This is a genomic window from Pseudomonas sp. 5P_3.1_Bac2 (assembly GCF_025465995.1).
Lineage (GTDB): Bacteria > Pseudomonadota > Gammaproteobacteria > Pseudomonadales > Pseudomonadaceae > Aquipseudomonas.
The window spans coordinates 282,725-363,960 of sequence record NZ_JANLNY010000022.1 but is presented as its reverse complement, the minus strand read 5'-3'; the positions used below and the strand labels follow the sequence as shown (position 1 = coordinate 363,960).

Below are 81,236 nucleotides of genomic sequence, written 5' to 3'. Positions count from 1 at the left end.
TTATCGGTAAATCTTCAAGTCTGAGGGCGCGGTGGCGATGGTGGCCAAGGCCGCTGCGCGGCCGTTGACCGCCCTACGTTGTGCAGGATGGCTGCCGTGGTGCAAGCGCCTGTGCGGCGATTGCACCTTACGACTGTGCCAGAGCGTAGGGTGGATGGCGCTTTATCCATCCACCGGGTGCCCAGCCATGGGGATATCGGTAAATCTTCAAGTCTGAAGGCGCGGTGGCGATGGTGGCCAAGGCCGCTGCGCGGCCGTTGACCGCCCTACGTTGTGCACCATGGCGAGTCGTAGAGCGTAGGGTGGGTTAGCCGCGTAGCGGTGTAACCCACCTTGTCTCGCGTCTGCCTTAGAGGGACTTCTCGAAGACTTGCGAGTTACGCTGGAAGTTGTACAGCGAGGCGCGGGCGGCGGGCAGGCGTTCGACGCTGCTCGGCTCGAAACCGCGCTCACGGAACCAGTGGGCGGTACGGGTGGTGAGGACGAACAGGGTTTTCAGGCCCATGGCCCGCGCTCGTGTTTCGATGCGCTCCAGCAATTGATCACCGCGACCACCATGGCGATACGCCGGGTTCACCGCCAGGCACGCCAGCTCGCCGCTGTTGGAGTCGGCAATCGGGTACAGCGCGGCGCAGGCGATGATCAGCCCTTCACGCTCGACTATGGTGAATTGCGTCACCTCGCGCTCCAGCACTTCCCGCGAGCGCCGGACCAAGATGCCCTGGTCTTCCAACGGGGTGATCAGCTCCATCAGGCCGCCGACATCTTCGATGCTGGCCTCGCGCACCGATTCAAACTGCTCCTGTGCCACCAAGGTGCCGTTGCCGGTGCGCGTGAACAGCTCGCTGAGCAGCGCCCCATCTTCGCTGTAGCTGACGATATGGCTGCGCCGCACGCCGCCTTTGCAGGCTTCGGCAGCAGCATCGAGCAGCTCGGCTTGATAGCTGTTGCCCAAGCGTTGCAAGTGCGCCGGCACTTGCTGTGGGCGCAGTTCACGGACCAGATTGCCCGTGGCATCCAGCAGCCCGCACTCAGCGCCAAACAGCAACAGTTTGTCGGCATCCAGATCAATCGCGGCGCGGGTGGCGACGTCTTCGCAGGCGAGGTTGAAGATTTCGCCAGTGGGCGAATAACCAATGGGCGAGAGCAGCACGATGCTGCGCTCATCCAATTGCCGATTGATGCCCTTGCGGTCGATCCGCCGCACCTCGCCGGTGTGGTGATAGTCGACGCCATCGACCACGCCAATCGGCCGTGCGGTGACGAAGTTGCCGCTGGTGATGCGCAGCCGCGCGCCTTGCATCGGCGAGCGCGCCATGTCCATCGACAGCCGTGCTTCGATGGCGATACGCAACTGGCCGACGGCATCGATCACGCAATCCAGAGTGGGCGTGTCGGTGATGCGCAGGTTGCGGTGATAGCGCGGGGTCAGGCCGTTTTGAGCCAGGCGTGCTTCGATTTGCGGGCGCGAGCCGTGGACCAGCACCAGGCGCACGCCAAGGCTGTGCAACAGGACTAAGTCGTGGACGATATTGCCAAAGTTCGGGTGGGCTACGCCTTCACCGGGCAGCATCACCACAAAGGTGCAGTCGCGGTGGGCGTTGATGTAGGGCGAGGCGTGGCGAAGCCAGTTTACGTGGTCGTGCATTGCAGATAAGCCTGTGTCAAAGATGGAACGCATGGGGTCAGGCGCGCAGGCGCCCAGTTGCAGCCGAGAGCAGCGGATGGATCATCGTCGCAGTTGGGGCAGCTTCACGCGTTCGTTCCTCCAGGTCAGGTGGCTTAAATGGGTTACAGGCAATAATGCTCGATCAATTGTTGCAGCAGACGCACGCTGGGCTGCAAACGTGACATATCCAGGTACTCGCCGGGTTGGTGGGCGCAATCAATATCGCCAGGGCCGAGGACCAAGGTTTCGCAGCCAAGCTGCTGAAGATAAGGCGCTTCGGTGCCAAAAGCCACTGCTGTAGCGCTGTGTCCGGTCAGACGTTCGGCCAGGCGCACCAGCTCGGCATCGGCGGCTTCGGCGAACGGCGGCACGCTGGGGAACAGCGGGGCAAAGTCGATCTTGACCTGATGTTGCTCGGCCAAGGGTTGCAGCTTCTGGCGGATCGCCGCGCGCAGTTGCTCCGGTTGCATGCCCGGCAGCGGGCGCAGATCAAACTCCAGCGAACACTGGCCGCAGATCCGGTTGGGGTTGTCGCCGCCGTGGATGCAGCCGAAGTTCAGCGTCGGCTGCGGCACGCTGAACTGCGGGTTGTTAAATTCACGTTGCCATTGGCTGCGCAGGCCGCGCAGCTCCAGCATCACATCTTGCATGGCTTCCAGCGCGCTGTGACCCAGGCTGGGGTCCGAGGAGTGACCGCTTTGGCCGAGGATGTCGATGCGCTCCATCATCACGCCCTTGTGCAGGCGGATCGGCTTAAGCCCGGTCGGTTCGCCAATCACCGCTGCGCGGCCCAAGGGCCGGCCGGCTTCGGCCAGGGCACGGGCGCCGGACATGGAGCTTTCTTCATCGCAGGTGGCGAGGATGATCAGGGGCTGCTTAAACGGCTGCTCAAGCAAGGGCTTGACCGCCTCGATGGCGAGGGCGAAAAAGCCCTTCATATCGCATACGCCCAAGCCCAGCCAACGGCCGTCGACTTCAGTGAGCTGCAGTGGATCGGTCTGCCACAGCGCGGCATCAAAGGGCACCGTGTCGCTGTGCCCGGCCAGCACTAAGCCACCGGGGCCGCTGCCATAGGTGGCGAGCAGGTTGAATTTGCCGGGGGTGACTTCCTGGGTTTCGCAGCGAAAGCCCAGGTCGCCTAACCAACTGCTCAGCAGCTCGATGACGCCGCGGTTGGACTGATCCCAACTCGCTTGGGTGCAGCTCACCGATGGGCTGGCGATCAGCGCAGCGAACTGCTCTTTGAGTGAGGGTAACGGCATGGGCGATTCTCCGCGGGCGAGGGCCCATCATAGAGCCATCGCGCCGGCGGAGGGAACCGCTGAGCAGACTGGCGGTTTAGGTGAACAGCGCGCGCAGAATCACAAAGAAGATCATCGACAGCAGCGCGCCGACGGGCAGGGTGACCACCCACGACATAAAAATCTTGCCGATCACGCTCAGGTTCAAGGCGCCAATACCTCGGGCTAAACCCACGCCCAAGATGGCGCCGACCAAGGTGTGGGTGGTGGATACCGGCAGGCCCAGGCCCGAGGCGCTGACCACCGTGGTGGCGGCCGCCAGCTCGGCAGCAAAGCCGCGGCTAGGGGTCAGCTCGGTAATTTGTTTGCCGATGGTGGCGATCACTTTATAGCCATAGGTGGCCAGGCCAACCACGATACCCAAGGCGCCGAGCATCAATACCCAGCCAGGCAATGCCGCTTGCGTAGCCACGACCATATCGCCACCGGCTTCGATCACCTCAACAATCGCGGCCAAAGGACCCACGGCGTTGGCCACGTCGTTGGAGCCGTGGGCGAAGGCCATGGAGCAGGCGGTGAAGATCATCAGGATGGCGAAGACTTTTTCCACGCTGGAAAAATGAAAGTCTTTGTCGGCTTCAGCATCGACATGCACCCGCTGCAGCAGGACGATGCCCAAGACCATCACCGCCGCGCCAATCCCCAACGCGAGCAAGAAGCCCTGGAAGTCCGTGAGGTACAAACCGACATGCTTCAGGCCCTTGGTCAGGGTCATCAGCGAGATCATAAAACCGGTCAAGAACATATACAGCGGCACATAGCGCTTGGCGTTTTGAAACGGCTGCTCGCTGTGGAAAATCAGCTTCTGCACGCTGCTAAACAGCAAGAAGGAAATCACCCCGGCCATCACCGGGGTCACCACCCAGCTGGCGACGATGGGGCCGACGCCGGACCAGTGCACCGCGTCCACAGAAATACCCACGGCGGCAAAGCCAATCACCGCGCCCACGATGGTGTGGGTGGTGGAGACCGGCCAGCCGCGCATGGAGGCGATCAGCAACCAACTGCCCGCGGCCAGCAGAGCGGAGAGCATGCCCAGCACCATCAAATCGGGGCTGATCATCTCGGCATCGACGATGCCGCTTTTGATGGTTTCGGTGACCTCGCCGCCGGCCAAGTAGGCGCCGCAAAATTCAAAAACCATGGCGATCACAATCGCCTGTTTGATGGTCAGGGCTTTGGAGCCCACCGAGGTGCCCATGGCGTTGGCCACATCATTGGCGCCAACCCCCCAGGCCATGAAAAAACCAAAGGCACAGGCAAGCAGCAGCAATACGTAGCCGTAGTCCGCAATAAAAGACATAAGAATTATCCGTAGAGTCCAGAAGGGCTGCTGGCGCCTAGCGCGCCAACAGTTGTTCCAGGCGGTTACCGACGCGCTCTGCGCGGTCAGCGACGTCACCGATCCATTCGATGATTTTGTAGAGGAACATCACATCAACAGCGGGCAGGTCCTTTTCCAGCTTAAACAGCGTACGCCGTACTTCGATTTGCATCTGGTCGGTGTCGCGTTCGATTTGCTCAAGCTCCATGACCATGGCCTCGACCAACGTCGCCTCGCGGCCGCCGAAGCCGCTGACCAGCAGCTCATCGAGTTCATGCATGGCCTTGAGCGCTTGGGCGCTGGCATCCACGCTGCGTTGCACAAAGGCCCGCATCTGCGGTTGCAAGTCGTGGGGGATGACCATTTGCCGGCCAAGCATCAGCCCGGCGATGTCCTTGGCGCGGTTGGCGACTTTGTCCTGTACACTCAGCAGCTCAAGTAAATCCGAGCGCGGCACGGGCAGGAAGAGGCTCTTGGGTAGGTTGATACGCACGCTTTTCTTAAGCTTGTCGGCCTCGTATTCCAGGCCCGCCATGTGCTGTTGAATCTGCTCCACTTGGCTCCAGTCTTGCTCCATCACAGCGGCAAAAAACGGCACTAAATTCGCCGCACATTCATGGGCTTTAGCGAAGTGCTGTTGCATGGGGCCGATGGGCGAACGGCCGAACAGGCTGGCAAACGGATTAACTGGCATAGGGCGACCCCAAGCGTTAAGAATTTTTAGTATACGGGGCCGTCCAACGACGAGCCAGCGCACCACTAAGCTGTCACCATTTCATCATAGGCGTTGAACCCCACCACCATGAACAAAGAAACCGAAATCAAGCTGCGCGTCAGCCGTGAAACCCTGACTGCTCTGCGTGATCATCCGCTGCTGAAAAAGCGCAACAAAAGCGGTTGGGAACAGCGCCCACTGTTCAATCAGTATTTCGATACGCCCGCGCGGGATTTAGCCCACGCCAAGGTCGCCTTGCGTCTGCGTCGCGATGCCGAGCAGGTGATCCAAACCCTTAAGAGCCGTGGCCAAAGCGTCGCCGGTTTATCCGAGCGCAACGAATGGGATTGGTACCTGAGCAAGGCCAAGCTCGACCTGAAAAAACTCGACGACAGTTGCTGGCCGCAGGCTTTGGCTGAGCTGGATAAAAAGCAGCTGATGGCCATTTTCAGCACCGACTTCGTTCGCGAAAAAGCTGAAATCGCCTGGGGGCGTGGCAAGGCCAAAGTGGTCATCGAAGCGGCGCTGGACCTGGGCAAAGTCATCGCTGGCGAAGGTGAAGAAGAGATCTGCGAACTGGAGCTGGAGCTGCGCCAAGGCGAGCCGGATGCGCTGCTCGAATTGGCCGCTGAACTGGCCGCGGAACTGCCGCTGATGCCCTGTGATATCAGCAAGGCCGAGCGCGGTTACCGCCTGTTTGATGCGAGCAGTTACAGCCTGCATTTGCCGCAGCCTGAGCTGACTGGCGAGACGCCGTTAGATGATGCCGTGGCCGCCTTGGCTTGGTATCTCTTGGGGAGCAGTCAGCGCCTGGCCGAGCAGTATCGCTTCAATGGTCACTGGCGTTTGCTGGTGGAGTGGACTGAGAGTTTGGCCGCGCTGCGCGCCCTGCTCAGCAGCTTGGGGCAAGCCGCGCCTCGGGCTAGCAGTCATGAGCTGCGCCAATGGCTGGATGCGCTGCTGAACGAATGGCGGCCACGGACCCTGGCCGGCCAGCACGATGAGCACGCGCGTAAACAAGCGCCAGAGCAGTTTGCCACTGAGCTGGAGGGCACCCGTTGGGGGCTGTTCTCGCTGCAGGCCTCGCGTTGGTTGCTTAACCGCAGCTGGACCGTAGCGCGCAACAATCGCGGCAATCGCCAAGGCGCTGCGGCATTGGCGAACTGGCTGACCACGCTGCTGGGTGAAGAAGGCGCGGCGCTGCAACCGCGTCGTTATCAGCAGCAGCCGGAAGACTTAGCCGAGCAGTTGCCGCGCATCGAGCGCCTGCTGGTGTGGCTGCAACTGGCCCGTGGCGTGCTCGATGTGAGCGAGATTGATCGCCTCTACGGCGAGCTGAGCAAGCTGGCCGAATTGGCCCAAGCGCCGATTAGCGATGAAGCTTTGGAGCAGCGCATGCACCAGTTGCAGGTGCTGAGTTCGCTCAAAGCCTGGCGCCAGTTGGTTAAGTAATGAGGCTAGCTGGCGGCCTTGGCCGCCAGCCACGGCTTAAGTTTTAGCTGGCGTCGCGAAAGCTGGTCCAGACACTTTCACGCGTCGCCCGTTGTTTTTCCGGCAGTGCTTCCACTGGATGCAAGCGGCGCTTGATGGTGCGATCCGGATACAGCAGCGGCTGGTTGCGCAGGTTCTCATCGAGGAACTGCTTGGCGTCCGCGTTACCGCTCGGATACAGGGTGTAGTTAGTGGTCAGCGCCGCGACTTCGGGTTGCATCACATAGTTGATGAACTGATAAGCCAGGTCGGGACGCGTGGCGCTGCTGGGAATCACCAGGCTGTCGATAAACACCACCGAGCCTTCTTCCGGCACGCTGAACTCCACCGGCTGTCCGGCATTGGCGGCGGCCAGTGCATCACCGACCCAGGCCATGGCGACACACAGCTTGCCTTGGTTGAGGTCGTCGATATAGCGCTCGCTGTCCACGTAGCGCAGGTTCGGGCGCAAGCCTTGGAGCAATTGAGCGCTGCGCTTGATGCGGTTGGACGCGCTGCGGGCGAGGTTATAGCCCTGATAGTTGAGCAGGATGCTCAGCGTCTCATCCGGTGCATCCAGCACGCTGATGCCGCAGCTGGCCAAGCGCGAGCTTTGCTCGCGATCAAATAACAAGCTCCAGCTATTGGGGAGCGGGCCGCCAAACGCGGCTTCGGCTTGTGGTTTGTTGATGGCCAGCCCGACGGCGCCCCACAGATAAGGCAGGGCATGTTGGTTGCCCGGATCAAGGGCGATCAAGGTGCTCAGCAATTGCCGGTCGAGGTGGCTGCGGTTAGGCAGTTTGTTGAAATCCAGGGTCTGCAATTGACCTTTGCCAATCATCTGCGGCAGTGAGTTGTGCTGCGCCACGGTGACATCAATGGCATCGCCACGGGACAGTGCTGCCTCGAGTTCTTCCGAGGTGCTAAAGGTCTGGTAGTCAATGCGAATGCCGGTCTTGGCGGTGAAGTCGGTCAGTACCTGGGGGTTGATGTAGTCATTCCAGTTGTACACCCGGATGACTTCTTCGGCGCTGCTGAGCAGCGGTGCTAGGGCAAGCAAAAGTGGGCAAAGCTGACGCAGCATTGGGATCTCCCTAGTCATGCATTAAGCAAGTACAGGGCTCGAGTTTAGCTGTGGCAGATTTGCGATTCAGTGACCTGTAGCAGGTCGCGACAATATTATTTTTATTGATAAAACAACGCCGGCGAATGCGCCGGCGTTGTTGGGTCGATCAGACCGTATGCAGGTACCAGTTGTACTCGAGGTCGGAGATGGAGTTCTCGAACTCGGCCAACTCGCTTTCCTTACAGGCGACAAAAATGTCGATGTATTTAGGGTCGATATAGCGCGCGAGGATTTCGCTGTCGTCCAACTCACGCAGGGCATCGCGCAGGTTGTTCGGCAGGCTCTGCTCGTTTTGCTCGTAGGAGTTACCTTCCACCGGTGCGCTTGGCTCGATCTTGTTGGTCAGGCCATGGTGCACGCCGGCCAGTACCGCCGACATCAGCAGGTAAGGGTTGGCGTCAGCGCCGGCGACACGGTGCTCGATGCGCACGGCATCGGCGGTGTCGTTGGGTACGCGCAGGGCCACGGTGCGGTTATCGATGCCCCAGCACGGCGAGTTCGGCACGTAGAACTGAGCGCCGAAACGGCGGTAGGAGTTAACGTTCGGGCAGAGGAACGCCATCGACGCGGGCATGGTTTCGAGGATGCCACCAATGGCATGACGCAGGGCATCGTTTTGCTCTGGATCATCGCTGGCGAAGATGTTGTTGCCTTGCTTGTCGAGGATCGAGATATGCACGTGCAAGCCGTTACCCGCTTGGTTGGGGTAAGGCTTGGCCATGAAGGTGGTGTCCATTTCATGGTCGTAGGCGATGTTCTTGATCAGGCGCTTGAGCAGCAGGGCGTGGTCGCAGGCTTTGATCGGGTCCGCGACGTGGTGCAGGTTGACTTCAAACTGCGCCGGGGCACTTTCTTTAACGATCGCATCGGCGGGGATGCCTTGCTCTTTGGCGCCTTCAAGAATGTCTTGCAGGCATTCAGCGTATTCGTCGAGATCGTCGATCAGGTAGACCTGGGTCGACTGTGGGCGTTTACCCGACAGCGGCGACAGTGGCGGCTGCGGACGGCCGTTCACGTTAGCCTGGTCGATCAGGTAGAACTCGATTTCAAACGCCGCGCAAATGGTAAGGCCCAGTTCGTCGAACTTCGTCACCACCTGCCGCAATACTTCCCGAGGGTCGGCGAAGAACGGCTCGCCTTCCATTTCGTGCATGGTCATCAGCAGTTGCGCAGTTGGACGCTTCTGCCAAGGCTCATTGCTCAGCGTGTTGGGGATGGGAAAGCAGACCCGGTCCGCGTCGCCGATATCCAGGCCCAGACCGGTGCTTTCCACCGTGGAACCGTTGATATCCAGAGCAAACAGAGAAGCCGGGAGATTAATGCCGCGCTCATACACCTTATGCAGGCTTGCGCGTTCGATACGCTTGCCGCGCACCACACCATTCATATCTGCGATCAGAAGGTCGACGAACAGGACCTCAGGATGTTTCTTAAGGAACGCGTTCGCTTCGTTAAGCTGAACGGCACGCGGGGGTACCGACATGATGCAACACCTTTTTTGTTAAAAATTTCAATCATGCAATTGCACAACGTCGAGTCAATCGTAAACGCTAATAGCTGTCAAGGCAGCCTTTTTACGCTGCAACTTGGTGCGTCGTGGCCACTTTTAGGGCGTTACGGGCTGTGCCGACTCGGTCGCAGGCCGTGTCTGGCGCAGTGCTCAGTGAGCTGTGTTCAATTTTTTACATGGCTATTGTGAAATAAAATGAACGCGGCTAAGCTCGGGTCAAACCCATAACAGCAATAATACGGGTGTCTCATGTCGCGTCAGCCGATTATCGGCGTTAGTGCCTGCACCAAATTGTTGGGGCACAACATCTACCACACTGCCGGCGATAAATACCTTCAGGCCGTGGTTCAGGTGGCCGAAGCCATGCCACTGATCATTCCGGCATTGGGTACGCAAGTAGACCAGGCATTTTTACTCGAGCAGTTCGACGGTTTGCTGTTTACCGGCTCACCTTCCAATGTCGAACCCCATCATTACGCTGGCCCCGCCAGTGAACCGGGTACACCGCACGACCCGGCCCGCGATAGCACCACCTTATCCCTGATCAAAGCCGCCGTAGCGCAAGGCATTCCGGTGCTCGGCATTTGCCGTGGCTTTCAGGAAATGAATGTGGCCTTTGGTGGCACTCTACACCAGAAGGTACATGAGGTTGCAGGCTATATGGATCACCGCGAGCCGGAAGGGCTGCCGGCTGAGGCACAATACGGCCTGCGCCATGCCCTGCATATTCAGCCTGGTGGCGTCTTGGCTGGATTGGGTCTGGCGGCGCAAATTCAGATAAATTCCATTCATGGCCAGGGCGTAGAACGTCTGGCGCCCGGCCTTCGTGTAGAAGCGTTGGCGCCTGACGGGTTGATCGAGGCTTTCTCCGTCGATGGCGCGAAAAGCTTTGCTTTAGGGGTGCAATGGCACCCGGAATGGCAGGTACGATCTAACCCGAATTATCTCGCCATCTTTCAGGCCTTTGGTGAGGCTTGCAGGAAGAGGGCGGGGCAACGCTGAGTCAACTATATAGAAGCTGGCTCTCACCAACCCTGAGGTCTCTATGAGTACCAAATTAGACCAGCTTTCGAGCTGGCTGAAAGAACGCAAAATCACCGAAGTTGAGTGCTTGATCAGCGATCTTACCGGCATTGCCCGCGGCAAGATTTCGCCGACCAATAAATTCCTAGATGAAAAAGGCATGCGTCTGCCAGAGAGTGTGTTGCTGCAGACGGTGACCGGCGATTACGTCGAAGACGAAACCTATTACGAACTGCTCGACGAAGCCGACATCGACATGTTCTGCCGTCCTGACGAGAACGCCGTATTCCTCGTGCCGTGGGCCATTGAGCCGACCGCCATGGTGATCCACGACACTTTCGACAAGCAGGGCCGGCCGATTGAGCTGTCGCCGCGCAATATTCTGAAAAACATCCTCAAGCTGTATGCCGATAAAGGTTGGAAGCCCATCGTCGCCCCGGAGATGGAGTTCTACCTGACCAAGCGCAACAGTGACCCGGACTTCCCGTTGGTAGCGCCAGTGGGCCGCTCCGGTCGCCCAGAAACCGGGCGCCAGTCGTTCTCCATCGACGCCGCCAACGAATTCGATCCGCTGTTCGAAGACATGTACGACTGGTGCGAGCTGCAGGGGCTGGATCTGGACACGCTGATCCACGAAGAAGGCCCGGCGCAGATGGAAATCAACTTCCGTCACGGCGACGCCTTACACTTGGCGGACCAAATCCTGGTGTTCAAGCGCACCATGCGCGAAGCCGCGCTCAAGCATGATGTGGCCGCCACCTTTATGGCTAAGCCGATCACCGACCAGCCGGGCAGCGCCATGCACATTCACCAAAGCGTGGTGGATATCAATACCGGCAAAAACCTGTTCTCCAACCCCGATGGCACCATGAGTGAGCTGTTTATGCAGCACATCGGCGGCTTGCAGAAATACATCCCTGAGTTGTTGCCGCTGTTCGCGCCCAACGTCAACTCGTTCCGCCGTTTCCTTCCGGACACCTCGGCGCCAGTCAACGTCGAGTGGGGCGAAGAGAACCGCACCGTGGGCCTGCGCGTACCGGAAGCCACTCCGCAAAACCGCCGCGTGGAAAACCGCCTGGCCGGCGCCGATGCCAACCCCTACCTGGTGCTGGCTGCCAGCTTGCTGTGCGGCTACATGGGCATGGTCGGCGACGTTAAACCGAGCGCGCCAGTTAAAGGCCGTGGTTACGAGCGGCGCAATCTGCGTCTGCCGGTGACTATCGAAAGCGCTTTGGAGCGTATGGAAGCCTGTAAGGATGCCGAGAAGTATCTGGGCGAGAAATTTATCCGTGGCTATGTCGCGGTAAAACGTGCCGAGCACGAGAACTACAACCGCGTCATCAGCTCGTGGGAACGTGAGTTCCTGCTGCTATCGGTCTAGTCATCGGGGCACTGGCGCTGCCTCCCGCGGCGTCAGTGCGGCCCCGCACTCCATGGGCGGCTGCGGCCGACCTGCAAACAAGGTGTCGTAATGAGCAGTCAAGTGAGTAATCCGAAAACCCGCGAATGGCAGGCAATGAGCCGTGAGCATCATCTTGCGCCGTTCAGTGATTTCAAACAGTTAGCCGAAGCAGGTCCGCGCATCATCACCAAGGCGCAGGGGGTTTACCTCTGGGACAGCGAAGGCCAACAGATCCTTGATGCCATGGCTGGGCTGTGGTGTGTCGCGATTGGCTACGGTCGTAAAGAGTTGGCCGATGCAGCGGCCAAGCAGATGCAAGAGCTGCCGTACTACAACATGTTCTTCCAGACCGCCACGCCACCAGCGCTGGAGCTGGCTAAAGAAATCGCCAAGCTGACCCCCCCGGGCCTTAACCATGTGTTCTTCACCGGCTCGGGCTCGGAAGGCAATGACACCATGCTGCGAATGGTGCGCCATTATTGGGCAGTCAAAGGGCAGCCGCAGAAAAAGGTCATCATCAGCCGCATCAACGGTTACCACGGCTCCACCGTGGCCGGCGCGAGCTTGGGCGGCATGACCTATATGCACGAGCAAGGCGATCTGCCGATCCCCGGTATCGTCCACATCCCGCAGCCTTATTGGTTCGCAGAAGGGGGCGACATGAGCCCCGACGAGTTCGGCATCTGGGCTGCGGATCAGCTGGAAAAGAAAATTCTTGAGGTGGGTGAAGAAAATGTCGCCGCCTTTATCGCCGAGCCGATTCAAGGCGCTGGCGGCGTGATTATTCCGCCGGACAGCTACTGGCCGCGCATCCGTGAAATCCTTGCCAAGTACGACATCCTGTTTATCGCCGATGAAGTGATCTGTGGCTTTGGCCGCACCGGCGAGTGGTTTGGCAGCGATTATTTCGGCAACACCCCGCACATGATGACCATCGCCAAGGGCCTGACCTCCGGCTACATCCCCATGGGCGGCCTGGTGGTGCGTGAAGATATCGTCGAGGTGCTCAACCAAGGGGGCGACTTTAACCATGGTTTCACCTATTCAGGTCATCCGGTGGCAGCCGCAGTGGCTCTGGCCAACCTGAAAATTTTACAAGATGAGAAAATTGCTGAACGAGTTAAGCTGGAAACGGCACCTTACTTGCAGAAGCGATTGCGTGAGCTGGCGGATCATCCGCTAGTGGGTGAAGTGCGTGGGGTGGGAATGTTGGGTGCCATTGAGTTGGTACAGGACAAGGCCAGCCGTAAACGCTACCCCAGCGAGCGGGGCGTGGGCATGATCTGCCGCGGCCATTGCTTCAATAATGGGCTGATTATGCGGGCTGTCGGCGACACCATGATTATTTCGCCGCCGCTGGTGATCAGCCATGCAGAAATTGATGAGTTAGTCGCAAAAGCTCGTAAGTGTCTCGACCTCACTGCAAAAGAGGTGCTTGGATAAGGGGTTAAGTCTTAACTTTCATGCAGTTATGCCTGAAAGTTGGCATCTAGGCTGATACCTTGCCAGACTGGGCCGCGCGCGTGTTAAGCCTCACCAGAAGGTGCTGCATTTCACCGCGCATCCTTCTGGGTCTTACTACAACAACAGGAGCTGTACGCATGAGTAAATTCGGCAAAACCCTTCTCGCGTTGTCCCTCCTTGGGGCGGTGGCGAGTGCCGCACAGGCGGACGATAAAGTCCTGCACGTCTACAACTGGTCTGACTACATCGCCGAAGACACTCTGGAAAACTTCCAGAAAGAAACCGGCATCAAAGTCGTCTATGACGTCTTTGACAGCAACGAAACCCTGGAAGCCAAATTGTTGGCAGGCAGTTCGGGTTACGACATCGTCGTACCTTCCAACCCATTCCTGGCGAAGCAGATCAAAGCCGGCGTGTTCCAGAAACTCGATCGCAGCAAGCTGCCGAACTGGGGCAACCTCGACAAGAACCTGCTCACCGCCCTGAGCCCAAGCGACCCAGGCAACCTGTACTCGGTACCGTACCTGTGGGGCACCATCGGTCTGGGCTACAACGTCGACAAAGTTAAAGCTGCGTTGGGCGACGTGCCGGTTAATAGCTGGGACATCGTGTTCAACCCGGACAACATCGCCAAGCTCAAAGATTGCGGTGTGACCTTCCTCGACTCGCCGACTGAAATCCTGCCGGCCGCGTTGAACTACCTGGGCTTCAAACCGACCAGCACTAACCCAGCTGAGCTGAAGAAAGCGGAAGAACTGTTCCTGAAGATTCGTCCGTCGATCTCTTACTTCCACAGTTCCAAGTACATCAGCGACCTGGCCAACGGCAACATCTGTTTGGCCGTGGGTTACTCGGGCGACCTGTACCAGTCCAAGTCCCGTGCTGAAGAAGCCAAGAACGGCGTGAAAATCTCCTACAGCATCCCGAAAGAAGGTGCTGGCAGCTTCTTCGACATGATGGCCATCCCAGCTGATGCGAAGAACGTCGAAGCCGCTCACGTCTTCCTCAACTATCTGATGAAGCCGGAAGTGATCGCCAACATCAGTAACTACACCCAGTTCCCAAGCGCCAACTCGGTGGCAACGCCGTTGGTGGATGAGGCTCTGCGCAACGATCCAGGTGTATACCCGGATGAAGCTACTCTGGCCAAGATCTACACCTTCCCGGATCTACCGGCTAACGCGCAACGCGCCATGACCCGTAGCTGGACCAAGATTAAGTCTGGCCGTTAATGCTCTAGTGCAACCACGGTGCGGCAGGTTTACCTGCCGCATTTAAAGAATAAAAAAGGATAGCTCTATGCGTCGTATCCCTATTCTGGCGAGTCTTTTGGCCGCCGCTATCGCAACCAGTACTGCACAAGCCGACGAACCTGTCGTAAAGGTCTACAACTGGTCTGACTATATCGGTGAAACCACCCTCGTTGATTTCCAAAAGGCCTCGGGTATCAAGGTCCAATACGACGTTTTTGATTCCAACGAAACCCTCGAAGGCAAGTTGCTGGCCGGCCGTTCCGGCTACGACGTAGTGGTTCCTTCTAACCATTTCCTCGGCAAGCAGATCAAAGCGGGGGCATTTCAGAAGCTCGACCGCAGCCAGCTGCCGAACTGGAAAAACCTCGATCCGCTGCTGCTCAAACAACTCGAGAGCAACGATCCTGGCAACCAATATTCAGTGCCTTATCTGTGGGGCACCAACGGCATTGGCTACAACGTAGCCAAGGTTAAAGAAGTGCTTGGTGTCGATGAGATCGACTCCTGGGCCACTGTGCTTGAGCCAGAAAACATGAAGAAACTGGCTGCTTGTGGCGTCAGCTTCCTCGACTCCTCGGATGAAATGATTCCGGTCGCGCTCAACTATATGGGCCTCGATCCAAACAGCCAGAACCCGCAAGACTACGCCAAGGCGGAAGCCAAACTGCTCGCCGTACGGCCTTACATCACCTATTTCCATAGCTCGAAATACATCGGTGATCTGGCCAACGGCAACATCTGTGTGGCCGTAGGTTTCTCTGGCGACGTTATGCAGGCAGCTGACCGTGCCGAAGAGGCCGGCAAGGGCGTCGAAATCGCCTACAGCATTCCTAAAGAGGGTGCGAACCTGTGGTTTGACATGCTGGCGATCCCGGCAGACGCCGGTAACGTCAAGCAAGCCCATAGTTTTATTAACTATCTGCTGGACCCTGCGGTCATCGCCAAAGTCAGTGACTATGTGGGTTACGCCAACCCCAATCCCAGCGCTGATGCTTTGATGGATCAAGAAATTCGTAAGGATGCGTCGGTTTATCCACCGCAAGAAGTGCTGGATAAGTTGTACGTGTCTTCGGAGCTGTCGCCCAAGGTATTGCGACTGATGACTCGTAGCTGGACCAAGGTTAAGTCCGGTCAATAATTGCAAAGCGCTCGGCCACCAGGGCTGAGCACTCTAGTTATGGAGTTTTGGTAATGGCAGTTGCTTCCAGTGCCTACAAAAAAGTGCTTGAGGGTGATCAGAAGCCGAAAGAGGTTTTGGTCAAGATTGAGCGTGTCACCAAGAAGTTTGATGAAACCGTCGCGGTTGAAGACGTTTCGCTGACTATCAATAAGGGCGAAATCTTCGCCCTGCTCGGTGGCTCAGGCTCCGGTAAATCGACCCTGCTGCGGATGCTGGCAGGCTTCGAGCGGCCGACTGACGGGCGCATCTTCCTCGATGGTCAGGACATCACCGACATGCCGCCTTATGAGCGGCCGATCAACATGATGTTCCAGTCCTATGCGTTGTTCCCGCACATGAGCGTGGCGGACAACATCGCCTTCGGCCTCAAGCAGGACAAAATGCCCAAGGCCGAGATCGAGGCCCGGGTTGAGGAAATGCTCAAGCTGGTGCACATGAGCCAGTACGCCAAGCGCAAACCCCATCAACTGTCTGGCGGCCAGCGTCAGCGTGTGGCTCTGGCCCGCTCCCTGGCTAAGCGGCCGAAGCTGCTGCTGCTGGATGAGCCGATGGGCGCACTGGATAAAAAACTGCGTTCGCAAATGCAGCTTGAACTGGTTGAAATCATCGAGCGGGTCGGCGTGACCTGCGTGATGGTGACCCACGACCAGGAAGAGGCCATGACCATGGCCCAACGCATCGCCATCATGCACCTGGGCTGCATTGAACAGATCGGCAGCCCTGTCGACGTATACGAGACCCCGACCAGCCGCCTGGTCTGTGAATTCATCGGCAACGTCAACCTCTTCGACGGCCAAGTGGTGGAAGACGCTGAAGGCCATGCGCTGATCGCTTGCCCGGATCTGGAGCGCAACATCTACGTCGGCCACGGCGTGACCACCTCGGTGCAAGACAAGAGCATCACCTACGCCCTGCGTCCGGAAAAACTGCTGGTCACCACCGAGCAGCCGGCCTGCGAGTACAACTGGTCGCGCGGCATCGTCCACGACATCGCTTATCTGGGCGGCCACTCGGTGTTCCACGTCGAGCTGCCCAGCGGCAAGATCGTCCAGTCGTTTGTGGCCAACGCCGAACGCCGTGGCGCCCGCCCGACTTGGGACGACCAGGTCTACGTGTGGTGGGAGGACGATAGCGGGGTGGCGCTGCGCTCATGAATATCATGCGAAGTATCTCCCGACGCCTGCCCACAGGCCGTCACCTCGTCATCGGGGTGCCGTTCCTGTGGCTGTTCCTGTTCTTCATGCTGCCGTTCTTCATCGTCTTGAAGATCAGCTTTGCTGAAGCCGACGTAGCCATTCCGCCGTACACCGAGATCTATACCTGGGCAGAAAACAAACTGACCCTGCTGATCAACCTGGGTAACTACATCTTCCTCAGCGAAGATGACCTGTACCTGGCGGCTTATCTGGGCTCGCTGAAGATCGCCACGGTCAGCACCTTGCTCTGCCTAGTGATCGGCTTCCCGATGGCCTATGCCATCGCCCGTGCGCCGAAAGACAAGCAGATGGTGTTCCTGCTGCTGATCATGATGCCGACCTGGACGGCGATCCTGATCCGCGTGTACGCCTGGATGGGCATCCTCAGCAACAACGGCCTGCTCAATGGCTTCCTGATGTGGCTGGGGCTGATCAACGAGCCGCTGCAGATCCTCAACACCAACCTGGCGGTGTATATCGGCATCGTCTATTCGTACCTGCCGTTTATGGTGTTGCCGCTGTATGCCAACCTGGTTAAGCACGATGAGAGCTTGCTCGAAGCGGCGTCTGACCTGGGTTCGAGCACCTTCAACAGCTTCTGGAAAATCACCGTGCCGCTGGCCAAGAACGGCATCATCGCCGGCTGCATGCTGGTGTTTATCCCGGTGGTGGGTGAGTTCGTGATTCCTGAGCTGCTGGGCGGCCCAGAGACCCTGATGATTGGTAAGGTGATGTGGCAAGAGTTCTTCAACAACCGCGACTGGCCGGTGGCTTCAGCTCTGGCGGTGGTGATGCTGGCGATCCTGATCATCCCGATCATTCTGTTTAACCGCAACCAGGCTAAAGAGCTGGAGGGACGACCATGAAGCGTTTTAGTTTCTCCAACTTTATGTTGTGGGCTGGGCTTACGTTTATCTACCTGCCGATGATCATTCTGGTCATCTACTCGTTCAACGCCTCGCGTCTGGTGACGGTATGGGGTGGCTGGTCGGTGAAGTGGTATGTCGGCCTGCTGGATAACACCCAGTTGATGAGCTCGGTCATGCGCTCCTTGGAAGTGGCCCTGTACACCGCCGTTGCGGCGGTGGCGCTGGGCACCATGGCGGCCTTTGTGCTGACCCGGGTGACCCGCTTCAAGGGCCGCACCCTGTTCGGTGGTTTGGTGACTGCACCGCTGGTCATGCCTGAGGTGATTACCGGTCTGTCGCTGCTGCTGCTGTTTGTGGCCATGGCGCAACTGATTGGCTGGCCGGCGGAACGTGGCCTGGTCACCATCTGGATCGCCCACACCACTTTCTGCTCGGCCTATGTCGCAGTGATCGTGTCGTCGCGTTTGCGCGAGCTGGATCTGTCCATCGAAGAAGCGGCCATGGACTTAGGCGCCAAGCCGTGGAAGGTATTCTTCCTGATCACCATCCCGATGATCGCGCCATCGCTGGTGGCTGGTGCCATGATGTCCTTCGCCCTGTCGTTGGATGACTTGGTGCTGGCGAGCTTCGTCTCCGGTCCAGGCTCGACCACCTTGCCGATGGAAGTCTTCTCCGCTGTACGTCTGGGGGTGAAGCCGGAAATCAACGCGGTGGCCAGCTTGATCCTGCTCAGCGTGTCGCTGGTGACCTTTGTGATGTGGTTCTTCGCTCGCCGCAGCGAAGAAAAACGCAAAAAGGCCCTGCAACAAGCCATGGACGAAACCACAGGTGCTGCTCAGGCTACGGCCTAACGCAGGCTAAACAAAAGGGTCACTTCGGTGGCCCTTTTTTATGGGCGCGGCGCGCCTGCTAGGGGCTGAAGAAGAGTCTTATGTCGATCCGCGATAGGTTGCTGGCGCTGTGTGTGGTGGTGATTTGGGGGCTGAACTTTGTGGTGATCAAAGTCGGCTTGCAGGGCATGCCGCCATTCTTGTTAGCAGGGCTGCGCTTCTGTTTGGTGGCGCTGCCGGCGGTGTTCTTTATCAAGCGCCCTGAGCTGCCGCTAAAGTGGTTGGTGCTGTACGGCCTGAGCATCAGCTTTGGCCAGTTCGCCTTGCTCTTCCTGGCAATCAAGCTGGGTATGCCGGCGGGGCTGGCGTCACTGCTGCTGCAAGTGCAGGCGTTCTTCACCATCTTGCTGGGGGCCATGCTGCTGCGCGAGCGTTTGCAGTGGCAGCATGTGCTTGGCGCACTGGTGGCGTGCTTGGGCATGTGGCTGCTGGCCGAAGCCAGTATGGATGAAAGCGTCAGCAGCCGGATCAGCCCGCTGACGTTGCTGTTGATGTTGGCCGCGGCGCTGTCGTGGGGCTTGGGCAATATCAGCAATAAGGTCATCAACCAACGCTATGCGCCAGCGATGTTGCCGTTGGTGGTGTGGGCGGCTTTGGTGCCGATCGGACCGTTTTTCCTCTGCTCCTGGCTGTTTGAGGGGCCGCAGCAGATTCACTACAGCTTGACCCATCTGCAACTGCCGACAGTGCTGGCGCTGGTCTATCTGGCGCTGTTCGCCAGCATCATCGGCTATGGCCTGTGGGGTGGCTTGCTGAAACGCTATGAAACCTGGCGGGTGGCGCCGCTGACCTTGCTGGTGCCGGTGATTGGCACGGCCAGTGCGGCCTTGCTGCTGGATGAGCGCTTGTCTTGGTTGCAAGTGGGCGGTGCGGCGGTGATTATCGCCGGGCTGCTGCTGAACAGTTTTGGCGGTCAGTTGTGGACCCGTTGGCAGGCGGCCAAGCTAGTCTAGAGCGCTACCTGGTGGGGCGGCGGCAAAGCCGGTTCATCTGCTGGCGCTTAAGCTTGTAGGCAGTAATCAGTACAGAACAAAAACAATAATGAGGATGGCTATGCACAGTGCGATTTTGACCCCCGTGATCACCCTAGTGGCTTGGAGCATGCTGATGTGGCTGTGGATGTACGCCACGCGCATTCCGGCGATTCAGGCCGCCCAGCTTAAGCTGGATCCACAGGCCCCTAACGGCACGCAGATGGCGAGCTTGCCGGCCAAGGTGCGCTGGAAGGCGGATAACTACAACCATCTGATGGAACAGCCAACCATCTTCTATGCGCTGGCCATCAGTTTGGCCCTGCTCGGCGCGGGCGATGGCTGGAATCTGTATTGGGCCTGGGCCTATGTCGGCTTGCGGGTGCTGCACAGCTTGTTGCAGGCGCTGGTGAACAAGATCGAGCTGCGCTTCGGCTTGTTCGTACTGTCCAATATCGCCCTGTTTGTCCTGACCTATAACGCGCTGCGTCTGGTCTACGCGGGATAAGGTGGCACGCTGGCGCCGCCATCCTGGCTTAACAGGATGGCCTGCAACTCAGCCGCAGCCGGCGACAAGCTATGGCCGCTGTGGCTGACGATGCCGTAAGCCGAATGTTGGCTGAGGGCGTCCACCAGTGGCAGCACGGCTAAGCGGCCGCAGCTCACATCCTGGGCCACCACATCCCAGGGGGCGAGGCTGATGGCCTGGCTGTTGCAGACCAACTCTTTGAGCACCAGCACATTGTCACAGAGGATGCTCAACGGCTCGGCCTGGGGGGCAACCAGGGCTAGCTGTTGCTCGACTTTTTGAGGCAGACGCGGGCTGGCCAGGGGATAGCGGCGCAGCTCGGCATAACTCAGTGGGCCCTGACCCACTAGGGGATGGTCCGGCCGGCAAAACATGACGCCCTGATGGCGTTGCAGCGGTGTGATGCATAACTGCGGGTCGTGTTCGATCTCGCGAATATCGGCGACAAACAACTCCAACTCATCATCGAGCAAGCGTTGGCGCAACTGCAGCCAGTTTTCCACCTGCAAACGCACCTGTACTTGCGCATAGCGCTCAGTAAAGCAGCCGACAGCTTGGGGGACTAAGCGCGCAGCGGGGAACGGGCCGGCACCTAAACGCAGCTCGCCGCTGGCCAGGTTAGTCAGCTGGCTGACTGCATTACTCAGCGCACGACTGCCGGCCAGTAAGCGCCGGGCATGTTGCAGGACCAGTTGGCCATGCTCAGTCAGGGAGCAGCCGCGGCTATGACGATCGACTAGGCGACAGCCCAATTGGCTTTCTAGCGCCTGAATGCTGCGACTCAGCGCCGGCTGGGTGAGGTGCACGGCCTCTGCGGCACGGGCAAAGTGACCATGCTCGGCAAGGCTGACAAAGTGGCGCAGTTGGCGTAAGTCATTCATGAGTCAAATACATTAATTGGTAGATTGGAATGCATTGGCAGTATCAATACGTGTTTGCCAATCTGGCAAGGTCAATAACTACAAGAGCTACCGACAATGACCCTGTTTCGCCTCAGCGCCTGGCTGTTGGCAGCCACTGTGCCGTTGTGCAGCTATGCCGACCTGCCTGCAGAAACCCTGACCCCGAGCATCCATCCCGAACTGGCGGCGCACACCGCGCATTTCGCCACCAAGGTCTACCCGATTGCCGACAACGTCTGGTCAGCGGTGGGGTGGAATTTGGCCAATAGCGTGATGATCGAGGCACCCGAGGGGCTGATCATTGTCGATACCGGTGAGTCGGCGCAGCAGTCACGTAAAGTGCTGGCGGAGTTTCGCAAGATCAGCGCCAAGCCGATCAAGGCCATCGTCTATACCCACTTCCACCCTGACCATATCAACGGGGTGCAGGGCTTCGTCAGTGAAGAGCAAGTTCGCAGCGGCGAAGTGCAAATTTATGCCCACGAGAGCCTACAAGAGAACGTGGTGACCCAAGGTTCGCTGGTCGGGCCGATCCTTGCGGTGCGCTCCGGCTACAGCTTTGGTGCAGTTTTGCCAGAGGCTGACAAGCAGGGTATGAATGGCGGTTTGGGGCCTTTGGTGCATGAGGGCATATCGACCTTTATCGCGCCGACCATCACCTTTGCTGACCAGTTGGATACGCAAATTGCCGGCCTGCCCGTGCAGTTTCGGCATGTGCCTAGCGAAGCGCCGGATGAAATTGTCTTATACCTGCCCAATAACCGCGTGCTGATCAGCGCCGAGGTGACGCAGGGGCCGACCTTGCCCAACATCCACACCTTGCGCGGCACCAAGTTCCGCGACCCGCAAGTGTGGGTGGCGAGCTTAGATAAATTGCGTGCCTTCAAGGCGGACTACATGGTGCCGCTGCATGGCCAGCCAGTGTCCGGCGCGGCCAAGGTGGAGGAAGTGCTGCGCATGACGCGTGACGCCATCGCCTATATCCACGACCAGACGGTACGCTGGATGAATAAAGGCCTAACCCCCGATGAACTGGTGGAAAAGGTGCAATTACCCGCTCACCTGGCCGGCTATACGCCCTACCTGCGTGAGTACTACGGCACGGTTAAGCACAGCGTGCGGCAGATTTATCAGGGCTATCTGGGATGGTTCCAAGGCGATCCGGTGGAGCTGGACCCGATCCCTGCGGTAGAAAAATCCCGGCGCCTGGTCGAGTTAATGGGCGGTCGCGACAAGGTGCTGTTGGCTGCGGGCAATGCGTATCTGGCCGGGGATTATCAATGGGCGGCGGAGCTGGCGAGCTACAGCATCCGCCTGGATCACGACGATCAACTGGCGCGCCAGATCAAGGCGCGTAGTTTTCGCAAACTGGGTTATGCCAGCATGAATATCAACTGGCGTAATTGGTATTTGATGAGTGCCATGGAGCTCGAAGGCCAGCTCGACGGTGCGTTGGCCAAGGATATGAGTGCTCGTCTGCGCGGCGCGTTTTTATCCCCCGCCATGCTGAAAAACCTGCCGACCCAAGTGTTTTTGCAGAACTGGGTGACGCGTATCGACCCGCAGAAAAGTGAGGATCTAGAAATGACCTTGGGCTTTGCCTTACCCGATATTAATGAGCAGTGGTCCCTAGAAATCCGCCGCGGCGTGGCGCAGTTGCACCCTGGTATCGCCGCCGATACCACGCTGCGCCTGACGCTCAACAAAAGCTATCTGAACAGCATCATCAGTGGTGACACCAGCCTGCTCAAAGGGGCGCTGCTGGGCGATGTAAAGGTCAGCGGCAATCTCTTGGAGGTTCGCCGTTTCCTTGCCAGCTTCGACTTCAGTGATGAGCCTATCGCCCTGACGGTACGTTAAAGCCAGTGTCGGGCGGCTTAAGGCTAGCCCGGCCTGATCACTCGGCATGCTTTAGCGCTGTGGCACCTGGCTGAATTCACCCTTGAGCAGGTTTTCCACACTGTTGCCCATGGCGTCTTGGGCGCTCATATCGGCGCCGTGGGCGCGCAGTTGTTCAAGGATTTCTTTGCGCTGAAACAGCGCGGCGTACATGGCTGGGGTTTGCCCGGAGTGGTTGGCCTGGTTGGCGCTGCACTCGGCTTGCATCAGGCGCTTGGCGATGCGCAGCTCACCCTTAAAGATTGCGCCCATCAGGGCCGTGTTGCCGCGTACGTCTTCGGTGCAGGGGTTGGCACCGGCTTTGAGCAGTTGCTCGACGGCGATGGCCTGGCCGTTATAGGCCGCCAGAATCAGGGCGGTGTAGCCTTTTTCGTTCTGCGTGTTGAGGTCATAACCGGCCTGAATAAATTCGTTGATGATCAAGGCATCGCCTGTGCGGGCGGCATTGAGCAAATAGTCGCGCAGCTGTTGGGCAACCTCTTGCTGAGCGGTCTGCTGCGTGCTCTCGGTGGCCATACTGGGACCGGCCAGCACGCTTAGCAGCAGTAACATCAAGGGTAAAACGCGAGTCATGGTAAGTCTCCCGTAATGACTCGGGCCCGCCCTTGTGGAGCGGGCCCGAGTGACCTAGCTAAAGTCTTAGTCTTTGAGCTTGGCAGCCAGCGCTTTGACGCGGGCGATATCACCTTTGGCGACTTTGCTCAGGGCAGTGCCGTAGTCGGCATCGGCCTTGTAGAAGTACGCCAGCATTTGCAGCTTGGCTGGCTCTTGCGCTTCGCTCAGCGCGCCGCCCAGCGAAGTGATCAGGTCAGCCTGTTCTTTCTTGGTGAAAGAACGGTACAGCTCGCCTGCTTGCTTGAAGTTCTGCTCTTTGTAGATCTTCTGCTGCTGGGTAGTGCCAGACAGCGGCAGTTGGCTGTAGCGGGCGGACTCTGCTTGAGGCTTCGGCGAAAGTGCGCTTGGCTCGTAGTTCACCTCGCCAGTGCGAGCGCCGGTGTTGTGCGCGCCGTCCTGGTTGTTGCTGTTGACCGCCACTTTCGGCTGGTTGATCGGCAGCAGGCTGTGGTTAGCTCCCAGGCGGTACATCTGGGTGTCGGCGTAGCTAAACAGACGACCTTGCAGCAGGCGGTCTTCCGAAGGCTCGATCCCCGGGATGAAGTTGGATGGCGCCATCGCCACTTGCTCGGTCTCTTGGAAGACGTTGGCTGGGTTCTTGTTCAGAACCATGGTGCCGACTTTCTTCTCGGGGACATCAGGCCAGATTTTGGTGGCGTCCAGCGGGTTGTACTCGAACTTAGCCAGGTCTTCAGGCTTGATGATCTGCACGTACAGGTCCCACTTCGGATAGTCACCGGCGTTGATCGCAGTGATCAGGTCGCGGCTCATGTGGTTGAAGTCTTTACCCTGGATGCGCTCAGTGGTTTGCGGGTCGTTGTTTTTAACGCCCTGCTGGCTCTTCCAGTTGAACTTCACATAGTTGTACTCGCCTTTGGCGTTGACGAACTTGTAAGCGTGCACCGAGCTGCCGTCCATATGGCGGTAGTCAGCTGGGGTGCCGTAGTTGGAGAACAGCATGGTCAGAGTACGAGTCGCTTCCGGCACGTGGCTGAAGAAGTCGAACAGGGTCTTGTTGGTGCCGTAGTTCTTGTCTGGGTCAGGCTTAAAGGCGTGAACCATGTCCGGGAACTTGATGGCATCGCGGATAAAGAAGGTCGGGAAGTTGTTGCCGACCAGGTCCCAGTTGCCGTCCGCGGTGTAGAACTTAGTGGCGAAGCCACGCGGGTCACGCAGGGTTTCCGGGCTGTGGTTACCGTGTACCACGCTGGAGAAACGCACGAACACCGGAGTGGTTTTGCCGGGGGTGAACAGGCTGGCAATGGTCAGATCGGACAGATCCGCGCTGGCGGTGAACTCACCGTGGGCGCCGGTACCACGGGCGTGTACCACGCGCTCCGGGATACGTTCACGGTCGAAACGCTGCAGTTTTTGCAGCATGTGAGCGTCTTGCAGCACTACTGGGCCGTTAGCGCCGGCCGTTTGCGAGTTCTGGTTGTCGCCAACCGCTGCGCCGCTGTCGCGGGTCAGGTTGGCGGCGCTGACCGACACGGACATCATGCCCAGTGCTAAGGCCGTAGCAGTCAGACGGAATGGGGTAGTCAGAGACATTGAGATTACCTCGTTGCTGTCAAAGCGCGTTGTAGCGCGATAGGACAAGCCTACAAGTTGTATCTCATTGATTTAAATTGAAAAGAACCAATGGTTCGATAGCTAATTATTATCTGACTATCTAATCAGGAAGCATTATAGGGCGCCTAAGGCCGGCCTCCTGTGGCTTAGGCGGTTAAGCCTGCGGCTGACCTTTAGCCGAGTGCGTTGGCCGATTCAGCGCATCAAAGGGCAGTAAGGGCGTATCGGGCACGGCACGGATAGCCAGCAGCACAGCATGGCGCCATGGCTTCACTCGCGCCGCTATTCACCCCCAGCAAACGTCGATTGCCCTCAGTGCTTGGGTAAAAGTCTGGGGCGTTGTGGTTGCTTTGATCACGGCCCAGCCCCGTGCCATAGGCCCACGGTCAGCAGGCCGACCAGCAGAGGCCCTGGCGTGCGGGCTTGGGCCTCTGCGGTGCGGCGCTCAGGGTTGCAGCACTAACTGGCCGCGGCTGTGTTGCTGAATATCCGCCGCATCCAAATGCATAGGCTGATACTCGCCGCGTATATACGCCTCGGCCTGATCGGCATAGTGCTTATCGAACAGCACGCCGCTTTGCCCGACGGGGTTGATACCCAGGGCCTGACTGGCGTCAGCCAGATCGATCAAGCGCCGCGTCGAGGGGCCGTGCACCACCGGCCAAGGCGCGGCGGTGATGGCATAGGACAGGTTATTCGGGGTCTCGCGGCCACCGGGGGCGGCAAAGGGGCCGACATTAAACAGTTTGTCCAACGGCTTTTGCTGACCCAGCGGGTGATTGTGGGTGAGGGTATGGGTCTGGCCCCATTGCCACTGATTCATGTCCTTGCCCAAGCTGCTTTGCAGGTGCTGAAGGCTGGCTTGCCAGGCCTGTTTGACGATATCACCACGGCTTTCCACCGCCTCGGTACCGCGTACATCCCACCACGGGGTGTGGGCGTCCGCCGTTAAGCGTGGCAGGGCGCTGTCCAGCGCGCGGGTTTGCAGAAGGTTGGCGAAGAACGCCTGGCCCAGTTCATCGGCCATGGCCGCTTCGCTCAGTTGGTAAACCAGCTGGTTAAACACTGTAGCTGCGCGGCTATTGAGCTGATGCTGGCCGTCCCAGCTGAGCAGTTCCTCGACCAACTGGCTTTGCTGTGGATCGCTGGCCGCCGCGCGCAGCTCCTCGGCGATGGGCTTGAGCAGGCGCTGCGGATAAGCCGTACCGCCCTCCAGTTGCAGGGCTTGGCTGTTGTGCACATCCCACTTCACGGCGGGGTTGCTGAGGCGATCATCCAGGCGCTGGCCACGGTCGGCCAGGTTGTAATAGCCGGGAATCTCAATGCCTGTGGGTGATACGGGCTGGAAGTTGGCCGAGACGATATAGCCGCGCGCCGGGTTCTCTTCCTGCGGGTTGTCGCTAAAGGGATAGAAGCCTAATTTGTCCGCCTCGGGGCTGGCGCCATCAAGGATAAAGCTCGGGTTTACCCCCTGTGGCCGGCGCGGCAGTTTGGCAGCGGCCCACCAGGCGATATCGCCTTGGGCGTTGGCCCACATCACGTTTAGCCCAGGCGCCTCGATATGCTCAACGGCTGCGCGAGCTTGCGGCAAAGTGCTGGCGCGGTTGAGTTGGTAAAAACCGCGCAGGATCGGGTTGTCGGTTTCTAGAAAGCTCCACCACATGGCAATCGGCGTGCTGCCGACGCTTGCGCCCAAGGCGCTGTTGATGATCGGCCCGTTGGGCGAGCGGCGGATGGTCAGGGTGACCGGCTCGCCGTCTTTGACCTCGATCTGCTCCTCGCGGCTTTGCAGCTCCACCCACTGGCCTTGGTGCCAGATCTGGTTGGGGTTGGCCGGGTTGGTTTGCTCGGCGACTAAGTCCAGATCGTCGTTCTGGAACATGGTCAGGCTCCAGGCGAAATCGCGGTTATGCCCCAAGGAGGCGACCGGATTGAGCGCTTGGTGATGACCGTAGAGGTTAAAGCCGGGGTAGCTCAGGCTGGCTTCGTACCACACCGAAGGCAGCGCAAAGCGGATATGCGGATCACCGGCCAGCAGCGGTTTGCCGCTGGCGGTGCGGCTGCCGGAGACAGCCCAGGCGTTGCTGCCTTCAAACTGCGGCAGACCCGTTTGCTCCAGAGCGCTGAGGCTGAGCCTGGCGATGGCGTTGAGGTCCTGCCAGTCATTGGCTGTCAGGTTTTTTGCGTCTGAGTGCTGGCCGACCACGCCTTGCGGGTGCCAGTTAAGGTCAAACACCTTGAGGTAGTCAGCGCCTAGCTCATCGCGGATATGGGTCAGCACCGGTTCGGTACGAAAGCCCGCCGCAAAGCTGTAAGCCATATAGCCCGCAACGCTGAGCACATCAGCGGGGGTGAAGGGGCGCGGCTCAATGCCCAGGAGATCGAATTCGATGGGCTTGGGGTGGCTGTCCTGGAACTGGTTGATGCCCTCCAGATAAGCCTGCAAGGCGAGGTTTTCCGGCGCTTGCAGATCGAGCTTGGCGGCATAGCGGTCGGCATGTTCACGCAGGCCGATGGTGCGGAACAGGCGGTCGGTGTCCAGCAGCTTGCTGCCCAGCACTTGGGCCAGTTCACCGCGGGCCAGGCGGCGCAGAATTTCCATCTGGAACAGACGATCCTGGGCCTGCACATAGCCCAAGGCGCGGTACATGTCGGCTTCATTCTGCGCTTGGATATGCGGCACGCCGCGCTCGTCGTAATCGACCTGAACCTTATCCTGCAAGCCGTGCAGTTGGGCGCTACCGGCGCGCTGCGGCTGCTTGCTGTGCACATACCAATAACCACCAGCGGCAGCCGCGGCCACCAATAAGGCGAGGGCAGTGAGGGTGCGTTTCATGGGGCTTCCTTATTTTTGGAGTTATGCGCCAAGAGGCATCGGCGATGCGCGCCAGCCGTAGTTGCTAGCCATTGTGCGAGGGTTAGTGGTCTTAGGCATTGACCAAAGACTTCAATGCTGGAAGCCTTTGGTCAAAATATCGCCTTGTGAGTTGCCCCATGTCCAGCGCTGCGCCCAACCCGGCCCTGACCCACAGCGCCACCCTGCGCCTGTTGTTGTATGAAGCCTTGGCCAGCTTGGGCTTTGACCCGACCACCATCTATCGTCAGGCCTACCAAGGTTTGCCGCTGTCGGTCTTGCAACTGAGTGGACGCGAGGAGCACGACCACGCCCCACGCTTGTGGCAAGCCCTGCCGGGGCTGACGGGGGATGATGAAATTGGTCTGCATCTGGCTGCGGTGATGCAGTCGCGGCCCTTGGATGTGCTCGGTTATTTGCTGCTGGCCAGCCGTGATCTGGGTCAGGCGCTGGAGTGCCTGGTGCGTTTTCAGGCGATTTTATCCGGTGGCTTTGCCGCACGCTTGGAGCCGCGTGGCGAGCAGACGTGCCTGATCTTTGACCTCAACTACCGTGGCGTGGGCTCGCTGCGGCAGCAGATGGAATGCCTGGCCCTGCTGTTACAGAAGATGCTCAGCCATTTTAGTGGCGGCCCCTTTGTGCCGAGCGCCATCGAGTTTCGCCATCCGCCACCCAGGCGCTTAAGTGAGCACCGTCGTTTGCTGGGTGTGCTGCCACGTTTTGCCCAGGCCCATGACGCGATGCTGTTCCCCAGCGCTTGGCTGACGCTGCCTTCGCCCAGTGCCAATGAACAGGTCTTCGCCGTGCTCTATCAACAGGCTGAGCAGGAGCTGGCGCAGTTGCAGGAGAACCAACTGCTCAATCGTCTGCGCTATTGGATTGAGCTCAACCTCACTAAGGGCGATTGCAGCCTGCGTGCCTGCGCTAAGGCCATGGGCCTGACCTTAAGTGGCTTGCAGCGGGCCTTGGCGGTGCAGCACCAGAGTTTTCGCCAACTGCATGATGAGGTGCGTAAGGTGCAGGCCCAGCACTTACTGGAGCAGGGCTGGGCGATTCGCGAGGTGGCGCGGGCTTGCGGCTTTGCCGAGCTGTCGCCGTTTTACCGGGCTTTTAAGCGCTGGCAGGGCATGCCGCCGCAGCGCTATCGGCACAGTTTGCCAGGCTAAGCAGAGGGGGGCAGTTTATGGGCTGACGCGAAAGCGCCGGGTCTGGCTGCCCAAGCGCTCGGCCAGCTGGCTCAGGCTCTGGCCTTCACTGCTGAGCTGGTTGGCTTCCTCAAGGTTATGTTCGGCCACTTGCTGCACGCTGCTGAGGTGTTCGCTGACCTCGGCGCTGACCTGCACTTGCTCATGGGTGGCGGCGGCAATCAGTTGGTTCATCTGGCTGATCGCGCTGATATCGCTGGCTACCGCGCTGAGCAAGCTGGCGCTGGTCTGGCTGTTATCGACACAGGCGCGCACACTGTCGCGGCTGCGCTGCATGGCCTGGGCGGCTTGCTGGCTGCGTTGGTGCAACTGGCCGATGATCTGTTGGATCTCGGTGGTCGAGCGGGCGGTTTTTTGCGAGAGGTTACGCACCTCTTCGGCGACCACGGCAAAGCCACGGCCTTGCTCACCCGCGCGCGCCGCTTCGATGGCGGCATTGAGCGCGAGCAGATTGGTTTGCTCGGCGATGGCGCGGATCACATCGAGCACCTTATCGATGGTCCGGGCTTGGCTGACCAGCGCTTGCACATCGCTGTCACTGTTGTCGATCTGCTCGGCCAGGGTGCTGATCTGGCTCTGTAACTGCTGGATCGCCTGACTGCCAGCGCCGGCCCGTTGATCGGCGCTGAGCACCGCGTTGGCGGCGCTGTCGGCATTGCGAGCGACCTCTTCGATGGCGGTGCTCATCTGCTGCATCGCCACGCTGATGTAGCTGATCTCATGCTGCTGGCGGTCAGCGCCGCTGCGCAGTTGCCCGGTGGCTTGGGCCAGCTTGCCGCCCATCTGGCGCAGTCGTTGGGTGTCGCTTAGCACTTCGCTGACCAGCTCATCCAGGGTCCCGAGGAACTGGTTAAAGCCCGTGCCCACCTGGCCTGCAGCCTGGGTACGCAGGCTCAGGTCGATATGTTCCGGGTCGCGGCTGAGGTTGCCGGTGGTCTGCATCAGTGCTGCGCTTTGCTGGGCTTCACGCTGGGTTTGCAGGGCCAGGTAAATCAGAATCGCGCTCTCCAGCACCACATAAAACGCGTGCAGGAAGATCGTCGGCCAGCTGCCATGGGCCACCACCGTGACGCTGCTGCCCTGCTGTTGCAGGGCAAAGAAGCTCAGGTGATGCACGGCAATCACCGTGGCGCCGACCACAATCGGCAACCAGTCGCGGTAATACACCAAGAACGCCAGCAGCACGAAGATACCGAAGTGCATTTCCAGCAAGCCGCCGGCTTGGTTGATATGCAGTGCCGACATCAACATAAACGCCGCTGCCATGGCGCAGCGCAGCAGGCGTTGGCCGCTGATCAGCGACTTCAGCAGGGTCATCACCAGCGTGGTGCCACCGCCGACCAACAGCGCCTGGCCCCAAGTGCCATGCCAGACCGCGAGGCCCAGGGCGTAAATAAACATCAGCCAGAGCACCGCAAGCATGATGCTGTCGGCTTTGCGGTAATGCTGCGTGAGCGTAGGGCAGGGCAAATCAGCAGTGGCGGGCATGGGCGGCGATGTCTTGATAGGCAGGCAAAAAAGGCCGCGATTATAGGTTTCAGGTATTTTGTCGGACATGCACTTCGTCCGTTTTAGCTAGCCTGCGACCTTCGGTAGCACCTAGTTGCACCAAGCCTAGGGTGTTGTCAGCCAATCACAGAAGCAGCCCGAGGCCAGGGTGTTGCTGGCAACCACCGTGCGGCCTGTGGTCAGGGTTTCAAGCACCGGCTCGATAAAGCTGTTGCTGGAGGTGCACGTGGCGCCTTCGCTGTACGGGCCGAAGTAGGCCAACTTACCGTCCTTATCCCAAATCGCCACGGCTGGGCTGGCCGGGATCTGCTCGCTGCCTTTGAGCCGGGCGAGGGGCTTAAGACTGCTCAGCTCGTCGGGTAGTTGGCCGTGGCTGCCGGGCTTTTGCAGCACATAAAAGTCCACCCCTTGCTCGGCGAAGCGCTGGATCAGCTGGCTGAGGTGCTGCTGGTTGCCGACGTTGCAGGGGCAGGCCGGGTCCCAGAAATGCACCAGGCGGATCTTCCCGGGCCCCGCCAGCTCCTCGGGCAATTGCAATTGCTCGCCATAGAACAGCGTGGTCTGCTCACTGAAATTGCGTAGATAACGGGCTTGGTACCACCAATAAGCGGCCGCCATGCTGGCGGCCCAGGCCAAGAGAATCAGGCTGGCGAGGAGGGTCTTGCGTGCGGAACTGGTCATGGCGAGTCTTCAATTAACAGGTGCACAGCTTGCCATGACTGCCGGCAGAGAAGAATATCCACCGGGCCGGCGTCTCGCCGCTGCCCCGCATCAACCACGGATCAACCATGCCTGACGCTTTTCAACCTGAGCGCTTAAGCGCTGAATTAGGAGCCCTTGCGCCTAATGCGGGGTTATCCCCAGCCGCCCAAGCCTATCGCCGCTTTTACCAGTTTCCCGCGTCCAGCGATCAGGCCAGCAGCATGGGCAAGCTGCAGGTGGGCGCCTATCAAATTGCCGTGCAGGCCTGGTGGCCCGCGCAGCCTCGGGCCAGCTTGCTGCTGCTACATGGCTATTACGACCACAGTGGGCTGTATCGGCATGTGGTTGAGTGGGCCTTACAGCAAGGCTTTGCCGTGCTCGCCTGCGATTTGCCGGGGCATGGTCTGTCCAGCGGCCCCCGCGCCAGTATTGGCGACTTTGCTGAGTATCAGGCGGTGCTTGAGGCGCTATTGGCGCAGGCCGCGCGGCTCAATCTGCCGCAGCCCTGGCATCTGTTTGGGCAGAGCACCGGCGCGGCGATCGTGCTGGATTACCTGCTCACCGGCCAGCCACGGCCTGAGGTTGGCGAAGCTATTTTGTTTGCGCCCTTGGTGCGACCCCGGGCCTGGCAGTGGTCGAAGCTCAGTTACAGCCTGATGCGCCATTTTGTCCGGGAAATCCCGCGGCGCTTTAGCGTCAACTCCAACGACGCCGCGTTTATCGACTTCGTCCACCACCACGACCCCTTGCAGCCGCGCAGCCTGCCGACTACTTGGGTGGGCGCGCTAAAGCGCTGGGTGCCACGGATTGAAAAGGCTCCGCGCAGTGCACGCAGCCCGCTGATTGTGCAAGGCGAGGCGGATATGACGGTGGATTGGGGCTACAACCTGCAAGTGCTCAAGGACAAATTCAATGCCCCGCGCATCCTGCAATTGGCCGCTGCCCGCCATCATCTGGCCAACGAGCTGCCAGAGTATCGCCAGCGTTATTGGGATTTCCTCAGCCAGCACTTAGGCTGAGGGCCGCGCTTAAGGGGTGGCGGGGTTGAGGGTGCTGCTGCTCATGCCGACCGCCAAGCCGCTGCGAATCGCTGCCAGCGCCGCTTGGTAGTAAGCCTGGCCTTCACTGGACTGGGCAAAGTTAACGAACTCTTCCAGCTCGGCGTCGCTCAACTCGCGGTACACGTGCAGCAGACTGTTATCGATGTCCGCGTCCATTTGCTGGATCAAGCGCTGGCGCTGGGCATCGAGCAGGGCCTGAGCGCTGCCGCCACCGAGCAGGCCGGGAATCATCTGGCTCAGGCTATCGGCCGCCACCCCGGCTAAAGCCAGACTGACTTCGGCGCCGGCTTGCTGCACCGGCAGGCTCTGGGCCAGGTGGCGAATCAGCAAACGGCGGTTGGCATCGGCTTGCACCTGCGGCAGGCCATTGGCGTAACGGGCTAATTGATCGCTGCGACTGGCCAGCAGTTCGGCGCCGACGATCTTGCGCCCCAGCGGGGTTTGAAAGAACTGCAGCGCCGGCTCTGGATCGCTCAGATTGCTTTGCAGGGCCTGCAAGGCGCGCTGGTCCACGGCCTGGGCGGCAAAGCGCTGGTTGCTGTTGCTCACCAGTGCCTCATACACCACTGGCGGCAGGCTGTTGCGATAGCGTAACTGCGCAGCTTGCAGCGCATCGCTGAAGTGCATGCGTTGTTGCGGCCAGCCAGCGGCTTGATACAACTGCTGATAGGAATCCGCGAAAGCGGGAAGGCTGAGCAGTAAGGTCAGGGCAAAGGCTAGGACGCGCATAGAAACTCCGTTCTGGGGCGGTTATTTTCGTTGCACTACAGGTGCTTGTCGAGGCATTGGGCGCTGGCTGCTAGAATCCCCGCCATGACCACAGAAGCCCAAACCGCGTGCCTGACACGCATCGTTGATGACCTCGCCGAGCAAGGCTGGTCATTGCAGCCGCAATTCTTGTCGCAAAGTCTGACCACGGCTTTGGCCCATGAGTGCCGCAAACGTGCCGCACAAGGCGCATTAACGCCTGCCGGGGTCGGCCGCGGCAACCAGCAGCAGATTAGCGAAGGCCTGCGCGGCGACCATATCCAGTGGCTGGAGCCTGGCGATTCGAGCAGCAGCGATGTCTATTTGAGCCTGCTCGATGAGCTGCGTGGTGTGATCAACCAAGGCCTGTACTTAGGCTTGGAAGACTTCGAAGGGCACTTCGCCCTGTATCCGCCCGGTGCGTTCTACCGCAAACACCTGGATCGCTTCCGTGATGATGACCGCCGCACGGTGTCGGCCGTGCTCTACCTCAATGAGGATTGGCAGGCCGAGCAGGGCGGCGCGCTGCGTTTGTATCTCAAGGATGGCAGTCAGCGCGATGTCTTGCCTGAGGCGGGCACCTTGGTGATCTTCCTCTCTGCCGATCTGCCCCATGAAGTGCTGCCGGCCAGCCGCGAGCGCTTGTCGCTGACCGGCTGGCTGCGCCGGCGCGGCAACGAGCCCTGGTAGGCGCGGATGGAAAAGATCCTCGTCAGCCGCTGCCTGCTGGGCCATAAGGTGCGCTATGACGGCGGCAGCTATGCGCCGCCCGGCCTGCTCGAACGCTGGCAGGGCGAAGGCCGCGTGCTCGCGCTGTGCCCGGAAGTGGCCGGTGGCCTGTCCACACCACGGCCGCCGGCGGAGATTAACGGCGGCCAAGGCGCGCAGGTGCTCGATGGCGAGGCGCGGGTGAGTAGCGCGACCGGGGAGGATGTCAGCGCGGCGTTTATTGCCGGCGCGCAGCAAGCCCTGGCGCTGGTCGCCGCCCACGGCATCCGGTTGGCTTTGCTCAAAGCCAACAGCCCGTCTTGCGCTAACCTCGTCACCTACGACGGCAGCTTCAGTGCGACTAAAGTGAGTGGCGAAGGTGTCACCGCCGCCGCCCTGCGCCGCGCTGGTGTGGTGGTCTTCAATGAAACTCAGTTGGCTGAATTGGCCGCTGCCTTGACCGCGCTGGAGGCGAACTGACCGGCAATGCGCTGGCCGCCGTGCAGCCAGTGTCGGAACGTTCAACTAATCCATCGGTCGATTAACTACCTGCATCCAAAGGAACCCCTATGAAAAAGTTAGCGATTGCCTCCAGTCTCTGCGCCGCCCTGCTGGGCACTGCGGCGGTAGCTTGGGCCGAAGTGCCGCGTACGGCCGCTCCGGCTGGCGCCTCGGTGTATTTCATTGAGCCGGCTAACGGCGCCACTGTGGATAAAACCTTCACCGTCAAATTCGGCCTCAAGGGCATGGGCGTTGCTCCGGCTGGCGTGGACGTACCGGACACCGGTCACCACCACCTGCTGATCGACGTGGATAAGCTGCCGGACCTGAGCCAACCGCTGCCGGCCACCGATAACCTGCGCCACTTCGGTAAAGGCCAAACTGAAACCGAAGTGACGCTGGCTCCCGGTAAGCACACCCTGCAGCTGCTGCTGGGCGACAAAAACCATGTGCCGCTGAACCCGCCGGTTATTTCCGAGAAGATCACCATCACGGTGAAGTGATCGGCTAATCGCGGCTTGTTCGCAGCAGAGAAAACGGCAGGCTTAGGCTTGCCGTTTTTTTTGGGCGTTAGCAATGTTTTGCCGGCGGGCTGAGCAGAAGCGTTGGCGGTCGTAGTGGGCGGGCAGGTGGTGAGTCAGGTCTGGCGGGTTTAAGTGGGGCAGCCGCGGGCTGCCTTTGCGGATGACGCCGCTTCGCGGCTTCTCCACGCTCCGTCCGAGTACCAGGTGCCGGACTGGGCCATAGGCAAAAAACGCCTGATGCCGGGTTTATGGGTGGGCACAAAAAAGGGAGGCACTTGGCCTCCCTGTTTCTTGCAGCGAGCGGGCTTAGAACAGCACGCGGCTACGGATGGTGCCGTTGACGCCTTGCAGTTTCTCCAGCGCCAGGTCGGAGTAAGCGGCGTCAACGTCGATCACTACATAGCCAACTTTCTCGTTGGTTTGCAGGAATTGACCGGAGATGTTGATGCCGTTGTCGGCGAACACCTTGTTGATTTCGCTCAGCACGCCCGGGATGTTTTCGTGGATGTGCAGCAGGCGGTGCTTGCCCGGGTGCGCCGGCAGGGCCACTTCCGGGAAGTTGACCGAGGACACCGAGGTGCCGTTGTCGCTGTACTTGACCAGCTTCTCAGCCACTTCCAGACCGATGTTGGCCTGGGCTTCAGCGGTGGAACCACCGATGTGCGGCGTCAGGATGACGCGGTCGAGGCCACGCAGCGGGCTTTCGAACTCTTCGTCGTTGGACTTCGGCTCCACTGGGAACACGTCAATGGCGGCGCCAATCAGGTGCTCGTCTTTGATCGCCGCCGCCAGGTGCTCCAGCTCAACCACAGTGCCGCGTGCCGCGTTGATCAAGATGCCGCCTTTTTTCATCGCGCGGATTTCTTTCTCGCCGATCATCCACTGCGTGGAAGGCAGCTCAGGCACATGCAGCGACACGATGTCAGCCATGCCCAGCAGGTCATGCAGGTTGCCAATCTGGGTGGCGTTACCCAGCGGCAGCTTGGTTACGGTGTCGTAGAAGAACACTTGCATGCCCAGGGCTTCAGCCAGCACCGACAGCTGGGTGCCAATCGAGCCATAGCCCAGGATGCCCAGCTTCTTGCCGCGGATCTCGAAGGAGTTGGCCGCCGATTTGATCCAGCCACCGCGATGGCAGGAGGCGTTCTTCTCGGGGATGCCGCGCAGCAGCAGGATGGCCTGGGCCAGCACCAGTTCGGCTACCGAACGGGTATTCGAGTACGGCGCGTTGAAGACCGCGATACCACGCTCACGGGCAGCGGCCAGGTCAACCTGGTTGGTGCCGATGCAGAAGCAGCCTACGGCGACCAGCTTCTTGGCGCAGTCAAAGACTTCAGCGGTCAACTGAGTACGCGAGCGGATGCCGATGAAGTGGGCGTCGGCGATTTTGCTTTTCAGCTCATCATCGGACAGGGCGCCCTTGAGGTACTCGATGTTGGTGTAACCAGCGGCCTTCAGGGTATCCACTGCATTTTGGTGGACGCCTTCCAGAAGAAGGAACTTGATCTTGCTCTTGTCGAGAGAGGTCTTGCTCATCGGAGTACCTGTTGTCCCACATTGGTGTCAGGAAATATCAGCGGCGGCGCTGATTGTGCCGGTGACGTGGCGCTAGGGCACGTTTCACGGGGTGCGTATGCTAGCATATGCACCCCGCGAAACACCTATCCTGGCATCATGAAGCATGCTCAGGGTGACCATGAATCGTACGAGAGTTCCTGTAATGACCAACCCCGCGCTGATCGAAGAGCTGAAGACCCTGCTTGAGCCAGGCAAAGTACTGACCGATGCCGACTCTTTAGAGGCTTATGGCAAGGATTGGACCAAGCATTTCGCCCCGGCGCCGGTGGCCATTGCCTTCCCTAAGAGCATTGAACAGGTGCAAGCCGTGGTGCGCTGGGCTAACCAGCACAAGGTGGCGCTGGTGCCATCTGGCGGGCGGACTGGCCTGTCGGCAGGCGCCGTGGCGGCCAATGGCGAAGTGGTGGTGTCGTTTGATTACATGAACCAGATTGTCGAGTTCAACGAATTCGACCGTACCGCGCGCTGCCAGGCCGGTGTGGTGACCAAGCAGCTGCAGCAGTTTGCCGAAGATAAGGGCCTGTACTACCCGGTGGACTTCGCCTCCTCGGGCTCCAGCCAGATCGGCGGCAACATCGGCACCAACGCTGGTGGGATTAAGGTGATTCGCTATGGCATGACCCGTAACTGGGTCGCCGGCATGAAAGTCGTCACCGGCGCTGGCGATGTGCTGGAACTCAACAAAGATCTGATCAAGAACGCCACCGGCTACGACATGCGCCAGCTGTTTATCGGCGCCGAAGGCACCTTGGGCTTTGTCGTTGAAGCCACCATGCGTCTGGACCGTGCGCCGAACAACCTCACGGCCATGGTTCTCGGCACCCCTGACTTCGACTCGATTATGCCGGTGCTGCATGCCTTCCAGAACAAGCTCGACCTGACCGCATTCGAGTTCTTCTCCGACAAAGCACTGGCCAAGGTCATGGCCCGTGGCGACGTGCCACCGGCTTTCGACACCGCTTGTCCGTTCTATGCCCTGCTGGAGTTTGAAGCCAGCACTGAGGAAGTCGCCGAGGCCGCTCTGGCCACCTTCGAGCATTGCGTCGAGCAAGGTTGGGTGCTGGACGGCGTGATGAGCCAAAGCGAGCAGCAGCTGCACAACCTGTGGAAACTGCGCGAGTACATCTCGGAAACCATCAGCCACTGGACGCCGTACAAAAACGACATCTCGGTGGTGGTCTCCAAGGTGCCGGCGTTCCTCAAGGACATCGACGCCATCGTCGAAGCCAACTACCCGGACTTCGAAGTGGTGTGGTTCGGCCATATCGGCGACGGCAACCTGCACCTGAACATCCTCAAGCCTGAAACCATGAGCAAAGACGAGTTCTTCGCCAAGTGCGCCACGGTCAACCAGTGGGTGTTCGAGACGGTGCAGAAGTACAACGGCTCGATCAGCGCCGAGCACGGCATGGGCATGACCAAGCGCGATTACCTGGGCTACAGCCGCAGCGAGGCGGAGATCGGCTATATGAAGGCAATCAAGCAGGTGTTCGACCCGAACGGGATCATGAACCCCGGCAAAATCTTCCCGCTCTAAGGGGCCTGGCGCCAGAGGATTGGGTTATCTTCTGGCGCTATTAACTTGAGCATCCACGGCCTGGGCTAAATGGCTCGGCTGGCGAATACAGGAGTGAGTTATGAGTTATCAACACCAGTATGTCGACGGCACCCGTATCCATTTTCCCTTGGGCAAGGTGGTGTGCATTGGGCGCAACTACGCCGAGCACGCCCACGAGCTGAACAACCCGGTGCCCACCGAGCCTTTGCTGTTTATCAAACCGGGCAGCTGTGTGGTGCCACTGGGTGAGAGCTTTGCCCTGGCCGCCGATCGTGGCACCGTGCACTACGAGGCCGAGATTGCGGTACTGCTGGGCAAGCCGCTGTCGCGTAAGCCCAGCACCGAAGAGGTGCTGGACGCCATTTCCGGCTTCGCCCCAGCCCTCGATCTGACGCTGCGCGAGCTGCAGAACAGCCTTAAAGCCAAGGGCTACCCCTGGGAAGTGGCCAAGAGTTTCGACGGCGCCTGTGTGCTGGCGCCATTTGTGCCGGCCGATGCGATCAGCGATTTAACTGATATCGGCATCCGCCTGAGCATCAACGGCGCAGTGCGCCAAGACGGCAATAGCCGCGACATGCTCAATCCGATTGTGCCAATGCTGCAGCACATCGCCGGGCATTTCAGCTTGCAGGCCGGCGACGTGATTCTCACCGGCACCCCGGCTGGCGTCGGCCCGCTGCATAACGGTGATGAATTAGTGCTGGAGTTGCCAGGCCATAGCCGCTTTAAAAGCTGCGCGCTGTAATGCCAGGTTTATTAAGAACGGTTTTACGGCGGCGCTGGTGGTTAGCGCTCGCGGTGGTATTGGCTGGTCTTCTGTACGCGATGGTCGCACGTCATTTGGACGATCGCTTATGGTTTTGGCTGCACGAGATTCAAGTGCAGCCCAGCGAGCAGCAGGCCAGCATCTGGCTGCCTGGCTACAAAGCGGTGTTGCAGGGCAAGCCCTTGCAAGGTTTGGAAGACGACGAGCTGTCCGGGCTGACTTACAACCCGCAGACCAACACCCTGTTTACCGTCACGGGTAAACACCCGCAAATCATCGAGCTCAGCCTTACCGGTGTGGTGTTGCGCCGTATCGACGTGCACGGCCTGTCCAATCCGGAAGGGGTGGAGATGATTTCCGGCGGGCGGCTGGCGGTGATCGATGAGCGCCAGCACACCCTGACCACCTTCAAAATCAATGAGCTGACCCATAGCCTCGAGGCTGCCGACAACCCCAGCTATGAGCTGGGGTTTGCCGATGCCGGGAATAAAGGTTTCGAGGGCATTGCCTGGGACCCGGTGCATAAGCGCGTGTTGCTGGGTAAAGAACGTGATCCTATGGGCCTGTTTAGTCTGCCGTTTCCGGGGGATGAGGGCGGCCCCGGCAAGCTTGAGACGCTGCCGTCGAGCAAGCTGTTTTTGCGCGATATCTCCTCGCTGACCTACGACGCTCGCACCGGTCACTCGCTGGTACTGTCCGATGAGTCGCGATTGCTCCTGGAAGTGGATGCTAAGGGCCGGCCGATCAGCTTTATCAGCTTGGCCCGTGGCATGAATGGCCTGCGCGGCGGTATTGCCCAGGCGGAGGGGGTGACCATGGATGCCGAGGGCAATATCTATATCGTCAGCGAGCCCAACCTGTTCTACGTGCTGCACAAGGACAAGGAGCCTACGCCTGCGCCTTAAGTTTGGCTTAAGCCGCGATTAAGCTTGGCTTCAGCTAGCGGTTTTAGGCTTACCTCATCAACTTACTGATGAGGACTTACACCATGCAACGCAAGACTTTCGCTGTACTGCTGGCCCCTTTGTTTTCCCTGAGCTTGGCTGGCGCGGCCATGGCGGCTGGCTACACCGGCCCTAACGCACAAGTCGCGATCACCACTGTCGCCGCTGCACTGGACGCGGCGGACGACAGCCAAGTGGTTCTGGAAGGGCAAATCGTTAAGCGCCTGCAGGACGAGCTGTACGAATTCAAAGACACCAGCGGCACCATTAATGTCGAGATCGATGATGAGCATTGGCCAGCCCAAGCCATCTCGGAAACCGCGAAGGTTCGCATCAGCGGTGAAGTGGATCGCGACCTGACCAGCCGGGAAATCGATGTCGATCACCTTGAGCTGATCAACTAATCCCCCCATAGCTTCAGCAATCCATACGCCAACCATCTGGTTGGCGTTGTTGTGTCCAACTGTTATGCGAGTAAGTGGCCATGGCGCTGCGTTTGATTTACAAGCACCGGGCAGTGGCGGTGCTGGTTCTAGTGGTGCTGGTGTTATTGGTCGTTGCCCAGCAGTTTCGGCTGTTGGAGCGGGCGTGGTTTAACCTGCAGAACTGGCAAGACCCCGCTCGGCACGCGACTGTGTCCATGGGCCTGGCAGAGTATCGAGTGGAGATTGAGGCGAAACCCATTGTGGGCCTCAACGATGATGTCTCCGGGCTTACTTACGACCCGCAGCGCAAAAGTCTGTACACCGTGACGAACGACCATGCCCAGCTGATCGAGTTGTCACTGTCCGGCGAGGTGCTGCGGCGCATCGTTCTGCGCGGCTTTGGTGATGCTGAAGCGGTGGAGTACATCAGCGCCGGTACCTTTGTGATTGCCGATGAGCGCCGGCAGCGTTTGATCCAGGTAACCCTCGATGAGCACACCACAGAGCTGGATGCCGAGCAGTGGCCACAGCTGTCATTGGGCATCGGCCTGAACGGCAATAAGGGCTTTGAAGGGCTGGCCTATGACTCGGTGGGGCAGCGCCTGTTTGTCGCTAAGGAGCGCAATCCGCTGCGCATCTTTGAGATCCATGGCTTCCCTCAGCTGGATGCGCAGCAGCCCTTGGCGGTGCATGTGGTGGGTGATCATCTGCGTGATGGCCGGCTGTTCGTGCGCGACCTGTCCAGCCTGCAATACGATGAGCGCAGTGGCCACCTGCTGACCCTGTCCGATGAATCGCGCTTGGTGCTCGAGTTAGATGTTACGGGTAAGCCGCTCAGTAGCCTGTCGTTGCTGGCTGGCAATAGTGGCTTAAGCAAGACGGTGCCGCAGGGCGAAGGCATGGCCATGGACGATGACGGCGTGCTGTATCTGGTCAGTGAACCCAACCTGTTCTATCGCTTTGCCCGCCCGGCGGCGCAGTAAGTTCTAGGCTGTTAGCGGGGAAGGTGCGCGCTTGAGCAAGCGCGCGGTCTTCCATTCAAACGCCAACGTCAGGCCAATCGCGGCGCAAGCTAAGCCGCAGGCCAGGCCCCACCACACGCCATGGGCGCCCCAGCCCAGGGGGAAGGCCAGCAGCCAGGCCAGTGGCGCACCGATTAGCCAATAGCTCATCACGCCGACCCAGAGGGTGGTCTTGGCGTCCTTCAGGCCACGCACCGCGCCCATGGCGATGGTTTGGATGCCATCAAAGAACTCGAACCAGGCGGCAATCGCCAGCAGGCTTACCGCCAACTCGACGATCTGCTGGTAGTTGCCGGCCTGGGTATTAATGAACATCCCCACCACCCAGTGCGGGGCCAGCCAAAACAGCGCGGCAAAGCCGAGCATGCACAGCGCGCCTAAACCAATGCCCAAGCGCCCGGCACGGCGGGCCAGGACGATCTGGCCGGCGCCAAAGTGCTGGCCGATGCGGAAGGTGGTGGCGTAGGAAATCCCCACCGGCACCATAAAGGCCACGTACACGGCCATCACCGCCACTTGATGCGCTGCCAGTTCCTGGCTGCCGAGGGCGCCCATCGACAGCGCGGCAAAGCTAAATAGCGCGGCCTCCACCGCATAGGTGCCGGCAATGGGCAGGCCTAAGCGCCAGAGCTCGCCCAGCTCCGCCGCCAACGGCCGGAATAGGCCAACCCCCAGCTGGTAGGAGTGATAAGCGCGGTGGCGCAGTACATAGACTGCCAGCACCAGCGCCATGCCGTTCATCACCAGTGCCGTGACCAGACCAATGCCGGCCAGACCCAAGTGCGGCAGGCCGAACCATCCCTTGATCAGGGCGAAGTTACCCAGCAAGTTGAGCAGCGCACCGCCGATGCTGATCGCCATCACTGGACCGGGTCGGCCAATCGCGCTGGTAAAACCGCGCAGGGCCATAAAGCTCAGGTAGCCGGGCAGGGCGAAAATGACGGTGCGTAAAAATTCATTAGCGCCGGCGACGTTGTGCGCTTGCTGGCCGAAATAGCTCAGCAGTGGCCCGAGATTCCACAGCAGTACGCCGGCCAGCAGGGCCAATGCCCAGGCCAGCCACAGGCCGTTCTGCGCCAAGCGGGCGACGCCCTGAGCATCTTGCGCGCCGTGGCGGATGGCGATCAGGTTGCCCACTGCGGCGAGCATGCCGACGCAGACAATCGACACGAAATGATAGGTCGATGCCCCCAGGCTGCCGGCGGCCAAGGTTTCGGCGCCGAGCATGCCCATCATCACCGTGTCGGTGAAGATCATCAGCACCCCGGCCAGTTGGGCGGCAATCAGGGGGCCTGCTAGGCGCAAAATAGCGCGCAGCTCACCGCGCAGGGTGTTAGTCATGATGAGTTCTACTCAGAAAGAAGATGCCGACGAGGCTTTAGCTGCTGGCACAAGCTGGCTATTCTGCTGAGTAAGTTAGCTCGGCACAAAAGGATAATAGCGATGGGTGGCATGAGTTTTACTCATTTATGCGAGGGGCTGGCAGTTATTCAGCTGGCAAGCAACGCGCGGTCTGTGCCATGACTCAGCGCTTGCCCGCCCTGTACGCCCTGCGCGCCTTTGAGGCCGCGGCGCGGCATTTATCCTTTACCCGCGCGGCGGCGGAGTTAGCCATTACCCAGAGTGCGGTCAGCCGGCATATCCGCACCCTGGAGGAGCACTTCGACTGCCGCCTGTTCGAGCGCCGCGGCCGCAATCTGCACCTGAGTGCGGCGGCGCAGCGTTTGCTGCCTGGTCTGACGGAGGGTTTTGCCGCACTGCAACAAGCCTGCAGCGCCGTGCAGGTGGATGACAGCTTGCTGCGCATGAAGGCGCCATCGACCCTGACCATGCGTTGGCTGCTGGCGCGCCTGTCACGCTATCGCCTAAGCCAGGCCAGTGAAGTGCAGCTGACCAGCGCTTGGATGGACGTGGATAAAGTCGACTTTATCCGCGAGCCGTTTGACTGCGCGGTGCTGCTGAGCACTGGCCACTTCCCGGCCGACTGGCACAGTTGTGAGTTGTTTGCCGAGTGGCTGATTCCCGTCTGTGCGCCACAGGCAGCGGGTGCGACCGCGTGGGATCTGGATCGCCTCAAGCAGGCCGAGCTGCTGCATCCAACCCCGGATCGCCGCGATTGGCGGCAGTGGTTACAGGCCATGGGGCTGGCCGAACAGGTGCCCCTGAAAGGCGGGCAACTGTTCGATACCCTGGAGCTAGGCATGGTGGCGGCAGCGCGTGGATATGGGGTGTCGATCGGCGATTTGGTCATGGTCGCCGAGGATGTCGCCCAGCAGCGCTTAGCCCTGCCGTGGCCCACTGCAGTACCCAGCGGCTGTAGCTATTACCTGGTGTGGCCCAAGCAGCGTGCCGACCAAGAGCGGGTATTGCGTCTGCGCGATTATTTGCAGGCGGAGGTGGCCGCCATGCAATTGCCCAAGGTCGACTATGTGGGCAGGGATTAGGGGTTGCAGGGCTATTCGTAAAAAATATTGGACTATCTTTAAAAGCATACAGCCTAAATATTTTTTCGTTTCACCATTAATTATTTGAATATCAATGTTTTATGGCTATTTTTTAGGCGTATTTGCTAGGCGTTTTCAGTTGATTCGTTTGACATACTTTACGGCTTTGGCAGACTGGCTCCCGGATCAGGCCGCTCACATGGCCGCGCTCAGGGGCTTTTTTGCCTGTGGCTGCAGCTGTTCGCTGGCTTGATCAAGCGTTAAACAGCCCAGCCGGCAACCGTCAGCTTGGCTGCCAAGCAACGGCAAGCTCAGCTTGCCTCAAGGTGATGTATGTCAAATAACAATACGAGCAAGCGCAGTCCTGCGCGTAAACCGGTTGTTCTGATGTCCATGGGCGCTCAAGAGCGCAAGGGACATGCCTATCAAGTCATGACGCACAAATATATAACCCCTCTGGTCGAGATCGCTGGCTGCGTACCGCTGCTAGTGCCGACCTGCTGTGGCAGCGCCGACCTCGAGCAGTATCTGGATATGGTCGATGGTGTTTACCTCACCGGCGCCGGCAGCAACATTGATCCGGCCCTGTACGGCCAGGAAAACCTCACCCCCGGCAAAGGTCAGGATCAGGATCGCGACAACTTCGATCTGCCGCTGATTCGCGCAGCCCTCAAGCGTGGTCTGCCGCTGTTTGCCATCTGCCGTGGCATGCAGGAAATCAACGTGGCCTTGGGCGGCACCATCCACCAGAAGGTGTATGCCGTACCGGGCTTTAACGACCACCGGGAAAACCCCGATGATCCGGTTGCTGTGCAATATGCGGACAGCCACACCGTGCAGGCCCTGCCCGGCACTTGGTTGGCTGAGCTGATGGGCAGCGAGCCGTTTCCGGTCAACTCGCTACACGGTCAGGCGGTGGATCAGCTGGGTGAGGGCGTTGAGGTACTGGCTCAAGCTGAAGATGGGGTGATCGAGGCGATCCACCTGCCGCAAGCTGAGCAGTTCACCTTGGCTGTGCAATGGCATCCCGAGTGGCTGGCCGCACAAAATCCGCACTCGGTGAAAATCTTCCACGCCTTTGGCGAGGCCTGCCGCCAGCAAGTCGCGCGGGCCCAACAGTAAGCGCCGTCGCTGGCGCTGTCTGTAAGTCGGTGGCGGGGGTTAAGTGCTGTACTTAACGCTCGCCGCTACTGGGGCGGTACTGCAAGGCTTCCGCCAGATGACTACGCTGCAATAGGCTGGCTTGTTCAAGATCAGCCAACGTCCGCGCCACCTTTAATACCCGGTGGGCGGCACGCAGGCTCAAACCTAAACGTTCACATGCCGCCTCCAGCCAAGCGCTGTCCGCCTCGCTTAGCCGGCAATGCTGCTGCACGCCGGCGAGGTCCAGGTGGGCATTGGCGCAGCCTTGGCGCTGCAGCTGCAGTTGCCGGGTACGTACCACCAGTGCGGCCATTTGCGCGGTAGTCGCCCCTTGATCAGGCGGGTTAAGGCGCGTGCTTTCCCGCGGCACATTAAGGTGCAGGTCGATGCGATCCAGCAGCGGGCCGGACAGCTTGCCGCGATAACGCTGGATCTGCTCACTGCTGCAACGACAGCGTCCAGCTGGGTCACCCAAATGTCCGCAAGGGCAGGGGTTCATCGCCGCGACCAATTGAAAACGCGCCGGAAAGCGCACTTTCTCCCGCGCCCGGGCGATGACGATATGCCCGCTTTCCAACGGCTCGCGCAGCACCTCCAGAACCTTGCGGTCAAACTCTGGCAGCTCATCTAGAAACAGCACGCCATGATGGGCCAGAGTGATTTCTCCGGGTTGCGGATGACTGCCGCCGCCGACTAAAGCCGGCGCCGAGGCGCTGTGATGGGGCGTGCGAAACGGCCGCTGCGGCCAGGCCGAGAGTGGAATAGGGCTGGCCACCGAATGAATCGCCGCCACCTCCAGTGCCTCCTGCTCGCTGAGCGGCGGCAGCAAGCCGGGCAGGCGGCTGGCCAGCAAGGTTTTACCGGTGCCGGGAGGGCCACTTAAGAGCAGGTTATGCCCGCCCGCCGCAGCGATCAGCAGGGCGCGTTTAGCCGCGACTTGGCCCTGCACCTCGGCCAGATCGGGATAGGGCAGCACTTGGCGCAACAAGCCTTGGGCCTGATAAAACGGCAGCGGGCTCTGGCCATTAAGGTGCGCCGCCAGTTGCAGCAGATGATCCACCGCCAGAATCGGCAAGTCCCCAGCCAGGCTGGCCTCTTCGGCATTGGCTAAGGGCACCACCAAGGTTCGTCCTGCTTCACGGGCGGCCAAGGCTGCCGGCAGTACGCCTTGCACCGCTCGCACCGCGCCGGATAACGCCAGCTCGCCCAAACACTCCAGTGAGTCCAACTTCGTAGCAGGGATCTGGCCGCTGGCGGCGAGGATGCCCAAGGCGATGGCCAGGTCGTAGCGCCCACCATCTTTGGGTAAGTCCGCCGGGGCGAGGTTCAGGGTGATGCGCCGGTTGGGAAATTCAAAGGCGCAATTCAGGATGGCGCTGCGCACCCGGTCCTTACTTTCTTTCACGGCGGTTTCCGGCAGACCGACCAGGGCTAACGATGGCAGGCCGTTGGCCAGGTGGGCTTCAACCGTCACCGCTGGGGCGCTCACGCCAACCTGCGCGCGGCTGTGGACAATCGCCAGGGACATCGATCACTCCTTGATCGCTTTGCGCATCCTGCGCAGGTGGCTGGTTGCCTTGCAGACTCGGTGTCGCGATAACTCAGTTGCTTGCGCTTACTCGTTGTGGCTGCTGGCTTCCATGGCCGCGACTTTCGCTTCCAGTGCTTCTAAGCGGGCACGGGTGCGGGCCAGCACCACCATTTGGCTATCAAATTCTTCTCGGCTAACTAAATCCAGCTTGCTGAAGGCGCCTTGCAGCAAGACTTTGAACTGCGCTTCAAACTCGCTGCGTGGCAGGGGCGATTCGCCGTTAAACAGGCGTGAGGTTTGCGCGCTGAGGGCGTCTAGGAGGGCTTTAGGTGGCAACATAATGATCTTCCATTGATGAGTCGCGGCAGTGTAGCACGCACCTTGTGTCAGGCTTTGCGCTGCGGCGGACGGGCTTTGCACGGTTATTGCGCGGAGCCTGGGGTAGCTGTGCGCTATTTTGGTGCGAAGGTTTTCCCTGGTTATTGCTAATCCTTTGGAACGCCGTACTAACTGCATGAAATTAATTGAGTTTGCGCAGTTGGCAAGGTTTCTGCTTTGTCTGTCGCGACGCACTTATTGCAGTGCTTGCAATAGGTCGGATGAAGCGGGGGGAGTGCTTCGTCAGGAGCGAATGGTGGCATCGACAACGTTTTAGTCAGGGCGCGATGCATTACAAAAGCCAGGCACTGCCTTAGACTTGAGCCGGGTTCGTAATTCCTGGGGCAAGTCCACCTACACGGGAGAAGTTACATGAAGCTAGTCACTGCCATCATCAAGCCGTTCAAGTTGGACGACGTTCGTGAGTCACTGTCCGAGATCGGCGTGCAGGGCATCACTGTCACTGAAGTTAAAGGCTTCGGTCGGCAGAAGGGCCACACCGAGCTGTACCGAGGGGCTGAGTACGTTGTCGATTTCTTACCAAAAGTGAAGATCGACGTGGCCATCGCTGACGATCAACTCGATCGCGTTATCGAAGCCATTACTAAAGCAGCCAACACCGGCAAGATCGGTGACGGCAAGATTTTCGTTGTAAACCTGGAACAGGCCATCCGCATCCGTACCGGCGAAACCGGCACCGACGCAGTTTAAGCCACCGAACCCAACACGCCCCAGGAGATAACAATATGACTCTGCGCAAAATCGCAGGGCTAGGAGCCCTTTTGTCCCTCGCTATGCCAGGCTTAGCCATGGCTGACGAGGTTGTCCTCAACTCTGGCGACACTGCCTGGATGCTCACAGCCACCGCTCTGGTGCTGTTTATGACCATTCCAGGCTTGGCGCTGTTCTACGGCGGCATGGTCCGCTCGAAGAACATCCTGTCGGTGATGATGCAGTGCTTTGCCATCACTGGCCTGATGAGCATTCTGTGGTTCGTCTACGGCTACAGCATGGCCTTCGATACCACTGGTATGGAAAAAGGCGTCACCAACTTCAATTCCTTCGTCGGCAGCCTGGACAACCTGTTCCTCAACAAGCTGACCAAAGAAAGCCTGACGGCGGCCTTCCCGGAAAGCGTGTTCATCACCTTCCAGATGACCTTCGCCATCATCACCCCGGCCCTGATCGTCGGTGCCTTTGCTGAGCGTATGAAGTTCTCGGCCATGCTGATCTTCATGACCATCTGGTTCACCATCGTTTACGCGCCAATGTGCCACATGGTGTGGAGCGGCGACGGTGCCTTCCTGTGGGATGCTGGCGTGATCGACTTCGCTGGCGGCACTGTGGTGCACATCAACGCCGGTATCGCCGGTCTGGTGGCTTGCCTGGTGCTGGGCAAACGTAAAGGCTACCCCACCACGCCAATGGCGCCGCACAACCTGGGCTACACCCTGATTGGTGCCGCCATGCTGTGGATCGGCTGGTTCGGCTTCAACGCCGGCTCCGCTGCTGCGGCCAACGAAACTGCCGGTATGGCCATGCTGGTCACGCAGATCGCCACCGCTGCAGCTGCGCTGTCGTGGATGTTCGCTGAGTGGATCACCCACGGCAAACCAAGTGCTCTGGGCATTGCCTCCGGTGTCGTAGCTGGTCTGGTCGCCATCACCCCAGCGGCTGGTGCCGTTGGCCCAGTGGGCGCTCTGGTGATTGGTCTGGCTGCCGGCGCAATCTGCTTCTTCTGCGCCACTAGTCTGAAACGCAAACTGGGCTACGACGATTCCCTCGACGTGTTCGGCGTGCACTGCATTGGCGGTATCGTCGGGGCGATCCTGGTCGGCGCTTTCGCTTCGCCTTCGCTGGGTGGTTTCGGCGAAATCGAAAGCATTGCGACCCAGCTGTGGATCCAAACCGAAAGCGTGCTGTTCACCATCGTCTACACCACTGTGCTGACTTACATCATCCTCAAAGTTCTGGATTTGGTGATTGGTCTGCGGGTGAGCGAAGAGTCCGAATCTGTTGGCCTCGACCTCTCCGAGCACAACGAGCGCGGCTACAACCTGTAAGGTTGCCAGCCCTCGTAAAAACGCCCGGTTAGCCGGGCGTTTTTTTGTGCAAAATAAGCTGGCCTTTAGCCTTTTGTCGTAGCGCCTAATGCTTCGGGGCGACTGACCGATAAGCCTTGTGCGAGATTTTTTTAAGCTTTGTCCGCATGCCTGTGGCGCTGCCCTTTGTTTTTTCTGCGGGCGCGCTAGAATGCGCGCCGTTAAATGTCGATCAGTGATGTGGAACGCCCATCCTGATGGTTTAACAAGATTTTTTTCAGCGACGTTAGAAAATTGACGTAGCTGGGCTATAACTACTTTGCTTTTCGCAAGTCATGAGGTTGGAACATGAGCGACGAAGATCTGGAACACGACGAATTAGACGGCGCTGACGAGGATGACGGCGAGGAACTGGCAAGCGCTGATGACGTTGATGGTGACGTTGACGGCGAGGGTGATGACGAGATCATCCCAGCCGCTAAAAGCAAGAAAGCCAAAGCCGCTGTCGATCTAGACGAACTGCCGAGCGTTGAAGCTAAGCAGAAAGAGCGCGATGCTCTGGCGCGGGCCATGGAGGAGTTTCTCTCCAAGGGCGGTAAGGTTCAGGAAGTTGAGCCGAACGTGGTTTCTGACCCACCCAAGAAGCCCGACAGCAAATACGGCAGCCGTCCTATCTAACGGCGGCGCAGTATGCAAAAACCGCAGGTCTGAGCCTGCGGTTTTTTTTACCTTAACCCCCGTCTGGCGGGGTTAGCGCCAGTTGCGTAGCAGTTCAGGCAACTGGGCCAAACGCTGTACCTGGGCGTCGGGCTGGTGGGCTGCGGTCCAGTCTTTGCCTTGCGGGTTGAACCAGACGGTGTTCAAGCCCGCGCGTTGCGCCCCGGCAATATCGTCCTCGGGATGATCGCCGATATGCAGCGCTCGCTCAGCGGCTACGCCGGCGCGGCGCAGGGCCTCGTTAAACGGCTGTGGGTCAGGCTTGCCCACGCCTAGGTCTTCGGCGCACAGCGCAAACTGGAAGTAATGAGCCAAGCCAATGCGGCGCACATCGGCGTTGCCGTTGGTGATCACCGCCAATTGGAAGTGCTGGCTCAGCTCGCTCAGAGTGCTGTGCACGTCGCTGAATAAATCCAGCTGATGCCGGGCATGTAAGAACACCTCAAAGGCACTGTCGGCCAGTTGTTCGGCCTGAGCGGTATAGCCTGCGTCTTGCACCACCTGCAGCAGCATCCGGCGGCGTAGCTCGCTGATGCGGTGCTTGAGGCCCGGCTCTTGCTCCAGCAGGGCGCTGCGAATAGCCAACAGCTCCTCGTGGGGCAGTGGGCCGACGCGTGGGGTGTGTTCGGCCATCCAGCGGCGTAGTTCGACTTCGGCCGTTTCGATGGCGGGGGCGACATCCCACAGGGTGTCATCGAGATCAAAGGTAATCAGTTGCAGGCTCATTCGGGGCTGCCTTTACGTTTGGCGCGTGGATGGGCCTGATCATAGACCGCTGCCAAGTGCTGAAAATCCAAGTGGGTATAAACTTGGGTGGTGGCAATATCGGCATGGCCGAGCAGTTCTTGCACGGCGCGCAGGTCTTGCGATGACTCCAGCATGTGGCTGGCAAAGCTGTGCCTAAGCATGTGCGGATGCAGGTGTTGGCCCAGCTCCCGCACACCGGCTTGGCGCACCCGCAGTTGCACCGCGCGGGGGCCGATACGGCGGCCCTGCTGGCTGATAAACACCGCGCCATCGGCCGGTTTGGCCATGGCCCGCAGCGGCAGCCAGGCCTCCAGTGCCACCCGGGCTTGGCGGCCGACGGGCAGCTCGCGGGTTTTATTGCCCTTACCGATGACGCGCACGAGGCCGGCGGGCAGGTCGAGGCCGTCCAGATCCAGGTTGACCAGCTCCGATAAGCGCAGCCCCGAGGAATAGAACAGTTCGAGCATGGCTTGGTCGCGGCGGGCGATAAAGTCGTCTTCCAAGGCACCGTCGAGCAGCTGTGCGGCGCGGTCGGTGTCGAGGGTGCGCGGTAGGCGCCGTTCGCCCTTGGGCGGCATCAGGCCGCTGGCGGGGTCGTTCTGGCAGTGGCCTTCACGGATCAGATAGCGGAACAGACCGCGGGTGGCCGAGAGCAGGCGGGCTAGGCTGCGGCTGGATTGGCCGTGCATATGCAGGCGGGCGATCAAGCGGCGCAAATCGGCGGTGCTCAGCGCAGGCCAAGCGTTGACCGACTCATCCTGGCAAAACTTCAGCAGCGTGGCTAAGTCGTGGCCGTAGCCGCTGAGGGTGTGTTTGGACACCTGGCGCTCGCTGCGCAGGTGCTCCAGATAGGCATCAAGCAAGGCTTGCATAGGCGCTCCGTAGACGGCTTAGGGCACGGGCGGCAGTGCTGGCCAGACGCTGTGGGACTGGCCAGCCGGAATTAACGTACCGAACGCAGCGGGGTGGCAAAGCTCGGCACGACGCGGGCGAGGATTTCCGCGATGTAACCGAGGAACAAGGTGCCCAGAGAGCTTTTGTAATGCTGCGCATCGCTGCTGCCAATCGCCAGCACGCCGTGCAGGCCTTGATGGGCGATACTGACCACGGCCGCGGAGCCGATTTGCCCGGCGTCTTCGGCGCCGAACAAGAACTGCAGCTCATGTTCGCGCAGCACGCCGCAGATGGTTTTGCCGCTGGTGAGCAGGCCGCCGATTTGCTGGTGGGCTTCGGCGTTGGTCACCGAGCGGCCCACCGGCAGAGGCGCTTCGCAAAACAGAATCAGGCTGACGAAGGGCACCTGGAATTCGCGGCGCAGGCTGTCTTCGACGCAGCTGACCACTTCCTCCAGGCTGTTGGCGTCCAGCAGGTCGAGGACCAGGCGGCGGGTCTTTTCAAACAGGCGGTCATTGTCGCGGGCCACGTCCATCAGCTGCGACAGGCGATGACGCATGTCGATATTGCGCTCGCGCAGCAGTTTCACCTGACGCTCCACCAGCGATACGGTATCGCCCCGTTGGTGCGGGATACGCAGCTCGGGGATCAACTCATCGTGGTCGATAAAAAACTCGGGATGCAGGCGCAAGTAAGCAGCCACTGTTTCGGCATCCAGGGGCTTGGGGGAATCCTGCTGATCGGTCATAGACGTACCTGTCCTTCATACACGCGCACGGCGGGGCCGGTCATCATAACGGGCTGACCCGGGCCTGCCCATTCAATGCTGAGTTTGCCGCCGGGCAGTTCGATCTGTACCGGCGAGTCCATCCAGCCCTGGCTGATTGCCGCCACCGCTGCGGCACAGGCGCCGGTGCCGCAGGCTTGGGTTTCCCCGGCGCCGCGTTCCCACACGCGCAGTTTGGCGCGTTGGCGGTCAAGCACCTGCAAAAAGCCGGCATTAACCCGCTGCGGGAAGCGCGGGTGATGTTCCAGCTTCGGTCCCAGGCTGTGTACCGGCGCGCTGTCGACGTCGTCGACGCGCAGCACGGCATGCGGGTTGCCCATCGACACGGCCGCCAGCTCAAGGCTCTGGCCTTCGACTTCAACCGGGTAACTCAGGGCCTGCTGCGCAGCCTGGAACGGAATCTGCTCCGGCTTTAAGCGCGGCGGGCCCATGTTGACGCAGATTTGCCCGTCGGCACGCACATCCAGCTCGATGATGCCGCCTTTGGTTTCCACGCGAATTTGTTTCTTCACCGTCAGGCGCTTATCCAGCACAAAGCGGGCGAAGCAGCGCGCACCATTGCCGCACTGTTCCACTTCTGAGCCGTCGGCATTGAAGATGCGATAGCGGAAGTCCACATCCGGGTTGCTGGGCGGCTCGACCAGCAGCAGCTGATCGAAGCCGACGCCGGTATGCCGGTCACCCCATTGCTTAGCGTTTTTCGGCTGGATATGCGCGTGCTGGCTGACCAGGTCGAGGACCATAAAGTCATTACCGAGGCCGTGCATCTTGGTAAAGCGCAATAACATGACCGAGTCCTTTTAGCTGGCGGGCGGCAGGCAGCTTTCGCCGGCAAACAACTCGTGGAGGGTTTCCCGGCGGCGCACTTCAACGCTCTGCTCGCCATCCACCATCACCTCGGCAGCGCGGCCGCGAGTGTTGTAGTTGGAGCTCATGACAAAGCCATAGGCACCAGCCGAGCGCACGGCCAGCAGGTCGGCTTCGGCCAGCACCAGTGAGCGGTCCTTGGCGATAAAGTCGCCGGTTTCGCAAATCGGTCCAACTAAGTCGTAGGGGCGCGCTTCGCCTTCGCGCGGGCGCACGGCAACCACTTCCATCCAGGCTTGGTACAGCGCCGGGCGGATCAGGTCGTTCATCGCTGCGTCGATGATGGCGAAGTCTTTATGTTCGGTGTGCTTGAGGTATTCCACGCGGGTCAGCAACACGCCGGCGTTGGCGACGATATAACGGCCTGGCTCAAAGACCAGGGCCAGGTCGCGCCCGGCGATACGCTGGCGAATCGCCTGGATGTACTCGCCAGCCAGCGGAGGTTGCTCGTCGCGGTACTGCACGCCGAGGCCGCCGCCCAAGTCCAGATGCTTGATCACGATGCCGCGCGCGGCTAAGCGATCGACCAGCACCAGCAGGCGGTCGAGGGCATCGAGGAACGGTGGCAAGCTGGTCAGCTGCGAACCGATATGGCAATCCACGCCCACGATGCTCAGGTTCGGCAGTTCAGCGGCACGGGCGTACACCGCCTCGGCCTGCTCGATGTCGATACCGAACTTGTTTTCTTTAAGGCCGGTGGAGATATACGGGTGGGTGCCGGCGTCGACGTCCGGGTTAACCCGCAGCGAGATCGGCGCCACTTGGCCCAGCTCGGCGGCCACTTGTTGCAGACGCTCCAGCTCATCGCGGGATTCGACGTTAAAGCAGTGCACGCCAACTTGCAGGGCGCGGCGCATGTCGTCGCGGCTTTTGCCAACGCCGGAGAACACCACTTTGGCCGGATCACCGCCGGCGCTGAGGACCCGCTCCAGCTCGCCGCGGGAGACGATGTCGAAGCCTGCGCCGAGGCGGGCCAGGACGTTCAGCACGGCCAGGTTGGAGTTGGCTTTAACGGCAAAGCAGACCAGATGGGGCAGACCTTGCAGGGCATCGGCGTAGCTGCGGTACTGGGCTTCGATGTGGGCGCGGGAGTAAACGTAGGTCGGCGTACCGAAACGTTCAGCAATAGCGGACAGGGCGACACCCTCCGCGAAGAGTTCACCATCGCGGTAGTTAAACGCGTTCATGAGCGGTCCTTATTCGGCGGTTTGCGCTTTGGCTGGCTTATCTTCGTCAGGCAGGTACAGCGGGCCTTTTTGGCCACAGGCTGCAAGCAGGGTGCTGACGGCAAGCATCGCAAGAACGGCGGTGAACAAGCGTTTCATGGTGAAATCCTTGAAAATTTGCATGATTGCACCGGAGTATACCGAGCACCTGACGCCTTGCCTATGCGCCAAGGTTCCCGTATTACGGGGCTTTGTCAGGAATATTAGACAGCGTTTAGGAGCCGCGATGGATCACCCGCTAGTCACCATCAGTTCGGTTTCCGTCGCCTACTTGCAGGGCTTGCTGGATTATTTGGCGCGCCAAGGCCTAGAACCCAGCGCTTTGCTTGCCCAGGTGCAGCTCGCTCCGCAGCTGCTTAGCCAGCGTGATCAGCGCATTGCCGCCAGCACTTACCTGCAATTACTTGGGCTTGGCGTGCAAGTCAGTGACGATCAGTTTTTAGGCCTGCATTTGGGCGAAGCAGTGCGGCCGGGCTACTACGGCGTGCTGGGTTATTTGGTCATGAGTTGCGCCACCCTGGCCGATGCCCTGCATCGCCAAGCGCGCTATGCCGCGCTGGTGGGCAACCTGGGGCGGATCGATCTGGCTGACGAGCCGCCGCGTCCAGACACTGAGCCGTTGGTGGTGCACAGCTGGTGGCCACAGCATCGCCAGCAGCAACGCCAGCTCAGTGAGGAAACCCTGGCCGGCTGGCTGACCTTCGGCCGCTGGGTCACGGGCTTGGACGTGGCGCCGACCGAAGTGCGCTTTCAGCACGCGGCGCCGGCGGATCTGCGCGAATACCAGCGGATCTTTCGCTGCCCGGTGTTATTCGAACAGGCCGACAATGCCCTGGTCTTCCCCAAACGCTTGCTCAGTACGCCCTTAGGCCAAGCCGACGCGCAAGTGCGCTTGATGCTGGATGCTTATGCCGACCGCTTGCTTGGTGAAATTCAGCAGGGGCAGACGGTGCTGGATCGCGCCCGGCTTGAGTTATCCCGACAATTACCGGAGGCTGGCGCGGATTTGCAGCAAATCGCCGAGCGTTTGGCCTTAAGTCCGCGTACCCTGCAACGGCGTTTGCGCGAAGCGGGTTTGTCGTTTAACCAGTTAGTCGACCAAACCCGGCAGCAACTGGTTTTGCACTATCTGCGCGATCCGGCCCTGGATCTGGTGGAAATCGCCTTTTTAGTCGGCTTTAGTGAGCCTGGCTCGCTGGCCCGGGCGTTTCGTCGCTGGACCGGGCAAAGTCCAGGCGAATATCGCCGGCAACTGCACGATCGTTAATCACTGCAGCTGAAGACTGTAGGTGTTGAATTTTTTGAGGTAAGTCGTAATGAGTTTGACCGAAGCCCGCTTTCACGACCTGGTCGATGCCACCCAACAGGCGGTGGAAGATATTTTCGATGACAGCGACCTGGATCTTGATCTGGAAAACTCCGGCGGCGTGCTCACCGTGCGCTTTGAGAACGGCAGTCAACTGATCTTCAGCCGTCAAGCAGCGCTGCGCCAACTGTGGCTGGCGGCGCGCAGCGGGGGGTTCCATTTCGACTACGACGAGGCCAGCGAGCGTTGGGTCTGCGACACCAGTGACGAGTTGCTGGGCGAGATGTTGGTGCGCATCACCGAGGAACAAGCCGGTGTCGAACTTGAGTTCGAAGAGCTCTGAAAGCCCTGCCGCAGACGTCGCCAGCCCCTGCCGGCGGCAATGCTGCCTGGATCCCGATGACGTCTGTTTAGGTTGTGGCCGGCGTCTGACGGAGATCCTGCAATGGGCTAGCCTGGATGGCGCTGGCCGTCGTGCGGTGTGTGCGGCGGCGAGCGCGCGACTGGCCAGGCGCCAGGGTGGCCGCTGAGCCACTGGCCTTGTTTATTTAATTAGCTGTGGTAGGGTCGAGCCAGGCCCTTGTAAAACCCCATCCATCGCGATGGGGTTTTGCTTTTTGTCATTTACTAAAGGAGATGCACCCGCACCATGAGCAGCACACCAGCCATTATCATCACTCGCCTTGACCTACAGCGTCTGGAGCAACTGCTCGACGAGCTGGACGACTACGGCCCCGCCGCCGAAGCGTTGCACGCCGAACTGGCGCGCGCCGAAGTGGTCGGCCATGACGAAGTGCCGGCGGGTGTGGTCACCATGAACTCGCGGGTGCACTGCCGGGAGCTCGGCAGCGGCAAGGACTACCACCTGACCTTGGTTTATCCCCATGAGACCGGCCCTGAGGGCAATGTCTCGGTGCTCGCTCCGGTAGGCAGCGCGCTGCTGGGCCTGAGCGTGGGCCAGCACATCCAGTGGACCTTGCCCAATGGCAAAGTGCTCGAGCTTGAGCTGCTGGCCGTGGAATATCAGCCAGAAGCCGCCGGCGAATACCAGCGCAACTAATCCCTCCTGATGCAGGCCTAACGCGCATTGCTGCGCCCTAGGCCTGCTCCAGCGCTTGGTTGAGGGCCGCTTCTAGGCGGCTCTTGTAGCGCAGGTAATGCACCCCTTGCATCTGCCCACCACCGAGCACCGCCGATAAATCCAAGTCGGTGATGTAGCACGGGTAGCGCAGCGGCTCGCGGCGTTGCGCCAAGATATGGCGGGCCACCGCGCTAAACAGGCCAGCGCCATACTGCAATTCAGAAAATTCCTGATGGTTGCAATACAGGGTAACGCTGGCGTGATTGCTGTCGGTGGGCGTGATGATCGCCTGCACGTCATAGAACGCCTGATTCAGCGCCGACTCTGGCGGCGTGCGCGTCTCTAAACGCTGCGGGCGCCAGGGCGCATCCGGCTGGATGCGGTAATACAGCAGTTGCAGTGGCTGATGCTCTGGTTGGCTGTCCAGCGGCAAGGCGGCGTTGTGCCGGTACAGCACCGCCTGGAAAAACCGCTGCAGCGGGGTCAACAGGCTTTGCTCATCGCGATAGGGCACGCGTTGCCGCCACAGGCTGTTGTGTTCATCGAGCACGCTCAGTTCAGCCTCATCGCCCCGTTCATTGAGGCGGTAGAACAGTTGAATGCAGTGCGGTTGGCCGGCGGGCAGGATCAGCGCCAGGTCGTCGCCGCTTAAGGCGCTGCGGTCCAGGCGCAGTGCGCTGTAGTCGGTTTGCTCGTTGCCCAGATGCTCGATCAGTGTGGGCAAGTCTTTCAGGCCGATATGGCTGACGTGGCTCGGGCGCAGATCGAGGATGTGATAACGCTGGCTGATTTGCAGCAGATAGCGCGTGGCCAAGCTGCCGCGCACGCTCACCAGTGCCTGCTGGAACAGCTCCTGCACCCGCTCGGCGATGGCGCTGGCGCGGTTGCGACAGAAGCAGCGTACCCGCAAGTTCGGCAGCGGGCCGTCGGCGGGCAGGTTGTTGAGGTAGTCGCGCAGGCAGTCAAGCAGGGCATCCGCGCCTTCGTAGCGGTGGACCAGCAGCTCGTGCCAGCTGTTCAGGGTGACTTGATCGATGCTCAGCACCAAGTTTTCGCGCACTCCGGAGTAGGCGAGGGCGTCGGTGTGCTCGGTGGTCATATGGAGGTTCTGCTGGCTGAACTGCTTAAGCGGGTCCAGCGCCACATTGACCAGCAGCAACACCTCCTTGGCCTGGCTGGGGCTTAGCAGCGCCGCTTCGTCCACCGCCGGCAAGGGCAGTGGCACCAACTGCTGCAGGCTGCCAATCAGGTTTTGCAGCTCCGGTTCGCGCAGATCACTGCTGCCAGGGTTCAGGGCCAGCCGGGTGGTGGAGTCGATCACGCCGTTGCGATAACTCCAGGCCAGCAGTTCGAGTAAATCGCGGCTGCGCTTAAGCGGGGCAAAGTTATTCAGTTCCTGAGCGGCGACGCTGCCGTGGTAGATGGCCCACTGCTGCTCTTTGGGGTTGTCCGGGTTGGCGCTGTGGGCCAGGGTCAGGGTGTCCTCGGCCAAGTCGGGGGCGATACCGGGGTTAATAAACTCGATCTTGCCGGCTTTGCGCTCAAAGGCGGCGTACAGGCGCCGGCCGAGTACGGCCATGTCACGGCTATTGAGCGAACTGCCGGTTTGGCTGGTGCGGGCAAACTGCGACAGAAAGCGGTAGCTGTAGGTCAGCTCATTGACCAGCATGCGTCGCTCGGCTGTGACCTGGCGCATCTTCCACTGGCTGCGGCTATCCAGCAGGGCCAGCTTGCGCGAGTCCCACTGCCAGTTGCTGCTGAGCTGTTCGAGTAACAGGCGCTGCCAGCTTTTGCGCGGTCCGCGCGGCGGCCGGCTGAGTTTGCGGTCGACCTTCAGGTACAGGCAACGGCGCACCAACTCCAGGCGCTCGCTCTCGCCGCGTTGCGTGAGGTATTCCTCCAGGCGTCGGTAGACCATGATGTAAGGGTCCAGCTCGGCCACATCCAGGCGGTTGGCGTACACCGCCTGCTTAAAGCGCCGCGACAAGCACTGCACCTGCGGGTATTCGCTGGCATAGACCTCCGTCAGGAGCAGCTTAAGTACCGACTTATAGGGCGATTCGATGCCCTTAAACAGCTGCCACATGCCGGCGCCAATAAATTCCTCGGCGGGGATATGGTTCAGGTGGCCGAAGTCGAGCACATCCTCGGCGCGGACAAAGCGTCTGGCCAGCAGGGTGCTGGTGTAGTGCTCGTAGCGGTGCTCTTCATAGCTGGGCACCAGCCACCACATCGGCGTACGGCCGCCGAGCCAGATGGCGGTGCGATAAAACTCATCGAGCAGCAGGTAGTGCTGGGTGGTGCCGCAATCATCGGAGCTGAGCTGGGTTTCGCGGCTGCCCTGGGTGAAGCGCTGTGGGTCGATCAAAAAGAAGTGTGCTTCGGCGCCTTGGCTGGCGGCCCAGGCTTCCAGCAGCTGGCATTTCTTCTGTAATTCCAGGCGTTGCTGATCGGTTAAGTCGCTGGCGTGGCACAGCCATAGGTCCAGATCACTTTGCTCGGCCTGAGCCACGCTGCCGAGGCTGCCCATCAAAAACAAACCCAGCAGCGGCAGGCTCTGGGGCGCGCGATAGGGTTTATAGGTGAAGGAGCGGGTCAGGCGCTGCACTTGCGCCAGTTGCTCAGGGCTTGGTTCAAAGCCGCACAGACCGCTGGGCGTGAGGGCGCAGACATAGCCCGGCAGCAGCGGGTGATTCACATGCAGCAGCAGCGGCAGTAAGTTGAGGACCAACTGCTGGCGTGTCGACATCGCCTGCAACGTGTGCTGCAAGCGGCTTTGGTTGATTTTGAGGAAGCGTCCGCGCAGTTGGGTCAGGACCTTACGGTCGATGCCCTCATCAATTAGCGGACGTATTTCGTCATGACGGCTCATGCGCAGGCTCTACGAGCATCCCAAACCCACGAGCATCCGGCGAGTGAGTAACGGCGGGGGTAAGCAGCCGATCCGTGCTAAGCCAGCGCAAGGCTGGCCTGGCGGGCTGGGATCAGGCGGTTTGGCTGACGTCGAGGATGGTCAGTAGCGCTTGGGCGTGTTCGGCCGCATCTAAACCTAGGCTAGTGAGATAACCGCCATCGGCTTGGCTGATAAGGCCTTTGTCATGCAGTCGCTGGGCAGCAGCGACGGCGCTGGGGGAGGCGGTGTGATGGACCTTGATGCCTTCTTGGGTGCTGCTGAGGTTAAACAGGGCAAGGATTTCCAATTCCGCGATCAACTCGGGGGTAAAGGCCATAGGTACTCCAGCTTGTTGTTGTATGTCAGCTGCGGCCAAGGCCGGCAGCGCCTGCTGTGGTCAACGGCGGTGTTGCAGTTAGCAGCGTAGTGAAGCCTGCCGGGAGTTGCTAGGGGTTGATGCTGCCAGAAATCGGTTGTTCAGGGTTAGCCAGTTACTCGCGTTCCTCTGGCAGGCTGGGCAGGGCGCGCAGGCCTTGCTCGTAGCGATTGCTGTCGAATGGGCGGTCTTGGCTGAGCATCAAGTCGATCTCATCGGCCAGCACCACGGCCATCATGGCAATGATTTCTTCGCGCTCATAGCCGACCAAAGTCAGCTTGTTCAGCACGGCTTGGACAAAGGCGGGGTCGCCGGCTTGCAATTGGTTTTCGATGGCTTGGCTCAGGGTGTCTTGGGCGAAGTCTTCGTCTTCTTGCTCGTTGCTGCTCATGTTTAGTCTCCTTGGGCGAAGTCCAGCAGGGCTTGGCCGGTCAGGCGGTAGAGGGTCCACTCTTCTTGCGCTCTGGCACCGACGGATTGGTAAAACTCGATGGCCGGGGTGTTCCAGTCCAATACCGACCATTCAAAGCGGCCGCAACCATTGCTCAGGGCTAACTGGGCCAAATGCCGTAGCAGTGCCTTGCCCGCGCCAATACCGCGCTGGTTGGGATCGATATAGAGGTCTTCCAGATACAAGCCGTGCTTGCCCAGCCAGGTCGAGTAGTTAAAGAAGTACACGGCATAGCCAATGGCCTGGCCTTGGTATTCGCAGATCAGGCCATGCGCCGTGCTGTTCTCGGCGAACAGGCTGGCGCGGATACCGGCGACATCGGTTTTCACCTCATGCTCGGCTTTTTCGTAAATCGCCAGATCGCGGATAAAACCGAGGATCAGCTGCGCGTCGGCAGCGGTGGCGGGGCGGATATGCAGGGACATCAGGTTCTCCTTGCCGGCACTTGGGCGCACAGGCTATTCAGCAATTGTTCGGCGGCGGCATGGGAGCCAAGGCGGATGTAGCGTTGGTTTGGCGTGACGGCCTGCATCTCTGCTGTGTAGCGCTTGCGGTACACCGGGTGGCGTGTCCACGCCCAGGCCAAAATGGATTGGCGTGGGTTGAGCTTGAATAGATTGCTCCAGCGCTCGCGGTTGCCGTTCCACAGTTCTTCGCGGCTTAGCAGGCGCTTGAGGGTGCGCAGGATGACTTGGCGCATGACGGTGGCGCGCGGTAAGTCGAGCCAGATGACCATGTCTGAATGCTTAAGAATCTGCGGGCGCACTAGGCTGTAGTTGCCCTCAACCACCCAGTGCTCGCCTTGCAGTTGCTCGTTGACCTGGTGCAGGAAAACTTCATCGGCCAAGGGCTGCCAGTTGGGTTGGTGATACAGCGCATCCAGCTCGACATGTGGATAGCCTAATCGCCTGGCCAACTGGCGAGCCAGGGTGGTCTTGCCCGAGCCCGAGCAACCGACCACGGAAATGCGCCGTCCTGGCGCATTGTCTGCCATCTTAGCGGCTGGCCAGCAGGTCACGGCCCCGCACTACGGCTTTGCGCACTTGGTTAGGCGCGGTGCCGCCAATATGGTCACGGGCATTCACCGAGCCTTCGAGGGTCAGCACGGCGAACACATCCTGCTCGATTTGATCGCTGAACTGGCGCAGCTCGTCCAGGCTCATCTCGGCCAGGTCTTTACCGGTTTGCACGCCGTACTTAACGGCATGCCCGACGATCTCGTGGCAGTCGCGGAACGGCAGGCCTTTGCGCACCAGGTAGTCGGCCAGGTCCGTGGCGGTGGAGAAACCACGCAGGGCCGCTTCACGCATGATCGCGTGCTTGGGCTTGAGCGCTGGGATCATGTCGGCAAAGGCGCGCAGGCTGTCACGCAAGGTGTCGGCGGCGTCGAACAGCGGCTCTTTGTCTTCCTGGTTGTCCTTGTTGTAGGCCAGCGGTTGGCCCTTCATCAAGGTCAGCAGGCCGGTCAGGGCGCCGAACACACGACCGGTTTTGCCGCGTACCAGCTCGGGCACGTCGGGGTTTTTCTTTTGCGGCATGATCGAGCTGCCGGTGCAGAAGCGATCTGGCAGGTCGATAAACTGGAACTGCGCGCTGGTCCACAGCACCAGCTCTTCGGAGAAGCGCGACAGGTGCATCATGGCCAGGGACGCGGCGGCGCAGAACTCGATGGCGAAGTCGCGATCGGAGACGCCGTCCAGGGAGTTGCCACCCACGGCTTCAAAGCCGAGCAGCTCGGCCGTGATTTCGCGCTGAATCGGGTAGGTGGTGCCGGCCAGTGCGGCCGAGCCCAGCGGCATGCGGTTGGTGCGCTTGCGGCAGTCGACCAAACGCTCGTAGTCGCGGCTGAGCATCTCGAACCACGCCAGCAGGTGGTGGCCAAAGGTCACTGGCTGGGCAGTTTGCAGGTGAGTGAAACCGGGCATGATGGTCTCGGCTTCACGCTCAGCTTGTTCCAGCAAGCCCTGTTGCAGGCGGGTGATTTCGGCCAGGATCAGGTCGATTTCATCGCGCAGCCACAGGCGGATATCGGTGGCCACTTGGTCGTTACGGCTGCGCCCGGTGTGCAGTTTTTTGCCGGTGATGCCGATGCGGTCGGTCAGGCGCGCTTCGATGTTCATGTGCACGTCTTCGAGGTCAACGCGCCAGTCGAACTGGCCGGCTTCGATTTCGCTCTGGATGGTTTGCAGGCCATCAATGATGCTGTCGCGCTCGGCATCGGTCAGCACGCCGACTTTGGCCAGCATCGTGGCGTGGGCGATGGAGCCCATGATGTCGTGGCGATACAGGCGTTTGTCGAACTCCACCGAGGCGGTGAAACGGGCCACAAAGGCGTCGACGGGTTCGCTGAAGCGGCCGCCCCAGGATTGGTTGGTTTTTTCAGTGCTCATGGCTGTGCTCGGCTGGTGCGCTAAAACGGGCTGGCCACGGGTGGGCGGCCGGCAGACAAAAAAGTGTGCCGATCATAGCAGGCTGGCAGCTAGTTTCGCCGCGTCGCTTTATCTGGGTGATGGCCAATTTAGCCATTGGCGCCGCTGTTGGCCCTCTGCCACGGCGCTTGGGCAGATGTGCCGATGGCGCGCTGGCGCAAAGTTTTCTTCGTCGGCCCGTGTGATTATGGCGCTCTGTGCTGCTTAGAGAGTGGCGATGAAGTCCTGCGGAAGTGATGGCAATGAAGATCAGAACAGCTAGCAGCACCCAACAACCGGAGCTGGACGATTTCTTCGTCCCGGCCCTGTGTGAGCCGGAAGCTTTATTGAGCATGGTGCTGTTGGCCGAGTTATTGGTGCTGGTGCTGGTCTTGGCGCAGCCGATGACGCCGGGCTTCGACTGGGTGCGTTTGGCCCTGACTTCCTTGTTTGTGCAGTGGATGGTGCTGCTGTCGGCGGCCATTTTGTGCCGTTTACGCCCGCTCTTGGCGCGTATGCCAGTGGCTGTGGCCGGCACCTTGTGTTGCCTTATCGTGGTGGTGTTAAGCCTGCTCTGCACCGCTGTGGCCGATCACTATGAATTAGGCGGCCCGCTGCCGCGCAGCGCTGAGGTCTATCCTTACTTACGTCACGGTCTGATCAGTTTGATCATGTCGGCCTTATTGCTGCGCTATTTTTACTTGCAGAGCCAATGGCGCAAGCAGCAGCGCGCCGAGCTGCAAGCGCGGATCGAGTCGCTGCAGGCGCGCATCCGCCCACACTTTCTGTTTAACAGCCTCAATAGCATTGCCAGTTTGGTCGCGGTCGATCCGCCTAAAGCGGAACAGGCGGTACTAGACCTCTCGGACCTGTTTCGCGCCAGTCTGGCTAAGCCCGGCAGCCTGGTGTCGTGGCGTGAAGAAGTTGAATTAGCGCAACGATATTTATCGATTGAGCGCTATCGGCTCGGCGAGCGTCTACAGTTGCAGTGGGAGGTTGTTGATGTGCCGGATGACTTGCCCATTCCACAGTTAACTTTGCAACCCTTGCTGGAAAATGCGCTGGTTTATGGCATTCAGCCACGGATAGAAGGCGGGGTTGTACGGGTCGAAGCGAGTTATCAAAAGGGAGTATTTGCGTTGTGTGTGAGCAATCCATACGAACCGCTAGGCGAGGAGCCTTTATCACGCGGAACTCACCAGGCCTTGAGCAATGTCGATGCGCGACTAGTGGCACTTTTTGGACCAAAGGCCAGTCTGAGTGTTGAGCGCCGTGAAGGTCGTCACTTCACTTGTCTAAGCTATCCTTGTGCTAGAACGAAGCAGGAAGCCCGTGCACTATGAATGTACTGATTGTCGATGATGAACCCCTGGCCCGTGAACGCCTGAGCCGAATGGTGAGCGAACTCGACGGCTATCGCGTTCTTGAACCCTCGGCCAGCAATGGCGAAGAGGCTCTGAGCCTGATTGAAAGCCTAAAACCCGATGTGGTTTTGCTTGATATCCGCATGCCTGGGCTGGATGGCCTGCAGGTAGCGGCCAAACTGTGTGAGCGTGAAGCGCCACCAGCGGTGATTTTTTGTACAGCTTATGACGAGTTTGCGGTCGAGGCTTTTCAGGTCAGCGCGGTGGGCTATCTGGTTAAGCCGGTGCGTCCTGAGAGCCTGGCCGAAGCGCTGAAAAAGGCCGAGCGGCCTAACCGCGTGCAACTCGCTGCGTTAACCCGGCCTGCTGCTGTGGCCGGTGTACCGCGTAGCCATATCAGTGCGCGTACGCGCAAAGGCATTGAGCTGATCCCGCTGAGCCAGGTGATCTACTTCATTGCCGATCACAAGTACGTGACGCTGCGCCATACCGGCGGCGAAGTGCTGTTGGATGAGCCACTCAAAGCACTGGAGGAAGAGTTCGGCGAGCGTTTTGTGCGCATCCACCGCAACGCTTTGGTTGCCCGTGAACGCATTGAGCGTTTGCAGCGCACTCCTTTGGGTCACTTCCAGCTGTACCTCAAGGGCATGCATGACGAAGCCCTGATCGTTAGCCGCCGCCATGTCGCTGGCGTGCGCAAGCTCATGCAAAACCTCTGACACAGCGCGTTACCTTTGCTCTGTGCCGTGCTGGCCACAGGCCTGGGGGGATAGGGGAAGCCCTAACCTCGTAGTCTTGCCTGTCGCCGCAGTTGGGTTGTGTCTTTATAGCGGCGCCGTTGAGCTGAACAGTGATCAGACCCGAAACGGGCCGGCCTGTTATCATGTCCGGCAGTTCGTTTTATGGAATTGCCCATGTCCCGCGAAATCCGCATCGCTACCCGCAAAAGTGCCCTAGCCCTGTGGCAGGCTGAACACGTCAAAGCCCGTCTTGAACAGGCTCACCCTGGCCTTAAGGTCAGTCTGGTGCCCATGGTCAGCCGTGGCGATAAGATCCTCGACGCGCCCTTGGCGAAAATCGGCGGCAAAGGTCTGTTCGTTAAAGAACTGGAAACCGCCTTGCTGGAAAACGAGGCAGACATCGCCGTGCATTCGATGAAGGATGTGCCGATGGACTTCCCCGAAGGCCTGGGCCTGTACTGCATCTGCGAGCGTGAAGACCCGCGCGATGCCTTTGTCTCCAATACCTACGCCAGCCTGGCCGAGTTGCCGGCCGGCAGCATCGTCGGCACCTCCAGCCTGCGCCGTCAGGCCCAGCTGCTGGCGCAGCGCCCGGATCTGACCATTAATTTCCTGCGCGGCAACGTCAACACCCGTCTGGCCAAGCTCGATGCCGGTGAGTACGACGCGATCATTCTGGCCGCGGCTGGCCTGATTCGTCTGGGCTTTGCTGAGCGCATCCGCTCCTCGATCAGCGTCGAAGACAGCCTGCCCGCCGGTGGCCAAGGTGCGGTGGGCATCGAATGCCGCACCGCTGACAGCGAAATCCATGGCTTGTTGGCGCCGCTGCATCACCGCGCCACGGCCTTGCGCGTAACCGCCGAGCGTGCCCTGAACAAGCACCTTAACGGCGGCTGCCAAGTACCGATTGCCTGTTATGCCGTGCTGGAAGGCGAGCAGTTGTGGCTGCGTGGCTTGGTTGGCCAGCCCGATGGCAGCCAGTTACTGCGTGCCGAGCAGCGGGCCAGCGCAGCAAGCGCTGAGCAGCTTGGTGTGGCCGTTGCCGAAGCGCTGTTGGCGCAAGGCGCCGGCGCTATCCTGCAAGCGGTCTATGGCGAGGCCGGCGGCGAGTGAAACGTTGGCGCTTGCTGCTGACGCGGCCGGCTCAGGATTGCACTGAGCTGGCGGCCAGCCTCGCGCCGCACGGGGTTTACAGCAGTTGCATGCCGTTACTGGCGACTGAAGCGCTGCGGCTTAACCCAGGGCAACTGAGCCTGATTGAGCACATCGAGCGTTATGACGCCGTCATTGTGGTCAGCAAACCGGCGGCGCGCCTGCTTATCAGCCAGTTGCAGAATCTCCAGCGGCAACCTCCGGCCTCGCTGCGCTGGTTTACCGTGGGGGGCGCTACGGCGCAGGTGTTGCAAGGCTTTGCGCGGCACGTAGACTACCCAGCCCAAGGTGATGACAGCGAAGCCTTGCTGGCGCTTGCCCCCATGCAGCAGTTGCTTGAACAGGCGCAGCCGGTCAAGGTGTTACTGGTTCGTGGCGAGGATGGCCGCGAGCTGTTAGCTGAACGCTTGCGTGACAGCGGCGCGCAGGTGGACTATCTGCCTCTGTATCGCCGAGTGCTGCCCAGCTACCCGTCTGGGGCCCTCGCGCAGCGAGTGGTTGAGGAACACTTGAATGCGCTGGTGGTCAGCAGTGGGCAGGGATTTTTGCATTTGCGCGAGCTGGCCGGCGCGGCTTGGCCCGATCTGGCTAAGCTAACCTTATTTGTACCGAGCCCGCGGGTGGCCGAGATGGCGCGCCAGGCGGGTGCACAATCTATAGTGGATTGCCGTGGAGCCAGTACCACGGCGTTGCTGGCAGCCCTGCATCGGCAGGCTGCTATCGAACTCTGACGCAAAGGATGGATACGTGAGCGAAGCAACTACTGCTAACGAAGCAGCCCCGAAGAAGAACACTGCTCAGGATCAGGCCTATGCGTCTGCTGACGCTGGCGTCGAGCTGTCCAATAGCCCGCCCTTGGCTGGGCGCAAGTCGTCTGGCGCGGGCAAAAGCCTAGTCTTGCTGGCCTTGCTGGTCGGCGTGGTGGGCGCGGGTACCGGCGGTTGGGGCTTGTGGCAGTTGCATGCACTGGATACCCGTGAGCAGCAGCAACTCGATCAGCTGCAAGCGGTGCGCAGCGATGCGCAGGAAGTGGCCCGCGCCGGGCAGAGCCTGACCGAGCGCCTCAATCAGTTACCCACCCCAGCTGAGCTGGAGGGGCGAAACCAACTGCTGAGCCAGCTGCAAGGCGATCAGCAACTGCTCAATCAGCGTCTTGAAACGGCGCTCGGTGCCAGCCGCCAAGACTGGCGCTTGGCTGAGGCCGAGCATTTGTTGCGTCTGGCCAGTCTGCGCTTGTCTGCCTTGCAGGATATTCCCAGCGCCACGGCCTTGGTCAACGCGGCGGATGAAATCCTCCATGAGCAAGACGACCCGGCGGCCTTTGCCGCCCGTGAGCAAGTGGCCAAAGCCTTGTTAGCCCTGCGTTCTACCGATAATCCGGACCGCGAAGGGCTGTTCCTGCAACTGGCGGCGCTGCGCGAGCAAACCTCCGCGCTTAACACCCTGGCCCCCAACTTTAGTGGTGAGGGTGGCGTGCTGCGTGAACTGGCCGACGAAGGCGGCGCCGACCCACAGTGGTGGCAGCGCGGCCTAAGCACCTTGGCGCAGTATTTCCGCATCGACTTTTCCGCTGATGAAAACATCCGTCCGTTGCTCGCCGGCCAAGAGCTGAGCCAGGTGCGCCTGGCCCTAAGCTTGGCTTTAGAGCAAGCGCAGTGGGCTGCCCTGCATGGGCAGAGCGAGATTTATCAGCAGTCTCTGCACCAGGCGCGGGAAGTCTTGAACGTGCATTTCGCCACGGAGAATTCCAACAGTGGTGCCCTGATCAGCCAGGTCGATGAGTTGCTCAAGCGCCCGGTTAAGGTGGTGCCGCCTAATCTCGCCCCGGCGTTGAACGCCGTGCAGGCCTACATCCAGGCCAAGCTGGAAGCGCGCACTAAGCAAGGCGAACCCACTGCATCAGGCGAGGCGGCGGTTGGGGGTGAACAATGAAGCGACGTTATCGCGTTGGCTTGATTACCCTACTGATCGTTGCCGTAGTGGCGGCATTGCTGTGGTTTGGCGCGCCGTTACTGCAGCACAAAGGCTATGTGCTGATCGCGCTCAAGGGCTTTCGCTATGAGTCGAGCCTGTGGGCTTTTGTCGGCCTAATCCTGGTTCTGTGGCTGCTGGTTTACTTGCTGCGACGTGGTTTGCGCTTGCTGGTGGTGTCGGGCGGCATGCTCAATCCCTGGTCGCGTTTGCATCGTCTGCGCCGTGTGCGTTTGGCTGCCAAGCAGGGCTTTTTAGAGCTGGCCGAAGGCCGCTGGCACTCGGCCCTGCGTCATCTTAAGCGCGCGGCGCACCACGATGATCAGCCACTGCCGTTCTTCTTGGGCGCAGCGCAGGCGGCCCATGAGCTGCAGCAGTATGAGGAAAGCGATGCGCTGCTCGAACAAGCCCTCAAGCAACAGCCTGAGGCTGAAGTCGCCATCGCCCTGCAGCATGCACAATTACAAAGCCAGCGCGGGCAAGCTGCCGCGGCGCAGGAAACCTTGCAGTTGATGCACGCCCGCCATCCGCAGCAACCCTTGGTGATGCGCCAGTTGCAGCAACTGTATTGGCAGAATAGCGATTGGTCGGGCTTGCTCGGCTTACTGCCACAATTGCGCAAGGCCAATGTGCTGGGCAGCGCGCAATTCAATGAGCTGCAGCGCCAGGCTTGGCTGGGGCGTTTGCAGGAAGTGAGTAAGGCCACTGCCGGTGATAACAGCGCAAGCCTCAGCGCGTTGCAGCAGGTTTGGCAAAGCTTGGCCAGCGCCCAGCGGCAGGAGCCGGCTTTACTTGCGGCCTACGCTGAGCAGCTACGCCTGTTGGGGGCGGAGGCCGAGGCGGAGGAGTTGCTGCGCCAGGCCCTTAAGCAGAATTACGATGTGGCCTTGGTGCGTCTATACGGCCTGTTGCATGGTCGTGATTCGGGCAAGCAGCTGCAAAGCGCCGAGGCCTGGCTCAAACAGCACCCCGAAGACCCAAGCCTGCTGCTGACGCTGGGCCGCCTGTGCCTGCATAACCAGCTGTGGGGTAAGGCCCGGGATTACCTCGAAGCCAGTCTGGCCTTTGACCGCCATCCTGAGACTTGCGCAGAGTTGGCCGGGCTGATGGTGCAGCAAGGTGACCTCAATCGCAGCAACAGTCTGTATCAAGAAGGCCTGCGCCTACTCGACCCACGGTTGTCGCAGCCAAGCGTTGCGGTGTTAACGTAGCTCTACCGCTGATCGGGGCGGGGCCGCTGGCGCCGTCCCGACATCGTGTCCGGTAATGTGTAGATTGTTGAATCGTCTTGCCCTCAGCACCTGCTCTATCTTCTGTGCTGATAGCTTTTTCAGACAATTCATTTAACAGTAGAACTGTAAGTCTGTTAAACAGATGTATGAATTTTCCTCCTGAGTTGCCTTGATGGGCCTGATAGGGCGGCCTAATCTGGCGCCAGGCATAGATGGAAACTGCCGTACTAATCAGTTCGTTCTGCTCCTGCCGCACAGCACAAGACAATGCCAGGGGGCAGCAGCGAACATCCAAACTGCACTAGGGAAGTGGGGGGCATCATGTTAGAAAGTTGCCGCAATGCTCAAGAACGCTGGGGCGGAGTCAATCTGCTTATTGATCGCTGGTTAGCCGGTCGCCAGGAGTTAGTGGCGCGCTTTATCGCCATCAGCTCGGCCACGCCAATGCCCAGCGCTAATGCCCATGAACTGCAACACTTCTGCCAGGCCTTGGTGGATTACGTGTCGGCCGGCCATTTTGAAGTCTACGAACAGCTGACCAACGAGGCGAAAGCCTTTGGTGATCAGCGTGGCCTGGAGCTGGCCAAGCAGATTTACCCGCGCCTCGAAGTTATTACCGAAGCTGCGCTGTTCTTCAACGACCTGTGCGATAACGGTGATTGCCACGATTCAGCGTCGCTCAGCTTTGAGCTAAAACGCTTGGGCCAACTCCTGCGCGAGCGTTTTGAGTTGGAAGATTGCCTGATCGAAGTGCTGCACACTGATCATCAGCATCACAGCGAACCTGCCGTCGCCGCCGTTTAAGCCCTGACTCTACTGCTGGGTATCGAGCAATTGCAGCTCGAACACCAGCGGGGAGAAGGGGGCAATTAAGTCGCCGGCGCCCTGCGCGCCATATGCCTGTGCCGATGGAATCACCAAGCGCCAGTGCGCGCCCACAGGCATCTGCGGCAAGGTGCTTTGCCAGCCACTGATCACACTGTCGAGTTTGAACCACTGCGCCCCGCTGCTTTGGTCAAACAGGCTGCCATCTGCCAAATAGCCTTTGTATGTCACCAGCACTTGGCTGTGCGCCGTGGGCTTGGCTCCATTACCGGCTCGCAGTTGCTGCATCAGCACGCCATTGGCGAGTACCTGAACTCCTGCCTTAGCTTTCTCGCTAGCGAGAAAACGGCCTTCGGCTAATTTGGCTGAGCGTTGCTGATCGGTGTTGGCTAATAGTTGCTCGGCATGTTGATCCAGCAGTTGTTGCATGCGTGTGCGTTCAATCGCCAGTGGCTTATTGGCGTAAGCCTGCTGCAAACCTTCGACTAGCGCCTGGAGTTGCAGGCTGGGTAATTCATCACGCAGTCGCTCGCCGAGTTCGACGCCGACGCTATAGGCCAGATCATGTTCGTCATCTTGCCCGTAAGCCTGTGGCAGGAGCAGACAGAGCAGCAACAAGCAGAGGCGATGCATGAAAAATCTCCAGCCAAATTGCTGGCGATTATGCCAGCCAACAGCCTGAGCTCAATGTGCGTAATTGGGCAGTGCTTCACAGGCTATGGTGCAGCTCTCAGTCCTGGGTAATTTCTTACGGCAAAGTGAACAAATAGCGCTGTTTGAAGGTCACGTATTCAGCTTATTGCCTAAGCTATAACGACGCGCGCCCACTTTCTGTGCAGGGTCTGGCAAGCAGGTGGAGAGGCGGTCTAGTATGTGCACAATTTTATCGCCAGGAGGCGCGTCATGTCGGCTACTAAGAATGCAAAGAAGAAGTCAGTGAGTACTCCGCTGCATTTGCTGCAGCAACTTTCCAGCAGTCTGCTTGAGCACCTTGAAGATGCTTGTGCGCGGGCACTCGGTGATGCGGAAAGCTTGCTGAGTAAGTTGGAAAAGCAACGGGGCAAAGCGCAGGAAAAACTGCATAAATCCCGCACCAAACTGCAAGATGCCAGCCGTGCTGGTAAGAGCAAGGCGCAGAGCAAAGCCAAAGACGCCGTCGCGCAACTGGAACAGTTGCTGGATGCGTTGAAAGAACGTCAGAGCGAAACCCTAACTTATATCGCTAAGCTTAAGCGCGATGCTCAAGAAAGCCTGAAGCTGGCGCAAGGTGTTGGCAAAGTTAAAGAAGCAGCTAGCAAAGCGCTTGAGCGTTCTGCCGCTAAGCCAGCCGCAAAACCGGCGGCTAAAACTGCTGCCAAGCCTGCGGCAAAACCGGCTGCTAAAACTGCTGCTAAGCCTGCGGCAAAACCGGCTGCTAAAGCTGCCGCTAAGCCAGCCGCAAAACCGGCTGCTAAAGCTGCTGCCAAGCCTGCGGCAAAACCGGCTGTTAAAACTGCTGCCAAGCCTGCGGCAAAACCAGCTGCTAAAACTGTTGCCAAGCCTGCGGCAAAACCAGCTGCTAACGCTGCTGCCAAGCCTGCAGCAAAACCGGCGGCTAAAGCTGCCGCCAAGCCAGCCGCAAAACCAGCTGCTAAAGCTGCCGCTAAGCCAGCCGCAAAACCGGCTGCTAAAGCTGCTGCCAAGCCTGCAGCAAAACCAGCTGCTAAAGCTGCTGCCAAGCCTGTAGCAAAACCGGCTGCTAAAGCTGCTGCTAAGCCAGCGGCAAAACCAGCTGATAGCGCTGCTGCTAAGCCAGCCGCTAAGCCAGCTGTTAAAGCTGCTGCCAAGCCTGCGGCAAAACCAGCTGTTAAAGCTGCTGCCAAGCCAGCCGCAAAACCAGCTGTTAAAGCTGCCGCTAAGCCTGCGGCAAAGCCAGCTGTTAAAGCTGCAGCTAAACCAGCAGCCAAGCCTGTTGCCACAACTGCCGCTAAACCAGCTGCTGCAACGCCTGCTAACCAGCCAGCGGCTGCCGCTAAGCCACCGGTTGCTCCGGTTGCAGCTGCGCAAACAGCCAGCACTGCCGTAGACGCTAAGCCAGCTAGCAGCGCACCTGCCGCAGGTAACAGCGCGACTGCGCCGACTTCGGCCTAAACCGGCAACCCCTGCGCAGCGCCACGTAAGCAGTCCAAGGTGGCGTCTGTAGCATGGGGGGCCAGGGCGGTTAACCAGTCGGCCGGCCCCTGCGCTCTGAGTTCGATCCAGGGCTCGGCGCAGGTGGCTAGGCGGGTTAATTGCTCGCGCTCAGCCGTCAGTTCGAGTTGTTTCAGCTGTTCACGCAAGAGGTGTAAGCCTTGATCCTGTTGCGCAGCAGTACGCCAAGCGCGGCGTAATTGACGCAGCGGTAGCACCACTTGTTGTTGCCAGGGCTGTGCTAAGGCTTGCAGGTGTTGCAGGCGCGCAGCGCTATACGGCACGCGTTGCACTTCGAGCCAGAGCGCGCACAGCAGCAGGCAGACGTCGATGCCATCGCTTTGCAGTTCTAAGCAGGCGGGTTCGACGCCGGGGCGACGGTAAATTGCTTCAGAAAATTGCCAAAGGTCTGCTGGCATAGTGGTTCTCAGGTTTCTCAAAAAAGACTCTGGTAGACTCCGCGGCCATTATGATCCGACTTCAGAACCTGACTTTACAGCGTGGTCCACAGCGTCTGCTTGAAGATGCTGAGATGACCCTGCACCCCGGCCATAAAGCCGGCTTAATCGGCGCTAACGGCGCCGGCAAATCCAGTTTGTTTGCTCTGCTGCGCGGTGAGCTTAGCGCGGATGCAGGCGACTGTCTGATCCCCGCCGATTGGCGCGTGGCCCATATGCGCCAGGAAATCGAGGCGGTTGAACGCCAAGCGGTCGACTATGTGCTTGATGGCGACGTGCAGCTGCGCCGCGTGCAGGCGCAATTGGCGGCCGCCGAAGCGGCGCAAGACGGCGCAGCCGTAGCGCGCTTGCACGTTGAACTGGACACCCTGGATGGCTACAGCGCCGATGCCCGGGCACGCAAACTGTTGGCAGGCCTTGGTTTCGACAGTGCCCAGATGGATCGTCGTGTCGGCGATTTCTCCGGCGGTTGGCGGATGCGCCTCAACCTCGCCCAGGCGTTGATGTGCCCGTCGGACTTGCTGCTGCTCGATGAGCCGACCAACCACTTGGACTTGGACGCCATCCTGTGGCTGGAAAGCTGGTTGAAAGCTTATCCCGGTACGCTGTTGCTCATCTCTCATGACCGTGATTTTCTGGACGCCGTAGTGGACCACGTTGCCCACCTCGATCAGCAAAAGCTGACTCTCTACCGCGGTGGCTACTCTGCTTTCGAGCGTACTCGCGCTGAGCGCTTGGCCCAGCAGCAACAGGCTTACGAGAAGCAACAAGCGCAACGCGCGCACATGGAAAAGTACATTGCCCGCTTTAAGGCCCAGGCCACCAAGGCCCGCCAGGCGCAAAGCCGGATCAAAGCCTTGGAGCGCATGGAAGAACTGTCGGCGGCCCATGTCGATTCACCGTTTGATTTCAGCTTCCGCGAAGCCGATAAAATCTCCAGTCCCTTACTTAGCCTGAGCGAAGGCCGCTTGGGTTATGGCGACAAAGTGGTGCTGGAGAAGGTCAAGCTCGGTCTGGCGCCCGGTGCGCGCTTAGGTTTACTGGGACCCAATGGCGCGGGTAAATCCACCCTGATTAAAAACCTCGCCAACGAGTTGCAGCCCATTGGCGGTGAATTGCAGCGCGGCGAGAACTTGGTGGTGGGCTACTTTGCTCAGCATCAGCTGGACGCTCTGGATGATCACGCCAGCCCGCTGCTGCACTTGCAGCGCATCGCCCCGGCTGAGCGCGAGCAAACCCTGCGCGACTTTTTAGGCGGTTTTGACTTCCGTGGCCCGCGCTGTGACGAGCCGGTGCAAAATTTCTCCGGTGGCGAAAAGGCGCGCCTGGCTTTGGCCTTGATCGCCTGGGGCAAGCCCAACTTGCTGCTGCTCGATGAGCCCACCAACCACCTGGACTTGGAAATGCGCCTGGCCCTGACCATGGCCCTGCAAGAATTCAGCGGCGCCGTGGTGGTGGTCAGTCACGACCGGCACTTGCTCAAGAGCACCACCGATGAGTTTTTGTTAGTGGCCGATGGTCAGGTTAAAGCTTTTGATGGTGACCTCGACGATTACGCCCGCTGGTTGGTGGATTATCGCGTCCGCCAAGCGCCGGTTAGCACGAACGAAGTGAATCCAGACAAAACCGACAAGCGCGGCCAGCGCCAAGCTGCTGCGGCCTTACGCCAGCAATTAGCGCCGCATAAGCGCGAAGCCGATAAGCTGGAAAAAGAACTGGGGCAACTGCACGAGAAGCTGGCCAAGCTTGAAGCGCAATTAGGCGATAGCGCCCTCTACGAGGCGGCGCAAAAAGATCAGTTGCGTGATGCGCTGGCCGAACAGGCTAAGCTGAAAAGCATCGAAGCCGACCTCGAGGAGCGTTGGATGCTGGCCTTGGAAACGCTGGAAAACTTGCAAGCTGAACTTGAGGCCGCCAGTTGAACTTCAGTGAGCTAGGCATTGAGTGGTTGAGTGCTTGGCGCGATCCTTTAATGATCGCCGGCCAAGTGGCGCTAATTATTTGTTTGGCGTGGTTGGCCCAGCGCATCCTCACCCGCGCCATCAGCCGCCTCGCCCAGCGCTACCCGCAACTGCCGGCGGAGCTGATGATGCCGGTGCGCGGTTTGCTGCGTTGGTTGATTTTGGGCAGTGCCTTTATGATGGTGCTGGAGCGTTTAGGCGTTTCCGCCCAAGTATTGTGGACCGCCGTGACGGGTTTCGTGGCGGTGGCGGCGGTGGCGTTTTTCGCCATCTGGAGCGTGCTGTCGAATATGTTCTGCGCGCTGCTAATCTTTGTCCTCAGCCCGTTTCGCATTGGCGAGCATGTTGAGGTACTGGAAAGCGCCGATAAGCCCGGCGTGCGCGGCAAGGTGGTGGCGATCAACCTGTTTTACACCACTTTGGAAGATGCCAGCGGTGATGCCCCAGGCGCGCTGCTGCAGATTCCCAATAGTTTGTTTTTCCAAAAAGCCGTGCGCCGTTGGCGTCATGGTGAATTTCCCACTGTGCGTCAACAAGAGGATTAACCACACATGGAATGGCTGTCCAGCCCAGAGCTTTGGGTCGCTTTTTTAACTTTGACGGCGCTCGAGATCGTTCTCGGCATCGATAACATCATCTTTATCTCGATCCTGGTCAGCCGCTTGCCGAAGCATCAACAGGCGCGTGGGCGCTTCTTCGGCTTGGCGCTGGCCATGGGTACGCGGATTCTGCTGTTGCTGTCGATCAGCTGGGTGATGCGCCTAACCACCGACCTGTTCCACGTGTTCGGCCAAGGTATTTCCGGGCGCGATCTGATCCTGTTCTTTGGCGGTATGTTCCTGCTGTTCAAAAGTACCGCAGAGATTTACCACGGCCTTGAAGGTGAAGATGAGAGCCAGAACGGCGGCGGTAAGGCCTATGGCTTTATGGGCATCATCATCCAGATCGCCATCATCGATATCGTCTTCTCCCTGGACTCGGTGATCACCGCGGTGGGTCTGGTCAACCATGTACCGATCATGGTCGCGGCGATTGTGATCTCGGTGTTTGTCATGATGCTGTCCGCTGGCACCATCAGTAACTTCATCGATAAGCACCCGAGCTTGAAGATTCTCGCCCTGTCGTTCCTGATCGTGGTGGGTACCTTGCTGGTGGCCGAAGCCTTTGATGTGCATGTGCCGAAAGGTTATGTGTATTTCGCCATGGCGTTCTCGCTGGCGGTTGAGGCGGTTAACATCCGTATGCGCATCGCCCGTGCCCGCGCTAAAGAAGAAGAGCTGGATCCGGTCAAGCTGCGTAAAGACTTTCCGGACTAAGCGCTGCGTTACATGCAGTCTGCGCGTAGGGGGTTGGCTTCGGTCAGCCCCTTTTTTGTTGCTATCCGCTTGAATGGAGGTAGGCACCGTGACGCTGGAAACCTGGTTGGGCTTTTTTCTCGCCTGTTGGATCATCAGCCTGTCGCCTGGCGCTGGGGCTATTGCCTCGATGTCTGCCGGGCTGCAATACGGTTTCTGGCGTGGCTACTGGAATGCCCTGGGCCTGCAGTTGGCCTTGGCGTTACAGATCGCGGTAGTCGCGGCGGGGTTGGGGGCGGTGTTGGCCACCTCGCCGCTGGCGTTCAGTCTGATCAAGTGGTTTGGCGTGGCCTATCTGGTCTATCTCGGTTACCGCCAGTGGCAGGCGCCGCCCAGTGCCATGGCCGCTGATGAACAGCGCGCCAGCGGTCGGCCCTTGGCCTTGGTGCTACGCGGGATGCTGGTCAACTTGAGTAATCCGAAAGCCATCGTGTTTATCCTGGCCGTGTTGCCGCAATTTATTAATCCGCAGGCACCGCTGCTCAAGCAGTACCTGCTGATTGCCGCGACCATGATCAGTGTCGACCTGATAGTGATGGCCGGTTACACGGGGCTGGCTGCCCGACTGTTGGGGGCGCTGCGCTCGCCACGCCAACAGCGTGTGTTGAACCGCACCTTTGGCGGGCTGTTTGTGGCTGCGGCAGGGCTGCTGGCCACGGTGCACCGCACGGCTGGTTAAGTACGCGGCGCCAGCGCTTGAGGGTTGGCCGTTTATGTCGGGCGATATGGAACTGCTTAGGGTGGTAAGATTCTAATCCCACCTCATTCCTATTTGGGATTAACTCCTAATGTCCTCTTTGTTTCGTATTAAGCACTGGTTGCTGCTGCCGGTCTTGGCCCTCTGCAGCCTCGCCGCTTTGGCCGAACCGGCTGACGGAGCGGCGCAGGCGCTGCACCTGCTCAGTTACTTAGGCGCGGACTACCCAGCCACAGTGGCCAATGGTCAGGTGATTGATGCCGGCGAGTACCGCGAGCAACTCGAATTTATTGAAGTCCTGCAGGGCCTGGTCGTGGCTCTGCCGGCGCGCCCTGAGCGTGCGCAGCTCAGCGCTGGGGTCGCCAATCTGCGGCAGGCCATTGAGCAAAAGACCGATGGCGCTCAAGTGGGAGGCGAAGCCCGCCAGTTAGCGGCTGTGCTGGCCAAGGCCTACGGTGTGAGCCAGACGCCGGCGATTACGCCTGATCCGAGCCGTGGCGAGCCACTGTTCACCCAGCACTGCAGCGTCTGCCATGGCGCGAGCGGGGCTGGCGATGGTCCGGCGGGTATTGGTCTGGAGCCGCCACCGGCGAACCTGCGCGATCAAGCGCGCTTGGACCGCCTGAGCCTGTACGACCTCTACAACACGCTGACCTTGGGCATTGAAGGCACCGACATGGTGTCCTTCGCGGATCAGCTCGATGAGCGTCAGCGTTGGGATCTGGCCAGTTATATCGCCGGCTTTACCGCGCCTGCCGTAGAGCCGGGGGCGGCCTTGCCGTTGGCCACGCTGGCCGATCAGAGTCCGGCTGAATATGCCGCCGCTAATGGTGACGCCGCGGCGGCGATCTTCCGCGTCCAGCGTGCGCATCCACCGGCGCAGCAGCGTGGCCCGCAGCAGTTGATCGCGCACACTCGCGAGACCCTGGAGAAGAGTCTCAGTGCCTATCGCAGTGGCGATCACGAACAGGCCTATGACCTCTCCGTAGGCGCCTATCTGGAAGGTTTTGAGCTGGTCGAAAGCGCCTTGGATAACCTCGACTCCGAGCAGCGCAAGGCCACTGAGAAGGCTTTGATGGCCTATCGCCAATCCCTCCAGGACGGCCTCCCGGTGGAGCAAGCCGAGCAGCGCCTTGAGCTGGCGAAAGCCGAGCTGGCCAAGTCGGCAGCCCTGCTGGGTGGCGACGGCTTGTCTGATTCCCTGAGTTTCTTCTCCAGCCTGTTGATTCTGCTGCGTGAAGGCCTGGAAGCGATTCTGGTGCTGGCGGCCATTCTGGCCTTCCTGCGTAACACCGGTCAGGAGAAAGCCACTCGCAGCGTCCACGTCGGTTGGGGCCTGGCCATCCTTGCCGGGGTCGCGACCTGGGCCTTGGCGGCTTACTTGATCGATGTCAGCGGCGCCCAGCGTGAGCTGCTTGAAGGCGTCACCGCGCTGTTTGCCAGCGTCATGGTGCTGTGGCTCGGCGTGTGGATGCATGATCGCCGGCATGCGGCGGCTTGGCAGGATTACATCAAGAGCAGTCTGGTCAGCGGTGGTGGCCGCTTTGGTTTTGCCGCCCTGGCGTTCTTCTCGGTGTACCGCGAGCTGTTCGAGGTCATCCTGTTCTATGAAACCCTCTGGCTGCAGGCCGGCCCGCAGGGCCATGGCATGGTGCTGGCCGGTGCGGCGACGGCGCTGGTGCTGCTGTTGGGCCTGGCCTGGGTGATTCTGCGTGGCTCGCGCAAACTGCCGTTGGCGACCTTCTTCGGCCTCAACGCGGTGTTGCTCTGCGTGCTCTCGGTGGTCTTCGCCGGCCATGGCATTGCGGCGTTGCAAGAAGCCGGCGTGCTGGGCACGCGGCCAGTGGCGTTCTTCGAGTTCGACTGGCTGGGCATTCATCCCGATGCCTACACGCTGGGGGCGCAAGCTCTGGCGCTGCTGGGTATCGTCCTGCTGTATGGCCGTAGCTGGTTGGGTGAGCGCCGTCGGCGCAATCTCCCGGCTAACTGAGCATAACTGCCGGCGTGGTCTGCCGCGCCGGCAGTGGAGCCGATGACGATGCGCGTGTGGATTGATGCGGATGCTTGTCCGAAAGCGGCCAAGGATCAGGTGGTGAAGTTCGCCCTCAAGCGCGGCTTTGAGGTGCTGTTGGTGGCTGGTCAGGCGCAAAGCAAACCGGCCTACAACTGCGTGCGCTTAATCGTGGTGCCCAGCGGCCCGGATGCGGCCGATGATTATCTGGTTGAGCATGCCGTCGCCGGGGAGCTGGTGATTTGCAGCGACGTGCCGTTGGCCGCGCGTTTGGTGAAAAACCAGGTGACGGTGCTCGACCCCAGAGGCAGCGAGTTCGATCAGCGCAATATGGGCGACAAGCTGGCCACGCGTAACCTCTTCACTGAGCTGCGCGAACTGGGCCAGGTCGGCGGCGGTCAGGCGCCGTATAGCGAGCGCGACAAACAAGCCTTCGCCAATAGCCTTGACCGCATTCTCACCCGTCTGCAGCGCCAGGCTCAGGCCTGACTCCATACCTGATCAGCCGCACAAATAGGTGCCGGTGCCCACGGCGACGAGGGTGCCGTCATCGCTGTGCAGCTCGCTGCGTACCACTGCGACCTTATTGCCGCTGCGCAGCAACTGCGCGGTGGCGATAAAGCGCTGGCCTTTGCCGGGGCGCAGGTAATCCACGCGTAAATCGATGGTGCCGAGTTTGGACAGCCGCGCCATGCGTTCGCTGCTGCTCAGGTGTTGGTGCTTATCGAAGGCACCGATCAGCGCCATGGCGCCGCCGCAGACGTCGAGCAGGGTGCTGATCACGCCGCCATGCAAAATGCCTTGCAGGAAGTTACCAATCAGCTCCGGCTTCATCGGCAGGAGCATGGTCACGTGGCTGGTGCTGAGGTCCACCAGCTCGATACCGAGCAATTGATTGAAGGGGATGCGGTGAAAGAACTGGGTGACTGCTTCGCGCAGTTCATCGGTCAGCTCAAAGGTGGGTGTGCTCATGGGCGCTAGCCTCAACGGGAGAGTGTCTAAACTGCCCCACTGCGTCGCCCGTGCCTAGCGCCTAGGCCGTCATGGCCTAGGCATTGGCAGGATCGGCGCTGGGCTTAGGCCAGTTCGAGCACGCGGTCGACCAGCTTGTTAATCCCTGATGCCGCCTCCGCGATCGACTTAGCCAGCATGTAAGCGGGGGTTGTGACCAGCTTGCGTGCGGTGTCTTCGATGATCTCCGTCACCTCGCAGTCCTGATGCACCACGCCCATTTGCGTCAGCGCGGCAGCGGTACCTTCGTCGGTGCCGATGGTGGCAATCACGCCTGGACCGTAGATGCGTCCGGCCATGGCTGGCGAGATGCAGATCAGCCCCACCGGCTTGGACGCTTTGGCGAACTCCTGGGTGGCGGCGAGGACATCGGCCTGCACCGTGCACTCCGCGCCTTTGAGGGCAAAGTCAGAGAGGTTTTTCGCCGCGCCAAAGCCGCCCGGCAGAATCAGCGCGTCAAAGTCGCTGGCATGCAGCTGGGTGACGTCCTTGATATTGCCGCGGGCGATACGGGCTGACTCCACCAGCACGTTGCGGCTCTGTTCGGTGGCTTCACCGGTGAGGTGATCGACCACGTGCAGTTGGTTGATGTTCGGGGCAAAGCACTGTACCTGGGCGCCGCGTTGGTCTAAACGCAGCAGGGTGATCACGCTTTCGTGGATTTCTGCGCCGTCATAGAAACCACAACCGGAAAGGATCACTGCGACTTTTTTAGTCATTTTGAACTCCACAAAACACCGTAGGGAAGGAAGGTTGCTGGCCTGTCGTCATATGTCACCCCGGTTGGCATCCTACGCCGTGAGTGCCGGTTAGCGCTGGGCTAGGCTTAATGACCTAATCCTAGCTGTTCGCCATAGCCAGTGATATGGCGAGTTAGCGCAAGCCTGCCCGTGTTGTCCGTTACCGCAGGTTGCTGCTTGTGCATGGCAGTGCGTATTTAAGAGGTGCCAAAGAGCATGAACTACGTCCTTTATGCGGTGCCGTTTTTCTTCGGCCTGATTGCCCTTGAGCTGCTGTTCGATCACCTGCGTGGCATGCGTACCTATCGTTTCGCCGACACCATCAACAGCTTAAGTACAGGGGTGTTGTCGACTGGTTTTGGCCTGTTGAGCAAAGTGCTCGGGGTTGTCACCTATACCTTCGCCTGGCAGCATCTGGCGCTGCTGGAGATGTCCGGCAGCGCCCTGTGGGTGTGGCTGCTGGCGTTTGTGCTGTATGACTTTTGCTACTACTGGAACCATCGCCTGGGCCACGAGCGTAATGTGCTGTGGGCCGCGCACTCGGTGCATCACCAGAGCGAGGAGTACAACCTCAGCACCGCCCTGCGCCAGACCAGCAGCGGTTTTTTGCTGAGCTGGGTGTTCTACCTGCCCATGGCCGTGCTCGGCGTGCCACCTCTGGTCTTTCTCAGCGTAGCGGCAATGAACCTGCTGTATCAGTTCTGGGTGCATACCCGGCATATCCCCAAGTTGGGCTGGCTGGAATGGCTGCTGATTACTCCGTCTAACCACCGGGTGCACCATGCGCAAAACCCGTTGTATATGGATCGCAATTACGGCGGCGTGTTCATCCTCTGGGACCGCTTATTCGGTACTTTCCAAGAAGAATTAGACACTGAACCCGCGATTTTTGGCGTCACTACGCCATTGGCGAGCTGGAATCCGCTGTGGGCCAATGCCCAGTTTTATCTGGCCCTGTGGCGTGATGTGACGCGGGCCCAGTCGTGGTGGGACAAGCTGCGCATCTGGTTTATGCCCACTGGTTGGCGGCCGGCCGATGTGGCGGCGCGTTATCCACAGGCCAAGGCGGATTTGCGCCAGTTCGTGAAGTTCGCGGTGCCCCTGACGCTTTCCCAGCAGTTGTACGCGCTATTGCAGTTTGTCTGCTATCTGATCGGCGGCACTCTGTTGTTGGCCCAAGGCGATGCCATGAGCCTGGGGCAACTCTTGCTGGCGGTGCTGTGGCTGGCTTTTGGCCTGTTTTGCATCGGTGTGTGTTTGGAAAACCGCCGCTAC

79 protein-coding genes (1 of these 79 cut by a window edge) are annotated in these 81,236 nt (G+C 60.0%); 46 read left to right on the top strand and 33 right to left on the bottom strand.

Going from position 1 to position 81,236, the window contains the following annotated elements; translation table 11 throughout:
- Window positions 1-349 precede the first annotated feature (349 nt).
- From argA to NTD81_RS13135, 4 genes are all read right to left on the bottom strand, one after another.
- Window positions 350-1,648 carry an amino-acid N-acetyltransferase gene (gene argA / locus NTD81_RS13150; protein WP_262182967.1) on the bottom strand — a complete coding sequence of 433 codons (1,299 nt, stop codon included), beginning with the start codon at window positions 1,646-1,648 and terminating at the stop codon, window positions 350-352.
- Window positions 1,649-1,791: 143 nt separating this feature from the next.
- Window positions 1,792-2,931 (bottom strand): acetylornithine deacetylase, encoded by a 1,140-nt coding sequence (argE, locus tag NTD81_RS13145; protein WP_262182965.1) that lies wholly within the window; start codon window positions 2,929-2,931, stop codon window positions 1,792-1,794.
- A 76-nt stretch (window positions 2,932-3,007) separates the two neighbouring features.
- A complete protein-coding gene (locus tag NTD81_RS13140; protein WP_262182963.1) occupies window positions 3,008-4,273 on the bottom strand; it encodes an inorganic phosphate transporter in 1,266 nt (421 codons plus the stop codon).
- Window positions 4,274-4,310: 37 nt separating this feature from the next.
- The gene (locus NTD81_RS13135) at window positions 4,311-4,988 is read right to left on the bottom strand and encodes a TIGR00153 family protein (RefSeq protein ID WP_262182961.1); all 678 of its coding nucleotides are present in this window, start codon (window positions 4,986-4,988) and stop codon (window positions 4,311-4,313) included.
- A gap of 108 nt (window positions 4,989-5,096) precedes the next feature.
- On the opposite strand from NTD81_RS13135, the gene NTD81_RS13130 reads away from it, so the two are divergent.
- Window positions 5,097-6,461 carry an inorganic triphosphatase gene (locus tag NTD81_RS13130; RefSeq protein WP_262182959.1) on the top strand — a complete coding sequence of 455 codons (1,365 nt, stop codon included), beginning with the start codon at window positions 5,097-5,099 and terminating at the stop codon, window positions 6,459-6,461.
- 43 nt (window positions 6,462-6,504) lie between these two features.
- Here the strand turns inward: NTD81_RS13130 and NTD81_RS13125 are convergent, their stop codons facing one another.
- Together NTD81_RS13125 and NTD81_RS13120 are read right to left on the bottom strand one after the other, a co-directional pair.
- On the bottom strand, window positions 6,505-7,563 hold the full coding sequence (locus NTD81_RS13125) for an extracellular solute-binding protein (RefSeq protein WP_262182957.1): 1,059 nt from the start codon (window positions 7,561-7,563) through the stop codon (window positions 6,505-6,507).
- A gap of 148 nt (window positions 7,564-7,711) precedes the next feature.
- On the bottom strand, window positions 7,712-9,088 hold the full coding sequence (locus tag NTD81_RS13120) for a glutamine synthetase family protein (RefSeq protein WP_262182955.1): 1,377 nt from the start codon (window positions 9,086-9,088) through the stop codon (window positions 7,712-7,714).
- A gap of 276 nt (window positions 9,089-9,364) precedes the next feature.
- Here NTD81_RS13120 and NTD81_RS13115 point away from each other — a divergent pair, with 276 nt between their 5' ends.
- The 10 genes from NTD81_RS13115 (at window position 9,365) to NTD81_RS13070 (ending at window position 19,871) form a co-directional block, all read left to right on the top strand.
- Complete coding sequence (locus NTD81_RS13115; RefSeq protein ID WP_262182954.1) at window positions 9,365-10,117, top strand: gamma-glutamyl-gamma-aminobutyrate hydrolase family protein; 753 nt, start codon at window positions 9,365-9,367, stop codon at window positions 10,115-10,117.
- Between the two features lie 43 nt (window positions 10,118-10,160).
- On the top strand, window positions 10,161-11,519 hold the full coding sequence (locus tag NTD81_RS13110; protein ID WP_262182953.1) for a glutamine synthetase family protein: 1,359 nt from the start codon (window positions 10,161-10,163) through the stop codon (window positions 11,517-11,519).
- A gap of 90 nt (window positions 11,520-11,609) precedes the next feature.
- On the top strand, window positions 11,610-12,983 hold the full coding sequence (locus NTD81_RS13105; RefSeq protein ID WP_262182951.1) for an aspartate aminotransferase family protein: 1,374 nt from the start codon (window positions 11,610-11,612) through the stop codon (window positions 12,981-12,983).
- Between the two features lie 158 nt (window positions 12,984-13,141).
- Window positions 13,142-14,236, top strand: coding sequence for a polyamine ABC transporter substrate-binding protein (locus NTD81_RS13100; protein ID WP_262182949.1), 1,095 nt, complete (start codon window positions 13,142-13,144; stop codon window positions 14,234-14,236).
- A gap of 67 nt (window positions 14,237-14,303) precedes the next feature.
- A complete protein-coding gene (locus tag NTD81_RS13095) occupies window positions 14,304-15,395 on the top strand; it encodes a polyamine ABC transporter substrate-binding protein (protein WP_262182948.1) in 1,092 nt (363 codons plus the stop codon).
- A gap of 53 nt (window positions 15,396-15,448) precedes the next feature.
- The gene (locus NTD81_RS13090; protein WP_262182947.1) at window positions 15,449-16,591 is read left to right on the top strand and encodes an ABC transporter ATP-binding protein; all 1,143 of its coding nucleotides are present in this window, start codon (window positions 15,449-15,451) and stop codon (window positions 16,589-16,591) included.
- Window positions 16,592-16,617: 26 nt separating this feature from the next.
- Window positions 16,618-17,499 carry an ABC transporter permease subunit gene (locus NTD81_RS13085; protein ID WP_262182983.1) on the top strand — a complete coding sequence of 294 codons (882 nt, stop codon included), beginning with the start codon at window positions 16,618-16,620 and terminating at the stop codon, window positions 17,497-17,499.
- Window positions 17,496-18,353 carry an ABC transporter permease subunit gene (locus NTD81_RS13080; RefSeq protein WP_262182946.1) on the top strand — a complete coding sequence of 286 codons (858 nt, stop codon included), beginning with the start codon at window positions 17,496-17,498 and terminating at the stop codon, window positions 18,351-18,353. The genes NTD81_RS13085 and NTD81_RS13080 overlap by 4 nt, the downstream gene beginning before the upstream one ends.
- A gap of 80 nt (window positions 18,354-18,433) precedes the next feature.
- Complete coding sequence (locus tag NTD81_RS13075) at window positions 18,434-19,345, top strand: EamA family transporter (protein WP_262182944.1); 912 nt, start codon at window positions 18,434-18,436, stop codon at window positions 19,343-19,345.
- Window positions 19,346-19,445: 100 nt separating this feature from the next.
- Window positions 19,446-19,871, top strand: coding sequence for an MAPEG family protein (locus NTD81_RS13070; protein WP_262182942.1), 426 nt, complete (start codon window positions 19,446-19,448; stop codon window positions 19,869-19,871).
- On the opposite strand, the gene NTD81_RS13065 is transcribed toward NTD81_RS13070, so the two are convergent.
- Entirely contained in the window at window positions 19,859-20,773 is a 915-nt protein-coding gene (locus NTD81_RS13065; protein WP_262182940.1) for a LysR family transcriptional regulator, read from the bottom strand. The two genes, NTD81_RS13070 and NTD81_RS13065, sit on opposite strands and share 13 nt — an antisense overlap.
- A gap of 96 nt (window positions 20,774-20,869) precedes the next feature.
- Here NTD81_RS13065 and NTD81_RS13060 point away from each other — a divergent pair, with 96 nt between their 5' ends.
- Window positions 20,870-22,654, top strand: a complete 1,785-nt coding sequence (locus NTD81_RS13060) for an alkyl/aryl-sulfatase (RefSeq protein ID WP_262182939.1) — start codon at window positions 20,870-20,872, stop codon at window positions 22,652-22,654.
- Window positions 22,655-22,705: 51 nt separating this feature from the next.
- Here NTD81_RS13060 and NTD81_RS13055 read toward each other — a convergent pair whose 3' ends face one another.
- The 3 genes from NTD81_RS13055 to NTD81_RS13045 all read right to left on the bottom strand — a co-directional run bounded on the left by NTD81_RS13055 (window position 22,706) and on the right by NTD81_RS13045 (window position 27,716).
- Window positions 22,706-23,266, bottom strand: a complete 561-nt coding sequence (locus NTD81_RS13055; protein WP_262182937.1) for an ankyrin repeat domain-containing protein — start codon at window positions 23,264-23,266, stop codon at window positions 22,706-22,708.
- Window positions 23,267-23,332: 66 nt separating this feature from the next.
- Window positions 23,333-24,859 carry a catalase gene (locus NTD81_RS13050; protein WP_410017153.1) on the bottom strand — a complete coding sequence of 509 codons (1,527 nt, stop codon included), beginning with the start codon at window positions 24,857-24,859 and terminating at the stop codon, window positions 23,333-23,335.
- Window positions 24,860-25,325: 466 nt separating this feature from the next.
- Window positions 25,326-27,716 carry a penicillin acylase family protein gene (locus NTD81_RS13045; RefSeq protein WP_262182936.1) on the bottom strand — a complete coding sequence of 797 codons (2,391 nt, stop codon included), beginning with the start codon at window positions 27,714-27,716 and terminating at the stop codon, window positions 25,326-25,328.
- 158 nt (window positions 27,717-27,874) lie between these two features.
- On the opposite strand from NTD81_RS13045, the gene NTD81_RS13040 reads away from it, so the two are divergent.
- Window positions 27,875-28,900 (top strand): AraC family transcriptional regulator, encoded by a 1,026-nt coding sequence (locus tag NTD81_RS13040; RefSeq protein WP_262182935.1) that lies wholly within the window; start codon window positions 27,875-27,877, stop codon window positions 28,898-28,900.
- Window positions 28,901-28,915: 15 nt separating this feature from the next.
- Here NTD81_RS13040 and NTD81_RS13035 read toward each other — a convergent pair whose 3' ends face one another.
- Together NTD81_RS13035 and NTD81_RS13030 are read right to left on the bottom strand one after the other, a co-directional pair.
- Entirely contained in the window at window positions 28,916-30,427 is a 1,512-nt protein-coding gene (locus NTD81_RS13035; RefSeq protein WP_262182934.1) for a methyl-accepting chemotaxis protein, read from the bottom strand.
- A 126-nt stretch (window positions 30,428-30,553) separates the two neighbouring features.
- Window positions 30,554-31,129: a DUF6436 domain-containing protein gene (locus NTD81_RS13030; RefSeq protein ID WP_262182933.1), complete on the bottom strand. Its 576-nt coding sequence runs from the start codon at window positions 31,127-31,129 to the stop codon at window positions 30,554-30,556.
- A gap of 107 nt (window positions 31,130-31,236) precedes the next feature.
- Here NTD81_RS13030 and NTD81_RS13025 point away from each other — a divergent pair, with 107 nt between their 5' ends.
- Entirely contained in the window at window positions 31,237-32,169 is a 933-nt protein-coding gene (locus NTD81_RS13025; RefSeq protein WP_262182931.1) for an alpha/beta hydrolase, read from the top strand.
- Window positions 32,170-32,178: 9 nt separating this feature from the next.
- On the opposite strand, the gene NTD81_RS13020 is transcribed toward NTD81_RS13025, so the two are convergent.
- Window positions 32,179-32,940 (bottom strand): DUF2059 domain-containing protein, encoded by a 762-nt coding sequence (locus NTD81_RS13020; protein WP_262182929.1) that lies wholly within the window; start codon window positions 32,938-32,940, stop codon window positions 32,179-32,181.
- Window positions 32,941-33,024: 84 nt separating this feature from the next.
- Between NTD81_RS13020 and NTD81_RS13015 the strand changes: the two genes are divergently transcribed.
- The 3 genes from NTD81_RS13015 (at window position 33,025) to NTD81_RS13005 (ending at window position 34,670) form a co-directional block, all read left to right on the top strand.
- Window positions 33,025-33,648, top strand: coding sequence for a 2OG-Fe(II) oxygenase (locus tag NTD81_RS13015; protein ID WP_262182927.1), 624 nt, complete (start codon window positions 33,025-33,027; stop codon window positions 33,646-33,648).
- A gap of 6 nt (window positions 33,649-33,654) precedes the next feature.
- A complete protein-coding gene (locus tag NTD81_RS13010) occupies window positions 33,655-34,146 on the top strand; it encodes a DUF523 domain-containing protein (RefSeq protein ID WP_262182926.1) in 492 nt (163 codons plus the stop codon).
- Window positions 34,147-34,235: 89 nt separating this feature from the next.
- Entirely contained in the window at window positions 34,236-34,670 is a 435-nt protein-coding gene (locus NTD81_RS13005; RefSeq protein ID WP_262182925.1) for a DUF4399 domain-containing protein, read from the top strand.
- Between the two features lie 327 nt (window positions 34,671-34,997).
- Here the strand turns inward: NTD81_RS13005 and serA are convergent, their stop codons facing one another.
- On the bottom strand, window positions 34,998-36,227 hold the full coding sequence (gene serA / locus NTD81_RS13000; RefSeq protein WP_262182923.1) for a phosphoglycerate dehydrogenase: 1,230 nt from the start codon (window positions 36,225-36,227) through the stop codon (window positions 34,998-35,000).
- Between the two features lie 184 nt (window positions 36,228-36,411).
- Between serA and NTD81_RS12995 the strand changes: the two genes are divergently transcribed.
- The 5 genes from NTD81_RS12995 to NTD81_RS12975 all read left to right on the top strand — a co-directional run bounded on the left by NTD81_RS12995 (window position 36,412) and on the right by NTD81_RS12975 (window position 40,945).
- Window positions 36,412-37,806 (top strand): FAD-binding oxidoreductase, encoded by a 1,395-nt coding sequence (locus NTD81_RS12995; RefSeq protein ID WP_262182920.1) that lies wholly within the window; start codon window positions 36,412-36,414, stop codon window positions 37,804-37,806.
- A 100-nt stretch (window positions 37,807-37,906) separates the two neighbouring features.
- Complete coding sequence (locus NTD81_RS12990) at window positions 37,907-38,572, top strand: fumarylacetoacetate hydrolase family protein (protein WP_262182918.1); 666 nt, start codon at window positions 37,907-37,909, stop codon at window positions 38,570-38,572.
- Complete coding sequence (locus NTD81_RS12985) at window positions 38,572-39,498, top strand: SdiA-regulated domain-containing protein (protein ID WP_262182917.1); 927 nt, start codon at window positions 38,572-38,574, stop codon at window positions 39,496-39,498. The genes NTD81_RS12990 and NTD81_RS12985 overlap by 1 nt, the downstream gene beginning before the upstream one ends.
- 83 nt (window positions 39,499-39,581) lie before the next feature.
- Window positions 39,582-39,941, top strand: coding sequence for a NirD/YgiW/YdeI family stress tolerance protein (locus tag NTD81_RS12980; protein ID WP_262182916.1), 360 nt, complete (start codon window positions 39,582-39,584; stop codon window positions 39,939-39,941).
- 80 nt (window positions 39,942-40,021) lie between these two features.
- Window positions 40,022-40,945, top strand: a complete 924-nt coding sequence (locus NTD81_RS12975) for an SdiA-regulated domain-containing protein (RefSeq protein ID WP_410017152.1) — start codon at window positions 40,022-40,024, stop codon at window positions 40,943-40,945.
- A 3-nt stretch (window positions 40,946-40,948) separates the two neighbouring features.
- Here the strand turns inward: NTD81_RS12975 and NTD81_RS12970 are convergent, their stop codons facing one another.
- A complete protein-coding gene (locus NTD81_RS12970; RefSeq protein WP_262182915.1) occupies window positions 40,949-42,325 on the bottom strand; it encodes a NorM family multidrug efflux MATE transporter in 1,377 nt (458 codons plus the stop codon).
- A 179-nt stretch (window positions 42,326-42,504) separates the two neighbouring features.
- On the opposite strand from NTD81_RS12970, the gene NTD81_RS12965 reads away from it, so the two are divergent.
- Together NTD81_RS12965 and NTD81_RS12960 are read left to right on the top strand one after the other, a co-directional pair.
- Window positions 42,505-43,428, top strand: coding sequence for a LysR substrate-binding domain-containing protein (locus tag NTD81_RS12965; RefSeq protein ID WP_262182914.1), 924 nt, complete (start codon window positions 42,505-42,507; stop codon window positions 43,426-43,428).
- Between the two features lie 333 nt (window positions 43,429-43,761).
- Window positions 43,762-44,550 (top strand): gamma-glutamyl-gamma-aminobutyrate hydrolase family protein, encoded by a 789-nt coding sequence (locus tag NTD81_RS12960; RefSeq protein ID WP_262182912.1) that lies wholly within the window; start codon window positions 43,762-43,764, stop codon window positions 44,548-44,550.
- A 52-nt stretch (window positions 44,551-44,602) separates the two neighbouring features.
- On the opposite strand, the gene NTD81_RS12955 is transcribed toward NTD81_RS12960, so the two are convergent.
- Window positions 44,603-46,099 (bottom strand): YifB family Mg chelatase-like AAA ATPase, encoded by a 1,497-nt coding sequence (locus tag NTD81_RS12955; RefSeq protein WP_262182910.1) that lies wholly within the window; start codon window positions 46,097-46,099, stop codon window positions 44,603-44,605.
- A gap of 87 nt (window positions 46,100-46,186) precedes the next feature.
- Window positions 46,187-46,441: an accessory factor UbiK family protein gene (locus tag NTD81_RS12950; RefSeq protein ID WP_262182909.1), complete on the bottom strand. Its 255-nt coding sequence runs from the start codon at window positions 46,439-46,441 to the stop codon at window positions 46,187-46,189.
- Between the two features lie 411 nt (window positions 46,442-46,852).
- Here NTD81_RS12950 and glnK point away from each other — a divergent pair, with 411 nt between their 5' ends.
- The 3 genes from glnK (at window position 46,853) to sutA (ending at window position 49,200) form a co-directional block, all read left to right on the top strand.
- A complete protein-coding gene (glnK, locus tag NTD81_RS12945) occupies window positions 46,853-47,191 on the top strand; it encodes a P-II family nitrogen regulator (RefSeq protein ID WP_021700071.1) in 339 nt (112 codons plus the stop codon).
- A gap of 35 nt (window positions 47,192-47,226) precedes the next feature.
- Complete coding sequence (locus tag NTD81_RS12940) at window positions 47,227-48,543, top strand: ammonium transporter (RefSeq protein ID WP_262182908.1); 1,317 nt, start codon at window positions 47,227-47,229, stop codon at window positions 48,541-48,543.
- Window positions 48,544-48,870: 327 nt separating this feature from the next.
- Window positions 48,871-49,200 (top strand): transcriptional regulator SutA, encoded by a 330-nt coding sequence (gene sutA, locus NTD81_RS12935; protein WP_262182907.1) that lies wholly within the window; start codon window positions 48,871-48,873, stop codon window positions 49,198-49,200.
- A gap of 72 nt (window positions 49,201-49,272) precedes the next feature.
- Here sutA and NTD81_RS12930 read toward each other — a convergent pair whose 3' ends face one another.
- From NTD81_RS12930 to lptM, 6 genes are all read right to left on the bottom strand, one after another.
- The gene (locus tag NTD81_RS12930) at window positions 49,273-49,965 is read right to left on the bottom strand and encodes an HAD family hydrolase (protein ID WP_262182906.1); all 693 of its coding nucleotides are present in this window, start codon (window positions 49,963-49,965) and stop codon (window positions 49,273-49,275) included.
- A complete protein-coding gene (gene xerC / locus NTD81_RS12925; RefSeq protein WP_262182905.1) occupies window positions 49,962-50,858 on the bottom strand; it encodes a tyrosine recombinase XerC in 897 nt (298 codons plus the stop codon). Before xerC ends, NTD81_RS12930 begins: the two co-directional genes overlap by 4 nt.
- Before the next feature lie 71 nt (window positions 50,859-50,929).
- The gene (locus NTD81_RS12920) at window positions 50,930-51,628 is read right to left on the bottom strand and encodes a DUF484 family protein (protein ID WP_262182904.1); all 699 of its coding nucleotides are present in this window, start codon (window positions 51,626-51,628) and stop codon (window positions 50,930-50,932) included.
- Entirely contained in the window at window positions 51,625-52,455 is an 831-nt protein-coding gene (gene dapF / locus NTD81_RS12915) for a diaminopimelate epimerase (protein ID WP_262182903.1), read from the bottom strand. Before dapF ends, NTD81_RS12920 begins: the two co-directional genes overlap by 4 nt.
- Window positions 52,456-52,467: 12 nt before the next feature.
- Window positions 52,468-53,721 (bottom strand): diaminopimelate decarboxylase, encoded by a 1,254-nt coding sequence (gene lysA / locus NTD81_RS12910; RefSeq protein WP_262182902.1) that lies wholly within the window; start codon window positions 53,719-53,721, stop codon window positions 52,468-52,470.
- Window positions 53,722-53,730: 9 nt separating this feature from the next.
- Window positions 53,731-53,859, bottom strand: coding sequence for an LPS translocon maturation chaperone LptM (gene lptM, locus NTD81_RS12905; RefSeq protein WP_262182900.1), 129 nt, complete (start codon window positions 53,857-53,859; stop codon window positions 53,731-53,733).
- Between the two features lie 127 nt (window positions 53,860-53,986).
- On the opposite strand from lptM, the gene NTD81_RS12900 reads away from it, so the two are divergent.
- From NTD81_RS12900 to rnk, 4 genes are all read left to right on the top strand, one after another.
- Window positions 53,987-55,027 (top strand): AraC family transcriptional regulator, encoded by a 1,041-nt coding sequence (locus NTD81_RS12900; protein WP_262182899.1) that lies wholly within the window; start codon window positions 53,987-53,989, stop codon window positions 55,025-55,027.
- Window positions 55,028-55,076: 49 nt separating this feature from the next.
- Entirely contained in the window at window positions 55,077-55,409 is a 333-nt protein-coding gene (cyaY, locus tag NTD81_RS12895) for an iron donor protein CyaY (protein WP_262182898.1), read from the top strand.
- The gene (locus NTD81_RS12890; protein ID WP_410017151.1) at window positions 55,330-55,596 is read left to right on the top strand and encodes a DUF1289 domain-containing protein; all 267 of its coding nucleotides are present in this window, start codon (window positions 55,330-55,332) and stop codon (window positions 55,594-55,596) included. The genes cyaY and NTD81_RS12890 overlap by 80 nt, the downstream gene beginning before the upstream one ends.
- A 119-nt stretch (window positions 55,597-55,715) precedes the next feature.
- The gene (gene rnk, locus NTD81_RS12885) at window positions 55,716-56,126 is read left to right on the top strand and encodes a nucleoside diphosphate kinase regulator (RefSeq protein ID WP_262182893.1); all 411 of its coding nucleotides are present in this window, start codon (window positions 55,716-55,718) and stop codon (window positions 56,124-56,126) included.
- Window positions 56,127-56,163: 37 nt separating this feature from the next.
- On the opposite strand, the gene NTD81_RS12880 is transcribed toward rnk, so the two are convergent.
- From NTD81_RS12880 to argH, 6 genes are all read right to left on the bottom strand, one after another.
- Entirely contained in the window at window positions 56,164-59,019 is a 2,856-nt protein-coding gene (locus NTD81_RS12880; protein WP_262182891.1) for a class I adenylate cyclase, read from the bottom strand.
- A gap of 112 nt (window positions 59,020-59,131) precedes the next feature.
- Complete coding sequence (locus tag NTD81_RS12875; protein ID WP_262182889.1) at window positions 59,132-59,377, bottom strand: TIGR02647 family protein; 246 nt, start codon at window positions 59,375-59,377, stop codon at window positions 59,132-59,134.
- 154 nt (window positions 59,378-59,531) lie between these two features.
- Complete coding sequence (locus NTD81_RS12870; protein WP_262182887.1) at window positions 59,532-59,807, bottom strand: hypothetical protein; 276 nt, start codon at window positions 59,805-59,807, stop codon at window positions 59,532-59,534.
- 2 nt (window positions 59,808-59,809) lie between these two features.
- Window positions 59,810-60,292 carry a GNAT family N-acetyltransferase gene (locus NTD81_RS12865; protein WP_262182885.1) on the bottom strand — a complete coding sequence of 161 codons (483 nt, stop codon included), beginning with the start codon at window positions 60,290-60,292 and terminating at the stop codon, window positions 59,810-59,812.
- Window positions 60,292-60,861, bottom strand: a complete 570-nt coding sequence (locus tag NTD81_RS12860) for a shikimate kinase (protein ID WP_262182882.1) — start codon at window positions 60,859-60,861, stop codon at window positions 60,292-60,294. The genes NTD81_RS12865 and NTD81_RS12860 overlap by 1 nt, the downstream gene beginning before the upstream one ends.
- A 1-nt stretch (window position 60,862) precedes the next feature.
- The gene (argH, locus tag NTD81_RS12855; RefSeq protein ID WP_262182881.1) at window positions 60,863-62,257 is read right to left on the bottom strand and encodes an argininosuccinate lyase; all 1,395 of its coding nucleotides are present in this window, start codon (window positions 62,255-62,257) and stop codon (window positions 60,863-60,865) included.
- Window positions 62,258-62,538: 281 nt separating this feature from the next.
- Between argH and NTD81_RS12850 the strand changes: the two genes are divergently transcribed.
- The 7 genes from NTD81_RS12850 to rsd all read left to right on the top strand — a co-directional run bounded on the left by NTD81_RS12850 (window position 62,539) and on the right by rsd (window position 69,538).
- Window positions 62,539-63,618, top strand: coding sequence for a sensor histidine kinase (locus NTD81_RS12850; RefSeq protein ID WP_262182880.1), 1,080 nt, complete (start codon window positions 62,539-62,541; stop codon window positions 63,616-63,618).
- Complete coding sequence (locus NTD81_RS12845) at window positions 63,615-64,358, top strand: LytR/AlgR family response regulator transcription factor (RefSeq protein ID WP_262182878.1); 744 nt, start codon at window positions 63,615-63,617, stop codon at window positions 64,356-64,358. The genes NTD81_RS12850 and NTD81_RS12845 overlap by 4 nt, the downstream gene beginning before the upstream one ends.
- A 195-nt stretch (window positions 64,359-64,553) precedes the next feature.
- Window positions 64,554-65,492, top strand: coding sequence for a hydroxymethylbilane synthase (hemC, locus tag NTD81_RS12840; RefSeq protein ID WP_262182877.1), 939 nt, complete (start codon window positions 64,554-64,556; stop codon window positions 65,490-65,492).
- Window positions 65,489-66,262: a uroporphyrinogen-III synthase gene (locus tag NTD81_RS12835; protein WP_262182875.1), complete on the top strand. Its 774-nt coding sequence runs from the start codon at window positions 65,489-65,491 to the stop codon at window positions 66,260-66,262. The genes hemC and NTD81_RS12835 overlap by 4 nt, the downstream gene beginning before the upstream one ends.
- A gap of 16 nt (window positions 66,263-66,278) precedes the next feature.
- A complete protein-coding gene (locus NTD81_RS12830) occupies window positions 66,279-67,463 on the top strand; it encodes a uroporphyrinogen-III C-methyltransferase (RefSeq protein WP_262182874.1) in 1,185 nt (394 codons plus the stop codon).
- On the top strand, window positions 67,460-68,713 hold the full coding sequence (locus NTD81_RS12825; protein ID WP_262182873.1) for a heme biosynthesis HemY N-terminal domain-containing protein: 1,254 nt from the start codon (window positions 67,460-67,462) through the stop codon (window positions 68,711-68,713). The genes NTD81_RS12830 and NTD81_RS12825 overlap by 4 nt, the downstream gene beginning before the upstream one ends.
- Before the next feature lie 342 nt (window positions 68,714-69,055).
- Window positions 69,056-69,538, top strand: a complete 483-nt coding sequence (rsd, locus tag NTD81_RS12820) for a sigma D regulator (RefSeq protein ID WP_262182870.1) — start codon at window positions 69,056-69,058, stop codon at window positions 69,536-69,538.
- Window positions 69,539-69,547: 9 nt separating this feature from the next.
- Here rsd and NTD81_RS12815 read toward each other — a convergent pair whose 3' ends face one another.
- Entirely contained in the window at window positions 69,548-70,192 is a 645-nt protein-coding gene (locus tag NTD81_RS12815; RefSeq protein ID WP_262182869.1) for an FKBP-type peptidyl-prolyl cis-trans isomerase, read from the bottom strand.
- Window positions 70,193-70,462: 270 nt separating this feature from the next.
- Here NTD81_RS12815 and NTD81_RS12810 point away from each other — a divergent pair, with 270 nt between their 5' ends.
- The gene (locus tag NTD81_RS12810; RefSeq protein WP_262182867.1) at window positions 70,463-71,689 is read left to right on the top strand and encodes an AlgP family protein; all 1,227 of its coding nucleotides are present in this window, start codon (window positions 70,463-70,465) and stop codon (window positions 71,687-71,689) included.
- Here NTD81_RS12810 and NTD81_RS12805 read toward each other — a convergent pair.
- Window positions 71,686-72,147: a TIGR02444 family protein gene (locus NTD81_RS12805; RefSeq protein WP_262182866.1), complete on the bottom strand. Its 462-nt coding sequence runs from the start codon at window positions 72,145-72,147 to the stop codon at window positions 71,686-71,688. The two genes, NTD81_RS12810 and NTD81_RS12805, sit on opposite strands and share 4 nt — an antisense overlap.
- 50 nt (window positions 72,148-72,197) lie before the next feature.
- Between NTD81_RS12805 and NTD81_RS12800 the strand changes: the two genes are divergently transcribed.
- The 6 genes from NTD81_RS12800 (at window position 72,198) to NTD81_RS12775 (ending at window position 78,699) form a co-directional block, all read left to right on the top strand.
- Window positions 72,198-74,108, top strand: a complete 1,911-nt coding sequence (locus NTD81_RS12800; protein WP_262182864.1) for an ATP-binding cassette domain-containing protein — start codon at window positions 72,198-72,200, stop codon at window positions 74,106-74,108.
- Window positions 74,109-74,158: 50 nt separating this feature from the next.
- Window positions 74,159-74,692, top strand: coding sequence for a mechanosensitive ion channel family protein (locus NTD81_RS12795; protein ID WP_262182980.1), 534 nt, complete (start codon window positions 74,159-74,161; stop codon window positions 74,690-74,692).
- Window positions 74,693-74,698: 6 nt separating this feature from the next.
- Complete coding sequence (locus tag NTD81_RS12790; RefSeq protein WP_262182863.1) at window positions 74,699-75,463, top strand: TerC family protein; 765 nt, start codon at window positions 74,699-74,701, stop codon at window positions 75,461-75,463.
- Between the two features lie 88 nt (window positions 75,464-75,551).
- Complete coding sequence (locus NTD81_RS12785; RefSeq protein WP_262182862.1) at window positions 75,552-76,181, top strand: LysE family transporter; 630 nt, start codon at window positions 75,552-75,554, stop codon at window positions 76,179-76,181.
- A gap of 109 nt (window positions 76,182-76,290) precedes the next feature.
- The gene (locus tag NTD81_RS12780) at window positions 76,291-78,189 is read left to right on the top strand and encodes a cytochrome c/FTR1 family iron permease (protein WP_262182860.1); all 1,899 of its coding nucleotides are present in this window, start codon (window positions 76,291-76,293) and stop codon (window positions 78,187-78,189) included.
- A 48-nt stretch (window positions 78,190-78,237) separates the two neighbouring features.
- The gene (locus NTD81_RS12775; protein WP_262182859.1) at window positions 78,238-78,699 is read left to right on the top strand and encodes a YaiI/YqxD family protein; all 462 of its coding nucleotides are present in this window, start codon (window positions 78,238-78,240) and stop codon (window positions 78,697-78,699) included.
- Window positions 78,700-78,711: 12 nt separating this feature from the next.
- Here NTD81_RS12775 and NTD81_RS12770 read toward each other — a convergent pair whose 3' ends face one another.
- Both NTD81_RS12770 and elbB read right to left on the bottom strand, forming a co-directional pair.
- Complete coding sequence (locus NTD81_RS12770) at window positions 78,712-79,182, bottom strand: thioesterase family protein (RefSeq protein WP_262182857.1); 471 nt, start codon at window positions 79,180-79,182, stop codon at window positions 78,712-78,714.
- A gap of 104 nt (window positions 79,183-79,286) precedes the next feature.
- Complete coding sequence (elbB, locus tag NTD81_RS12765) at window positions 79,287-79,940, bottom strand: isoprenoid biosynthesis glyoxalase ElbB (RefSeq protein WP_262182854.1); 654 nt, start codon at window positions 79,938-79,940, stop codon at window positions 79,287-79,289.
- A 237-nt stretch (window positions 79,941-80,177) separates the two neighbouring features.
- Between elbB and NTD81_RS12760 the strand changes: the two genes are divergently transcribed.
- On the top strand, window positions 80,178-81,236 hold the 5' portion of the coding sequence (locus tag NTD81_RS12760; protein WP_262182852.1) for a sterol desaturase family protein. The gene runs 177 nt beyond the window's last position; 1,059 of the gene's 1,236 nt are visible here — the first part of the coding sequence; it begins with the start codon at window positions 80,178-80,180; its stop codon lies off the right edge, out of view.

What these genes read in the sequence shown, in the direction of transcription:
- NTD81_RS13025 (WP_262182931.1), top strand. Translation starts at nt 31,237, where the DNA reads ATGCCTGACGCTTTTCAACCTGAGCGCTTAAGCGCTGAATTAGGAGCC.
- NTD81_RS13030 (WP_262182933.1), bottom strand. Translation starts at nt 31,129, where the DNA reads ATGACCAGTTCCGCACGCAAGACCCTCCTCGCCAGCCTGATTCTCTTG.
- NTD81_RS13080 (WP_262182946.1), top strand. Translation starts at nt 17,496, where the DNA reads ATGAAGCGTTTTAGTTTCTCCAACTTTATGTTGTGGGCTGGGCTTACG.
- NTD81_RS12870 (WP_262182887.1), bottom strand. Translation starts at nt 59,807, where the DNA reads ATGAGCAGCAACGAGCAAGAAGACGAAGACTTCGCCCAAGACACCCTG.
- NTD81_RS12940 (WP_262182908.1), top strand. Translation starts at nt 47,227, where the DNA reads ATGACTCTGCGCAAAATCGCAGGGCTAGGAGCCCTTTTGTCCCTCGCT.
- NTD81_RS12850 (WP_262182880.1), top strand. Translation starts at nt 62,539, where the DNA reads ATGAAGATCAGAACAGCTAGCAGCACCCAACAACCGGAGCTGGACGAT.
- NTD81_RS13010 (WP_262182926.1), top strand. Translation starts at nt 33,655, where the DNA reads ATGGAAAAGATCCTCGTCAGCCGCTGCCTGCTGGGCCATAAGGTGCGC.
- NTD81_RS13130 (WP_262182959.1), top strand. Translation starts at nt 5,097, where the DNA reads ATGAACAAAGAAACCGAAATCAAGCTGCGCGTCAGCCGTGAAACCCTG.
- NTD81_RS12775 (WP_262182859.1), top strand. Translation starts at nt 78,238, where the DNA reads ATGCGCGTGTGGATTGATGCGGATGCTTGTCCGAAAGCGGCCAAGGAT.
- serA (WP_262182923.1), bottom strand. Translation starts at nt 36,227, where the DNA reads ATGAGCAAGACCTCTCTCGACAAGAGCAAGATCAAGTTCCTTCTTCTG.
- NTD81_RS13090 (WP_262182947.1), top strand. Translation starts at nt 15,449, where the DNA reads ATGGCAGTTGCTTCCAGTGCCTACAAAAAAGTGCTTGAGGGTGATCAG.
- NTD81_RS13135 (WP_262182961.1), bottom strand. Translation starts at nt 4,988, where the DNA reads ATGCCAGTTAATCCGTTTGCCAGCCTGTTCGGCCGTTCGCCCATCGGC.
- NTD81_RS13015 (WP_262182927.1), top strand. Translation starts at nt 33,025, where the DNA reads ATGACCACAGAAGCCCAAACCGCGTGCCTGACACGCATCGTTGATGAC.
- sutA (WP_262182907.1), top strand. Translation starts at nt 48,871, where the DNA reads ATGAGCGACGAAGATCTGGAACACGACGAATTAGACGGCGCTGACGAG.
- NTD81_RS12860 (WP_262182882.1), bottom strand. Translation starts at nt 60,861, where the DNA reads ATGGCAGACAATGCGCCAGGACGGCGCATTTCCGTGGTCGGTTGCTCG.
- NTD81_RS13075 (WP_262182944.1), top strand. Translation starts at nt 18,434, where the DNA reads ATGTCGATCCGCGATAGGTTGCTGGCGCTGTGTGTGGTGGTGATTTGG.
- NTD81_RS13110 (WP_262182953.1), top strand. Translation starts at nt 10,161, where the DNA reads ATGAGTACCAAATTAGACCAGCTTTCGAGCTGGCTGAAAGAACGCAAA.
- cyaY (WP_262182898.1), top strand. Translation starts at nt 55,077, where the DNA reads ATGAGTTTGACCGAAGCCCGCTTTCACGACCTGGTCGATGCCACCCAA.
- NTD81_RS12930 (WP_262182906.1), bottom strand. Translation starts at nt 49,965, where the DNA reads ATGAGCCTGCAACTGATTACCTTTGATCTCGATGACACCCTGTGGGAT.
- NTD81_RS12985 (WP_262182917.1), top strand. Translation starts at nt 38,572, where the DNA reads ATGCCAGGTTTATTAAGAACGGTTTTACGGCGGCGCTGGTGGTTAGCG.
- argH (WP_262182881.1), bottom strand. Translation starts at nt 62,257, where the DNA reads ATGAGCACTGAAAAAACCAACCAATCCTGGGGCGGCCGCTTCAGCGAA.
- NTD81_RS12970 (WP_262182915.1), bottom strand. Translation starts at nt 42,325, where the DNA reads ATGACTAACACCCTGCGCGGTGAGCTGCGCGCTATTTTGCGCCTAGCA.
- NTD81_RS12770 (WP_262182857.1), bottom strand. Translation starts at nt 79,182, where the DNA reads ATGAGCACACCCACCTTTGAGCTGACCGATGAACTGCGCGAAGCAGTC.
- NTD81_RS12995 (WP_262182920.1), top strand. Translation starts at nt 36,412, where the DNA reads ATGACCAACCCCGCGCTGATCGAAGAGCTGAAGACCCTGCTTGAGCCA.
- hemC (WP_262182877.1), top strand. Translation starts at nt 64,554, where the DNA reads ATGTCCCGCGAAATCCGCATCGCTACCCGCAAAAGTGCCCTAGCCCTG.
- NTD81_RS12800 (WP_262182864.1), top strand. Translation starts at nt 72,198, where the DNA reads ATGATCCGACTTCAGAACCTGACTTTACAGCGTGGTCCACAGCGTCTG.
- NTD81_RS13115 (WP_262182954.1), top strand. Translation starts at nt 9,365, where the DNA reads ATGTCGCGTCAGCCGATTATCGGCGTTAGTGCCTGCACCAAATTGTTG.
- NTD81_RS13095 (WP_262182948.1), top strand. Translation starts at nt 14,304, where the DNA reads ATGCGTCGTATCCCTATTCTGGCGAGTCTTTTGGCCGCCGCTATCGCA.
- NTD81_RS12810 (WP_262182867.1), top strand. Translation starts at nt 70,463, where the DNA reads ATGTCGGCTACTAAGAATGCAAAGAAGAAGTCAGTGAGTACTCCGCTG.
- NTD81_RS13125 (WP_262182957.1), bottom strand. Translation starts at nt 7,563, where the DNA reads ATGCTGCGTCAGCTTTGCCCACTTTTGCTTGCCCTAGCACCGCTGCTC.
- NTD81_RS12980 (WP_262182916.1), top strand. Translation starts at nt 39,582, where the DNA reads ATGCAACGCAAGACTTTCGCTGTACTGCTGGCCCCTTTGTTTTCCCTG.
- NTD81_RS13105 (WP_262182951.1), top strand. Translation starts at nt 11,610, where the DNA reads ATGAGCAGTCAAGTGAGTAATCCGAAAACCCGCGAATGGCAGGCAATG.
- argA (WP_262182967.1), bottom strand. Translation starts at nt 1,648, where the DNA reads ATGCACGACCACGTAAACTGGCTTCGCCACGCCTCGCCCTACATCAAC.
- NTD81_RS13035 (WP_262182934.1), bottom strand. Translation starts at nt 30,427, where the DNA reads ATGCCCGCCACTGCTGATTTGCCCTGCCCTACGCTCACGCAGCATTAC.
- NTD81_RS12780 (WP_262182860.1), top strand. Translation starts at nt 76,291, where the DNA reads ATGTCCTCTTTGTTTCGTATTAAGCACTGGTTGCTGCTGCCGGTCTTG.
- NTD81_RS12815 (WP_262182869.1), bottom strand. Translation starts at nt 70,192, where the DNA reads ATGCATCGCCTCTGCTTGTTGCTGCTCTGTCTGCTCCTGCCACAGGCT.
- NTD81_RS12795 (WP_262182980.1), top strand. Translation starts at nt 74,159, where the DNA reads ATGATCGCCGGCCAAGTGGCGCTAATTATTTGTTTGGCGTGGTTGGCC.
- NTD81_RS12955 (WP_262182910.1), bottom strand. Translation starts at nt 46,099, where the DNA reads ATGTCCCTGGCGATTGTCCACAGCCGCGCGCAGGTTGGCGTGAGCGCC.
- NTD81_RS12880 (WP_262182891.1), bottom strand. Translation starts at nt 59,019, where the DNA reads ATGAGCCGTCATGACGAAATACGTCCGCTAATTGATGAGGGCATCGAC.
- NTD81_RS13100 (WP_262182949.1), top strand. Translation starts at nt 13,142, where the DNA reads ATGAGTAAATTCGGCAAAACCCTTCTCGCGTTGTCCCTCCTTGGGGCG.
- elbB (WP_262182854.1), bottom strand. Translation starts at nt 79,940, where the DNA reads ATGACTAAAAAAGTCGCAGTGATCCTTTCCGGTTGTGGTTTCTATGAC.
- NTD81_RS12805 (WP_262182866.1), bottom strand. Translation starts at nt 72,147, where the DNA reads ATGCCAGCAGACCTTTGGCAATTTTCTGAAGCAATTTACCGTCGCCCC.
- argE (WP_262182965.1), bottom strand. Translation starts at nt 2,931, where the DNA reads ATGCCGTTACCCTCACTCAAAGAGCAGTTCGCTGCGCTGATCGCCAGC.
- rsd (WP_262182870.1), top strand. Translation starts at nt 69,056, where the DNA reads ATGTTAGAAAGTTGCCGCAATGCTCAAGAACGCTGGGGCGGAGTCAAT.
- NTD81_RS13070 (WP_262182942.1), top strand. Translation starts at nt 19,446, where the DNA reads ATGCACAGTGCGATTTTGACCCCCGTGATCACCCTAGTGGCTTGGAGC.
- NTD81_RS12975 (WP_410017152.1), top strand. Translation starts at nt 40,022, where the DNA reads ATGGCGCTGCGTTTGATTTACAAGCACCGGGCAGTGGCGGTGCTGGTT.
- NTD81_RS13065 (WP_262182940.1), bottom strand. Translation starts at nt 20,773, where the DNA reads ATGAATGACTTACGCCAACTGCGCCACTTTGTCAGCCTTGCCGAGCAT.
- NTD81_RS12875 (WP_262182889.1), bottom strand. Translation starts at nt 59,377, where the DNA reads ATGGCCTTTACCCCCGAGTTGATCGCGGAATTGGAAATCCTTGCCCTG.
- NTD81_RS13050 (WP_410017153.1), bottom strand. Translation starts at nt 24,859, where the DNA reads ATGTCTCTGACTACCCCATTCCGTCTGACTGCTACGGCCTTAGCACTG.
- NTD81_RS13120 (WP_262182955.1), bottom strand. Translation starts at nt 9,088, where the DNA reads ATGTCGGTACCCCCGCGTGCCGTTCAGCTTAACGAAGCGAACGCGTTC.
- NTD81_RS13040 (WP_262182935.1), top strand. Translation starts at nt 27,875, where the DNA reads ATGTCCAGCGCTGCGCCCAACCCGGCCCTGACCCACAGCGCCACCCTG.
- NTD81_RS12865 (WP_262182885.1), bottom strand. Translation starts at nt 60,292, where the DNA reads ATGTCCCTGCATATCCGCCCCGCCACCGCTGCCGACGCGCAGCTGATC.
- NTD81_RS13005 (WP_262182925.1), top strand. Translation starts at nt 34,236, where the DNA reads ATGAAAAAGTTAGCGATTGCCTCCAGTCTCTGCGCCGCCCTGCTGGGC.
- NTD81_RS12990 (WP_262182918.1), top strand. Translation starts at nt 37,907, where the DNA reads ATGAGTTATCAACACCAGTATGTCGACGGCACCCGTATCCATTTTCCC.
- lysA (WP_262182902.1), bottom strand. Translation starts at nt 53,721, where the DNA reads ATGAACGCGTTTAACTACCGCGATGGTGAACTCTTCGCGGAGGGTGTC.
- NTD81_RS12790 (WP_262182863.1), top strand. Translation starts at nt 74,699, where the DNA reads ATGGAATGGCTGTCCAGCCCAGAGCTTTGGGTCGCTTTTTTAACTTTG.
- NTD81_RS12920 (WP_262182904.1), bottom strand. Translation starts at nt 51,628, where the DNA reads ATGACCGATCAGCAGGATTCCCCCAAGCCCCTGGATGCCGAAACAGTG.
- xerC (WP_262182905.1), bottom strand. Translation starts at nt 50,858, where the DNA reads ATGCAAGCCTTGCTTGATGCCTATCTGGAGCACCTGCGCAGCGAGCGC.
- NTD81_RS13060 (WP_262182939.1), top strand. Translation starts at nt 20,870, where the DNA reads ATGACCCTGTTTCGCCTCAGCGCCTGGCTGTTGGCAGCCACTGTGCCG.
- NTD81_RS12965 (WP_262182914.1), top strand. Translation starts at nt 42,505, where the DNA reads ATGACTCAGCGCTTGCCCGCCCTGTACGCCCTGCGCGCCTTTGAGGCC.
- NTD81_RS13020 (WP_262182929.1), bottom strand. Translation starts at nt 32,940, where the DNA reads ATGCGCGTCCTAGCCTTTGCCCTGACCTTACTGCTCAGCCTTCCCGCT.
- NTD81_RS13045 (WP_262182936.1), bottom strand. Translation starts at nt 27,716, where the DNA reads ATGAAACGCACCCTCACTGCCCTCGCCTTATTGGTGGCCGCGGCTGCC.
- rnk (WP_262182893.1), top strand. Translation starts at nt 55,716, where the DNA reads ATGAGCAGCACACCAGCCATTATCATCACTCGCCTTGACCTACAGCGT.
- NTD81_RS12900 (WP_262182899.1), top strand. Translation starts at nt 53,987, where the DNA reads ATGGATCACCCGCTAGTCACCATCAGTTCGGTTTCCGTCGCCTACTTG.
- NTD81_RS12950 (WP_262182909.1), bottom strand. Translation starts at nt 46,441, where the DNA reads ATGTTGCCACCTAAAGCCCTCCTAGACGCCCTCAGCGCGCAAACCTCA.
- NTD81_RS12845 (WP_262182878.1), top strand. Translation starts at nt 63,615, where the DNA reads ATGAATGTACTGATTGTCGATGATGAACCCCTGGCCCGTGAACGCCTG.
- glnK (WP_021700071.1), top strand. Translation starts at nt 46,853, where the DNA reads ATGAAGCTAGTCACTGCCATCATCAAGCCGTTCAAGTTGGACGACGTT.
- NTD81_RS12825 (WP_262182873.1), top strand. Translation starts at nt 67,460, where the DNA reads ATGAAGCGACGTTATCGCGTTGGCTTGATTACCCTACTGATCGTTGCC.
- NTD81_RS12960 (WP_262182912.1), top strand. Translation starts at nt 43,762, where the DNA reads ATGTCAAATAACAATACGAGCAAGCGCAGTCCTGCGCGTAAACCGGTT.
- lptM (WP_262182900.1), bottom strand. Translation starts at nt 53,859, where the DNA reads ATGAAACGCTTGTTCACCGCCGTTCTTGCGATGCTTGCCGTCAGCACC.
- NTD81_RS13140 (WP_262182963.1), bottom strand. Translation starts at nt 4,273, where the DNA reads ATGTCTTTTATTGCGGACTACGGCTACGTATTGCTGCTGCTTGCCTGT.
- dapF (WP_262182903.1), bottom strand. Translation starts at nt 52,455, where the DNA reads ATGTTATTGCGCTTTACCAAGATGCACGGCCTCGGTAATGACTTTATG.
- NTD81_RS13055 (WP_262182937.1), bottom strand. Translation starts at nt 23,266, where the DNA reads ATGACTCGCGTTTTACCCTTGATGTTACTGCTGCTAAGCGTGCTGGCC.